Annotated in this window: 77 protein-coding genes, 4 tRNA genes, 1 rRNA gene and 1 pseudogene; 42 read left to right on the plus strand and 41 right to left on the minus strand. The window is 64.0% G+C overall.

Going from position 1 to position 93,717, the window contains the following annotated elements; all coding sequences use genetic code 11:
• Positions 1-26 precede the first annotated feature (26 nt).
• Positions 27-142, plus strand: a 5S ribosomal RNA gene (rrf, locus tag AC0SZ7_RS26950).
• A gap of 170 nt (positions 143-312) precedes the next feature.
• Here rrf and blaOXA read toward each other — a convergent pair.
• Positions 313-1,125: a class D beta-lactamase gene (gene blaOXA / locus AC0SZ7_RS26955; RefSeq protein ID WP_475507229.1), complete on the minus strand. Its 813-nt coding sequence runs from the start codon at positions 1,123-1,125 to the stop codon at positions 313-315.
• Positions 1,126-1,470: 345 nt separating this feature from the next.
• Here blaOXA and AC0SZ7_RS26960 point away from each other — a divergent pair, with 345 nt between their 5' ends.
• Positions 1,471-2,544: a glycosyltransferase family protein gene (locus AC0SZ7_RS26960; RefSeq protein WP_475507230.1), complete on the plus strand. Its 1,074-nt coding sequence runs from the start codon at positions 1,471-1,473 to the stop codon at positions 2,542-2,544.
• A gap of 4 nt (positions 2,545-2,548) precedes the next feature.
• Here AC0SZ7_RS26960 and AC0SZ7_RS26965 read toward each other — a convergent pair whose 3' ends face one another.
• Entirely contained in the window at positions 2,549-2,839 is a 291-nt protein-coding gene (locus tag AC0SZ7_RS26965) for a hypothetical protein (protein WP_475507231.1), read from the minus strand.
• A gap of 411 nt (positions 2,840-3,250) precedes the next feature.
• On the opposite strand from AC0SZ7_RS26965, the gene AC0SZ7_RS26970 reads away from it, so the two are divergent.
• A complete protein-coding gene (locus tag AC0SZ7_RS26970) occupies positions 3,251-3,988 on the plus strand; it encodes a methyltransferase domain-containing protein (protein WP_475507232.1) in 738 nt (245 codons plus the stop codon).
• A gap of 17 nt (positions 3,989-4,005) precedes the next feature.
• On the opposite strand, the gene AC0SZ7_RS26975 is transcribed toward AC0SZ7_RS26970, so the two are convergent.
• Positions 4,006-4,896, minus strand: coding sequence for a DMT family transporter (locus AC0SZ7_RS26975; protein ID WP_475507233.1), 891 nt, complete (start codon positions 4,894-4,896; stop codon positions 4,006-4,008).
• A gap of 91 nt (positions 4,897-4,987) precedes the next feature.
• On the opposite strand from AC0SZ7_RS26975, the gene AC0SZ7_RS26980 reads away from it, so the two are divergent.
• Both AC0SZ7_RS26980 and AC0SZ7_RS26985 read left to right on the plus strand, forming a co-directional pair.
• Complete coding sequence (locus AC0SZ7_RS26980; protein WP_475507234.1) at positions 4,988-6,316, plus strand: aminotransferase-like domain-containing protein; 1,329 nt, start codon at positions 4,988-4,990, stop codon at positions 6,314-6,316.
• 190 nt (positions 6,317-6,506) lie between these two features.
• Entirely contained in the window at positions 6,507-7,688 is a 1,182-nt protein-coding gene (locus AC0SZ7_RS26985; RefSeq protein ID WP_475507235.1) for a hypothetical protein, read from the plus strand.
• A gap of 102 nt (positions 7,689-7,790) precedes the next feature.
• Here the strand turns inward: AC0SZ7_RS26985 and AC0SZ7_RS26990 are convergent, their stop codons facing one another.
• Positions 7,791-8,534, minus strand: a complete 744-nt coding sequence (locus AC0SZ7_RS26990; protein ID WP_475507236.1) for a substrate-binding periplasmic protein — start codon at positions 8,532-8,534, stop codon at positions 7,791-7,793.
• Between the two features lie 160 nt (positions 8,535-8,694).
• On the opposite strand from AC0SZ7_RS26990, the gene dnaX reads away from it, so the two are divergent.
• From dnaX to recR, 4 genes are all read left to right on the plus strand, one after another.
• Positions 8,695-10,767, plus strand: a complete 2,073-nt coding sequence (gene dnaX / locus AC0SZ7_RS26995) for a DNA polymerase III subunit gamma/tau (protein ID WP_475507237.1) — start codon at positions 8,695-8,697, stop codon at positions 10,765-10,767.
• A gap of 72 nt (positions 10,768-10,839) precedes the next feature.
• Positions 10,840-11,166: a YbaB/EbfC family nucleoid-associated protein gene (locus AC0SZ7_RS27000; protein ID WP_027981427.1), complete on the plus strand. Its 327-nt coding sequence runs from the start codon at positions 10,840-10,842 to the stop codon at positions 11,164-11,166.
• 228 nt (positions 11,167-11,394) lie between these two features.
• Positions 11,395-12,429 (plus strand): NADP-dependent oxidoreductase, encoded by a 1,035-nt coding sequence (locus AC0SZ7_RS27005; RefSeq protein WP_475507238.1) that lies wholly within the window; start codon positions 11,395-11,397, stop codon positions 12,427-12,429.
• 68 nt (positions 12,430-12,497) lie between these two features.
• Positions 12,498-13,100 carry a recombination mediator RecR gene (gene recR, locus AC0SZ7_RS27010; protein WP_475507239.1) on the plus strand — a complete coding sequence of 201 codons (603 nt, stop codon included), beginning with the start codon at positions 12,498-12,500 and terminating at the stop codon, positions 13,098-13,100.
• A gap of 129 nt (positions 13,101-13,229) precedes the next feature.
• Here the strand turns inward: recR and AC0SZ7_RS27015 are convergent, their stop codons facing one another.
• Positions 13,230-13,778 carry an adenine phosphoribosyltransferase gene (locus tag AC0SZ7_RS27015; protein WP_475507240.1) on the minus strand — a complete coding sequence of 183 codons (549 nt, stop codon included), beginning with the start codon at positions 13,776-13,778 and terminating at the stop codon, positions 13,230-13,232.
• 65 nt (positions 13,779-13,843) lie between these two features.
• Positions 13,844-14,578 carry a fumarate/nitrate reduction transcriptional regulator Fnr gene (gene fnr / locus AC0SZ7_RS27020; protein ID WP_475507241.1) on the minus strand — a complete coding sequence of 245 codons (735 nt, stop codon included), beginning with the start codon at positions 14,576-14,578 and terminating at the stop codon, positions 13,844-13,846.
• 153 nt (positions 14,579-14,731) lie between these two features.
• Between fnr and AC0SZ7_RS27025 the strand changes: the two genes are divergently transcribed.
• Positions 14,732-15,190, plus strand: a complete 459-nt coding sequence (locus tag AC0SZ7_RS27025) for a hypothetical protein (RefSeq protein WP_475507242.1) — start codon at positions 14,732-14,734, stop codon at positions 15,188-15,190.
• Positions 15,191-15,200: 10 nt separating this feature from the next.
• Here AC0SZ7_RS27025 and hemN read toward each other — a convergent pair whose 3' ends face one another.
• The 11 genes from hemN to ccoN all read right to left on the minus strand — a co-directional run bounded on the left by hemN (position 15,201) and on the right by ccoN (position 25,723).
• Complete coding sequence (hemN, locus tag AC0SZ7_RS27030) at positions 15,201-16,583, minus strand: oxygen-independent coproporphyrinogen III oxidase (protein WP_475507243.1); 1,383 nt, start codon at positions 16,581-16,583, stop codon at positions 15,201-15,203.
• Between the two features lie 81 nt (positions 16,584-16,664).
• Positions 16,665-17,348: a sulfite exporter TauE/SafE family protein gene (locus AC0SZ7_RS27035; protein WP_475507244.1), complete on the minus strand. Its 684-nt coding sequence runs from the start codon at positions 17,346-17,348 to the stop codon at positions 16,665-16,667.
• Positions 17,341-17,562, minus strand: a complete 222-nt coding sequence (gene ccoS / locus AC0SZ7_RS27040) for a cbb3-type cytochrome oxidase assembly protein CcoS (protein ID WP_475507245.1) — start codon at positions 17,560-17,562, stop codon at positions 17,341-17,343. The genes AC0SZ7_RS27035 and ccoS overlap by 8 nt, the downstream gene beginning before the upstream one ends.
• Positions 17,541-20,009, minus strand: a complete 2,469-nt coding sequence (locus AC0SZ7_RS27045) for a heavy metal translocating P-type ATPase (protein ID WP_475507246.1) — start codon at positions 20,007-20,009, stop codon at positions 17,541-17,543. The genes ccoS and AC0SZ7_RS27045 overlap by 22 nt, the downstream gene beginning before the upstream one ends.
• A gap of 4 nt (positions 20,010-20,013) precedes the next feature.
• The gene (locus tag AC0SZ7_RS27050; protein ID WP_475507247.1) at positions 20,014-20,556 is read right to left on the minus strand and encodes a FixH family protein; all 543 of its coding nucleotides are present in this window, start codon (positions 20,554-20,556) and stop codon (positions 20,014-20,016) included.
• 9 nt (positions 20,557-20,565) lie between these two features.
• Positions 20,566-21,978, minus strand: coding sequence for a cytochrome c oxidase accessory protein CcoG (ccoG, locus tag AC0SZ7_RS27055; RefSeq protein ID WP_475507248.1), 1,413 nt, complete (start codon positions 21,976-21,978; stop codon positions 20,566-20,568).
• Between the two features lie 109 nt (positions 21,979-22,087).
• Positions 22,088-22,342, minus strand: coding sequence for a type II toxin-antitoxin system Phd/YefM family antitoxin (locus tag AC0SZ7_RS27060; RefSeq protein ID WP_475507249.1), 255 nt, complete (start codon positions 22,340-22,342; stop codon positions 22,088-22,090).
• A 150-nt stretch (positions 22,343-22,492) separates the two neighbouring features.
• The gene (gene ccoP / locus AC0SZ7_RS27065) at positions 22,493-23,467 is read right to left on the minus strand and encodes a cytochrome-c oxidase, cbb3-type subunit III (protein WP_475507250.1); all 975 of its coding nucleotides are present in this window, start codon (positions 23,465-23,467) and stop codon (positions 22,493-22,495) included.
• The gene (locus tag AC0SZ7_RS27070; protein WP_475507251.1) at positions 23,464-23,667 is read right to left on the minus strand and encodes a cbb3-type cytochrome oxidase subunit 3; all 204 of its coding nucleotides are present in this window, start codon (positions 23,665-23,667) and stop codon (positions 23,464-23,466) included. The genes ccoP and AC0SZ7_RS27070 overlap by 4 nt, the downstream gene beginning before the upstream one ends.
• A gap of 5 nt (positions 23,668-23,672) precedes the next feature.
• Positions 23,673-24,281, minus strand: a complete 609-nt coding sequence (ccoO, locus tag AC0SZ7_RS27075; RefSeq protein WP_475507252.1) for a cytochrome-c oxidase, cbb3-type subunit II — start codon at positions 24,279-24,281, stop codon at positions 23,673-23,675.
• The gene (gene ccoN, locus AC0SZ7_RS27080) at positions 24,281-25,723 is read right to left on the minus strand and encodes a cytochrome-c oxidase, cbb3-type subunit I (RefSeq protein ID WP_475507253.1); all 1,443 of its coding nucleotides are present in this window, start codon (positions 25,721-25,723) and stop codon (positions 24,281-24,283) included. Before ccoN ends, ccoO begins: the two co-directional genes overlap by 1 nt.
• 335 nt (positions 25,724-26,058) lie before the next feature.
• On the opposite strand from ccoN, the gene AC0SZ7_RS27085 reads away from it, so the two are divergent.
• Positions 26,059-26,784, plus strand: coding sequence for an alpha/beta family hydrolase (locus AC0SZ7_RS27085; protein ID WP_475507254.1), 726 nt, complete (start codon positions 26,059-26,061; stop codon positions 26,782-26,784).
• 158 nt (positions 26,785-26,942) lie between these two features.
• Here AC0SZ7_RS27085 and AC0SZ7_RS27090 read toward each other — a convergent pair whose 3' ends face one another.
• A complete protein-coding gene (locus AC0SZ7_RS27090) occupies positions 26,943-28,508 on the minus strand; it encodes a methyl-accepting chemotaxis protein (RefSeq protein WP_475507255.1) in 1,566 nt (521 codons plus the stop codon).
• A gap of 175 nt (positions 28,509-28,683) precedes the next feature.
• Entirely contained in the window at positions 28,684-31,425 is a 2,742-nt protein-coding gene (acnA, locus tag AC0SZ7_RS27095; protein WP_475507256.1) for an aconitate hydratase AcnA, read from the minus strand.
• A gap of 203 nt (positions 31,426-31,628) precedes the next feature.
• Here acnA and rlmM point away from each other — a divergent pair, with 203 nt between their 5' ends.
• The gene (gene rlmM, locus AC0SZ7_RS27100) at positions 31,629-32,711 is read left to right on the plus strand and encodes a 23S rRNA (cytidine(2498)-2'-O)-methyltransferase RlmM (protein WP_475507257.1); all 1,083 of its coding nucleotides are present in this window, start codon (positions 31,629-31,631) and stop codon (positions 32,709-32,711) included.
• Positions 32,712-32,761: 50 nt separating this feature from the next.
• Entirely contained in the window at positions 32,762-33,013 is a 252-nt protein-coding gene (tusA, locus tag AC0SZ7_RS27105) for a sulfurtransferase TusA (RefSeq protein ID WP_475507258.1), read from the plus strand.
• Positions 33,014-33,087: 74 nt separating this feature from the next.
• Here the strand turns inward: tusA and AC0SZ7_RS27110 are convergent, their stop codons facing one another.
• Complete coding sequence (locus tag AC0SZ7_RS27110; protein WP_475507259.1) at positions 33,088-33,837, minus strand: amidohydrolase family protein; 750 nt, start codon at positions 33,835-33,837, stop codon at positions 33,088-33,090.
• A 21-nt stretch (positions 33,838-33,858) separates the two neighbouring features.
• The gene (locus AC0SZ7_RS27115; protein ID WP_455923644.1) at positions 33,859-34,221 is read right to left on the minus strand and encodes a hypothetical protein; all 363 of its coding nucleotides are present in this window, start codon (positions 34,219-34,221) and stop codon (positions 33,859-33,861) included.
• Between the two features lie 367 nt (positions 34,222-34,588).
• On the opposite strand from AC0SZ7_RS27115, the gene AC0SZ7_RS27120 reads away from it, so the two are divergent.
• Positions 34,589-39,445 carry an NAD-glutamate dehydrogenase gene (locus AC0SZ7_RS27120; protein ID WP_475507260.1) on the plus strand — a complete coding sequence of 1,619 codons (4,857 nt, stop codon included), beginning with the start codon at positions 34,589-34,591 and terminating at the stop codon, positions 39,443-39,445.
• 311 nt (positions 39,446-39,756) lie between these two features.
• On the opposite strand, the gene acnB is transcribed toward AC0SZ7_RS27120, so the two are convergent.
• Complete coding sequence (gene acnB, locus AC0SZ7_RS27125; protein ID WP_455923657.1) at positions 39,757-42,366, minus strand: bifunctional aconitate hydratase 2/2-methylisocitrate dehydratase; 2,610 nt, start codon at positions 42,364-42,366, stop codon at positions 39,757-39,759.
• Between the two features lie 397 nt (positions 42,367-42,763).
• Between acnB and AC0SZ7_RS27130 the strand changes: the two genes are divergently transcribed.
• Positions 42,764-43,237 (plus strand): DUF1289 domain-containing protein, encoded by a 474-nt coding sequence (locus AC0SZ7_RS27130; protein WP_416425845.1) that lies wholly within the window; start codon positions 42,764-42,766, stop codon positions 43,235-43,237.
• A gap of 75 nt (positions 43,238-43,312) precedes the next feature.
• Here AC0SZ7_RS27130 and AC0SZ7_RS27135 read toward each other — a convergent pair whose 3' ends face one another.
• Positions 43,313-44,173 carry a universal stress protein gene (locus AC0SZ7_RS27135; RefSeq protein ID WP_475507261.1) on the minus strand — a complete coding sequence of 287 codons (861 nt, stop codon included), beginning with the start codon at positions 44,171-44,173 and terminating at the stop codon, positions 43,313-43,315.
• A gap of 162 nt (positions 44,174-44,335) precedes the next feature.
• Between AC0SZ7_RS27135 and AC0SZ7_RS27140 the strand changes: the two genes are divergently transcribed.
• The 5 genes from AC0SZ7_RS27140 to AC0SZ7_RS27160 all read left to right on the plus strand — a co-directional run bounded on the left by AC0SZ7_RS27140 (position 44,336) and on the right by AC0SZ7_RS27160 (position 49,888).
• On the plus strand, positions 44,336-44,941 hold the full coding sequence (locus AC0SZ7_RS27140) for a MiaE family protein (RefSeq protein ID WP_475507262.1): 606 nt from the start codon (positions 44,336-44,338) through the stop codon (positions 44,939-44,941).
• A 175-nt stretch (positions 44,942-45,116) separates the two neighbouring features.
• Positions 45,117-45,590, plus strand: a complete 474-nt coding sequence (locus AC0SZ7_RS27145) for a MarR family winged helix-turn-helix transcriptional regulator (RefSeq protein WP_475507263.1) — start codon at positions 45,117-45,119, stop codon at positions 45,588-45,590.
• A complete protein-coding gene (locus tag AC0SZ7_RS27150) occupies positions 45,587-47,062 on the plus strand; it encodes an efflux transporter outer membrane subunit (protein ID WP_475507264.1) in 1,476 nt (491 codons plus the stop codon). The genes AC0SZ7_RS27145 and AC0SZ7_RS27150 overlap by 4 nt, the downstream gene beginning before the upstream one ends.
• 14 nt (positions 47,063-47,076) lie before the next feature.
• A complete protein-coding gene (locus AC0SZ7_RS27155; RefSeq protein ID WP_475507265.1) occupies positions 47,077-48,294 on the plus strand; it encodes an EmrA/EmrK family multidrug efflux transporter periplasmic adaptor subunit in 1,218 nt (405 codons plus the stop codon).
• 67 nt (positions 48,295-48,361) lie between these two features.
• On the plus strand, positions 48,362-49,888 hold the full coding sequence (locus AC0SZ7_RS27160) for a DHA2 family efflux MFS transporter permease subunit (RefSeq protein ID WP_475507266.1): 1,527 nt from the start codon (positions 48,362-48,364) through the stop codon (positions 49,886-49,888).
• Between the two features lie 145 nt (positions 49,889-50,033).
• Here AC0SZ7_RS27160 and lpxH read toward each other — a convergent pair.
• A pseudogene (gene lpxH / locus AC0SZ7_RS27165) lies at positions 50,034-50,753 on the minus strand (UDP-2,3-diacylglucosamine diphosphatase); the annotation flags it as partial.
• The gene (locus AC0SZ7_RS27170; RefSeq protein WP_475507267.1) at positions 50,750-51,253 is read right to left on the minus strand and encodes a peptidylprolyl isomerase; all 504 of its coding nucleotides are present in this window, start codon (positions 51,251-51,253) and stop codon (positions 50,750-50,752) included. The gene AC0SZ7_RS27170 and the pseudogene lpxH, both read right to left, overlap by 4 nt.
• A 214-nt stretch (positions 51,254-51,467) precedes the next feature.
• Between AC0SZ7_RS27170 and AC0SZ7_RS27175 the strand changes: the two genes are divergently transcribed.
• Complete coding sequence (locus tag AC0SZ7_RS27175) at positions 51,468-53,174, plus strand: glutamine--tRNA ligase/YqeY domain fusion protein (RefSeq protein WP_475507268.1); 1,707 nt, start codon at positions 51,468-51,470, stop codon at positions 53,172-53,174.
• A 9-nt stretch (positions 53,175-53,183) separates the two neighbouring features.
• Positions 53,184-54,566: a cysteine--tRNA ligase gene (gene cysS / locus AC0SZ7_RS27180; protein WP_475507269.1), complete on the plus strand. Its 1,383-nt coding sequence runs from the start codon at positions 53,184-53,186 to the stop codon at positions 54,564-54,566.
• 30 nt (positions 54,567-54,596) lie between these two features.
• Here cysS and AC0SZ7_RS27185 read toward each other — a convergent pair whose 3' ends face one another.
• Positions 54,597-56,393 (minus strand): sigma-54-dependent Fis family transcriptional regulator, encoded by a 1,797-nt coding sequence (locus AC0SZ7_RS27185; RefSeq protein ID WP_475507270.1) that lies wholly within the window; start codon positions 56,391-56,393, stop codon positions 54,597-54,599.
• A 241-nt stretch (positions 56,394-56,634) separates the two neighbouring features.
• On the opposite strand from AC0SZ7_RS27185, the gene AC0SZ7_RS27190 reads away from it, so the two are divergent.
• Genes AC0SZ7_RS27190 through AC0SZ7_RS27215 form a run of 6 tightly spaced genes read left to right on the plus strand, consistent with a single transcriptional unit; the run spans position 56,635 to position 62,558 of the window.
• A complete protein-coding gene (locus AC0SZ7_RS27190) occupies positions 56,635-57,729 on the plus strand; it encodes an ABC transporter ATP-binding protein (protein ID WP_475507271.1) in 1,095 nt (364 codons plus the stop codon).
• The gene (locus AC0SZ7_RS27195; protein ID WP_475507272.1) at positions 57,729-58,817 is read left to right on the plus strand and encodes an ABC transporter ATP-binding protein; all 1,089 of its coding nucleotides are present in this window, start codon (positions 57,729-57,731) and stop codon (positions 58,815-58,817) included. Before AC0SZ7_RS27190 ends, AC0SZ7_RS27195 begins: the two co-directional genes overlap by 1 nt.
• Positions 58,814-59,677: a carbohydrate ABC transporter permease gene (locus AC0SZ7_RS27200; protein ID WP_475507273.1), complete on the plus strand. Its 864-nt coding sequence runs from the start codon at positions 58,814-58,816 to the stop codon at positions 59,675-59,677. The genes AC0SZ7_RS27195 and AC0SZ7_RS27200 overlap by 4 nt, the downstream gene beginning before the upstream one ends.
• Before the next feature lie 7 nt (positions 59,678-59,684).
• A complete protein-coding gene (locus tag AC0SZ7_RS27205) occupies positions 59,685-60,485 on the plus strand; it encodes a carbohydrate ABC transporter permease (protein ID WP_475507274.1) in 801 nt (266 codons plus the stop codon).
• 11 nt (positions 60,486-60,496) lie between these two features.
• Positions 60,497-60,769, plus strand: coding sequence for a DUF2160 domain-containing protein (locus AC0SZ7_RS27210; protein ID WP_475507275.1), 273 nt, complete (start codon positions 60,497-60,499; stop codon positions 60,767-60,769).
• Between the two features lie 46 nt (positions 60,770-60,815).
• Complete coding sequence (locus tag AC0SZ7_RS27215) at positions 60,816-62,558, plus strand: ABC transporter substrate-binding protein (RefSeq protein ID WP_475507276.1); 1,743 nt, start codon at positions 60,816-60,818, stop codon at positions 62,556-62,558.
• Positions 62,559-62,610: 52 nt separating this feature from the next.
• Here AC0SZ7_RS27215 and AC0SZ7_RS27220 read toward each other — a convergent pair whose 3' ends face one another.
• Entirely contained in the window at positions 62,611-68,262 is a 5,652-nt protein-coding gene (locus tag AC0SZ7_RS27220) for an NEL-type E3 ubiquitin ligase domain-containing protein (protein WP_475507277.1), read from the minus strand.
• A gap of 150 nt (positions 68,263-68,412) precedes the next feature.
• A complete protein-coding gene (folD, locus tag AC0SZ7_RS27225; protein ID WP_475507278.1) occupies positions 68,413-69,267 on the minus strand; it encodes a bifunctional methylenetetrahydrofolate dehydrogenase/methenyltetrahydrofolate cyclohydrolase FolD in 855 nt (284 codons plus the stop codon).
• Between the two features lie 279 nt (positions 69,268-69,546).
• On the opposite strand from folD, the gene AC0SZ7_RS27230 reads away from it, so the two are divergent.
• From AC0SZ7_RS27230 to AC0SZ7_RS27245, 4 genes are all read left to right on the plus strand, one after another.
• Positions 69,547-69,623, plus strand: a tRNA-Arg gene (locus AC0SZ7_RS27230).
• A gap of 32 nt (positions 69,624-69,655) precedes the next feature.
• Positions 69,656-69,731 (plus strand) — tRNA-His (locus tag AC0SZ7_RS27235).
• Positions 69,732-69,787: 56 nt separating this feature from the next.
• Positions 69,788-69,872, plus strand: a tRNA-Leu gene (locus tag AC0SZ7_RS27240).
• A gap of 53 nt (positions 69,873-69,925) precedes the next feature.
• Positions 69,926-70,001: transfer RNA gene (locus AC0SZ7_RS27245), tRNA-His, on the plus strand.
• A 201-nt stretch (positions 70,002-70,202) separates the two neighbouring features.
• On the opposite strand, the gene AC0SZ7_RS27250 is transcribed toward AC0SZ7_RS27245, so the two are convergent.
• Both AC0SZ7_RS27250 and AC0SZ7_RS27255 read right to left on the minus strand, forming a co-directional pair.
• Positions 70,203-70,337 carry a hypothetical protein gene (locus AC0SZ7_RS27250; RefSeq protein WP_475507279.1) on the minus strand — a complete coding sequence of 45 codons (135 nt, stop codon included), beginning with the start codon at positions 70,335-70,337 and terminating at the stop codon, positions 70,203-70,205.
• Positions 70,338-70,450: 113 nt separating this feature from the next.
• The gene (locus tag AC0SZ7_RS27255; protein WP_475507280.1) at positions 70,451-70,588 is read right to left on the minus strand and encodes a hypothetical protein; all 138 of its coding nucleotides are present in this window, start codon (positions 70,586-70,588) and stop codon (positions 70,451-70,453) included.
• A gap of 91 nt (positions 70,589-70,679) precedes the next feature.
• Here AC0SZ7_RS27255 and tig point away from each other — a divergent pair, with 91 nt between their 5' ends.
• From tig to AC0SZ7_RS27285, 6 genes are all read left to right on the plus strand, one after another.
• Positions 70,680-71,990: a trigger factor gene (gene tig / locus AC0SZ7_RS27260; RefSeq protein WP_475507281.1), complete on the plus strand. Its 1,311-nt coding sequence runs from the start codon at positions 70,680-70,682 to the stop codon at positions 71,988-71,990.
• Positions 71,991-72,081: 91 nt separating this feature from the next.
• A complete protein-coding gene (gene clpP / locus AC0SZ7_RS27265) occupies positions 72,082-72,723 on the plus strand; it encodes an ATP-dependent Clp endopeptidase proteolytic subunit ClpP (protein ID WP_416425826.1) in 642 nt (213 codons plus the stop codon).
• A 107-nt stretch (positions 72,724-72,830) separates the two neighbouring features.
• The gene (gene clpX, locus AC0SZ7_RS27270; RefSeq protein ID WP_475507282.1) at positions 72,831-74,114 is read left to right on the plus strand and encodes an ATP-dependent Clp protease ATP-binding subunit ClpX; all 1,284 of its coding nucleotides are present in this window, start codon (positions 72,831-72,833) and stop codon (positions 74,112-74,114) included.
• Between the two features lie 150 nt (positions 74,115-74,264).
• Entirely contained in the window at positions 74,265-76,661 is a 2,397-nt protein-coding gene (gene lon / locus AC0SZ7_RS27275; RefSeq protein ID WP_475507283.1) for an endopeptidase La, read from the plus strand.
• 149 nt (positions 76,662-76,810) lie between these two features.
• On the plus strand, positions 76,811-77,083 hold the full coding sequence (locus AC0SZ7_RS27280; protein WP_008373806.1) for an HU family DNA-binding protein: 273 nt from the start codon (positions 76,811-76,813) through the stop codon (positions 77,081-77,083).
• A gap of 207 nt (positions 77,084-77,290) precedes the next feature.
• Positions 77,291-79,165, plus strand: a complete 1,875-nt coding sequence (locus AC0SZ7_RS27285; RefSeq protein ID WP_475507284.1) for a SurA N-terminal domain-containing protein — start codon at positions 77,291-77,293, stop codon at positions 79,163-79,165.
• Positions 79,166-79,346: 181 nt separating this feature from the next.
• Here AC0SZ7_RS27285 and cobF read toward each other — a convergent pair whose 3' ends face one another.
• The 6 genes from cobF to AC0SZ7_RS27315 form a co-directional block, all read right to left on the minus strand.
• Positions 79,347-80,102 (minus strand): precorrin-6A synthase (deacetylating), encoded by a 756-nt coding sequence (gene cobF, locus AC0SZ7_RS27290; RefSeq protein WP_475507285.1) that lies wholly within the window; start codon positions 80,100-80,102, stop codon positions 79,347-79,349.
• A gap of 10 nt (positions 80,103-80,112) precedes the next feature.
• Positions 80,113-80,874 (minus strand): ABC transporter ATP-binding protein, encoded by a 762-nt coding sequence (locus AC0SZ7_RS27295; protein WP_475507286.1) that lies wholly within the window; start codon positions 80,872-80,874, stop codon positions 80,113-80,115.
• Positions 80,871-81,899: a FecCD family ABC transporter permease gene (locus AC0SZ7_RS27300; protein WP_475507287.1), complete on the minus strand. Its 1,029-nt coding sequence runs from the start codon at positions 81,897-81,899 to the stop codon at positions 80,871-80,873. The genes AC0SZ7_RS27295 and AC0SZ7_RS27300 overlap by 4 nt, the downstream gene beginning before the upstream one ends.
• On the minus strand, positions 81,899-82,921 hold the full coding sequence (locus tag AC0SZ7_RS27305) for an ABC transporter substrate-binding protein (RefSeq protein ID WP_475507288.1): 1,023 nt from the start codon (positions 82,919-82,921) through the stop codon (positions 81,899-81,901). Before AC0SZ7_RS27305 ends, AC0SZ7_RS27300 begins: the two co-directional genes overlap by 1 nt.
• 245 nt (positions 82,922-83,166) lie before the next feature.
• Positions 83,167-84,093 (minus strand): class I SAM-dependent methyltransferase, encoded by a 927-nt coding sequence (locus AC0SZ7_RS27310; protein ID WP_475507289.1) that lies wholly within the window; start codon positions 84,091-84,093, stop codon positions 83,167-83,169.
• Positions 84,094-84,177: 84 nt separating this feature from the next.
• Entirely contained in the window at positions 84,178-84,684 is a 507-nt protein-coding gene (locus AC0SZ7_RS27315; protein ID WP_475507290.1) for a DUF4142 domain-containing protein, read from the minus strand.
• Between the two features lie 184 nt (positions 84,685-84,868).
• Here AC0SZ7_RS27315 and AC0SZ7_RS27320 point away from each other — a divergent pair, with 184 nt between their 5' ends.
• The gene (locus tag AC0SZ7_RS27320) at positions 84,869-85,777 is read left to right on the plus strand and encodes a LysR family transcriptional regulator (protein ID WP_475507291.1); all 909 of its coding nucleotides are present in this window, start codon (positions 84,869-84,871) and stop codon (positions 85,775-85,777) included.
• Here AC0SZ7_RS27320 and AC0SZ7_RS27325 read toward each other — a convergent pair.
• The 4 genes from AC0SZ7_RS27325 to AC0SZ7_RS27340 form a co-directional block, all read right to left on the minus strand.
• Positions 85,771-86,538, minus strand: a complete 768-nt coding sequence (locus tag AC0SZ7_RS27325; protein ID WP_475507292.1) for a substrate-binding domain-containing protein — start codon at positions 86,536-86,538, stop codon at positions 85,771-85,773. The two genes, AC0SZ7_RS27320 and AC0SZ7_RS27325, sit on opposite strands and share 7 nt — an antisense overlap.
• 11 nt (positions 86,539-86,549) lie before the next feature.
• A complete protein-coding gene (tcuC, locus tag AC0SZ7_RS27330; protein ID WP_475507293.1) occupies positions 86,550-87,851 on the minus strand; it encodes a tricarballylate/proton symporter TcuC in 1,302 nt (433 codons plus the stop codon).
• A gap of 132 nt (positions 87,852-87,983) precedes the next feature.
• Complete coding sequence (locus AC0SZ7_RS27335) at positions 87,984-88,253, minus strand: DUF3253 domain-containing protein (RefSeq protein ID WP_475507294.1); 270 nt, start codon at positions 88,251-88,253, stop codon at positions 87,984-87,986.
• A gap of 148 nt (positions 88,254-88,401) precedes the next feature.
• The gene (locus AC0SZ7_RS27340; protein ID WP_475507295.1) at positions 88,402-89,205 is read right to left on the minus strand and encodes a formate/nitrite transporter family protein; all 804 of its coding nucleotides are present in this window, start codon (positions 89,203-89,205) and stop codon (positions 88,402-88,404) included.
• Between the two features lie 365 nt (positions 89,206-89,570).
• Here AC0SZ7_RS27340 and AC0SZ7_RS27345 point away from each other — a divergent pair, with 365 nt between their 5' ends.
• Both AC0SZ7_RS27345 and AC0SZ7_RS27350 read left to right on the plus strand, forming a co-directional pair.
• Positions 89,571-91,016 (plus strand): ATPase domain-containing protein, encoded by a 1,446-nt coding sequence (locus AC0SZ7_RS27345; RefSeq protein WP_475507322.1) that lies wholly within the window; start codon positions 89,571-89,573, stop codon positions 91,014-91,016.
• Between the two features lie 21 nt (positions 91,017-91,037).
• A complete protein-coding gene (locus tag AC0SZ7_RS27350) occupies positions 91,038-91,415 on the plus strand; it encodes a response regulator (RefSeq protein WP_475507296.1) in 378 nt (125 codons plus the stop codon).
• Here the strand turns inward: AC0SZ7_RS27350 and AC0SZ7_RS27355 are convergent.
• The gene (locus AC0SZ7_RS27355) at positions 91,404-92,606 is read right to left on the minus strand and encodes an acetylornithine/succinylornithine family transaminase (RefSeq protein WP_475507297.1); all 1,203 of its coding nucleotides are present in this window, start codon (positions 92,604-92,606) and stop codon (positions 91,404-91,406) included. The two genes, AC0SZ7_RS27350 and AC0SZ7_RS27355, sit on opposite strands and share 12 nt — an antisense overlap.
• 98 nt (positions 92,607-92,704) lie before the next feature.
• On the opposite strand from AC0SZ7_RS27355, the gene AC0SZ7_RS27360 reads away from it, so the two are divergent.
• Entirely contained in the window at positions 92,705-93,610 is a 906-nt protein-coding gene (locus AC0SZ7_RS27360) for a LysR family transcriptional regulator (RefSeq protein ID WP_475507298.1), read from the plus strand.
• Positions 93,611-93,717: the final 107 nt, after the last annotated feature.

Raw genomic sequence — 93,717 nt, forward strand, 5'->3', positions numbered from 1 at the left:
CAAAGGGCATCCTGGCTACAGAATTTCTTGACGACCATAGAGCATTGGAACCACCTGATCCCATCCCGAACTCAGTAGTGAAACGATGCATCGCCGATGGTAGTGTGGGGTTTCCCCATGTGAGAGTAGGTCATCGTCAAGATTAAATTCCGAAACCCCCATCTGCGAAAGCAGGTGGGGGTTTTGTCTTTGTGGCACCCAAGAATCCCCCGTAGCAGCGGCCACAGGCCGCGTCCGAAGCCCCAACGCACCAACCGGGCGCCCCGCAAGCCGCCAGGGACGCCGCCTGCGGCAGCTGCTACGGGGGCATTTTCAGGGGCGCGGAGCTCCGTCTTCTCCCACCATTCCAGGCCATTCATGTAAAAGCTCCCCCCGCGCCCGCAATCCTGCCGAAACACCGCCGGCCACCTCATCCTGTACCAACCGTACAAACACCAACGTCCGCCCAGCCTTCACCCCCCAGCCCACAAACCATCCATACCCATGCGCCTCATCACTCATGCCATTGGCATCGCGTGGATACGCCATGCCCGTTTTGCCATGTATTTCCCAGCCATTGGGTCGCTCATCAATTAACGCCAGGCGGGCTGTCATGTCCATGGCATAGCGGCTGACCGGCAGCGTGCGGTTCACCAGCCGCTGTAGGAAAGCCGCCTGCTCCACCGGAGAGATTTTCAGCGACGAGCCGATCCACGCGCGGTCCATCCCGTTGCCCTTGCCCGGGTCGCCAGCCAGGTCGGTGTTGCCGTAGCGAAATGCGCGAGCGTAATGGCCGACCTTGGCAGCACCCAACGCGTGGGTAATGCGCTGGGAGTACCAGACCACGGAGTATTTGATCCAGCGAGCCGGGTCGGTAGGTTGCAGCCAATTGGCGCCGCCCCAGTCGGGGTCGCCGGCCTGGTAGTTGAGCACTGGGGTGTGGTCGTCATGCAGGTAGCCGGCGTCGAAGCCCATCAGGCTGATGGCGAGCTTGAAGGTGGAGGCCGGGGTTACGCGGGTGGTGCAGTCGCCGGTTTGCTGGAGAACAGCTGAGGTGTGCGCGTCAGTGACCAGGGTGCAGAGTGTGGTGGCGTGGGCGCTGGTTGTTGCGAGGGCGGCGAGAAGGGCCAGGGTCCGTTTGAGCATGGGAGGTCCGTTTCAGGTTGGGCTGCTGGAGTAACTGTAAACCAACTTCCGGTTGTGACTGCGTGTAGCAGCAACTGTCTTGTGAGAGCTGGCTTGCCAGCGAGCTTTTATGGCCCCAACAGCTCGCTGGCAAGCCAGCTCCCACAAGCTGCCGCCAGGCTGCGTCTGGGGCATACAGGCTTGCTATGGTAGGCTTTCCCATTCACTTACAGAGACGTTGCCGTGGCCACAGAACACCCCCAATCGACCGACCCTTCTGCAGCGCTGGTCGTGGTTTTCGAGGCCCCGGTAGTGTCCGGGGATTGCGCGGACGCGCTGCGCACCCTCGGCTTTCGCGTTACCTGCATGCCCCTGAACGAAGAGAACGTGATGGGGTTGATGAACGTTCGGCCGGACTACGTGCTGACCATCAACTTCAACCGGTACATCTCGGAAGTCTGCGAGCTGCTGAAAGTGACCTACCTGGCGTGGGTCATCGATACGCCGTGCTATCCGGTCTACGATGGCGCCGTCAACCATTCGCACAGTTTTACCTTCGCCTACGACGCGGCGATCGCCCAGCGTTTGCGCGCGCGGGGTGTGCGGCAGATTTACCATTTGCCGGTGGCGGCCAACCCGGCGCGTATCGAGCAGGTTCACCTGCGTGAAGAAGATGCCGGCCTGGCGAATGACATCAGTTTCGTCGCCAACCTGACCAGGACCGAATACGCTTCGCACATCCAGCCCAAGTTGTCGGCTAAAACCGCCGCCCGCTGTGCGCAGTTGATCCAGTCGCTTGATCAACCCAGTGAGCTATTCACCTTGGCCGAGCAGATCGATGAGGCGCTGATCGCCGACATCATTCGGGAGTCTGGCTATGCCCTTGCCGGCGAGCACTTCCTCAGCCCTGCAGAAAAGTTGGCTTACCTGCTGGCCCGCGAACATTCCTGGCTGCAGCGAATCGACCTGGTTCGCCAGGTCGAGCAGCGTTTCGACCTGCGGGTGTATGGTAACAACGAGTGGGAAGGGCAGATACAGAGCTACGCCGGGCATGCCGACCATTTCGAGACCATGCCGAAGATTTTCCGGCAGTCGAAGATCAACCTCAATCTCAGCCGCTCGTTCGTCGAGTACGGGCTGCCGATGCGCATTTTCGATGTGCTGAGTTGCGGCGGCTTCCTGCTGACCAACGACAAGCACGACCTGGGCAAGCTGTTTACCAACGGCAAGGACCTGGTCATTTTCCGCGATACCCAGGACCTGCTGGAGATCAGCGCCTATTACCTGGCGCATGAGGACCAGCGTCAGGCCATCGCCCGGCAGGGGTTGGCGACCCTGCACGAGCAGCACACTTACCTGTTGCGCATGATCGACATGTTCACCACCGTGCAGTCAGTGTTGGGCGGGCAGCCGGTGCCGTTGAGCCGCTGGTACGCGTAGCGCTTCAGCGCCCGCCGGTTGGGTGTGCCGCGTTCACCAACAGCGCGGCGTCGAGCAGCCGGATGCGGCTTTCGGAGTGGTAGGCGCCATCGTCGTTGTAGCGCAGGTAGCCTCGGCCGCATTCGATGCACTGCCATACCCCGCACTGGTTGTAGGGGTAGTACAGCGGCGCGATAGGCGCGTGTGCTGACCAGTAGCTGGTACCGGCGGGGTGGTATTCGTCCAGCGTGGCTTCGTCTTCGTCGAACTGGGCCAGGCTGCCGACCTGCGTGAGTTGGGTTTCGCGCAGGGTCACGGGCCAGCCTTCCCAGCCAACCAGGGGTTTGGCAGTGCAGGCGCAAGGGGTGGTAATAGCGGACGTCTTTTCAGCGATGGCGAGCAGAGCGGCATAATCCAATACCGGCGACATAAGCATCCTTGGCTGTCGAGGAGGTTTCAAGGTGGTGCTTGCCTACACTGCTTGGTGCGGCACGGGAGTGTCAAGCGAGATGCGGTCCAGGTATGCCCGACCATAATCCATGGGCAATTGAGCGCCAGAGCCGTCCTGGCCCGATGTTGATCGTCAAAGTGTAACTGCAGTGATACATTCTTCCTGCCCACCTCCCCGGTGCCAAGGAAGAATGGAACCATGGATTGCATGATCTGCAGCCGTCCCAGCGCTTACTATTTCAGTAAGCGCTATACCGAAGCACCGTTTGATACTTTCATGCGCGATATCGGCGATGTGGCCTACCGCCGCTGCGATCATTGCGGTTTTGTGTTTTCCGAGACACATTCGCGCTTGCCGCATCGCCAGTGGGCGCAGCTCAACGAGCAGTTCCACCACTATAACGAAGACCCCGCCAGCCCCATCAACCAGCCGCCCTATGCCGAGCAGGCGATGATGCTGGCACTGCTGCGCGCGCACGGCCTGATCGCTGCAGACGGCATGCTCGACTACGCCGCTGGCTACGGCAGCCTCAGCCGCTTGATGGCCCGCTATTTCCACACCAGCCTGCCCATCTTTGACCCCTACGTGAAAGCGCCGGACCTGGACTGCTACGTGGATGAGCCGGTGCCCCGCAGCTACAAGACGGTGATCAACTCGGCCATGTTCGAACACGTGCTGACCCGCCGCGACCTGGACCTGGTACACGAACTGGTGGCGCCCGACGGCTGCCTGATACTGCACACCGTGGTGTGCGAGAACGTGCCTCGCGACAGCGAGTGGTTCTACCTGCGCCCACCCGTGCATGTGGCGTTTCACACCAACAAGAGCATGAACCTGCTGATGGAACAATGGGGGTATCGGTCTTCCATCTACTGCCCGCAAAGCAAGTGTTGGGTGCTGCTGCGCCAGCCGTGGAGCGCGGTGGCGGAGAAGGTGGCCGCGGTGAATCGGGAACTGCAGAGCACCTGGTTGCTGGGCAAGGATGGCTTCATGGATTATTGGAAAGGGTTTTGAATGGCCGACGCATTACGTCACCGCCCGAACCGCCGCACCCCTGCCACACAGGCAATCACCCCCACCGTCACTCCCAGCATGCCCCAGCTCACTTGCTCTCCCAGCACGGTGGCTGCCAGCGCCAAGCCGAAGAACGGCTGCAGCAATTGCAATTGGCCTACCGCTGCAATCCCGCCTTGGGCCAGCCCGCGGTACCAGAACACGAAACCGATGAACATACTGAACAGCGCCACATAGCCCAGGCTCAGCCAGCCGGCCAGGTGAACGTTGGCGAAGCTGGGCGGCATCAGCAGCAACGTGGCCACGGCCATGAACGGCAAGGCCAGCACCAGCGCCCAGGAGATGACCTGCCAACCGCCGAGGCTGCGCGACAGGGTGGCGCCTTCCGCGTAGCCCAGGCCGCAGACCACCACGGCGCACAGCATGAGGATGTCCCCCACGGGGGCCGCAGACACGCCCTGGGCCATGGCGTAGCCAACCACCAGCAGCGCACCGATCACCGAGAACAGCCAGAACGCCGGGCGCGGGCGTTCGCCGCCGCGCAGCACGCCGAAGATCGCCGTGGCCATGGGCAGCAGGCCGAGGAAGACGATGGAGTGGGCAGAGGTGACATGGCGCAGGGCCAGCGCAGTTAGCAGCGGGAAGCCCACCACCACGCCCAGCGCCACGACGCTCAACGAGAACAGTTGCGCCCGGGCAGGGCGGCGCTCCTTGAACAGCAGCAACACGCACAAGGCCAGCAGCCCCGCGAGGGTGGCACGGGCGACGGTGAGGAATACCGGGTCGAAATCCAGCACCGCCAGGCGCGTGGCCGGCAGTGAGCCGCTGAAAATCAGCACGCCGAGAAAACCGTTGAGCCAACCGCTGGAGGGCGTGGCTTGGGGGGCGGTGGCGCAGGTGCGTTCCATGGCGATTCCTGGTGTGAGTGAGGGTTGCAAGCAATCAATCCTAGGGGTGAGAATCAGCACAATCAAATGATTGTCATGGATACACTTGCCGATGGCTCGCGCCCGTTACAAACAGCTGGTGGACACTTTCGCTGCCGACATCCACGCCGGCCGGCTGCTGCCCGGCACACGCCTGCCCACCCATCGCGAGCTCGCCACCCAGCACGGTCTGGCGCTGGTGACGGCCACGCGGGTGTACGTCGAGCTGGCAAGCATGGGCCTGGTCAGTGGCGAGACCGGGCGCGGGACGTTTGTACGCGACACCCAGTTGCCCGCCGGCCACGGCGTGGACCAGACGCCCGTGGCTACCGGCATGCTCGACCTCAACTTCAATTACCCGAGCATGCCAGGGCAAGCCGACCTGCTGCGCACTGCGCTGCGCAACCTGGCCAGTGCGGGTGACCTGGAAGCGCTGTTGCGCTACCAGCCGCACGCTGGCCGGCCGCTGGAGCGCGCGGCGGTGGCGGGTTACCTGCAGGCCCAGGGGCTTGAGGCCAGTGCCGAGCAGGTGCTGATTGTCACGGGTGCCCAGCATGGCCTGGCGGTGTCGGTAATGGGGTTGTTGCAGCCGGGTGACGTGGTGGCGGTGGATGCCTTGACCTACCCGGGTTTCAAGATCGTTGCCGAGGCCCATCGGGTAGAGCTGGTGGCGATCTCGGCGAAGGGGCAGGGGCCTGACCTCGAGGCGCTTGATGCGTTGTGCCAGCGCCGCCGGGTGCGGGCGCTGTATTGCATGCCCACCCTGCAGAACCCGCTGGGGTGGGTGATGGACGCAGCGCTGCGTGAGCGCCTGGCGGCGTTGGCACGGCGGCATGACCTGATACTGATCGAGGACGCTGCCTACGCCTTCCTGGTGGAAGACGCGCCGCCGCCGCTGGCCACCTTCGCGCCGGAGCGCACCGTTTACGTGTCGGGTTTTTCCAAGAGCGTGGCCACCGGCTTGCGCGTGGGCTTCGTGGCCGCGCCGTTGGCGTGGGTGGCGGCCATCGAACGGATGATCCGCGCTACCCACTGGAACACGCCCGGGGTGATGACCGCCATTGCCTGCCAGTGGCTGAAGGACGGCACGGTAGCCCAATGCGAGGTGCACAAGCGCCAGGACGCCCGGGCGCGGCAGGCGCTGGCGGGCGAAGTGCTGAAGGGCATGCCGTTGGTGCGTCATCCCGCCTCGTATTTCATCTGGCTGCCGTTGCCCGAAGAGCTGCGCGCCGATCAGGTGGCAGTGGCGCTGTTGCGCGAGCAGGTCGCGGTGTCGACGGCGGAGGCGTTCGCCACCTCGGTGCATGTGCCCCACGCGATCCGCCTGGCGTTGGGTTCGGTAGAGATGGCGGCGCTGCGTCACGCCCTGGAGCGCGTGCGGCACGTAGTGGGCAGCTACTGAGCCCAACGCCGCCCCGCCACCGGTGTAATGCCCGGACGCAGCCTGGCGGCAGCTGCTACGGGGTGGCGTGTAGGAAGCGCACTTCACTGGCTTCGGAAATTTCACTCTTTTGCTTGGGATCCGTCCGGCTTACCTGACGCGGGGCACGGCCTACAGTGGTGTTCTGTAAAAGCCACGCGAGACCAGCCCCATGACCGAACACCCAGGCCTGCACATCGAGTACCTGGACGCCGATGACGACACCCGTGCCCTGTGCCTGCGCTACTGGCGCCTTGACGTCGACAGCGGGCGATTCGCCGAGACCGTGGCGCGCATCTACCGCGACGTGGGCATTAGCCAGACTGAACTGACGGCCATGGTACGGCGCCATTCGCGGGCCTGGTCCACGGTGATGAAGTGCTCGCGTTGCGCCGAGCCGCTGCTGTTCGCCACCCGTACCGATTTCATCTCCCGCACCGAGGGGCGGCCGTTCCGCTGCGATGCCTGCCAGGCCAGCGAGCAGGAACAGCTGGCCATCGCCAAGCGCCTGCGCATCGTGCAGGCGTTCGAGAACGCTATGGCCGAGGCGCGGCCGTTGTCGGCGCTCACGCCACGCCAATGCCTGTACCTGCTGGCATTGATGAAGTACGCAGGCAGCGAAGACCTTTCGCACATCCGCCCCTATTTCCAGGTGCGCCAGGAACGCCTGACGCCGCAACGGGACATGGACCGCGACCTGATCAACGAGCTGTGGCGCGCCGGCGTGATTGCCGTGGACCCTACGTCGGACCCTGCTGCCATCGAGCTGGACAGCCAGCAGAATGCTCGCGTGCACTTCAACGAGGTGCGATGGTTGCCCACGGTGCTCGGCCTTGCCGGGCCGGCGCTGTATGACCGGCTGGAGCAGGTGGTGCTGCACCCTGACTTCCTGCTGCAGGGTGCGCAGGAACTGCGCGCGTGCTGTGACGAACTGGCACTGCTGGAGTGCCTGGCGTTCCTGGAAATGGCCCTGGAGGAATACCGGCTGGGCTACCGCGCGGGCGACAAGACCCGGGCGATGATCGTCACCGCGTTGCAAACCTTCACCGTGGCCCAGGTGTGCAATGTGCTGTACCGCGCCGCGCGTGATGCAGCGGCGTTCTACCAGCGCGGTGGGGTGAGCCGCGACCATGCGGCGAAGACGGTGGTGGGCAGTTTCGAGCGGCTGATGGAGAAGACCACCGCCAACGAATGGATCGTCACGCCGTTCCGGCGCAACTTCAACCTGCCGCAGTCGGTGCTCAGCCGGTTACTCTACAACCGGCTGCTGGGCACCGATGACGGCGGTTTCAGCCACAGCACCGAGGCGCTGCTGGCAGGCTCCCTGGTCGGAAAGCACGCCGCACGCCCGTAGCAGCAACTGTCTTGTGGGAGCTGGCTTGCCAGCGAGCGCTTATGGCCCCAACAGCTCGCTGGCAAGCCAGCTCCCACCGGATGTAGCAGCCGGCGGCAGCTGCTACGGGGTGGGGGTGCCTGTGTAATGTTCCACCAGTTGGTCTATCTCGCCTGACATCTTCATGCGCAGCAAGGTGCGCAGAATCCTTTGCACCGGCACTGCGGGGTCATTGCGCACGTAGCAGCCCAGCGCCTGTTCCTCGACGAAGGCCACCGGGCGCAACTGCTGGGCGGCTGGCAGCTGGCGGTTGAACCAGTCCAGCGAGAGTTTGTTGCTCACAGCGTAGCGGTAGCGCCCGGCCTGCAGCTTCTGCAGCACCTGGTCCTGGCTGCGCGCGTCGTCACGGGAAAGCCGGCCGTTGGCGAAGTGCCCTTGCAGGGCGTCGTAGGTGTAGCCCAGCACAGTGCCGATGGGTTGTGCCGGCAGGCTGCCCAGGTCCACGGGTTGCGCGTCGCCGGCCCGGGCCACCAGGTAGTCACGCTGGGTAACCAGCGGCAGGCTCCATATATAGTCGCCCGAAAGCCCGGGCAGCCAGGACTGGGCCGCGTAGCAGCGCACATCCACGTCGCCGCGCTCCATGGCCGCTTGCAGCCGCAGGCGGGCGAGCACGTGGAATTCGGCAGGCGCGCCCACCTGGCGGGCCAGGCTTTGCATCATGTCGTACAGGATGCCCTGGGTGGGTGCGCCACTGCGTACCTGCACCAGCGGCATCGTCCAGCTGTCGGAGATGGAAAAGCGCAGCGGTGCAGGGGCCCCCAGGCATTGGCCGGCAATCAGCAGCAGCGCGGTCAAGGTCAGGCGCATCGGCGTCTCCATGCCGTAAAAACGCGTACAAGCCATCAGCTTAGTCACTATCGGCCGGCCGTCATGCCCTGTGACGCAACATCGGCAAGCATTGGATGCATTTTTGCCCCTGCTCCGCTACGATTAGCGGTCTTTGGCATTCTAGTTGCGACGGTTTTCGATGAGTTATCAGGTTCTTGCACGTAAATGGCGTCCGCGCTCCTTCCGCGAAATGGTTGGCCAGACCCATGTGCTCAAGGCTCTGATCAATGCGCTGGACAACCAGCGCCTGCACCACGCCTATCTGTTCACGGGTACCCGCGGCGTGGGCAAGACCACCATCGCCCGTATCATTGCCAAGTGCGTGAACTGCGAGACGGGCATCACCTCGACGCCCTGCGGCGAATGCTCGGTGTGCCGCGAAATCGATGAAGGCCGTTTCGTCGACCTGATCGAGATCGACGCCGCCAGCCGCACCAAGGTCGAGGACACCCGCGAACTGCTCGACAACGTGCAGTACGCGCCGAGCCGCGGGCGCTTCAAGGTCTACCTGATCGACGAAGTGCACATGCTTTCCAGCCATTCCTTCAACGCCTTGCTGAAGACACTGGAAGAGCCGCCGCCCTACGTCAAGTTCATCCTCGCCACCACCGACCCGCAGAAGCTGCCCGCCACCATCCTGTCGCGCTGCCTGCAGTTCTCGCTGAAGAACATGACCCCCGAGCGCGTGGTCGAGCACCTCAGCCACGTGCTGGGCGCCGAGAACGTGCCGTTCGAGGACGACGCCCTGTGGCTGCTGGGCCGCGCCGCCGACGGCTCCATGCGCGATGCCATGAGCCTCACCGACCAGGCCATTGCCTTCGGTGAAGGCAAGGTGCTGGCCGCCGATGTGCGCGCCATGCTCGGCACCCTCGACCACGGCCAGGTATACGGCGTGCTGCAGGCGCTGTTGGAAGGCGACGCCCGCGCGCTGCTGGAAGCCGTGCGCCACCTGGCCGAGCAAGGCCCGGACTGGAACGGTGTGCTGGCGGAAATGCTCAACGTGCTGCACCGCGTGGCAGTGGCCCAGGCACTGCCGGAAGCGGTGGACAACGGCCACGGCGACCGCGACCGTGTGCTGGCGGTAGCCCAGGCGCTGCCGGCCGAGGACGTGCAATTCTATTACCAGATGGGCTTAATCGGCCGTCGCGACCTGCCCTTGGCGCCGGACCCTCGCAGCGGCTTCGAAATGGTCCTGCTGCGCATGCTGGCCTTCCGCCCGGCGGATACCGGCGACGCGCCAAGGCCGGTGCTAAAGCCGGTGGGGACCAGCCAAGCCACGGCTGAGTCCCCGCAAGCCCCGGCTGCCGCGCCCACCGTGGCGGCCATCGCCGCCCCTGCACCTGCGCCGGCCCCTGTTGCTGCGCCACAGCCGTCACCGGCCGTGGCCGCGCCTGCGCCCCAGCCTGAAGCCGAGCCTGCGCCGGCCCCCGCGGTCGTCGAAGTCGACCTGCCGTGGAACGAGCCTGCGCCCATCGAGCCGCCGCCTGCGGCGCAGCTTGAGCCCGACCCGCTGCCCGTGCCGGTGGAAGAGCCGCTGCTGGATGTGGTCGCCGAACAGCCAGCGCTCACGCCCATGCCTACCCCCGTGCCTGCCAGTGTGGTGCCGCCTGCCCCGGAGGTGGACGCTGCGCCCATCGAGTACGTGCCCGCTGGCATGGACCGGGACGACGAGCCGCCGCTGGACGAAGACTATTACGAGCCCGACCTGGACGCCGGCGGCTACAGCTACCTGGACGAACTGGCCAGCGAAACTGCGCCGGAGCCTGCGGCCGCCCCCGAGCCGCTGCCAGCGGCCCAGCCAGCCACCGGCCTGGCGCTGCAATGGCTGGAACTGTTCCCCAAGCTGCCTATTTCGGGCATGACCGGCAGCATCGCGGCCAACTGCACGCTGATTGCCGTGGACGGCGACCACTGGCTGCTGCACCTCGACCCAGGCCAGAGCGCGCTGTTCAACGCCACCCAGCAGCGCCGCCTGAACGATGCGCTGAACCAGTACCATGGCCGCACCCTGACGGTGACCATCGAGCTGATCCGCCCCGAGCAGGAAACCCCGGCCCAGGCGGCGTCGCGCCGCCGCACCGAGCGCCAGGGCGAGGCCGAGGCGTCCATCCACAACGATCCGTTCATCCAGCAGATGATTCGGCAGTTCGGCGCGGTGGTGCGTGAGGATACTATTGAACCTGTCGACGCTTTGGTCAGCCAAAGCCAATAACCCGTTAACCACGCGCAGCGCCCCCTTGCGAGGCGCTGCGTGGCAAACCAAACAACCGATGAGGTGATCCCCATGATGAAAGGTGGCATGGCCGGCCTGATGAAGCAGGCACAGCAGATGCAGGAAAAAATGGCCAAGATGCAGGAAGAACTGGCCAACGCCGAAGTGACCGGTCAATCCGGCGCCGGCCTGGTGAGCGTGGTGATGACAGGTCGTCACGACGTCAAGCGCATCAGCCTGGATGACAGCCTGATGCAGGAAGACAAGGAAGTGCTGGAAGACCTGATCGCGGCCGCCGTCAACGACGCCGTTCGCAAGATCGAAGCCAACAGCCAGGAAAAAATGGGCGGCATGACCGCTGGCATGCAACTGCCACCAGGCTTCAAGATGCCGTTCTAAGGCACCTTGCGCTGCACCCCAATGCCAGGCACCTGCCTGGCATTGTCGTTTCTGAAGCCGGCTACCCGTCAGAGGGACGCGGCCTGTGGGAGCTGGCTTGCCAGCGAGCTGTTGGGGCCATAAAAGCACGCTGGCAAGCCAGCTCCCACAAGACAGGTGTTGCTACGGGGAACGTCGTGGGGCGTGATAGGGTCTGCTTCTGTATTGCCCTCTATCAAGGAGCCCTCGATGTCCCAGGACCTCACCCTCAACCAGCGCATCGTGCTGGTATCACGCCCCAAGGGCGCACCCACCCCCGAGAACTTCCGCCTGGAGCGCGTGGCGCTGCCGGCCCTTGAAGACGGCCAGGTGCTGTTGCGAACCCTCTACTTGTCCCTGGACCCGTACATGCGTGGGCGCATGAGTGATGCGCCGTCCTACGCCGCGCCCGTGCAGATCGACGAGGTGATGACCGGTGGCGCAGTGAGCGTGGTCGAGCAGTCGCGCCACCCCAAATACCAGGTCGGCGACCAGGTGGTGGGCATGACCGGCTGGCAAAGCCACAGCATTTCCAACGGTGACGACCTCATCGTGCTGCCTGCGGGCATCCCCAACCCGTCACTGGCGCTGGGTGTATTGGGCATGCCGGGCATGACGGCCTACATGGGCCTGATGCACATCGGCCAGCCCAAGGCCGGCGAAACCCTGGTGGTGGCCGCAGCGTCCGGCGCCGTGGGTTCGGTGGTGGGGCAGGTGGCCAAGCTCAAGGGCTTGAAAGTGGTGGGTGTGGCCGGCGGTGCCGACAAATGCCGCTACGTGGTGGACGAACTGGGCTTCGATGCCTGTCTGGACCACAAGTCGCCGACCTTCGCCCAGGACCTGGCCAAGGCCTGTGACAAGGGCATCGATATCTATTTCGAGAACGTCGGTGGCGCGGTGTTCGATGCGGTAATGCCGCTGCTCAACCCCTGCGCGCGCATTCCGGTGTGTGGCCTGATCGCCCAATACAACGCCACCGAACTGCCGGCTGGCCCTGACCGCCTGTCGCTGTTGCCACGGCTGCTGCTGACCAAGCGCATCCGCATGCAGGGCTTTATCGTCTTCGACGATTTCGGCGACCGCCAGGCTGAATTCACCGCCGCCATGCTGCCCTGGGTGCGTGAGGGCAAGGTGCGCTTCCGCGAGGACGTGGTGGAAGGCCTGGAGAATGCCCCCGAGGCATTCATCGGCCTGCTGCAGGGGCGCAACTTTGGCAAGCTGGTGGTCAAAGTGTCAGAGGCGTGAGCATTTGACGCCACCCGGAGGCGCGGGTATAAACCGCGTCTCGTTGTTTTTGTCAGGCGTTTACCTCCATGAGCTTCAGCCCACTGATTCGCCAACTGATCGACGCCCTGCGCACCTTGCCAGGCGTGGGTCAGAAATCCGCCCAGCGCATGGCGCTGCAACTGCTGGAGCGCGATCGCAGCGGTGGCACCCGGCTGGCCCAGGCCCTGAGCCAGGCCATGGAAGGCGTGGGCCACTGCCGCCTGTGCCGCACGTTGACCGAGCAGGACCTGTGCCCGCAATGCGCTGACCACCGCCGTGACGATACCCTGCTGTGCGTGGTGGAAGGCCCGGTGGATGTGTATGCGGTAGAACAGACTGGCTACCGCGGGCGCTACTTCGTGCTCAAGGGCCACTTGTCACCGCTGGACGGCCTGGGCCCGGAGGCCATCGGCATCCCGCAACTGATGGCGCGCATCGAAGAACAGGGCACCTTCACCGAGGTGATCCTGGCCACCAACCCTACGGTGGAAGGTGAAGCCACGGCGCATTACATCGCCCAGCTGCTGGCCAGCAAGGGCCTGGTGGCCTCGCGCATTGCCCACGGCGTGCCGTTGGGTGGCGAGCTGGAGATGGTCGACGGCGGGACGCTGGCGCATTCGTTTGCAGGGCGCAAGCCGATCAGTCTTTGAATTGGCGGTGCGGGGGACGCGGGCGGGGGGGGGCGGGGCCGCGCCCCCCCCACCCACCGCCCGCCCCCCGCCCCGCGGGGCGGCGGCTGCTCCACACCGCGTCCCCGGGGCCGCAGGCCGCGTCTTTGATTACATGTCGGTCAACGCAAAGTTGGTCAGGCAGAACGTCGGAATACCCATGTCTTCCAGGCGCTGGGAACCCAGCAGCTCCGGCAGGTCGATGATCGCGCTGGCTTCATGCACGCGTGCGCCCATGCGGCGTACCAGGTTCGCGGCCGCGATCAGGGTACCGCCGGTGGCGATCAGGTCGTCGAACAGAATCACCGAGTCGCCTTCGCACAGGCTGTCGGCGTGCACTTCCAGGAACGCTTCGCCGTATTCGGTCTTGTAGCCTTCGGCCAGCACGTCGGCCGGCAGCTTGCCCTGCTTGCGGAACAGGATCAGCGGCTTGTTCAGCTCGTGGGCGACGATTGAGCCGATCAGGAAACCGCGTGCGTCCATGGCGCCGATGTGGGTGAACTCGGCATCGATGTAGCGGTGCACGAAGCTGTCGATCACCATGCGCAGCGCCTTGGGCGACTGGAACAGTGGGGTGATGTCGCGGAAGATGACACCGGGCTTGGGGAAGTCCACGACGGGGCGGATCAGGGATTTGAAGCTGAAGGTATCGATAACCATCGTGGGAAGGTCCTGGCAGGCAAAATATGCCCGCCAGTATACCTGTTCGATCGGTCAGGTCGAAATCAGGCTTCCAGGGTGCCGCCGGCCAGGGCACACAGCTGGATAGGGTCCAGAATATGAATTTCCTTGCCTTCGGCGGCAATCAGCTCGCTTTGCTGGAAGCGCGTGAACACCCGCGACACCGTCTCCACCGCCAGCCCCAGGTAGTTGCCGATTTCATTGCGCGACATGCTCAGGCGAAATTGATTGGCCGAGAAGCCACGCGCGCGGAAACGTGCCGACAGGTTGACCAGGAAGGTGGCGATCCGTTCGTCGGCGGATTTCTTCGACAGCAGCAACATCATCTGTTGGTCGTCGCGGATCTCCCGGCTCATGACGCGCATCAGCTGGCGGCGCAGCTGCGGCAATTGCACGCTTAGTTCGTCCAGGCGTTCGAAGGGTATTTCACACACCGAAGTGGTTTCCTGGGCCTGGGCGGTCACCGGGTAGGCTTCCGCGTCCATGCCTGACAGGCCCACCAGCTCGCTGGGCAAGTGGAAGCCGGTGATCTGCTCTTCACCACCATCGCTGAGGCTGAAAGTTTTCAAGGCGCCGGAGCGCACGGCGTAAACGGAGCCGAAGCGGTCGCCCTGGCGAAACAGGAATTCACCCTTCTTCAGCGGGCGGCCACGCTTGACGATCTCGTCCAGGGCGTCCATGTCTTCCAGGTTCAACGACAGGGGCAGGCACAGGGGTGCCAGGCTGCAATCCTTGCAGTGGGCCTGAGTGACAGTACGTACTTTTACTGGCTCGGACATCAGTTCAAATCCTTTGGAAAAACACACAATGACTGTAAGGGTACGCTTTTGAAACGTATGAGACCAGCCGAGGTTTAGTCATGGAAAGCGCCTAAAGTTATTTATTTCAATGTCGATACAAATGTCATCACGCCATCCGCATGGAGCCTTGCGATGCTGACTTTCGACCCCCGCAACACGCCGACCACCGCTCAATGGCAGATTCATGACAGTAATCCGCAGGCCGCGGCCAGCAATGATGGCACCGAGCCTGCAAGCACGCCGGCGGTGTCTGTCACCCTGTCCGCGGTGGGCGTGGGCAAGGCGGCGAGCCAAAGTAACAATAAGGACATAGAAGAAAGCGGATTGCCGCCAACCATTCAGCAAACGCTGAAAATGATCCGTGAATTGAAAAAGCAGCTGGCCGAGAAAATGGCCGAGATGCAGGCCCTGGCGAAGGACAAGGACATGCCCGCACAGCAACGCCAGGCGCGCATGGCCGCACTGCAAAGTGCGATCAACGCCATCAACGCGGCGTTGCTGGTGGCCACCAATAGCCTGGGCCAGGCCATGAAGGACCAGCACCTGTCGCCCGAGCAGGTGATCAAGGCCGGGGCGCTGGCGGCGAAGTAGGCCCGTGCTTTCAAATGACACGGGAAAAGCGCTGGCGGTTCTGCAGTTCCAGGTGCGCGTCGAACAGCATGCACAGCGAACGCACCAGCAGGCGGCCCACCGGGCGCACGGTGATGCCGGTGTCGTTCAGCTCGATCAGCCCATCCGCCGCCATGCCCTGCAGTTGCGGCCAGATATCGGCGAAGTAGCCGCGAAAATCGACGTTGAAGCGCTGCTCGATGTCCGCGAACCCCAGCGCAAAATGGCAGATAAGCTGCTGGATCACCGCCCGCCGCAGGCGGTCGTCGGCGTCGCAACTCAAGCCCCGGGCAGTGGCCAGCCGAGCGTCCGCCAGGGCGGCCTGGTATTCGTTGAGATCGCTGCTGTTCTGGCTGTACAGCTCGCCCACCTGGCTGATGGCCGACACGCCCAGGCCAATCAGGTCGCAGTGGCCATGGGTGGTGTAGCCCTGGAAGTTGCGCTGTAGCACGCCTTCCTCCTGGGCGATGGCCAGGTCGTCGTCGGGCAGGGCGAAATGGTCCATGCCGATGTAGCGGTAACCCGCGTCGGTGAGCTGTTCGATGGTGCGCTGCAGCATTTGCAGTTTCACCCCGGGCGGCGGCAGTTCGACATGGTCGATGCGCCGCTGGGGCATGAAGCGTTCGGGCAGGTGCGCGTAATTGAACACCGACAGGCGATCGGGCTGCAGCTGGATCACCTCGTCCACGGTGCGCGCAAAGCTCTCCACGCTCTGGCGCGGCAGGCCATAAATCAGGTCCAGGTTCACCGAGCGGTACTGCAGGGTGCGCGCGGCCTCGATGATGGCGCGGGTTTCCTCCAGGCTTTGCAGGCGGTTGACCGCGCGCTGCACCTGCGGGTCGAAATCCTGCACGCCGATGCTGACGCGGTTGAAGCCCAGCTCGCGCAGCAAGCCCATGGTCGACCAGTCGGCCTCGCGCGGGTCGATCTCGATGCCGTAGTCGCCGCCGTCGTCCAGGCGCAGGTTGAAATGGCTGCGCAGGGTGGCCATCAGCTGGCGCAGTTCGGCGTGGCTGAGGAAGGTCGGCGTACCGCCGCCCAAGTGCAACTGCTGCACGGTCTGGCGCGGGTCCAGGTGGCAGGCGACCAGCTGGATTTCCTGCTCCAGGCGCTGCAGGTAGGGCTGGGCGCGGCCGCGGTCCTTGGTGATGACCTTGTTGCAGGCGCAGTAGTAGCAAATGTGTGCGCAGAACGGCAGGTGCACGTACAGCGACAGCGGCCGCAGCGCCTTGCGGCTGTCGCGCAGGGCGTGCAGCAGGTCGAACGAGCCAACCTGGTTGTTGAATTGAACCGCGGTTGGGTAGGACGTGTAGCGTGGGCCTGGCTGATCGTGGCGGCGGATCAGGTCAGCGTCCCAGACAAGGGTGTCGAGCATGCGGGTTCCCCGGGTTTGCGTGCATGCTCGCTAGTCTAGGGACGGCCGTGCCAACCGGTATTGACGTGCATCAAGCGTGGCTCAGTGGCCCATCAGCCAGTGCTGGTGCGGGCCGGGCAAAGTCCACAGGCCAAACGCGATCACCAGTAACCCGCCGGCTGCGCGCACCCCGCGGCGGCGCAGCAGGGCGCGGGTGCGTTCGGCGGCAAGGCCGGTGGCCAGCAGCACCGGCCAGGTGCCCAGGCCGAAGGCCAGCATCAGCAGCGCGCTGTGGCCGGCGTTGCCCTGGCTGGCGGCCCACAGCAATGTGCTGTAAACCAACCCGCAAGGCAGCCAGCCCCATAGCCCACCCAGCAGCAGTGCGCGCGGCAGGCTGCTGACCGGCAGCAGGCGCCCGGCCACCGGCTGGATCAGCCGCCACAAGCCGCGGCCCAGCCGTTCGATGTGCACCAGGCCGCTCCACCAGCCGCCCAGGTACAGGCCCATGGCAATCAACAGCAAGGCTGCCACCACCCGCAAGCCCATGGCCGCCGGGCTTGTCGCCAGCGCCCAGCCGGCCAGGCCCAGCAGCAACCCGGCGCAGGCGTAGCTGCAGATGCGCCCCAGGTTGTAGGCCAGCAGCAGGCGCAGCCGGCGGCCGCGTTGTTCCGGCGGGATGGCCAGGGTCAGCGCACCCATCAGGCCGCCGCACATGCCCAGGCAATGGCCACCGCCCAGCAGCCCCAGGATCAGCGCCGACACCAGTTGTGGGGCCAGCTCAAGCATGGGGCGGCGCCTTGTCCTTGTCGGTGACGGCGGGCGTGCCGTTGGCTTCGTCGACGCCGGCCTGGTGGCGTGGGTCCTGGTCGTCGAAGAGAATGCTGTGGGCCGGGCCGTCGAGGTCGTCGTACTGGCCGCTGTCCACCGCCCAGAAGAACACGTAGATGGCGATGGCGACCACCACCAGCGCGGCGGGAATCATGATGTAGAGGGCGGGCATGCAAGCTCCGGTGTCGCATGGGTGGCGGGCATCGCTGCCGGGTGCGGGCGTGTGGGTAGCCGGGCCAGGCGCAGGGCGTTGAGCACCACGGTCAGGGAGCTGGCCGACATGCCCAGCGCGGCCCAGATCGGCGTGATCATTCCGGCGGCGGCGAAGGGCAGCATCAAGCCATTGTACAGCGCCGCCCAGATCAGGTTCTGGATAATCACCCGGCGGGTGCGGCGGGCCATGTGCATGGCCTGCACCAGGGCGTCCAGGCGGTTGCTCAGCAGCACGGCGTCCGCGCACGTCCTGGCCAGGTCCGTGCCACTGCCCATGGCCACGCTGATGTCGGCGGCAGCCAGCAGCGGCACGTCGTTGACACCGTCACCCACCACCAGCACCTTGCGGCCCTGGGCGCGCAAGTCTTGCAGTACCGCCAGCTTGGCGTCGGGCGGCAGGCCGCCGTGGGCCTGGTCGATGCCCAGGGCCGTGGCCACGCTGTGCACCATGGGCGAGCTGTCGCCGGACAGCAGCAAGGTCTGCCAGCCCCGTGCGCGGCAGGCCTCCAGCAGCGCGCGGGCGTCGTCGCGCAGGCGGTCGTCCAGGCCGAACCAGGCCAGGGGCTGGCGGTCATCGGCCAGCAGTAGCCACTGCCCTTGGCTGTCGGGCGCTGCGGGTACCGCGCAGCCGCTCGGGGCGCAGGCCCACGCCGGGTTGCCGATGCGCAGCGGCTGGCCGTCGACCACCCCGGCAAGGCCCAGCCCTGGCTCGCTGCGCACCTGTTCGGCGACCAGGCCCGCGTAGCCGAAGGCCCGCGCGATAGGGTGTTCGGAGCTGCTTTCCAGCGCGGCCGCCAAGGCCAGGCTGTGGTCGCTGTCCAGGTGCGCCAGGGGCTTGATGCTGGTGAGCTGCAGGCGGCCTTCGGTGAGCGTGCCGGTCTTGTCGAAGATCACCGTGTCGACCTGGTTCAGCCCTTCAAGCACATGCCCGCGGGTGAGCAGCAGGCCCAGGCGGTGCAGGCTGCCGGTGGCCGCGGTGAGCGCAGTGGGGGTGGCCAGCGACAGCGCGCACGGGCAATTGGCGACCAGCATGGCCAACACCACCCAGAAGGCGCGGCCGGGGTCCAGCTGCCACCACAGCAGGCCGATGGCGGCTGCGCAGGCCAGGGAAAACAACAGGAACCACTGCGCTGCGCGGTCTGCCAACTGCGCCAGGCGCGGTTTCTGCGCCTGTGCACGTTCCAGCAGGCGGACGATGGCCGACAGCCGGGTGTCGCTGCCCAGCGCCATGACCTCCACGGTCAGGGGGCTCTCGACGTTGAGGGTGCCGGCGGTGACGCTGTCGCCAGGCTGGCGCGGCTGCGGCAGGTACTCGCCGGTCAGCAGCGACTCGTCGATGCTGGAGTGGCCGTGAAGGATTTGCCCGTCGGCAGGGATCACGGCGCCGGGCAGCACCTGCACGCGGTCGTGCAGGGCCAGTTCAGCCAGCAGTATGCGCGTGGTTCGGCCTTGAGCGTCGAGCCGCAGGCAGGAGGGCGGCAGCAGGTTGACCAGCTGCGCGGTGGCGGCTGCCGTGCGTTCGCGGGCGCGGCGCTCCAGGTAACGGCCGGCCAGCAGGAACAGGGCGAACATGCCCACGGCGTCGAAGTACAGCTCGCCGCTGCCGCTGATGGCGGTCCAGATACCGGCCAGGTAGGCGCCACCGATGGCCAGTGACACCGACACGTCCATGGTCAGGTGGCGGCTGCGCAGGTCGCGCAGGGCACCTTGGAAGAAGGGTGCGCAGCTGTAGAAGACTATCGGGGTGGTCAGGAACATCGCCACCCAGCGCAGGATGGTGTGCAGTTGCGGGCTGAGGTCGATGTTGAATTCCGGCCAGGTGGCCATGGTTGCCATCATTGCCTGGAACCACAGCAGCCCGGCTACCCCCAGCTGGCGCAGCGCGCGGCGGTTGTCGGCGGCCAGTTGCTCGGCGGCGCGGTCGGCCTGCCACGGGTGGGCGGCATAGCCGATGTGACGCAGCTCGGCCAGCAGGCGGCTCAAGGCCTGCGGGTGGTCAGCCCATTGCACGAACAGGCGATGGTTGGACAGGTTCAGCCGCGCCTCGACCACTCCGTCCAGCCCGCGCAGGTGCTTTTCAATCAACCAGCCACAGGCCGCGCAGGTGATGCCTTCGACCATCAGCGTGGTGTCGCGCAGCTGGCCCTGGGTATGCACGAAGGCTTGCTGCACGTCGGCGCGGTCGTACAGTGTCAGTTCGTCGGGCAGCTGCTGCGGCAGTGCCTGCGGGTTGGCCGAAGCCTGGTCGCGGTGCTGGTAATAGCTGCCCAGGCCACCCTCGACAATGGCTTGGGCCACGGCCTGGCAGCCAGGGCAGCAGAAGTCGCGCGGGTGGCCCAGCACCGTGGCCGTGAAGGGCCGGCCGGGCGGCACGGGGAGGGCGCAGTGGTAGCAGGCGGTAATCATGCTTTCATCGGCGCTGTGGTACTTCGGCGCCTTGCAGCGGCTCGTCGCCCAGGGTCAGGGCCTTGTCCGGAGTGACCTGTTCCTCTTCGAACAGACGCCAGGTCTTGCCGTCCTGCAGGCCCAGCAACTCGACGAAACGCCGGCCGTCCACCTTGTCCACCACATGCCCTACGTAGCGGCCATTGCCGGCGGCGTTGAGGTCGATGCGGCGGTCTTTCTCCGGCTGCGTCGGCGACACCAGGTTAAGCGTCAGTTGCGCCGGTTGGCTTGCGCCTGCCAGCCGCACGTCGACCTCGCCGGTGAGGCTGTCCAGGGTCACGTCGGCGCGCTGCTTGAGGTCCACCGCCAACTGCTCGCGCTCCAGCGAGCGGGCGATGCCTTTGCCGGCCTCGTAGTAATTGTCGGTCACCAGGTTGTCCGGGTGTTCCACGGCGATGGTCACCATGGACAGGGTGAGGGTTACCGAGCAGGCCAGGATGGCGATGATGATCCAGGGCCAGAGGTGCTTGTACCAGGGGGTCGAGGCGTCAGCCGTGGCATTGAACATGGTAATTCCTTAGCGTACTTGGGGGCCGATGAATCGGCTTTTGGCCTGCACGTGCACCGCGCCGTCGTTGGCGTCCTTGAGGCTGAAGTACACCTCGTTGGTGCTGGAAGGCAGTTGTTCGGGGGCTACCGACAGTTCGGCCGGCAGGCTGACGATGTCGCCGGCCGCCACGCGTATTTCGTTGCGGCTTTGCAGGCGCAGGTCGGGCAGGCCGCTGGCCTCGATGACGTAGGTATGTTCGCGCTGGTCCTTGTTCATGATCTTCAGGCTGTAGACGTTCTCGATGCGCCCTTCGGCGTTCTCGCGGTACAGCACGCGGTCCTTGCTGACGTCGAAGCCCACCAGCGAGCGCGTCAGGAAAGCGCCGGCCAGCACGCCCATCATCACCAGCAGCACCACGGCGTAGCCGATCAGCCGCGGGCGCCACTTGTGCGTCTGCTGGCCGGACAGGTTGTGCTCGGTGGTGTAGCTGATCAGCCCGCGTGGGTAGTTCATCTTGTCCATGATGCTGTCGCAGGCGTCGATGCAGGCGGCGCAGCCGATGCACTCGATTTGCAGGCCATCGCGAATGTCGATGCCGGTGGGGCACACCTGCACGCACATCGTGCAGTCGATGCAGTCGCCCAGGCCCAGGGCCTTGTAGTCCACGTCCTTCTTGCGCGGGCCACGTTTCTCGCCGCGCCGCGGGTCGTACGAGACGATAAGCGTGTCCTTGTCGAACATCACGCTCTGGAAGCGCGCGTAAGGGCACATGTAGATGCATACCTGTTCGCGCAGCCAGCCGGCGTTGCCGTAGGTGGCCAGGGTGAAGAAGCCGACCCAGAAGTACGACCAGCCGTCGGCGTGGCCGCTGAAGAAGTCCCCGGCCAGCTCGCGGATGGGCGAGAAATAGCCGACGAAAGTCATGCCGGTGATGAAGCCGATCAACAGCCACATGCCGTGCTTGGCGGCCTTGCGCACGAACTTGTTGGCGCTCATGGGCGCCTTGTCGAGCTTGATGCGCTGGTTGCGGTCGCCTTCGGTGACCTTCTCGCACCACATGAAAATCCACGTCCACACGCTTTGCGGGCAGGTGTAGCCGCACCACACGCGGCCGGCGAACACGGTGATGAAAAACAGCCCGAAGGCGCTGACGATGAGAATGCCCGACAGCAGGATGAAGTCCTGCGGCCAGAAGGTGGCGCCGAAGATGTAGAACTTGCGCTCCGGCAGGTTCCACCACACCGCCTGGTGCCCGCCCCAGTTCAGCCACACGGTGCCGAAATACAGCAGGAACAGGAACGCCCCACCCACCCGCCGCAGGTTGCGGAACACCCCGGTGAAGGCCCGGGTATAGATTTTCTCCCGCGCCGCGTACAGGTCGACGCTGTCGCCTTTGGCGGCCGGCGGGGTGACATCATGTACCGGAATCTGCTTGCTCATCAGTGAGCCTCACGGTGGGGCTGGGGTGCCGGTTCGGTGCGTGCCGAGCGCGGTCGTTAAGGGGTAACCCTGATGTCATTCCTGTTTCATGCGTAGCTACCTGGTGAAGTCAGGAAAGGTCGGTGGGGCGTGCAACGATGTGGGCTCGTTCTATGGCGATGTCGATATCGGCGGAGTCCGGCACGGCTAGTAACTCGATGATATTGCCGCGTTCACCGGTTAGTCGCTGATAGTGTTCAATGCTCATCAGTACATGGGTGGCCTGTTCATCCTTCGTGATAAATACAGGGCCGCGGTGCGCTGCTTGGCATGCGTGGTCAGGGTTCTGTCTAAAATCGCTGGTGGAAATGGTCGTGATGCTCATGGTCCGTACCTCTTCAACGGTTCCTCATCCTTGTAGGAGCCGGCCTTGGCCGCGATGGCGACGTGTCTGATGTACTGCGTTGCCTGTATCGCGACCAAGGTCGGCTCCTACGCGGGCATCGTAGCCCTGACGTATGCAGTGCGAGAGCGGTTAGTCCTCCGTTTTTGTTTCCCCGTGCGACAGGCTGTACACATACGCCGCCAGCAAATGCACCTTGTCCTTGCCCTGCAGCAGTTCCTGCGCCGGCATCTGCCCCTGGCGGCCGTAGCGGATGGTCTGTTGCAGTTGGGCAAAGCTTGAGCCGTAGATGAACGCCTGCGGGTGGGTGAGGTTGGGCGCGCCCATGGCCGGGGTGCCCTTGCCTTCGGGGCCGTGGCAGGCCACGCAGTTGGCGGCGAAGATTTTCTGGCCGTTGGCGGCATCGGCCTTGGCATCGTCGGGCAGCTTGCGGCCGTCCAGTTGGCTGAGCACGAAGGCGGCGACGTCGGCCACGCCCTGCTCGCCGATCACTTCAGCCCAGGCCGGCATCACGGCGTGGCGGCCGCCCAGGATGGTGGTCTCGATAGTGGCGGGCTCGCCTCCCCAGCGCCAGTCCTGGTCGGTCAGGTTGGGGAAGCCGTAGGCGCCCTTGGCGTCGGAGCCGTGGCACACCGAGCAGTTGCTGGCGAACAGCCGGCCACCCATTTTCAGCGCCTGCGGGTCCTTGGCCACTTCTTCGATGGGCATGGCGGCGAACTTGGCGTAGATAGGGCCGAAGCGCGCGTCGGCGCGGGCCATTTCCTTTTCCCATTCGTGCACGCCGGTCCAGCCGGTCTTGCCGTCGGAAAACTGCTTCTGGGTGTCGTTGTCCAGGTACTGGTAGCCCGGCAGCAGGCCGGTCCAGCTGCCCAGGCCGGGGTACAGGCTCAGGTAGCCGAGGGCGAAGATGATGGTGCCGACGAACAGCAGGAACCACCATTTGGGCAGTGGGTTGTCGTATTCCTCGATGCCGTCGAACGAATGCCCCACGGTTTCCTCGGTGGCCTCGCTGCGCTGCCCGCGGCGGGTGGAGAACAGCAGCCAGGTCAGGGACACGATGGTGCCCAGGGTGAGGACGGTTACGTACAGACTCCAAAACGTTGTCATTGCTTGTCACTCCTGGCCGCGCGCGCTTGCGCCTGGGCTTGTTCCACCTTGGCGATGGCGTCGGGGTCGTCGGCGAACGGCAGCAAGGTGGCTTCGTCGAAGTGCTTCTTGCGCCGGCTGCTGAACACCCACAACGCCAGGCCGATAAAGGCCACCATCACCACGACGGTGCCCAGGCCTCGGATCGTTCCGATATCCATGTGCGTCACCGTTTGCTCTTGATGAGGGTGCCAAGGCCTTGCAGGTAGGCCACCAGTGCATCCATTTCGGTCTTGCCCTTCACGGCCGCCTCGGCGCCGGCGATGTCGGCGTCGGTGTAGGGCACGCCCAGTTCACGCAGCACTTGCATCTTCTTCGCGGTCAGGCTGGCGTCCACCTTGTGCTCCACCAGGAACGGGTAGGCTGGCATGACCGACTCCGGCACCACGTTGCGCGGGTTGTACAGGTGCGCGCGGTGCCAGTCGTCCGAGTAACGCCCGCCCACGCGGGCAAGGTCCGGGCCGGTGCGCTTGGAACCCCACAGGAAGGGGTGGTCCCACACGCTTTCGCCGGCCACCGAGTAGTGGCCGTAACGTTCGGTTTCGGCGCGGAACGGCCGGATCATCTGCGAGTGGCAGCCCACGCAGCCGTTGGCGATGAACACGTCGCGGCCCTCCAGCTCCAGGGCCGGGCGCGGCTTCATGCCCTCGATGGGCTTGTTGGTGACGTCCTGGAAGAACAGCGGGACGATCTGTGTCAGCCCGCCGATGGCCACGGCGATGACCATGAAGAAGGCCAGCAGGCCGATGTTCTTTTCGAGCACTTCATGTTTCATCAGTGGGCCCCCACGACGGCGATCTGGCTCGCGGCTTCGGCTTCTTCAGGGGTGGAGGCGCGCACGGTGCGCCACACGTTGTAAGCCATCAGCAGCATGCCGCTGGCGAAGAACGAGCCGCCCAGGGCACGCACGATGTAGCCGGGGTGGCTGGCCTGCAGCGCTTCGACGAAGGAGTAGGTGAGCGTGCCGTCGTCGTTGATGGCGCGCCACATCAGCCCTTGGGTGATGCCGTTCACCCACATGGAGGCGATGTACAGCACGGTGCCGATGGTGGCTAGCCAGAAGTGCGCGTTGATCAGGCCGATGCTGTGCATCTGCGCGCGGCCGAACAGTTTCGGGATCATGTGGTACACGGCGCCGATGGAGATCATCGCCACCCAGCCCAGGGCGCCGGCGTGCACGTGGCCAATGGTCCAGTCGGTGTAGTGGGACAGCGAGTTGACCGTCTTGATGGCCATCATCGGGCCTTCGAAGGTGGACATGCCGTAGAAGGCCAGCGACACCACCAGGAAGCGCAGGATGGGGTCGGTGCGCAGCTTATGCCAGGCGCCCGAGAGGGTCATCATGCCGTTGATCATGCCGCCCCAGCTGGGGGCCAGCAGGATGATCGACATCACCATGCCCAGCGACTGCGCCCAGTCGGGCAGGGCGGTGTAGTGCAGGTGGTGCGGGCCGGCCCAGATGTACAGGGTGATCAGCGCCCAGAAGTGCACGATGGACAGGCGGTAGGAGTAGATCGGGCGCTCGGCCTGCTTGGGCACGAAGTAATACATCATGCCGAGGAAGCCGGTGGTGAGGAAAAAGCCCACGGCGTTGTGGCCGTACCACCATTGGATCATCGCGTCGGTGGCACCGGCGTAGGCCGAGTACGACTTGAACAGGCTTACCGGCAGCGAGATGTGGTTGACGATGTGCAGCATCGCCGTCACCAGGATGAATGCGCCGTAGAACCAGTTGCCCACGTAGATGTGCTTGGTGTTGCGCTTGACGATGGTGCCGAAGAAGGTGATGGCGTAGCTGATCCAGACGATGGCCAGCAGAATGGCGATCGGCCATTCCAGCTCCGCGTATTCCTTGGTGGTGGTGTAGCCCAGCGGCAGGGTGATGATGGCGCTGACAATCACCGCCTGCCAGCCCCAGAACGTGAACGCCGCGAGGCCATCGGAAATCAGCCGCGTCTGGCAGGTGCGTTGCACCACGTAGTAGGACGTGGAAAACAGTGCGCAGCCGCCGAAGGCGAAGATCACGAGGTTGGTGTGCAGGGGGCGCAGGCGGCCGAAGGTGGTGTAGGGCAGGTCGAAGTTGAGCTGCGGCCAGACCAGTTGCGAGGCGATGAACACCCCCAGGCCCATGCCGACGATTCCCCAGACCACCGTCATGATGGCGAACTGCCGGACCACCTTGTAGTTGTACGCAGTCGGAGCGATTACTGTGCTCATAGCGGGTCATCCACGGTTCAGGTGTTGTTATTGAATTTATAAACCGGCCGCAGTATGGAGAATGCAAAGGGGTGACGCAAGAGTTGCTAGCAATCATCGCTAGCAATTCTTGGCGGTCGCTCCGACGTCCACCTGGCGGGCCTTCCAGCGTTACTGGGGGCTTTGCCGGGGTCGCTGGTGGAGGGGTTTCTGAACATCCGGAAACATATCCGACCAGCCCAGTTTTCATCGCTATGAGCTTAGTCGCTGTGTGGACATACCGCACGCGGGTGCTGCCGCGTGGCGGCGGCGACGTGGCATCATGGCGGCCGTTATTTTTTCACGGTGGAACCAGCATGAAAGAGCCGCAGCCTTGCAGCATTGACCAGAATCAATTGGCCGCGCTGGCGCAGGCCCGGGGTTGGCTGTGGAACGCGCCCCAGGGCGCGCCAGTGGCCTGCCTGATACTCGCCCACGGCGCCGGTGCGCCCATGGACAGCGGCTTCATGGCCAGCATCAGCGAGCAACTGGCCGCCAGGGGTGTAGGCGTGCTGCGCTTCGAGTTTCCCTACATGGCGCAGCGCCGCCTCGACGGCGGCAAGCGCCCGCCCAACCCCAAGCCCAAGCTGCTGGAGTGCTGGCGCGAGGTGTACGCCCAGGTGCGGCCGCTGGTGACCGGCACGCTGGCGATTGGCGGCAAATCCATGGGCGGGCGCATGGCCAGCCTGCTGGCGGACGAGTTGGGCGCTGCGGCGTTGGTGTGCCTGGGGTACCCGTTCTATGCCGCGGGCAAGCCGGAGAAGCCGCGGGTGGAGCACCTGGCCGGGCTGGCCACGCCGACGTTGATCGTGCAGGGCGAACGCGACGCGCTGGGCAACCGGGCGGCGGTGGAGGGTTATCTGTTGTCGGCGAAAATCGAGCTGTGCTGGCTGGTGGCGGGGGATCATGACTTGAAGCCGTTGAAGGCGTCGGGGTTCAGCCATGAGCAGCATATCGAGGCGGCGGCGGAGGCGGTGACACAGTTTTTGCGCTGCCCCGTGGCATCCATTGTCTTGAAACGGCGTCGTCTGCATCGCGACTAAAGTCGGCTCCTACGCCGTACGTGGTAGGAGCCGGCCTTGGCCGCGATACAGGCGACGCGATCTACGAGGTACACGGGGCCCCGTAGCAGCGGCCCGAAGGCCGCGTCGCAGGCACCGCGTGATTCCTGACGCGGCCTTTGGCCGCTGCTACGGGAGTTTTAGCGGTTGAAGCGCTCCACCAGCGAGTACTGGCTGTGTGCAGTGCGGGTCAGTTCTTCGCTCAGCAGCGCGGAGTTCTGCGCCTGCTCGCTGGTCTGGTCGGCCAGGTCGGCGATGGTGCTGATGTTGCGGCTGATTTCCTCGGCCACCGCGCTCTGTTCTTCGGTGGCTGCCGCGATCTGGGTGGTCATGTCAGTGATGTGCGCCACCGCTTCACTGATGCCCGCCAGCGCCTGGTCAGCTTCCAGCACCCGTGCCACACCTTCCTCGGCTTGGCGATGGCCGGCTTCCATGGTCTGCACGGCGGCGCCGGCGGTTTGCTGCAGCTTGGCAATCAGCGCGTGGATCTGCCCGGTGGATTCGCTGGTGCGTTGCGCCAGTTGGCGGACTTCGTCGGCGACCACGGCGAACCCGCGGCCCATTTCGCCAGCGCGGGCAGCTTCGATGGCGGCGTTCAGCGCCAGCAAGTTGGTCTGGTCGGCAATGCCCTTGATCACGTCAACCACGCCGCCGATTTCGTCGCTGTCCTTGGCCAGTTGGGTCACGGTCTGGCCGGTTTCACCCACCACCACCGACAGGCGCTGGATGGCGTCGCGGGTCTCGCCGGCAATGCCGCGGCCCTGGCTGGTGAGCAGGTTGGCCTGCTGGGTGGCGTCGGCGGTGCGCTGCACATGGCTGGCCACCTCCTGGGTAGTGGCGGCCATCTGGTTGACCGCAGCGGCCACTTGTTCGGTCTCCACGCGCTGGCGCTCCAGGCCCTCGGAGCTCTGGTGGGCCAGGCCGTCGGACTGCCGGGCCTGGTCGTTGAGGTGCTCGGCGGTGTCCTGCAGGCGGGTGAGGCAGGTTTTCAGGCGCGCATCCTGGCTGAGGATGGACAGCTCCAGCCGCGCCTGGGCACCGCGGCTGTCGGTGTACATCTGCGCGATCAGCGGGTCGGAGGTGGTCTGCTCGGCCAGGCGCAGCAGGCGCTTGATGCCCCGTTGCTGCCAGCTCAGGCCCACCAGGCCCAGCGGCACCGAGAGCAGGGCGGCCACGGCGAAGCCCCACCAGGTGCCCAGCCAACTGCCGATCAGGAAGCCCACCTGGCTGACCAGGATAAACGGCAGCCAGTCCTGCACCACCGGCAGCCAGCGGTCACGCTGTGGCACGGCGGATTTGCCGTTGTTCAGGCGCTCGTACAGCGACTGAGCGCGGCGGATCATTTCGGCGCTGGGCTTGACCCGTACCGACTCGTAACCCACCACCTGGTTGTTCTCGAAGATCGGCGTGACGTAGGCGTTCACCCAGTAGAAGTCGCCGTTCTTGCAGCGGTTCTTGACGATGCCCATCCACGGCTGGCCCTGGCGCAGGGTGGCCCACATGTGCTCGAACACGGCCTGGGGCACGTCCGGGTGGCGCACGGTGTTGTGCGGCGCGCGAATCAGCTCTTCACGGGAAAAACCACTGATCTCGACGAAAGCGTCATTGCAGTAGGTGATCATTCCTTTGGCGTCGGTGGTGGAAATCAGGCGCTGCTGGGCAGGAAAAGTCCGTTCGCGCTGGGTGACAGGCTGGTTGTTACGCATGGCTGTGGGGTTCCGCAAGGCTTTCACAGGTTGTCGGCCGCGGCGCCACAAAATTGAAATTAAATTTCCCCGGCAATCGTCATGGAGCGGGAGACGCGCCTAAGCCGTAGCAGCTGCCGCAGGCCGCGTCAGGCAGCCAGACGCCGCCTTCGGCAGCTGCTACGGGATCAGGGGGTCACGACGCGATCAGCTGGCGCAGCACATAGTGCAGGATGCCGCCGGCCTTGAAGTACTCCACCTCATTGAGGGTGTCGATGCGGCACAGCACCGTCACGTTTTCCTGCTTGCCGTCCTCATGGGTGATGCGCAGGTTCAAGTCCATGTGCGGCCGTAGTTGGGCGCCGGTGAGGCCGGTGATGTCGAGAGTTTCGCGCCCGGTCAGCTTCAGGGTCTTGCGGCTCTGGCCGTCCTTGAACTGCAGCGGCAACACGCCCATGCCCACCAGGTTGGAGCGGTGAATACGCTCGAAACTCTCGGCTATCACCGCTTTCACACCCAGCAGGTTAGTGCCCTTGGCCGCCCAGTCGCGGCTGGAGCCGGTGCCGTATTCCTGCCCGGCGATGACCACCAGCGGCGTGCCGTCGGCCTGGTAGCGCATGGCCGCATCGTAGATAGCCAGGCGCTCGCCGGTGGGAATGTAGTAAGTGTTGCCGCCTTCCTCGCCATTGAGCATTTCGTTGCGGATGCGGATGTTGGCGAAGGTGCCGCGCATCATCACCTCGTGGTTGCCCCGGCGCGAGCCGTACGAGTTGAAGTCGCGCGGCTCTACGCCCTTGTCCCGCAGGTAGTGGCCGGCGGGGCTGTCCGCCTTGATGTTGCCGGCGGGGGAGATGTGGTCGGTGGTCACCGAGTCGCCCAGCAGGGCCAGCACGCGGGCGCCCGATACGTCCACCACCGGCTTCAGCGCGCCGGTAATGTCGTCGAAGAATGGCGGGTGCTGGATGTAGGTGGAGTCGTCCTGCCACACATAGGTCGCGGCCTGCGGCACCTCGATGGCCTGCCACTGGGCGTCGCCGGCGAATACCTCAGCGTATTCCTTGTGGAACATGGCAGTGTCGACGCTGCTTACCGCGTCGGCGATTTCCTGCTGGCTAGGCCAGATGTCGCGCAGGTACACCGGCTTGCCGTCCTTGCCGGTGCCCAGCGGTTCGCTGCTGATGTCGATGCGCACGCTGCCCGCCAACGCGTAGGCCACCACCAGCGGCGGTGAGGCCAGCCAGTTGGTTTTCACCAGCGGGTGCACGCGGCCCTCGAAGTTGCGGTTGCCCGACAGCACCGAGGCCACGGTCAGGTCGGCCTGCTGGATGGCCTTCTCGATGGGCTCGTCCAGCGGCCCGGAGTTGCCGATGCAAGTGGTGCAACCGTAGCCCACCAGGTCGAAGCCCAGGGCATCCAGGTACTGGGTCAGGCCGGCGGCCTTGTAATAGTCGGTCACCACTTTCGAACCGGGGGCCAGCGAACTCTTCACCCAGGGTTTGCGCTGCAAGCCTTTTTCCACGGCTTTCTTCGCCACCAGCCCGGCGGCCATCATCACGCTGGGGTTGGAAGTATTGGTGCACGAAGTAATGGCGGCGATCACCACGGCGCCATCCTTGAGGTGGTGCGTCTGGCCCTGCCAGCTGTACTGCGCCTCGCCGGCCTGGGCTGCGTTGCCCACGGCCACGCCACCGCCGCCCTCGCTTTCCAGGCGGCCCTCGTCCTTGCTGGACGGCTTGAGTTGCAGGCCGATGAAGTCCGAGAACGCCTGGGCCACCTTGGGCAGTGCCACCCGGTCCTGGGGCCGCTTGGGCCCGGCCAGGCTGGCTTCAACCGTGCCCATGTCCAGCGCCAGGCTGTCGGTGAACAGCGGTTCCTGGCCCGGCAGGCGCCATAGCCCCTGGGCCTTGGTGTAGGCCTCCACCAGCTTTACCGTGGTGTCGGGGCGGCCGGACAGGCGCAGGTAGTCCAGCGTTACTTCATCTACCGGGAAGAAGCCGCAGGTGGCGCCGTATTCCGGGGCCATGTTGGCGATGGTGGCACGGTCCGCCAGGGGCAGGTCGGCCAGGCCGTCGCCGTAGAATTCGACGAATTTGCCCACTACGCCTTTCTTGCGCAGCATTTGCGTGACGGTCAGCACCAGGTCAGTGGCGGTGATGCCTTCCTTGAGCTTGCCGGTCAGCTTGAAGCCGATCACCTCGGGAATCAGCATCGACACCGGCTGGCCGAGCATGGCCGCCTCGGCCTCGATGCCGCCCACGCCCCAGCCCAGCACGCCGAGGCCATTGATCATGGTGGTGTGCGAGTCGGTGCCCACCAGGGTGTCGGGGAAGGCGTAGGTGCGGCCGTCCTCTTCCTTGGTCCACACGGTGCGGCCCAGGTATTCCAGGTTCACCTGGTGGCAGATGCCGGTGCCCGGCGGCACCACGCTGAAGTTGTCGAAGGCGCTCTGGCCCCAGCGCAGGAAGGCATAGCGCTCGCCGTTGCGCTGCATCTCGATGTCGACGTTTTCACCGAAGGCCTGGTTGTCGCCGTATTTGTCGACCATCACCGAGTGGTCAATCACCAGGTCCACCGGTGACAGCGGGTTGATGCGCTGCGGGTCGCTGCCGGCCTTGGCCACGGCGGCGCGCATGGCAGCCAGGTCGACTACGGCGGGCACTCCGGTGAAGTCCTGCATCAGCACGCGGGCAGGGCGGTACTGGATCTCGCGGTCGCTGCGGCGGTCCTTGAGCCAAGCGGCCAGGGCCTTGAGGTCGTCGCCGGTGACGGTCTTGGCGTCTTCCCAGCGCAACAGGTTTTCCAGCAGCACTTTCAGGGACATGGGCAATTGCTGCAGGGCGCCCAGGCTCTTGGCGGCTTCGGGCAGGCTGAAATAGTGGTACTGACGGTCGTCGACCTGCAGGGTCTTGAGGGTCTTCAGGCTATCAAGCGAGGGCATGAAATCACTCCTTGGCGGGCGGCACCAGGGTCCGCACGGCACGGGCCCAGGGCATAAAGCGTAGCTAGCTATCATTACACTGGACTGTCCAGGCGTGTGCCGGTTCCGAACTTCCTTTAGAATGCGCCGATTTCGGCGGTGTGCCAGTGGCGCGCACGCCATGGCGGCGGCCCACTGTCGGGGCGCCGGTCCAGGAGTGGTTAATGAATACCCTGTTTATGCACTGCCGGCCGGGCTTCGAAGGCGAAGTCTGTTCCGAAATTTCCGAACTGGCCGCGTATTTCGACGTGGTTGGCTACGCCAAGGCCAAGCCGGCCAGCGCCTTTGCCGAGTTCGTCTGCCACGAACCGGCCGACCTTGAGCGGCTGATGGACGAGGTGAACTTCAGTGACCTGATCTTCCCGCGCCAATGGGCGCGCGGCTCGTTCGTGGAACTGCCGGAAACCGACCGCATCAGCGTCCTGCTGGATGCCTTGGGCGCCTATCCGACCTGCGGCAGTCTGTGGCTGGAAGTGCTGGATACCAACGACGGCAAGGAATTGTCGACCTTCTGTCGCAAATTCGAGGGCCCGCTGCGCAAGGCGCTGCTCAAGGCCGGCAAGTTGGTGGAAGACGACGACCTGCCGCGCCTGCTGCTGACGTTCCGCAGCGGCCGCGAAGTATTCCTGGGCCTGGCCCCGGCGCACAATTCGGCCATGTGGCCCATGGGCATTCCGCGCCTTAAATTCCCCCGCGAGGCGCCCAGCCGCTCAACCTTGAAGCTGGAAGAGGCCTGGCACCATTTCATTCCACGCGACGAGTGGGATGAACGCCTGTCGGAAGACATGACCGGCGTCGACCTGGGCGCTGCCCCAGGTGGCTGGACCTACCAACTGGTGCGCCGCGGCATGCTGGTGACGGCCATCGACAACGGCCCGATGGCCCAGAGCCTGATGGACACCGGCCTGGTCACCCACCTGATGGCCGACGGCTTCACCTACAAGCCACGCCCGACCGTGGACTGGATGGTTTGCGACATCGTCGAGAAGCCGGCACGCAGCGCGTTCCTGCTGGAAACCTGGCTGGGCGAAGGCCTCTGCCGCGAAGCGGTGGTGAACCTCAAGCTGCCCATGAAGTTGCGTTACGCCGAGGTGCGACGCCTGCTGGAACGCATTGCCGATGGCTTCAAGGCCCGCGGTATCGAGGTGGAAATCGGCTGCAAGCAGCTGTACCACGACCGCGAGGAAGTGACCTGCCACCTTCGCCGCCTGGACACCCCGACCAAGAAGGCGCCCCGCAAGGGATGACCTGCGCCCGGGCATTGGGTGACAATGCCCGCACGTTTCTGGAGATTTGTATGTCTGAACTCGCTGAACTGGCCGTGGATGGTGTGCTCGACGCCACCGGCCTCAATTGCCCGGAGCCGGTGATGATGCTGCACCAGCACGTGCGCGACCTGCCGGCCGGCGGCTTGCTGAAGGTGATTGCCACCGACCCGTCGACCCAGCGCGACATCCCCAAGTTCTGCGTGTTCCTGGGGCACGAGCTGGTGGAGCGCCGTGAAGGCGAGGGCACGTACCTTTACTGGATCCGCAAGAAGCTCGATTGATGAGTGTGGGAGCTGGCTTGCCAGCGAGGTGTTGAAACCCGAAAAGCTCGCCGGCAAGCCGGCTCCCACAAAAATCACAGCCGATAGAAATCCCGCGCATTGCCCCACAGCACCATCTGCGCGCCATCTTCCCCCAGCATGTCTTCCACCAGCCCCAGGTCATCGACCTGAAACGGGCGCGGCGCCCGCGTGGACGGCAGGTCGGTGCCGAACATCAGTGCATGGGGGTTGGCCGCGTACAGCGCCTGCAGGGCAGGCCCCACGGGGAAGTCGACGCGGCCAAAGCCGCAGGCCTTCACCCGCACGCCACGCTCGGCCAGGCGCAACAGCGTAGGCAAGCCTTCGCGGCTCAGGCCCAGGTGGTCGATGCTGACCTCGGGCAGGCGCAACAGGCGCGCCTCCAGTGCGTGCAAGTCGCGGGAGTCGACGTACAGCTCGGCGTGCCAGCCCAGCAGTTCGTGCACGCGCTTGGCGAGCGACTCCAGCTTGTCCAGTTGTTCGGAACCACCGCGCTTGAGGTTGAAGCGCAGCGCCCGTACGCCATGGCGATCAAGGCGCTGCAGTTCGTCGTCGCTAACCGTGGCGGGCAGTTGCGTGACCCCGACGTAGCCGGGGCCCAGCCTGGCCAGGGCGTCCAGCAGGTACTGCTGGTCGAACGCCTGGAACGACCCCGACACCACCGCACCACTGCACACGCCCAGCGGCGTGGCCTGGGCCAGGTACTCGTCCACCGTGTAGGTGGGGGGCAGGTAGCCATCATTGGCGACCAGCGGGAACCGCGGGTCGATGATGTGGCAGTGAGCGTCGAATACCTGGCGGGTCATGGCGCGCTCCTGTGACGCGAATCAGCGGGCGATATGGCTGACGTAGGTGCCGGTGCCGTCGAGGATGTTGCGCAGGGTCTCTTCGACTTCCGGCAGGTCTACCTGGCTGCTGTCATAGTTGATCACCAGTTCCACGTCACCGTTCAATACGTCGGCGTCGTCGGCGGCCAGCTCGAATGTCAGCGTCTTGTCGTCCAGGGTTACCTTGAAGTCACGGACGTAGCAGGGGTCTTCCTCGCCCAGGGTGAACTCCACGTCCTTGTCCTCGGCCAGGCGCGTGATCAGGATCATGCCGCCCTTTTCATCATGGCAGCACAGCAGGGCCATGTTGTCTTCTTCGTCGTCGCACGGGTTGACCATCAACTGGCTGGCTTGAAATTGCATGTTTGTTACCAAGGTTAGTGGGCAGGCAGGGATTCTGACACTGTTTGCGTCGAATCAGAAACCTGTGTGTGCAACGCCCTGTGTATCTCGTACGACAACTCCTCATTGACCGAATATGTCGCAGCCCCGCAAGTATCTGGCGCAAGGCACTGGTTAAGCTGGGCAGTTGAAACAGGGCCGCCAATGCAACGTCCAATGTACTGGCCGGTCCGTTTCTTCGCCGGGCAAGGCCGGCCCTGCCCGGTTTCCGGCTGGCCTTGAACACCGGATTTTCCTCCCCTGTTGCAGCGGGTTGGCTATGGTTGATCCCAACAGGGGAATACACGCGACGCTTCATTCAAAAACAAGCCCAAGCGGAGTACCACAGATGGCGTTCTTCACCGCAGCCAGCAAAGCCGACTTCCAGCAACAACTGAAAGCGGCCCTGGCGCAGCACGTTAGTGAACAGGCCCTGCCACAAGTAGCGCTGTTCGCTGATCAGTTCTTCGGCATCATCTCATTGGACGAACTCACCCAGCGCCGCCTGAGCGACCTGGCCGGCTGCACCCTCTCGGCCTGGCGCCTGCTGGAGCGGTTCGACCACGCCCAGCCCCAGGTGCGGGTCTACAACCCCGACTACGAACGCCACGGCTGGCAATCCACCCACACCGCGGTCGAGGTGCTGCACCACGACCTGCCGTTCCTGGTGGACTCGGTGCGCACCGAGCTCAACCGTCGCGGCTACAGCATCCACACCCTGCAGACCACCGTGCTCAGCGTGCGCCGCGGCGCCGATGGCAGCTTGCTTGAGCTGTTGCCCAAGGGCACCCATGGCGACGGTGTGCTGCAGGAATCGCTGATGTACCTGGAGATCGATCGCTGCGCCAACGCCGCCGAGCTCAAGCTTCTGGCCAAGGAGCTGGAGCAGGTGCTGGTGGAAGTGCGGGTGGCCGTGGCCGATTTCGAGCCGATGAAAGCCAAGGTCCGCGAAGTGCTGCAACTGGTGGACCAGAGCCCCTACGCGGTGGCTGAAGACGAGAAGGCCGAGGTCAAGACTTTCCTGGAATGGCTGGTGGCCAACCACTTCACCTTCCTGGGCTATGAAGAATTCGTGGTGGCCAATGACGCCGATGGCGGCCACCTGGTGTACGACGAGAGCTCGTTCCTGGGCCTTACCCGCCTGCTGCGCGCCGGCTTGAGCGCCGATGACCTGCGCATAGAAGACTACGCCGTCAATTACCTGAATGAACCGCTGCTGCTGTCCTTCGCCAAGGCCGCGCACCCCAGCCGCGTGCACCGTCCGGCCTACCCCGACTACGTTTCGGTGCGCCAGTTGGACGCCGATGGCCGGGTGATCAAGGAATGCCGTTTCATGGGCCTGTACACCTCCACGGTGTATGGCGAAAGTGTCCACCATATCCCCTACATTCGCCGCAAGGTTGCCGAGATAGAGCGCCGTTCGGGCTTTGACCCCAAGGCGCACCTGGGCAAGGAACTGGCCCAGGTGGTGGAGGTGCTGCCGCGCGACGACCTGTTCCAGACCCCGGTGGACGAGCTGTTCACCACGGTGATGTCGATCGTGCAGATCCAAGAGCGCAACAAGATCCGCGTGTTCCTACGCAAGGACCCTTACGGGCGCTTCTGCTACTGCCTGGCCTACGTACCGCGTGACGTCTATTCCACCGAGGTGCGGCAGAAAATCCAGCAGGTGCTGATGGACCGCCTCAAGGCCAGCGACTGCGAGTTCTGGACGTTCTTCTCGGAATCGGTGCTGGCGCGTGTGCAGTTGATTCTGCGCGTGGACCCGAAAAACCGCATCGACATCGACCCGCTGCAATTGGAAAACGAAGTGGTGCAGGCCTGCCGTTCCTGGCAGGACGACTACGCCAGCCTCACCGTCGAGGCGTTTGGCGAGGCCCACGGCACTAACGTGCTGGCAGACTTCCCGAAAGGTTTCCCGGCCGGCTACCGCGAGCGTTTCGCCGCGCATTCGGCGGTGGTCGACATGCAGCACCTGCTGGCCCTGAACGACAAGCGCCCGCTGGTGATGAGCTTCTACCAGCCGCTGGCGCAGACCGGCAAACAGCAGCTGCACTGCAAGCTCTACCACGCCGACACGCCGCTGGCGCTGTCCGACGTGCTGCCGATCCTGGAAAACCTCGGCCTGCGCGTGCTGGGCGAGTTCCCGTACCGCCTGCGCCACACCAACGGCCGCGAGTTCTGGATTCATGACTTCGCCTTTACCGCCGCCGAAGGCCTGGACCTGGATATCCAGCAGCTCAACGACACCCTGCAGGACGCCTTCGTGCACATCGTGCAGGGCGACGCCGAGAACGACGCCTTCAACCGCCTGGTGCTGACTGCCGGCCTGCCATGGCGCGACGTGGCGCTGCTGCGGGCCTACGCCCGCTACCTGAAGCAGATCCGCCTGGGCTTCGACCTCGGCTACATCGCCAGCACCCTGAACAACCACACCGACATTGCCCGCGAACTGACCCGGCTGTTCAAGACGCGGTTCTACCTGGCGCGCAAGCTCACCGGCGAAGACCTCGACGACAAGCAGCAGCGCCTGGAGCAAGCCATTCTCAGCGCCCTGGACGACGTGCAGGTGCTTAACGAGGACCGCATCCTGCGGCGCTACCTGGACCTGATCAAGGCCACCCTGCGCACCAACTTCTACCAGCCGGATGCCAACGGCAACGCCAAGTCGTACTTCAGCTTCAAGTTCAACCCCAAGCTGATTCCCGAGCTGCCCAAGCCGGTGCCCAAGTTCGAGATTTTCGTCTACTGCCCACGGGTGGAAGGCGTGCACCTGCGCTTCGGCAACGTCGCCCGCGGCGGCTTGCGTTGGTCGGACCGTGAGGAAGACTTCCGCACCGAAGTGCTGGGCCTGGTAAAAGCCCAGCAGGTGAAGAACTCGGTGATTGTGCCGGTGGGCGCCAAGGGCGGCTTCCTGCCGCGGCGCCTGCCTTTGGGCGGCAGCCGTGACGATATCCAGGCCGAAGGCATCGCCTGCTATCGCCTGTTCATCTCGGGCCTGCTGGACATTACCGACAACCTCAAGGACGGCGGCGTGGTGCCACCGGCCAACGTGGTGCGCCACGACGACGATGACCCCTACCTGGTGGTGGCCGCCGACAAGGGCACCGCGACCTTCTCCGACATCGCCAACGGCATCGCCATCGACTACGGCTTCTGGCTGGGCGACGCCTTTGCCTCGGGTGGTTCGGCCGGCTACGACCACAAGAAGATGGGCATTACCGCCAAGGGCGCATGGGTGGGCGTGCAGCGCCACTTCCGCGAGCGCGGCATCAACGTGCAACAGGACGTGACCACGGTGATCGGCATCGGCGACATGGCCGGCGACGTGTTCGGCAACGGCCTGCTGATGTCCGACAAACTGCAGCTGGTGGCAGCGTTCAACCACCTGCACATCTTCATCGACCCCAACCCGGACCCGGCCAGCAGCTTCGCCGAGCGCCAGAGGCTGTTCGACCTGCCGCGCTCGGCCTGGAGCGACTACAACACGGCGATCATGTCAGAGGGCGGCGGCATCTTCCCGCGCAGCGCCAAGAGCATCGCCATCAGCCCGCAGATGAAGCAACGCTTCGACATCCAGGCCGACAAACTGACGCCTACCGAACTGCTGAACGCCCTGCTGAAGGCGCCGGTAGACCTGCTGTGGAACGGCGGCATCGGCACCTACGTCAAGGCCAGCAGCGAGTCCCATGCCGATGTGGGTGACAAGGCCAACGACGCTCTGCGCGTGAACGGCAACGAGCTGCGCTGCAAGGTGGTGGGCGAGGGCGGCAACCTCGGCATGACCCAGCTGGGCCGCGTGGAGTTCGGCCTGCTGGGCGGCGCCACCAACACCGACTTCATCGACAACGCCGGCGGTGTTGACTGCTCCGACCACGAGGTCAACATCAAGATCCTGCTCAACGAAGCGGTGCAGGCCGGCGACATGACCGAGAAGCAGCGCAACCTGCTGCTGGGCAGCATGACCGACGAGGTCGGCCACCTGGTGCTGGGCAACAACTACAAGCAGACCCAGGCCCTGTCCCTGGCCGCGCGCCGTGCCTACGAGCGCCTGGCCGAGTACAAGCGGCTGATGGCCGACCTGGAAAGCCGCGGCAAGCTGGACCGCGCCATCGAGTTCCTGCCGTCCGAGGAGCAGCTGGTGGAGCGCGTGGCGAACAATCAGGGCCTGACCCGGGCCGAGCTGTCGGTGCTGATTTCCTACAGCAAGATCGACCTCAAGGAAGCCCTGCTCAAGTCCCAGGTGCCGGACGACGACTACCTGACCCGCGACATGGAAACCGCGTTCCCGCCGTCGCTGGTCAGCAAATACGCCGAGCCCATGCGCCGCCACCGCCTGAAACGCGAGATCGTCAGCACCCAGATCGCCAACGACCTGGTCAACAACATGGGCATCACCTTCGTGCAGCGGCTGAAGGAGTCCACCGGCATGAGCCCGGCCAACGTCGCCGGTGCCTATGTGATCGTGCGCGACATCTTCCACCTGCCGCACTGGTTCCGCCAGATCGAGGCGCTGGACTACCAGGTGGCCGCCGAGGTGCAGCTGGCGCTGATGGATGAGCTGATGCGCCTGGGCCGCCGTGCCACGCGCTGGTTCCTGCGCAGCCGCCGCAACGAGCAGGACGCTGGTCGCGACGTGGCCCATTTCGGGCCGCACATCGCTGCCCTGGGGCTGAAGCTGGACGAGCTGCTGGAGGGCCCGACCCGTGAGGTGTGGCAGACCCGCTACCAGGGTTACGTCGAAGCCGGCGTGCCGGAGCTGCTGGCGCGCATGGTGGCGGGCACCAGCCACCTGTACACGCTGCTGCCGATCATCGAGGCCTCGGACGTCACCGGCCACAACGCCGCGGAAGTGGCCAAGGCGTTCTTCGCCGTGGGCAGTTCCCTGGACCTTAACTGGTACCTGCAGCAGATCAGTAGCCTGCCCGTGGAAAACAACTGGCAGGCCCTGGCCCGCGAGGCGTTCCGTGACGACATCGACTTCCAGCAGCGGGCGATCACCATCTCCGTGCTGCAGATGGCCGACGCCCCGGCTGACATGGACGCGCGGGTCGAATTGTGGATCGAGCAGCACAAGAACATGGTAGTGCGCTGGCGCGCCATGCTTGAAGAGCTGAAGGCCGCCACCGGCACCGATTACGCCATGTACGCCGTGGCGAACCGCGAGTTGATGGATTTGGCATTGAGCGGTACGTCCAACCCGTAAGCTTGCCTGTCTCATGAAAAAACCCGTCGCTTGTGACGGGTTTTTTTTGGCTGCACGCCCTGGGTGTGGCCGGCTGGCGGCCGCAGTGTTCTTGGACGAACGGGTTTGGGTCCAGACGCAGCCTGGCGGCAGCTGCTACGCAGATCACTTGTAGCCGCTGGCGAAGCCTGCGCTGGCCCTGGTCCACGCCGAAGATCTGCATTTACTAGCCGAGACCGTTGCTGCTACATCCGTCGCAACGTGCCACGGCCAACCTTGCGGCAATAAAAAACCCCGTCACCAGGACGGGGTTTTTTTATTGCCGGTCGGGCTTAGGCCTGAACCACCGGAATATTCGCGCTGGCAGCAGCCTCGCGGAATTCGGCGATCTGGTCGAAGCTCAGGTAGCGGTAAACGTCGGCAGCCATGCTGTCGATGTTCTTCGCGTACTCCATGTACTCCTCGACGGTTGGCAGCTTGCCCAGGATAGAGGCAACGGCAGCCAGTTCGGCGGAGGCCAGGAACACGTTGGCGCCATCGCCCAGACGGTTCGGGAAGTTACGGGTGGAAGTCGACACCACGGTGCTGTTCGGCTCAACGCGTGCCTGGTTACCCATGCACAGCGAGCAGCCTGGCATTTCCATGCGCGCGCCAGCCTTGCCGTAGATGCCGTAGTAGCCTTCCTCGGTCAGCTGGTGGGCGTCCATCTTGGTCGGCGGCGACAGCCACAGGCGGGTCGGCAGTTGGCCTTTCACCTGGTCCAGCAGCTTGCCGGCAGCGCGGAAGTGACCGATGTTGGTCATGCACGAACCGATGAACACTTCGTCGATCTTCTGGCCTTGAACGGTGGACAGCAGGCGAGCGTCGTCCGGGTCGTTAGGGGCGCAGAGGACTGGCTCCTTGACGTCGGCCAGGTCGATTTCGATGATTTCGGCGTATTCGGCGTCGGCATCGGCGGTCAGCAGTTCAGGGTTGGCCAGCCAGGCTTCCATCGCCTGGGCGCGGCGTTCCATGGTGCGCGCATCGCCGTAGCCTTCGCTGATCATCCAGCGCAGCAGGGTGATGTTCGACTTCAGGTACTCGGCGATGGCCTTTTCCGGCAGCTTGATGGTGCAACCGGCGGCGGAGCGCTCGGCCGAGGCGTCGGACAGTTCGAATGCCTGTTCAACAGTCAGCTCGTCCAGGCCTTCGATTTCCAGGATACGACCCGAGAAGGCGTTGATCTTGCCTTTCTTCTCGACGGTCAGCAGGCCTTTCTGGATGCCGTAGTAAGGGATGGCATGTACCAGGTCACGCAGGGTGATGCCCGGTTGCAGCTTGCCCTTGAAGCGCACCAGTACCGACTCCGGCATGTCCAGCGGCATGACGCCGGTGGCTGCGGCGAAGGCGACCAGGCCCGAACCTGCCGGGAACGAGATGCCGATAGGGAAGCGGGTGTGCGAGTCACCACCGGTACCGACGGTGTCCGGCAGCAGCATGCGGTTCAGCCAGCTGTGGATGATGCCGTCGCCTGGGCGCAGGGACACGCCGCCGCGGGTGCGGATGAAGTCCGGCAGGGTGTGGTGGGTAACCACGTCGATCGGCTTCGGATAGGCAGCGGTGTGGCAGAACGACTGCATGACCAGGTCAGCGGAGAAGCCCAGGCACGCCAGGTCTTTCAGCTCGTCGCGGGTCATCGGGCCGGTGGTGTCTTGCGAACCCACGGTGGTCATTTTCGGTTCGCAGTAGGTGCCAGGACGAACGCCCTTGCCTACTGGCAGGCCGCAGGCCTTGCCGACCATTTTCTGTGCCAGGGTGAAGCCCTTGCCAGTGTCGACCGGTGCTTCCGGCAGCTTGAACAGGTCGGTTGGGCCCAGGCCCAGCTCGGCGCGCGCTTTTTCGGTCAGGCCACGGCCGACGATCAGCGGGATACGGCCGCCGGCGCGGACTTCGTCCAACAGCACCGGGGTCTTCATTTCGAAGGTGGTGATGACTTCGTCGGTACCGTGCTTGCAAACCTTGCCAGCGTGCGGGTACAGGTCGATCACGTCGCCCATGTTGATGTTCGAGACATCGAATTCGATCGGCAGGGCGCCGGCGTCTTCCATGGTGTTGTAGAAGATCGGGGCAATTTTCGAGCCGAAGCAGAAACCACCGGCGCGCTTGTTCGGCACGTACGGGATGTCGTCGCCGAAGAACCACAGCACCGAGTTGGTCGCCGATTTACGCGACGAACCGGTACCCACCACGTCACCGACGTAGGCGATAGGGAAGCCTTCGCCACGCATCTGCTCGATTTGCTTCATCGGGCCGATGGAGCCTTGCACGTCCGGCACGATGCCGTCGCGGGCCATTTTCAGCATGGCCAGGGCGTGCAGCGGGATGTCAGGGCGCGACCAGGCGTCGGGGGCAGGGGACAGGTCGTCGGTGTTGGTTTCGCCGGTGACCTTGAACACGCGCAGGCTGATCTTGTCGGCCAGCACCGGACGCTTCTTGAACCACTCGCCGTCGGCCCACGATTGCAGCACGCCTTGGGCGTGAGCATTGCCGTTCTTGGCTTTTTCAGCCACGTCGTGGAAGGCGTCGAACATCAGCAGGGTGTGCTTGAGCTGTTCGGCGGCAACAGCGGCCAGCTCGGCGCTGTCCAGCAGTTCAACCATGGTGGCGATGTTGTAGCCGCCCTGCATGGTGCCCAGCAGTTCGACGGCACGTTTCTTGTCGATCAGCGGGGAGGTGGCTTCGCCCTTGGCGATGGCGGAGAGGAAACCGGCCTTCACGTAGGCCGCTTCGTCCACGCCTGGCGGAACGCGGTTGGTGATCAGGTCGACAAGGACGGCTTCTTCGCCAGCCGGAGGATTCTTCAACAGCTCGACCAGGCCGGCTGTTTGTTCGGCGTTAAGCGGCTGGGGCACGATACCCTGGGCGGCACGCTCTTCGATGTGTTTGCGGTAGGCTTCAAGCACAGTTATTACCCTCATCAGTGGTCCCTGTCCGGGACGCTCATCCAGTCACTTCTGCGCCCATGCGCCGCACGGCTTTTAGAGCCGTCTAGCCGGGGCTGCAGAAATTCCTTGTAGAAGCTGCTTTCAAAGTTTTACGCCTCCAGAACGGGGAGCTGATGAGGGCTGGCGCCAGGTATTCATGCCTGTGAATACCTGCGCCAACGCCGTTCTGTCGGATAACTGTGCTCGTGACGCTTTGAAAACAGCTTCTAGCGGACATTGGTGCCTAAAAAGGCAGCGTGATTCTACGGCAAAAAAACAAGAAAGGTAAGTTAAGCCCTACCACTTCAGGGGTGATCATCCTTAGACAAAGGGCTAACATGGCCGCCTGTCTCCTTTGTAAAAGCGTTGCCGGCCCATGTCCAATCAGTCCATCAAGACCCCCTGTGTAGGCCTGTGCTCCACGGTTTACGGGGATCTTGTGTGCCGCGGCTGCAAGCGTTTCCACCATGAAGTGATCCACTGGAACGGCTACGACGACGACGCCAAGCGCGCCGTGTGGCTGCGCCTGGAGCAGTTGCTGGTGCAAGTGATGGTGGCCAAGCTCGAAGTCTTCGACAAGGACAAGCTGCGCCTTCAGCTGGAGCAACGCAAGATCCGTTTTGTGCCAAACCAGTCAGAGTACTGCTGGGCCTACCAGCTGATCGCCCGTGGCGCGCGGGTCATCAACCAGCTGGAGGCCTACGGCATGGTCCTGCTGCCGGAATTTCGCGACTGGGAGCTGCCGGAACTGCGCGATGCCATTGATCGGGAATTTTTCCTGCTGTCGGAGGCGCATTACGAGCGCTACATAGCGCCCGGTTTTTTGCAGGACGCGTTTCCCGAGGCTTGAGGGCCTCTGGGAGCTGGCTTGCCAGCGAGCTTTGAGGGCCTCAAAAACTCGCTGGCAAGCCAGCTCCCACACAAACTAACCGCGCGCCAATTCTTCCAGGTGCGCGATGATCTCGTCGGTCTTGAGCACCAGCACGTCACTCTCCAGCGCATCCAGCACCACTTCCGCGGTATTGCCGATCAACGCCCCCGACACCCCCGTGCGCGCCACGGTGCCGATCACGGTCACGGCGGCGTTGAGCTTCTGCGCGGTGAAGGGGATCAGCACGTCCGCAGGCCCTTCGGCGATGTGCAGGTGTGAGTCGTCGATGTCGAATTCGGCCTGGAACGCCGCGCACTGCTCGCGGTAGCGCGCCTCGATGGTTTCCTTGAGCTGGAACGCCGGGTCCTTGGCCGACAGCATGGGTGAGGGGTGGGCGGCTATCACGTGCAGGTCGCCCTTGGCCAGGCGGGCGATGTCGAAGCCATGTTCGATGATGTTCGCGTGCAGATGCCGGTGTTCGCCGTCGGCATTGCCCACGTCCACTGCCGCCAGAATCACGCCGTGGGTCCAGGGCCGCTCGCTTTTCACCATCAGCACGGCGCATGGGCAGTGGCGCAGCAGCTTCCAGTCGCTGGGGGTGAGCAGGAAGCGTTTCAGCGCGCTTTCGTGGCGGTGTTGCTTGATCACCAGGCCGCAGCCTTCCGTCTGCTGCACCTTGATGATGGTTTTTTCCAGGTTGCCTTCCCAGGCCTGCTCGGCGGTGGCGCTGAAACCGTCGTCGTGCAGCTGGCTCTTGAGCAGGGTCAGCAGGGCGCTATGGTCCTGGTGATGGTCGCACATCAACAGGTGCAGGTGCGCCTGGGTGACGCCGGCGATCAGCTTGGCGCGGGTCAGTGCCTGGCTGTGGGCGTGTTCTGGGTCCAATACCACCAGCAGGCTACGAATGGTTTGCATGACGGTGCTCCCGGGCAGGTAGGGGCGGGTAGGGACAGGTGCATGCGTCTACTATAGACAGCCGCCCGCCGGGCCTATTGACCTCTCTCAAGCATAGCGGCTGGCGATCTGCCGTGGGGTCCGTATAATCGCCGGCTTTTGCCCCGCCGCCAGGAGTTGAACATGCTGTCTGAAATCCATGAGTTCCTCGGTTGCAGGACGCCGCAGGCGTGGGTCGACGCAGCCCTGGTGAACCAGGAAACCATGCTGGTGGACCACAAGAACTGCGAGTTCAAGGCCGCCAGCACCGCGTTGAGCCTGATTGCCAAGTACTGCACTCACGCCGACCTGATCAACTTCATGTCGCGCCTGGCCCGTGAAGAGCTGGTGCACCATGAACAGGTGATCCGCCTGATGAAGCGCCGCAACGTCGAACTGCGGCCGCTGAACGCCGGGCGCTACGCCTCGGGCCTGCGCAAGGTGGTGCGCAGCCATGAGCCGGTGAAGCTGGTGGACACGCTGGTGGTGGGCGCGTTCATCGAGGCGCGCAGTTGCGAGCGGTTCGAGGCGCTGGTGCCGCACCTGGATGAAGAGTTGGGCACCTTCTACCACGGCCTGCTGAAAAGCGAGGCGCGGCACTATCAGGGCTACCTGAAGCTGGCGCATCACTACGGTGAGGCCAAGGACATTGCCAAGACCATCGAGAAGGTGCGCGCCGTCGAGGCCGAGCTGATTCTCAGCCCTGACCCCGAGTTCCGCTTCCACAGCGGCGTGCCTGCCTTCGCCTGACCCCTCCTGTAGCCGCTGCCGCCAGGCAGCGGCTACGCCAATACGCGCGAACATCCCCGCCTAAACTTTCCCGCCCGTTTGTCGTCCAAATACTAAGCAAGCTAATAAATTTATTTGACATTAGCTGCCTAGGCAGTAACATCTTGTATAAATTACTGCCTAGGCAGGCTTCTTGATGAAACACTTCACCCCGGAAAACTTCCAGCGCTGCACCATCGGCCTGCTGCTGGGCCGTGCATCGCAGGTCAAGGACCGTATCCTGGACACCCACCTGGTGCCCGAAGGCGTGACCTCGGCGCAGTTCAAGGTGTTGATTTTCATCGACATGTACAAGGTCGATACACCAGCGGAGCTGTGCCGCTACCTGTCCCTGGACAGTGGCTCGATGACCCGCATGCTCGACCGCCTGGAACAGAAAAACCTGGTTACGCGCAAGCGTTGCGCCACCGATCGGCGGCAGATCCGGCTGGCGCTCACCGCCGAGGGGCATTCCCTGGCAGAGCGCATGCCGCACATCGGTGCCGATGCGATGAACGACCTGGTCGGGGTGCTGGAACCGACCGAACTGGCGGACCTGGAACGAATCTTAACCAAAGTATTGCTGGCGGCCGGGGACACCCTCACCGCCTTGCGAGTAGGTGCAAAATGAGCGGCAAGTCCTTACGCAACCGGTTCAGTCTGGTGTTCCTGGCCATGAGCCTGGCCGGCTGTGCCAATTTTCATGGCCTGAATACCTCGGGCGTGGCCACCGACGCGAAAACCCTGCAGGCCGATGGCACGCTGAAAGGCGTGACCCTGTCGCCTGCCGCCTGGCCGAAAGCCGACTGGTGGAAAAGCCTGGGCGACGAGCAACTGGACGGCCTGATTCGCGAAGCCCTGCGCGACAGCCCCGACATGCAGGTAGCGGCGGCCCGTGCCCACCAGGCCACTGCCGCCGCCCTGGCCGCAGACGCTGCGCGCATGCCGACCCTGGACGCCTCGGGCGGCCTGCTGCGCGAGCGCCTGCCCAAGGTGCAGGACCCGCAGGGCGTGGGTGGCCTGTACGCCACCGTGCGCGAGGCGCAACTGTCGTTCAACTACAGCTTCGACCTGTGGGGCGGCCAGCGTGATGCCTGGGAAGCTGCACTTGGCCAGGCCCGCGCCGCCGAAGTCGACCGCCAGGCCGCCGGGCTCACCCTGGCCGCCGATGTCGCCCGTGCCTACAGCGACCTGGGCCAGGCCTACATCATGGACGACCTGGCCCAGGACGACCTCAAGCGCACCCAGCAGATGTTGAACCTGGGCCAGCGCCGCCTGAAAGCCGGCATCGACAGCGACTACCAGTTCCAGCAGACCGAGAGCCTGGCTGCCAGCTCCCAGGCCTCGGCCGAAGACGCCAAGAAACGCCTGCAAAGTGCACGCATCGCCCTGGCAGTGTTGCTGGGCAAGGGCCCGGACCGCGCCGACGAAATCGCCCGGCCAAAAGTATTGCAGGCCAGCGCCGTGGCCCTGCCATCGGTACTGCCCGCCGAACTGCTGGGCCGCCGCCCGGACCTGGTGGCCGCGCGCTGGCGCGTCGAGGCTGCGAGCAAGGACGTAGCGGCCGGCAAGACCCGCTTCTACCCCAACCTCAACCTCAGCGCCGCGGCGGGCACCCAGTCGCTGCTGGGTGACTCGCTGTTCGGTGGCGCCAGCCGCCTGCTGAGCATTTCACCGACGGTATCGCTGCCGATCTTCGACGGTGGCCGCCTGCGCGCCGACCTTGATGCCCGCGACGCCGACTACGACCTAGCGGTGGCGCAGTACAACAAGAGCCTGGTGAAGGCCCTTGGCGACGTCAGCGACACCATCAACCAGTTGCACGCCATCGACCTGCAGATCAAGGCCCAGGAACGCGCGGCCAACATCGCCAAGCAGTCCTTCGATACCGGCACCCTTCGTTACGGTTCAGGCGTCGGCAACTACGTGGACGTGCTGACCATCGAGCAGCAACTGCTGCAGGCACAACGACAACTGGCCAGCCTCAACGCCGAACAGATCGACCTGTCGATCCAGTTGATGCAAGCCCTGGGCGGCGGTTACCCGGGTGACAACGTCGCCCAGGCCGCCACCCCTCCCGCACACGCAACGCAGACTGAATAAGCAAGGTAACTGTCATGGCTACTGCCTCCGCTACAAATTCGCAGGACCAGGCTCCGGCAACGGAACAACCCAACGCTGGCAACCCGCGCAAGCGTAAGGTGATGCTGTTCATTCTGCTGTTGCTGGTGATCCTCGGCGGCCTGGGTACCTGGGGCTGGTACGAGGTGTATGGCCGTTGGAGCGAGAGCACCGACGACGCCTACGTGAACGGCAACGTGGTGGAAATCACCCCGCTGGTCACCGGCACCGTCACCAGCATCGGCGCCGACGACGGCGACCTGGTGCACGCAGGCCAGGTGCTGCTGGAGTTCGACCCGGCAGACGCCAAGGTCAACCTGCAAAGCGCCCAGGCCAACCTCGCCAAGGCCGTGCGCCAGGTGCGCGGGCTGTACAGCAACGTCGATGGCGCCAAGGCGCAGTTGCTGTCGCGCCAGACCGACCTGAAAAAGGCCCAGGACAACTACGACCGTCGTCGTACCCTGGCCGCCGGCGGGGCTATCTCGCAGGAAGAACTGAGCCACGCCCGTGACGACCTCAATGCTGCCCAGGCCGCTGTCGTCAACGCCCAGCAGGGCCTGAAAAGCAACACCGCGCTGGTGGATGACACCACCGTGGCCACCCACCCAGACGTGATGGCTGCCGCCGCGCAGCTGCGCCAGGCGTACCTGGCCAACGCCCGGACCACGCTGATCGCGCCGGTGACTGGCTACGTCGCCAAGCGTACCGTGCAACTGGGCCAGCGCATTCAGCCGGGCACCGCGACCATGGCCGTGATCCCGCTGGACCAGATCTGGATCGACGCCAACTTCAAGGAAACCCAACTGAGCAAGATGCGCATCGGCCAGCCGGTGGACATCACCGCCGACCTGTACGGCAGCGACGTCAAGTACAGCGGCACCGTCGACAGCCTGGGCGCCGGCACCGGCAGCGCTTTCGCCCTGTTGCCGGCGCAGAACGCCACCGGCAACTGGATCAAGATTGTCCAGCGCGTGCCGGTGCGTATCCACCTGAACCCCGACGAGCTGAAAAACCACCCGCTGCGCATTGGCCTGTCCACCGTGGTCGACGTCAACCTGCACGACCAGAGCGGCCCGGTGCTGGCCCAGCAGCCGCCACAAAAGGCCTCGTTCAGCACCCAGGTGTACGACCGCCAACTGGGTGAGGCCGATGACATGATCACCCGCCTGATCCACGACAACAGCGTCGGCACCGGCAACACCGCCCAACGCTGATTCGCCGATCCACAGGCCCCGTGCGCTCGCGCGGGGCCTGTACGCCTCCAACTTCCAGGGATTTGCGATGAGTAACGCTTCCTTCAAGCCGCCCAGCCTGCTGCTCAGCACCATCGGCCTGTCGCTGGCGACCTTCATGCAGGTGCTCGACACCACCATCGCCAACGTGGCGCTGCCGACCATTTCCGGCAACCTTGGGGTCAGCTCCGAGCAGGGCACCTGGGTGATCACCTCGTTTGCCGTGAGCAATGCCATCGCCTTGCCGCTGACCGGCTGGTTGAGCCGCCGCTTCGGCGAGGTAAAGCTGTTCCTGTGGGCCACCATCCTGTTCGTGCTGGCCTCGTTCCTGTGTGGTATTTCCACCTCGATGCCTGAGCTGGTGGGCTTCCGCGTGCTGCAGGGCGTGGTGGCAGGGCCGCTGTACCCCATGACCCAGACGCTGTTGATTGCGGTGTACCCCCCGGCGAAAAGGGGGATGGCATTGGCACTGCTGGCCATGGTGACGGTGGTGGCCCCGATTGCCGGGCCGATTCTGGGTGGCTGGATTACCGACAGCTACAGCTGGCCGTGGATTTTCTTCATCAACGTGCCGATCGGTATCTTCGCCTGCCTGGTGGTGCGCCAGCAGCTGGCCGCACGCCCGGTGGTCACCAGCCGCCAGCCCATGGACTACGTGGGCCTGATTGCCCTGATCATTGGTGTGGGCGCCTTGCAGATCGTGCTCGACAAGGGCAACGACGCTGACTGGTTCGAGTCCAACTTCATCATTATCGGCTCGGTCATATCGGCCATTGCCCTGGCGTTCTTCGTCATCTGGGAGCTGACCGACGAGCACCCGGTGGTGAACCTGAAGCTGTTCAAGTACCGAAACTTCCGGTTCGGCACCATTGTGTTGATCCTGGGGTACGCGGGCTTCTTCGGCATCAACCTGATCCTGCCGCAGTGGCTGCAGACGCAGCTGGGCTACACGGCCACCTGGGCGGGGCTTGCGGTGGCACCGCTGGGCATATTGCCGGTATTGATGTCGCCGTTCGTGGGCAAGTACGCCACCAGGTTCGACCTGCGGATTCTGGCGGGGCTGGCGTTCCTGGCCATCGGCACCAGTTGCTTCATGCGCGCCGGCTTCACCAACGAAGTGGACTTCAACCACGTGGCCCTGGTGCAGCTGTTCATGGGTATCGGCGTGGCGCTGTTCTTCATGCCGACGCTGACCATCCTGCTGTCGGACCTGCCGCCCAACCAGATTGCCGACGGCTCGGGCCTGGCCACCTTCCTGCGGACCCTGGGCGGCAGCTTCGCCGCCTCGCTGACCACCTGGATCTGGATCCGCCGGGCTGACCAGCACCATGCCTACCTGACGGAAAGCGTGACGGTGTACGACCCGGCCACCCAGCACACCATCCAGCAGATGGGCGGGGCAGGGCTCAAGACCTACCAGCAGCTGGACGGCATCGTCGAGGCGCAGGCGTACATGCTCTCCACCGTGGATTACTTCACGCTGCTGGGCTGGATGTTCATGGGCCTGATTCTGATCGTGTGGCTGGCCAAGCCGCCGTTCGCCGCCAAGGCAGGGCCGGAGGCGGCAGGGCACTGATATCGGCGCCGGCCTTCCCGACCTTCAGGCTCTGTATGAAATGTGTGGAGCTTGCGTGAAATACTGTGGGAGCTGGCTTGCCCGCGAGCTTTTGAGGCCCGAAAAGCTCGCTGGCCAGCCAGCTCCCCCCCCGGGCATACACACCCGAGAAGGGAAACGCTGCCAGCGACATGCCCTGTTCATCCACCTGCAACGCCCAGCCATCCTTGTCCCAATCCCCCAGCACAATCCGCCGCGCGGGCGCATCGCCCACGTGCAGCTTGTGGATGGCCGGGCGGTGGGTGTGGCCGTGGATCAAGGTGTTGACCTTGTACTGTGCCATGATCCGTGGCACTTCTTCAGGCGTCACGTCGACAATGTCGTTGGCCTTCATGCGGGTTTGCGCGCGGCTTTCGCTGCGCAACTTGCGCGCCAGCTTGTGGCGGGTGCGCAGGGGCAGGTGGCGCAGAATGAACAGCGTCAGCGGGTTGCGCAGGATGCGGCGCATTTTCATGTAGGCTTCATCGCGGGTGCACAGGCTGTCGCCGTGCATCAGCAGCACCGGCTCACCGTAGAAATCGACCACGCTGGGGTCTGCCAGCAGGGTGGCGCCGGCCGCCTTGCAGAAGCGCTTGCCGATCAGGAAGTCGCGGTTGCCGTGCATCAGGAAGATCTTCGTGCCGCTGTCGCTGAGTGCGCGCAGGGCCTCGCCGATCGAAAGCTGGTAGGGGCTCATGCCATCGTCGCCGATCCAGGCTTCGAAAAAGTCCCCCAATATATAAAGAGCGCTCGCCGAGCGCGCGCGCCCGGCGAGAAACTCCAGAAACGCCCGGGTAATGTCCGGGCGTTCTTCCTGCAGGTGCAGATCGGAGATCAGCAGAATCACTCAATGATCTCGGCTTTCTCGATGACCACGTCTTCTACCGGTACGTCCTGGTGGCCCGACTTGGAACCGGTGGAAACGCCCTTGATCTTGTCGACCACGTCGTTGCCTTCAACCACTTCACCGAACACGGCGTAGCCCCAGCCTTGCACGGTCGGTGCGCTGTGGTTCAGGAAGGTGTTGTCGGCGACGTTGATGAAGAACTGCGCCGAAGCCGAATGCGGCTCCATGGTGCGGGCCATGGCAACGGTGTACTTGGTGTTGGAGAGGCCGTTGTTGGCTTCGTTCTGGATGCTTGGGCGCTTGTCTTTCTTTTCCTTCATGCCTGGCTCGAAACCGCCGCCCTGGATCATGAAGTTGCTGATGACGCGGTGGAATACGGTGTTGGCGTAGTGGCCAGCGTTAACGTACTCGATGAAGTTTTCAACGGTTTTCGGGGCCTTGTCAGCGTTCAGCTGCAGCACGATGTCGCCGAAGTTGGTAGTCAGTTTTACTTTGGACATTTCAGGATTCGCTCTTCTTTAGAGAATTTGGCGGGTCATTTATAACCCTGACGCGCAGTTTACAGGTCGCGATACGCATTTCGAGGCTGTTTTTTCGCAGACGGCCGGCGAAACCCGGCAGACTGGCCTGTCAGCGACTTGACAGCTTCGGCTATGATAAGCGCTTTGATTTAGTCGGCCTACCCATGGCCACAGGTACGTTTTCAAGGATCCTATGAGCAAGCCCACCGCCGATAACGCTCCCAATGCCGCAAACGCCAAAGGCGCGCCGGTAGTTCCCACCAATTTCCTGCGGCCGATCCTGCAGGCCGACCTGGACTCGGGCAAGCACGCCAGCATCGTCACCCGCTTCCCGCCGGAGCCCAACGGCTACCTGCACATTGGCCACGCCAAGTCGATCTGCGTGAACTTTGGCCTGGCCAAAGAGCTGGGCGGCGTCTGCCACCTGCGCTTCGACGACACCAACCCGGCCAAGGAAGACCAGGAATACATCGACGCCATCGAGCGCGACGTGAAATGGCTGGGCTTCGAATGGGCCGGCGAGGTGCGCTATGCCTCGCAGTATTTCGACCAGCTGCATGACTGGGCCGTCGAGCTGATCAAGGCTGGCAAGGCCTACGTCTGCGACCTGACCCCCGAGCAGGCGCGCGAATACCGCGGCAGCCTGACCGAGCCAGGCAAGAACAGCCCGTTCCGCGAGCGTTCGGTGGAAGAGAACCTGGACCTGTTCGCGCGCATGAAGGCCGGCGAGTTCAAGGACGGCGAGCGCGTGCTGCGTGCAAAAATCGACATGGCGTCGCCGAACATGAACCTGCGCGACCCGATCCTGTACCGCATTCGCCATGCCCACCACCACCAGACCGGTGACAAGTGGTGCATCTACCCCAACTATGACTTCACCCATGGCCAGTCCGACGCCATCGAAGGTATCACTCACTCCATCTGCACCCTGGAGTTCGAGGGCCATCGCCCGCTGTACGACTGGTTCCTGGACAACCTGCCGGTGCCTAGCCACCCGCGCCAGTACGAGTTCAGCCGCCTGAACCTGAGCTACACCGTGACCAGCAAGCGCAAGCTCAAGCAACTGGTCGACGAGCAGCACGTGCATGGCTGGGACGACCCGCGCATGTCCACCCTGTCGGGCTTCCGCCGCCGTGGCTACACCGCCGCGTCGATTCGCAACTTCTGCGAAATGATCGGCACCAACCGTTCCGACGGCGTGGTGGACATGAACATGCTGGAATTCAGCATTCGTGACGACCTGGACCGCAACGCCCCGCGCGCCATGTGCGTGCTGCGCCCGCTGAAGGTCACCATCACCAACTACCCTGAAGGCCAGGAAGAAACCCTGGAGCTGCCACGCCACCCGAAAGAAGACATGGGTGTACGTGTGCTGCCGTTCGCGCGCGAAATCTACATCGACCGCGACGACTTCATGGAAGAGCCGCCAAAAGGCTACAAGCGCCTGGAGCCTGCCGGTGAAGTGCGCCTGCGCGGCAGCTACGTGATTCGCGCCGATGAAGCCATCAAGGACGCCGACGGCAACATCGTCGAGCTGCTGTGCAGCTACGACCCCGACACCCTGGGCAAGAACCCCGAGGGCCGCAAGGTCAAGGGCGTGATCCACTGGGTGCCGGCCGCCGCCAGCGTCGAATGCGAAGTGCGCCTGTACGATCGCCTGTTCCGCTCGCCAAGCCCGGAAAAGGCCGAGGAGGGCGCAAGCTTCCTGGACAACATCAACCCTGATTCGCTGCAAGTGCTGACTGGTTGCCGCGCGGAGCCATCGCTGGCCCACGCACAGCCGGAAGACCGCTTCCAGTTCGAGCGCGAAGGCTACTTCTGCGCCGACCTGAAAGACACCCAGCCTGGTCGTCCGGTATTCAACCGCACTGTCACCCTGCGCGACTCGTGGGGCAGCTAAGGAATCATCGTGCTATCGATCTACAACACGCTCACCAAGAGCAAGGAAGTCTTCAAGCCGCTGGACGGCAACAAGGTGCGGATGTACGTGTGCGGCATGACCGTGTACGACTTCTGCCACATTGGCCATGGCCGCAGCATGATCGCCTTCGACCTGGTGACCCGCTGGCTGCGCCATAGCGGCTACGACCTGACGTACGTGCGCAACATCACCGACATCGACGACAAGATCATCAACCGCGCGCGGGAGAACGGCGAAAGCTTCGACGCCCTCACCGAACGCATGATCGCCGCGATGCACGAGGATGAGGCGCGCCTGAACATCCTCAAGCCGGACCTGGAGCCGCGTGCCACCGACCATATCGCCGGCATGCACGCCATGATCCAGACCCTGATCGACAAGGGCTTCGCCTACGCCCCGGGCAATGGCGACGTGTACTACCGCGTCGGCAAGTTCGTGGGTTACGGCAAGCTGTCGCGCAAGAAGATCGAAGACCTGCGCATCGGTGCCCGCATCGAAGTGGACGAGGCCAAGCAGGACCCGCTGGACTTCGTGCTGTGGAAAGGCGTGAAGCCGGGCGAGCCAAGCTGGGAGTCGCCGTGGGGCCCGGGCCGTCCGGGCTGGCACATCGAGTGCTCGGTGATGTCGACCTGCTGCCTGGGCGACACCTTCGACATTCACGGTGGTGGCAACGACCTGGAGTTCCCGCACCACGAGAACGAGATCGCCCAGAGCGAGGCGGCCACCGGCCAGCAGTATGCCAACGCGTGGATGCACTGCGGCATGATCCGCATCAATGGCGAGAAAATGTCCAAGTCCCTGGGCAACTACTTCACCATTCGCGACGTGCTGGCCAAGTACCACCCGGAGGTGGTGCGCTACCTGCTGGTGTCCAGCCACTACCGCAGCTCCATCAACTACTCGGAAGAGAGCCTGAAGGAGTCCAAGGGCGCGCTGGAGCGGTTCTACCATGCGCTCAAGGGCTTGCCGAGCGTGGCCGCCGCCGGTGGCGAAGAGTACGTGACGCGTTTCACCGACGCCATGAACGACGACTTCGCCACCCCGGAAGCCTGCGCGGTGCTGTTCGACCTGGTGCGCGAGATCAACCGCCTGCGCGACAGCGACCTGGACGCAGCCGCCGGCCTGGCCGCGCGCCTGCGCGAGCTGGGTAGCCTGCTGGGCGTGCTGCAGCTGGAAGCCGATGACTTCCTGCGCGCCGGTGCCGAAGGCAAGGTTGACGCAGCACAGGTCGACGCCTTGATCGCCGCGCGCCTGGCGGCGCGTGCCGGCAAGGACTGGGCCGAGTCGGACCGCATCCGCGACCAGCTGACCACCATGGGCGTGGTGCTGGAAGACGGCAAGGGCGGCACCACCTGGCGCCTGGCTGACTGACAGCCTGGGCGTTAATGGCGGCTGGCCAGCCTAGCCGCCATGGCGCTGGCGCAAGCGTTTGTACAGGGTGTTGCGGCTGACACCCAGGCGCCGTGCCAGTTGTGAGATGTTGCCGTCGCTGGCCTGGAGCATTTCGTCCAGGTCGGCGTCCCGGCTTTCAGGCAGCTCGGGCTGGCTGGCCGTCGAGAAATCGGCGAGAAATTCCTCGGGCAAGTCGCCCACCTCTACCTGTGGCCCTTCGGCCATGCCTGCCGCAACCTTCAAGACTGTCTCCAGCTGGCGAATATTGCCCGGCCACGGGTGCCGCATCAGCAGGCTCACCACCGCTGCGCTCAAGTGTGCGTCACAGCCTTCGCCGCGCAACCTTGCCCACAGGCTGTCGATCAGTTGCCGCCGGTCGCTGCGTTCGCGCAAGGGCGGCAGGGTCAGCGTGGTACCCACCAGCCGGTAATACAGGTCCTGGCGAAATTCGCCGGTGCGCACGCGCAGGCGTACATCCTCGTGGCTGGCGCAGATGACCCGGATGTCGACGGCAATCGGGTCGCCAGCGCCCAACGGCTGTATGGCCCGCTCTTGCAACACGCGCAGCAGCCGTGCCTGGGTGGGCAGGGGCATGTCGGCAATTTCGTCGAGAAACAGAATGCCCTTGTGGGCCTTGCGCACCAGGCCAGGGTTGCCCTTGTGGTGGGCGCCGGTAAAGGCACCCTTGTCGTAGCCGAACAGCTCCGATTCCACCAGCTCTGCGGGAATGGCCGCGCAATTGACCGCCACCAGCGGCTGCGCGCTGCGCTGGCTGGCGCGGTGCAGGGCTTTTACCAGCCATTCCTTGCCCACGCCGGTTTCGCCGCTGATCAACAACGGCACGTCCTTGTCCAGCAGGCGCGTGCCCATGGCCAGGCACTTGGCCACCCGGGCGTCGGCCTGTACTGGCACGCTGGGCCGGGCGGGTGCCTGGGCGGTGGTTGCCAGGGCAAGGCGCGGTGGCTGAAGCAGGCACTGGAAGCGGTTGCGCCCGGCGGCCAGCAAGGTGAAGGGGCTGGCGGCCGGGTGCCCGAGCAGGGCCGCCAACGGCAACTGGAACAGGCTTTCCAGGCTCTGCCCCGGCAGCGCCTGCCCCAGCAGGGTATCGGCGCGGCGGTTGGCAGACACGATGCGCCCAGCGCTGTCCACCGCCAGCAGGCCGGCCCAGGGGCTGTCGAGGTTGCTGGCGCCGGTGTTGAAGGTCAGCAGGTAGTGCTGGTCGCCGCAGGCGTCGCGGATCAGGCGGTTCTCCACGCCCTGGGCCATCATGCGCACCATGCCCAGCGTGTGCGACGGTGGCAGGTAGCTGTCGCTGGATACGTCCAGCACCGCCACGGTGCGGCGCCGATGGTCGAAGATCGGCGCCGCCGAGCCGGTCATGAAGCGGTTGGCCTTGAGGAAGTGTTCGTCATGCTCCACGTGCACTGCCTGGTAGCTGGCCAGCGCGGTGCCGATGGCGTTGGTGCCGGCGCAGCGTTCGGCCCAGCAGGCGCCGGCGGCAAAACCGGGGCGTTGGCCCAGGTCGGCCAGGCGTTGTTCACCCCAGGCTTGCAGCAGGCGGCCTTGGCCATCGGCCAGGCGGATCAGGCAGCTGGAGTTGCCGAGGATGTTTTCGTAGTAAGGCCGAACTTCCTGATCAGTGGTCGCCAGCAGCCCTTGCTGGTCAGCCAGTAGCTGCGCCAACGGCTGGCCGCACAGCGGATCGAACTGCGGCGCGTGCCCTTGTTGCAGGCCGAACGCACGGCAGCGGGACCACGAATCCTGGATCAGCGCCTCGTGGGTGAGGGTGGCACTGGAGGTGAACATGGCGGTTGGCCTGTTGTTTTTGTCCCTCCAGTGTTGTTCAGCCTGCCGGGTTGTCAATGCGCAGCTGTTCAGTTGTTCAGCGGATAGTGTTCACTTTTGTTCAGTGCTGAACACTGTAGCGGCAGGACGGATTCGGCAGTGCCTGTGAAAACAGCCACTTGGCGCAAAACGCGGGCCTGGCACGAAACTCGCTGTAATGCTGGCCTGGGCTGTTCCCCCAACAATAAGAAAAGGGCGCGCCATGTCACTTGTGCTGGAGCATGTCACCCGCGTCGTCGACACCCAGGTGTACCTCGACGATGCCAGCCTGAGCTTTGAGCCAGGTTCCTTCAATGTGCTGCTGGGCCGCACCCTGGCCGGCAAGACCAGCCTGATGCGGCTGATGGCCGGCCTCGACCGCCCCGACAGTGGCCGGGTGTTGATGAACGGCGTGGACGTGACGGGCCAGCCGGTGCGCAAGCGCAATGTGTCGATGGTCTACCAGCAGTTCATCAATTACCCGACCCTGACGGTGTTCGACAACATCGCTTCACCACTGCGGTTGGCGGGCATGCCTGCGGCGCAGATCACCGAACGCGTGCACGCCACGGCGAAGATGCTGCGCATCGAGCATCTGCTGGCCCGCTACCCGCTGGCGCTGTCGGGCGGCCAGCAGCAGCGCACGGCCATGGCCCGCGCGCTGGCCAAGGATGCCGAACTGATTCTGTTCGACGAGCCGCTGGTGAACCTCGACTACAAGCTGCGCGAAGAATTGCGCCAGGAGATGCGCGAGCTGTTCGCCAGCCGCCACACTATCGCCGTGTACGCCACCACCGAGCCCAACGAGGCGCTTGCCCTGGGCGGCACTACCACCATTCTGCACGAGGGCAGGGTGATCCAGAGCGGCCCCACGCCCCAGGTCTACCACCACCCCGACAGCGTGCTGGCCGCCGAGCTGTTTTCCGAACCGCCGATCAACCTCATGCCCGGGCGCATCGCCGGCCACGAGGTGAGCTTCGCCGACTTCGTGCACTTCCCGCGCAATGCCGACCTGCGCAACGTCGCCGACGGCCAGTACCGCTTTGGCGTGCGCCCCAGCCACCTGAGCCTGGTGCCTTCCAATGACGATGACCTGGAATTGGCGGTGACCGTGGAGCTGGCGGAAATCAGCGGCTCGGAGACCTTCCTGCACGTGCGCAACGAGCACTTCGCCCTGGTGCTGCACCTGCCCGGCGTGCATGCCTACGAGGTGGATGCGCCGATCAAGGTCTACATCCCCACCCATAAACTGTTCGTGTTCGCCGCCGACGGTGGCCTGATCCAGGCCCCCGGCCTGCGCGTGGCGAGGGTTGCCTGATGGCCGAAATACGCTTGCAGCACCTGGCCCACCGCTACGGCGCCAGTGGCGATGACTACGCCATACGGGAGATGAACCACATCTGGGAACAGGGCGGGGCCTATGCCTTGCTGGGCCCCTCGGGCTGCGGCAAGTCGACCCTGCTGAATATCATTTCCGGGCTGTTGAGCCCGTCCCAGGGCCAGGTGCTGTTCGATGGCAAGGTGGTCAACACCCTCAGCCCCGAGCAGCGCAACATCGCCCAGGTGTTCCAGTTCCCCGTGGTGTACGACACCATGACCGTGTTCGACAACCTGGCGTTCCCGCTGCGCAACCAGGGCATGGACGAGGCCCGCGTGCAGGCGCGGGTGCAGGAAGTGGCCGAGGTGCTGGACCTGCAGAAGCTTCTGCACAAGAAGGCGCGCAACCTCAGTGCCGATGAAAAGCAGAAGGTGTCGATGGGCCGTGGCCTGGTGCGCGAGGACGTTTCCGCGATTCTCTTCGACGAGCCGCTGACGGTCATCGACCCGCACCTGAAGTGGAAGCTGCGGCGCAAGCTCAAGCAGATTCACGAGCAGTTCAACATCACCATGGTCTACGTCACGCACGACCAGCTGGAAGCCTCCACGTTTGCCGACAAGATCGCCGTGATGTACGGCGGCCAGATCGTCCAGTTCGGCACCCCGCGCGAGCTGTTCGAACGGCCTGGCCACACGTTCGTCGGCTACTTCATCGGCAGCCCGGGCATGAACCTCATCGACGCTGCGGCGGCAGGCGATGGCGTCGACTTTGCCGGCGTGCACCTGCCGCTGTCCGAAGGGCTGCAGCGCCAATTGGCGCACGTGCCGGACCAGCGCCTGAAGGTGGGCATCCGCCCCGAGTTCGTGCGGGTATGGGACGAGCCGTTCGAAGGCGCGTGGCCGGCGCAGCTTGTGCACGTCGAGGACCTGGGCACCTACAAGATCCTCACCCTGGCGCTCAATGGCGTGAAGCTCAAGGCGCGCCTGCCTGAAGACCGTGCCGTGCCAGGCGCGGGCCTGCACATCGGGTTCCCGGCGCAGTGGCTGATGGTGTACGCCGATGACTACCTGGTGGAGGTGGCACCATGAAAGTGCAGAACAACCGTGCCTGGTGGCTGGTGCTGCCGGTATTTCTGCTGGTGGCGTTCAGCGCCGTGGTGCCGATGATGACCGTGGTCAACTACTCACTGCAGGACATCTTCGACCAGTCCAGCCGCTACTTCGTCGGCGCCGATTGGTACCGCCAGGTGCTGCGCGACCCGCAACTGCACGATTCATTGCTGCGCCAGTTCATCTATTCGGCGTGCGTGCTGTTGATAGAGATTCCGCTGGGCATCGGCATCGCCCTGACCATGCCGGCGCGGGGGCGGGCGTCGTCGCTGTGCCTGATTGTCATGGCCATCCCGCTGCTGATTCCGTGGAACGTGGTGGGCACCATCTGGCAGATCTTCGGCCGCGCCGACATCGGCTTGCTGGGCTGGTCGCTGAACGCCATGGGCGTGGGCTACAACTACGCGGCCAACACCCGCGACGCCTGGATCACCGTGCTGGTGATGGACGTGTGGCACTGGACCTCGCTGGTGGCGCTGTTGTGCTATTCGGGCCTGCGCGCCATACCCGACGTGTATTACCAGGCCGCGCGCATCGACCGCGCCTCGGCCTGGGCGGTGTTCCGGCACATCCAGCTGCCGAAGATGAAAAGCGTGCTGTTGATCGCGGTGATGCTGCGCTTCATGGACAGTTTCATGATTTACACCGAGCCATTCGTGCTGACCGGCGGCGGCCCCGGCAATGCCACCACGTTCCTCAGCCAGACCCTGACCAAGATGGCCGTGGGGCAGTTCGACCTGGGCCCGGCGGCGGCGTTCTCGCTGGTGTATTTCCTCATCATCCTGCTGGTGTCATGGGTGTTCTACACCGCCATGACCCACGGCGACGACAACCGCTGAGGTGGCCATGAAACTGCGCAAGCTGGTGCCGCTGCTGCTGTACATCCTGTTCCTGCTGGTGCCTATCTACTGGCTGCTGAACATGTCCTTCAAAAGCAATGGCGAAATACTCGGCAGCCTGACCCTGTGGCCGCAGGATTTCACCCTGAACAACTACCGGGTCATTTTCACCGACCCCAGCTGGTACAACGGCTACCTCAATTCGTTGTGGTACGTGAGCCTCAACACGGTGATTTCCCTGACCGTGGCGTTGCCGGCGGCCTACGCCTTCTCGCGTTACCGGTTCCTGGGCGACAAGCATCTGTTCTTCTGGTTGCTGACCAACCGCATGGCGCCACCCGCCGTGTTCCTGTTGCCGTTTTTCCAGCTGTATTCCTCCATTGGCCTGTTCGACACGCACATTGCCGTGGCCCTGGCCCACTGCCTGTTCAACGTGCCGCTGGCGGTGTGGATCCTGGAAGGTTTCATGTCCGGGGTGCCCAAGGAAATCGACGAGACCGCCTACATAGACGGCTACAGCTTCCCCGGCTTCTTTTTGAAGATCTTCGTGCCGCTGATTGGCTCCGGCATCGGCGTCACGGCGTTTTTCTGCTTCATGTTCTCCTGGGTCGAGCTGCTGCTGGCGCGCACCCTCACCTCTGTCAACGCCAAGCCCATCGCCGCGGTCATGACCCGCACGGTATCGGCTTCGGGCATCGACTGGGGGGTACTGGCCGCCGCCGGGGTGTTGACCATCCTGCCCGGCATGCTGGTGATCTGGTTCGTTCGCAACCACGTGGCCAAGGGCTTCGCCCTGGGCCGGGTATAGAGGAGAGCGCCATGGACTGGATGGCCTGGACACTGCCCACCGCCGCCTTTTTCACTGCCGTCGGCCTGGTGCTGCTGGGCATGACGCTGTGGGAGTTGCGTGCCCCCGGCGTGGCGCGGCGTGGTTGGCTGCCGATTGTCACCACCCGTGGCGACCGGCTTTTCATCGGACTGCTCGGCAGCGCCTACCTGCACCTGCTGGTGATCGGCGTGACCGACTGGAGCATCTGGGTGGCCTCGCTGCTGTCCCTGGTGTGGCTGTTGGCTGTGATGCGCTGGGGTTGACCACATGGGTCGGCAGGCTGCGTGAATAATCAATCAGGAGGTCACTATGTTCGACAACAACAATAAACTCAGACATAGCATTGCCCTGGCTTCGGCGCTGGCGCTGTGTGGCTTGAGTGCCGCTGCGTGGGCGGATGCCTATGAAGAGGCGGCGAAAAAATGGGTGGGCAGCGAGTTCAAGCCCTCGACCCTGACGCCCGACCAGCAGATGGCCGAGATGAAATGGTTCATCAAGGCGGCCGAGCCGTTTCGCGGCATGAAGATCAACGTCGTGTCGGAAACCCTCACCACCCACGAATACGAATCCAAGACCCTGGCCAAGGCGTTTACCGAGATCACCGGTATCCAGTTGACTCACGACCTGCTGCAGGAAGGCGACGTCGTGGAAAAGCTGCAGACGCAGATGCAGTCGGACAAGAACATCTACGACGGCTGGGTGAATGACTCGGACCTGATCGGCACCCACTTCCGCTACGGCAAGACCGAGTCGATCACCGACCTGATGGCCAACGAGGGCAAGAACTTCACCTCGCCCACCCTGGACATCAAGGACTTCATCGGCATTTCCTTCACCACCGCGCCGGACGGCAAGGTGTATCAGCTGCCCGACCAGCAGTTCGCCAACCTTTACTGGTTCCGCGCCGACTGGTTCGAGCGGCCGGAACTCAAGGCCAAGTTCAAGCAAATCTATGGCTATGAGCTGGGCGTGCCAGTGAACTGGTCGGCCTACGAGGACATCGCCAAGTTCTTCAGCCAGGACGTCAAGGAAATCGACGGCAAACGGGTGTACGGCCACATGGACTACGGCAAGAAAGACCCGTCCCTGGGCTGGCGCTTCACCGATGCCTGGTTCTCGATGGCGGGCGGGGGCGACAAGGGCCTACCCAATGGCCTGCCGGTGGACGAGTGGGGCATACGCGTGCAGGACTGTCATCCGGTGGGCTCCAGCGTGACCCGCGGCGGCGACACCAATGGCCCGGCGGCGGTGTTCGCCACGCAAAAATATGTGGACTGGCTCAAGGCCTATGCACCGCCGGAGGCGGCCGGCATGACTTTCTCCGAGTCCGGGCCGGTGCCGTCCCAGGGCAACATCGCCCAGCAGATATTCTGGTACACCGCCTTCACCGCCGACATGACCAAGCCAGGGCTGCCGGTGATGAACGCCGACGGCACGCCGAAGTGGCGCATGGCGCCATCGCCCAAGGGCCCGTATTGGGAAGAGGGGATGAAACTGGGTTACCAGGACACCGGTTCCTGGACCTTCCTCTACTCCACGCCGGAGAAACAGCGCCTGGCCGCCTGGCTCTACGCGCAGTTCGTGACCTCGAAAACGGTATCGCTGAAGAAAACCATCGTCGGCCTGACGCCTATTCGCGAGTCGGACATCAATTCCCAGGCCATGACCGATCTTGCGCCCAAGTTGGGCGGCCTGGTTGAGTTCTACCGCAGCCCGGCGCGGGTGCAGTGGACACCCACCGGCACCAACGTGCCCGACTACCCGCGCCTGGCGCAGCTGTGGTGGAGCCACATCGCCGAGGTGGCCAGCGGCGAGAAAACTCCCCAGGAAGCCCTGGATGGCCTGGCCAAGGACCAGGATGCGGTGATGAGCCGGCTGGAACGCTCCAAGGCGCAGAAAACCTGTGCGCCGATCATGAACCCCGAGCGTGATGCGCAGTACTGGTTTGACCAGCCGGGCGCGCCGAAGCCGAAGCTGGCCAACGAGAAGCCTCAGGGCGAAACGGTGAGCTATGCCCAGTTGCTGAAATCCTGGGAGGCGGCGCGTAAATAACCAGCGCGGGGGCAACAGGAAACCGGCCAATGGCCGGTTTCCTTTTTTCAGGCTATGGATTGCCTTGCTGGTTGGTCAGCTGCATCAGCAGGTTGCGTTCATTGGCCAGCAACTGCCGGTCGAGTTGCTTGATACGCTCGCCGATCTGCTCCATGGTTTCGTCCGGGTAACGGTCGGTGAGCGCCAGCACCTGCTCTTCGTATTCTGCGCGCAGGGCCTGGAAGAGCTCGGGGTAGGCGTCGCGCAGGTACTCGGTCCAGAACGACTGGTCCGCTGCGAAGTCCAGGAACGGTTGCCCTTGCTCGCCACGGCCGACTTCACTGCGCGCCTCATTCAGCTCGCCCGGACGCAGGTTGGCGGAGCTTTCGAACAACATGCGCGACGGCGGAATCGGCAGGTCCAGTTCCTGGGCCAGGTGCAGGCGATACGCCAGGCGTACCTCTGCTTCGTCGCGGGCGCCGGCATTGCGCACGGCCAGGTCATCCAGGGCGTTCAGGCGGAACAGGCGCCGCACCAGATTCTGCAGCTGTGGCCCGCGGCCTTCGCCGGTAATGGTGCGCGTAGCCTGGCGAGTGAACACCTGCACCTCCATCTGGTTGAACGCCAGGCGAATGCCGTCCGGGCAGGTGCCGTGGGCGTCCAGCAACTGCAGGGGCTCTTGCGCCATGCCGTTAAGCAGCAGGCGCAGTTCATCGTCCTTGGCGGCTTGCTCCAGTACGGTCCACACGCGCCGCACCAACTCGGGCCGGGTCTTGGCGCTACGGTAGTCGGCGGTCTGGCGCAGGCGGTTGATCAGGTTCAGCAGGTCGGGGGTGCCGGTATCGGCCGCAACAGTGTCCCAGGTCTGTTGCAGGGTTACCTCCTGATCAAGGGCTTCACGCAGCCAGGGTTCGGCCGACGGTGCTTCCACCTCATTCGACAGGCCAGGGCTGTGCGATGAGTGCTGCGAAGTGCTGGAGGTGGGGTCGTCCGAGCTGTGGGATTCGCTTTGGGTCATTTCGGCGATGTCGTCGGGCAGGTCCATTTCAAAGGCAAACGGGCGGTAATAAGACTCCGACACGTGGGCGCGGCGCATGGTGTCGTACTCCAGGTTGTTGCCGCGCAGCTCGATGGTGGTATGCCCGGTGTCGCGACGGTGGTTTTCCAGCAGGTATTCGGGCAGCGAGGTCAGGCGGTTGTCGCGCAGGTTGACCCGGCCCAGGAAGTCCGGGATCAAGCTGTCCAGCCATTGCGGCCAGGCAGTGATGCCCATGCGCTCCAGGCTCAACAGGTCGAGGTTGGCATTGCGCAGCGCCGATACTTCGTCGATGGTGCCCAAAGTATTGCCGTCCAGGCTCAGGTGCTGCAGCCCGGGAATCTCGGCGAAGAAGTCCATGGCGGCCTGGTCGATGACCAGACCCTGGTCAATCAAATTCAGGCTGCGCAGGGATGGCAGCTCCAGCAGCGCTGTCGGCAGCCCAGGCAGGGCGGTGGGGGAACCGTCGATGGTCAGCCGCTCCAGCTGCGGGAAGTCGCGCAGCAGCTGGTTCAATTGCGCGGGGCTGGCGATGGGTTCGTTCAGTTGCAGGTCGAGCACTTCGCGGTAGAAAAAGGCGGGCAGGGTGTGCGGGAATTCGGCTGCCGCCGCGCCGTTAAGCTCCAGTATCGGCGCGGCGTTCTCGGCGGTGAGGATGCGCCAGAACTGGGTGATGGCATGGCCTGTCGAGCGGCGCGTGGCCAGGGTGGTTTCGCTGGGCGGCGCCGAAGAGCTGGAGGCGTCGCGCCAATCGGCCACGGCCTGTTGCAATTGCTGCTGTTGCTCGATGCTGGCCTCGACGCTGGCGCGTGGCAGGTCGGTATCGAAGGTATAGCGGCCATCGGGCTGCTCGCTTTCGATGGCCGTGCGCATGGTCTCGCGGTTCAGGCTGTTGTCCGTCAGCACCAGCCGGGTGCTGCGGCCGGTACCGGTGGGGTTTTCCAGCACGTGGTCGGGCAGGGTGACCAGGCGGTTGCCGCGCAGGGAAATCTCGGTGGCGTGGTCCAGGAGTGCCGGGTTGAACAGGTTGGGCTGAAATTCGCTCCATTCGTCACTCAGCGAATCCAGGCCGAGGTAATCCAGATTCAGGTTGGCGAAGTTGGGTTGCTCGTAGAAACGGTTACCGCTCAGGTCCAGGCGCCTGAGCTGGGTGAGGCCGCGAATTTCCTGTAGCCGCGCGCTGCCGATAGGCAGGCGCAGGTTCACCAGGCGTAACTCGACGAGGTTGGGGAAGTGCACGGCAATCAGCGACGTCCAGTTGCTGAACAGGCTGTAGGGCCCCAATGCGCCGCCTTCGTTGATGCTCAAGGCAGTGACATGTTCGAACTGGCTGAACAACCGGTCCACGGCGTTCTGGTCGCCTTGTATGGCTTCCAGTAGCGACAAGGAAGGGCTGTTTTCAAGTGGGCGCACGCTGAACAGTTCAAGGCGTTGTACGCGGTCGCGTAGAAAGCGCGGCAGGTCCGCTGGGAAATCGTTGAGGTACACCGCCTCCAGGCGAAGGCTGTGGCCGGCCTGGGTGGTCTCGGGCAGGCTGCTGGCGCGCCAGAATTGCTGCAGCGCATCGCCTATGCGTTGGCGGCTCAGCTGGCGCGCAGGCGACAGGCGCTGGTTGGCCGAGCCCAGCGCCCATTGGTCCAGGTAGGCCTGTAACAGCCGCTGTTCCTCGAACAGCTGGTTTAGCCGTTGGTCAATGGCAGCACGGTCCAGGCCGCGGGCATAGAGCTGGTCAAGGATACCCTGGGCATCGGTATCCAGAGCCGCCTCCAGTTCCAGCAGGCGGATTTTGTCCAGCAGTGACTCTTCGAGGATGAGCTGCGGTGTACCGCTCACGGGCATGCCGGCGCGGCCGCCTGCCAGCTCCATGGGCGACTTTGCGCCGGGCTTGTCCGGGGCCATCTGCAGCAGCTCCTGCACCTTGCGCCGGGGCAGCAGCGGGGCATCGCGAACCACCGCGATGGGTGCTGGGTTGGCGGCTGACCAGCCAGGCAGTGAGGCCGCTGTCTGGTGCTGCACCACAGTGCTGTCGGGTGTGTTCACCGAATCCAGGTACACACCTTCATAAGCCCTGGCCAACCGCACCTTGGCTTGATAAGCGCGTGCTTCGTCGGCTACCCGTGGCGGCAGCGTGCGATCGTTGCGCATCAGCGCCTGCTCCACCGGGTTGGCGTGGGTGGCCAATTCCTCGGCGACCGTAACGGGCAGGTCGGGGAAGTGCTTCTGGATCAGCGCGGCCAGCGGGTCGACCGTTGCCTGCGAGGCCTGGTAGCGCTGGGCAAACAGTTCGACGCGGTGGGTAGTGGCGTTGTCCAGCAACTGCTGACGCAGGATGAGCCTGGCGTAGGGGCCGGGCTCGCTGCCCAGCAGGGCGCGCACCTCGTCGGCGTGCAGGCTGTCGAGCACCACCTGCAGTGCATCGATCTCGTTGTCGTGAACGATAATGGTGTTGTCGCGGGTGGCGGTGAATTGGCGGATCACCTCGCCATCCGGGCTTTCCAGCCGCAGGGCCTTGTCCGCTGGCCAGCGCGGGTGTTCAGCCAGCAGTTGCAGCAGCAACTGCGGATCGGCCGGGGGCTGCGGCGCTTCCAGTTGGGCGATGACGGTGTCCAGTTCCTGGTCGAGCTTGAACCGCAGCAAGGTGTCTTCCAGCAGCGCTGGCGGTTGCTCGGCCTCGGCCAGGCACAGGCGCAATGTGGCTTCGTGGGTGCCGCTGATGCGCATGATGCGCCCTGCGCGGGTATCGGAAATACCGTCGGTAATGGGCCCCATCTTGCGGAACAACTCGGGCCCTTGCCAGGTGTGCGGTGTGTCGACATCACTGAGCCAGGCGCCCTTGCCATTGGTGCGCAGGGGCGGCTCGTAGGCGCCTGCCTTGCTCGGGTGCGCCAGGCGGTAAGGCAGGTCACCCTCCGGGGCCTTGACCGAATAGGTGCCCTCTTCGCGCTTGAGCCAGTGCTTGCCGTCGTGGTTGTACAGGCCCTGCTCGTCGGGTTTGCTCAGGGTGGGCAATTCAATGTCGTGCTGGTACGGCCCAAGGTCCGGCTTCCACAGCCGCGTGACCCCGTTGGGCAAAGGGATTTTCTTCAGCGTGCTGATCACTTTCGGCAGCACGTACTTGGTTGCCACATAGCCGGCCCCGGCAAAGGCCGCCAGCATGGCGACGTTTTCCGCCACCCCCAGGAAGTGGCCAATGGCGGCTTCCTTGTCGCCCTCCAGCAGGCTTTCGAAGCCCTCGATGGTATTCCAGCACAGTTCCACGGCGGTCATCACCAGCAAGGCCTCGCCCAAGCCTGGCACGAAGAAGGCGGCCACGTTCAGGGCCATGAAGAACTTGCCCTTGATGTAGTCGGCGCGCTCTTCCTGGGTCTTGCGGTCTTCGGCCTCGGTGGTCACCACGTGGAACAGGGCGTCATCCTTGAGGGTATCGACTTTGTGGTTGACCAATTCTTCCAGCAGGAAATCTTCGAAGGCGATGGGCCTGGGCTTGATATCGGCCATCGGGTCCTTGCCAGGCACCCAGCGTTCGTTGGCGTTGTCCCAGGTCTTGGGGTGCAGCGCGTCATCCAGTTGGCGGAACAGCGTGGCGCGCTCGCGGGCGGGTACGAAGCGCGCCAGGAACTGCAGGTAACCGGGCTTGAACAGGTTGCCGCGCAAGGCGCTGACGAAATCGGGGATGGAGGGGTAGGTCTTCAGCGAATTGAACGGATCATCCGGTATATAGACGGTCACGCGCACGGGCTGGTCGGGCAGGGTGGTGCGCTCGCGGATCAGTACGATGCCTTTGAGTACGGTCTTGAACAACCGCAGGGAATGGCAGCGGCTGGAGCTTTTGTTGTGCGCGATGTTCAGCAGGTCAGCATGGGTGGCCTGGTCGATGTCGCCTTTCATGTAGGCGATGTGGCTCTGCACCAGCAGTGACGAGCGTTCAAACAGCTTCATCTGCGCCGTGCTGTTGGCCAGCGCGCTGCCGGGGGCGTCGCCCGGCCGGTAGCTCCAGTTCAGCGCTACGTTGATGCATTCCTGGTAACGCTGGCCCAGGTCCAGCTCGCGGCACAGCTGGGCGAACGCGTGGGCGGGAATGCCCACCGGCGTACCGCTGATGGTCAGGTTATCGATGCTGAACCCCATGTAGATGTCGGCCTTGAGGGCACCATCGTCCATGCCGTGGTGTTCGGCCTCCCAGGCTTCGAAGTTCTGCAGGGCGGCCTGCAGCAGGCTGCAGGTTGCCGCTTGCATGGCCTGCTCGTGGCGTGCCTTGCGGTCGGCGTTGAAGGTTTCCAGGTCCACGTCGGCTTCGTGGCCGAAGGCGTAGGTGGCAGGGATGACCACCCGCTTGGCATTGAACAGGTAAGTTTCGGTGCTATCCAGCGTCTCATCGAAGCGCCGTTTTATCGCCTGTTCCAGCAGCGGCTTGGCAAACGCTTGCGGGGAAGGAATGCGCGCCATGATGGCGTTGACTTGCTCGGTATCGTGGCGGTGCAGCAGGTGCGCCTGCTGGAATTGCGCGACCACTTCGGGCATGTCCCGAAGGGCCTTTTCATACCAGGTCATGGGCGGCAGGGGTTTGCTCTTGATGGCGGCGTGCAGGTCGGGACTGACCTTTGCCATCCATGTGGGCAATTGGCTTTCAAGCAGGTCGTAGTGGGGGGTGGTACGTATATCGAACGTCGCGGGTGTGTCGCGCAGCATGTTGGTGGCCCTTTGGCTGGTTCAAAGGGCGGCAGTGTGGTTATTCGTGCCCGGGTAACGGTGCTCAATAATTATCGCTGCCGGCAGGCACAAAAAAACGCCGCACCCGGGGACGGCGTGCGGCGTTTTTTTTCAGCGGTGCCGAATCACTCAGGCATGCAGCGTTTCGCAGGCATACAGGGTGTTTTCCAGCAGGCAGGCGCGGGTCATGGGGCCGACGCCGCCTGGTACCGGGGTAATCCAGCCAGCGCGGGGCAGGGCGGTGTCGTACACCACGTCGCCCACCAGCTTGCCGTCTTCCTGGCGGTTGATGCCGACGTCGATGACGATGGCGCCTTCCTTCACCCACTCACCCTTGACCAGGCCAGGCTTGCCGGCAGCCACCACCACCAGGTCGGCGCGGCCGACGTGGCCGGCCAGGTCCTTGGTGAAGCGGTGGGTGACGGTGACGGTGCAGCCAGCCAGCAGCAGCTCCATGGCCATGGGGCGGCCCACGATGTTGGAGGCGCCAACCACTACCGCGTTCATGCCGTACAGGTCCTGGCCGGTGCTTTCCAGCAGGGTCATGATGCCTTTCGGTGTGCACGGGCGCAGCAGCGGAATGCGCTGGGCCAGGCGGCCGACGTTGTAGGGGTGGAAACCGTCCACGTCCTTGTCGGGGCGAATGCGTTCCAGCAGCTTGGAGGCGTCCAGGTGCTCGGGCAGCGGCAGTTGCAGCAGAATGCCGTCGATGTCGGCATCGTCGTTGAGGCGGTCGATCAGGCTTTCCAGCTCAAGCTGGGTGGTCTGGGCAGGCATATCGAAGGCCTGGGACAGAAAGCCGACCTCTTCACAGTCTTTACGCTTGTGCGAGACATATACCTGGGAAGCAGGATCGCTGCCGACCAGGATCACGGCCAGGCCCGGGGTGCGCAGGCCTTGCTGGCGGCGCTCGGTGACCCGTTGGGCGATCTGCTGGCGCAGGCTGGCGGCGATCGCCTTGCCGTCGATTAGTTGTGCAGTCATGTCGCGTGGTTAACCATCGAGAGGGAAGAAAATGTGCGCGCATTCTCGCATGCCGGGCGCGATGGGCAAAGGCGCTTGGTCCGACGATTCCGCTAAGCCCTTAAATAAAATGAATTTTTTTCAGAAAAAGATTGACGACCCTACCGACCGTCTATAACATTCGTCGCACTTGTCGGGCAGAGCCTAGCACTGGTGAAGAAGGTCAGGCAGAGTTGAGTATTTAACTCCGCAGGACTGAAGCTTAAAATTTGTAGTCGTCACAGAGTGCAGATTAAATAAGCGCCCGTAGCTCAGCTGGATAGAGCATCCGCCTTCTAAGCGGATGGTCGCAGGTTCGAGTCCTGCCGGGTGCGCCATTAGGCAGCTTTGGCACAAGTAACGCAATATGGTGGGCGTAGCTCAGTTGGTAGAGCACAGGATTGTGACTCCTGTTGTCGTGGGTTCGATCCCCATCGTCCACCCCATATTTCGAAAGGCGCCTGATGAAAATCTGGCGCCTTTGCTTTAAAAAGCTTCACATGCGGACGTGGTGAAATTGGTAGACACACTGGATTTAGGTTCCAGCGGCGCAAGCTGTAAGAGTTCGAGTCTCTTCGTCCGCACCATTTAAGCTGTATCGCCCCGTTTGTAATGGGGGCACTGGTAACACCGTTTTATGGTGGGCGTAGCTCAGTTGGTAGAGCACAGGATTGTGACTCCTGTTGTCGTGGGTTCGATCCCCATCGTCCACCCCATATCTCATGAAAAAGGCGCCTGATGCGAATCAGGCGCCTTTTTTGTCTGCGTGGAGTTTAATCAGTCGCCTGGCGAGCAAAGGCTGCCAGGGCCTGAAATGTCGGTGTTACCAGCCTTTGCGCAGTAGCTGGCAATAAAGCAGGCCCACAAAAAAGCCCGCCTTCTTTCGAGGGCGGGCTTTTTCATTCATTCAGCAATTATCAACGGTACCAGCCGCCGTGGTGTCCGCCACCACCGCCATGTCCGTGGTCTGGCAGGATAATGCACCCGGAAGTGCTGGCAATGGCGATGGCGGCGAAGGCGGCCACGGTGAGTTTGGTCAGTTTGTTGAACACGGTTGTCTCCTGGTGTCGGGGGTAATGCGCCCGTTCTGATGTATCAGACACCGAATTTTTGTAACTGTTTGTCTACGAACGTAAATATTTTGCAAAGATCCGCGTGCGCGATATCAGTGCGGGGTGTTTTTGGAAATGCCGTCGGTCGCATGGCCGGGTACGCTGAAAACGCCGCCCATGGCCCTGCCAAGCCCTTTGCGGGCGGGCTTTTGCGACGGTTTTGCCATTCCTTGTTTCAAGCTGTCTTGCATAGGGTGACTTCTTGTGTTCGACCCTCTAGAATGCATGCCCTTGATTGGGGTCGGAAATGGCCGGCTAACGTCTGTGCAACGAGGAAAATCCATGCAAGTTTCTGTTGAAAACACTTCCGCTCTCGAGCGCCGCATGACCATCGGCGTGCCTGCCGAGCGCATCGAGACCGAAGTCAACAAGCGTCTGCAACAGACTGCCCGTCGCGCTAAGGTTCCAGGCTTCCGTCCTGGCAAAGTGCCGATGAGCGTGATTCGTCAGCGCTACGAAGATTCCGCACGTCAGGAAGCCCTGGGCGACCTGATCCAGGCGACTTTCTACGAAGCCGTGGTTGAGCAGAAGCTGAATCCAGCCGGTGCCCCGGCTGTCGAACCTAAAGTGTTCGAAAAGGGCAAGGACCTGGAATACATCGCTACTTTCGAAGTATTCCCAGAGTTCGCCGTCGCAGGTTTCGAGTCCATCAACGTCGAGCGCCTGAGCGCCGAAGTTGCTGATGCCGACCTGGACAACATGCTGGAAATCCTGCGCAAGCAGAACGTTCGTTTTGAAGCTGCCGACCGCGCCGCTGCAAACGAAGACCAGCTGAACATCGATTTCGTCGGCAAGATCGACGGCGAAGCCTTCGCTGGTGGTTCGGCCCAGGGCACTCAGCTGGTGCTGGGTTCCGGCCGCATGATCCCGGGCTTCGAAGATGGCCTGGTTGGCGCCAAGGCCGGTGAAGAGCGCGTTCTGACCCTGACCTTCCCAGAGGACTATCAGAACCTGGACCTGGCCGGCAAGGCCGCCGAGTTCACCGTTACCGTGAACAGCGTTTCCGCACCGACCCTGCCTGAGCTGAACGAAGCCTTCTTCAACCAGTTCGGCATCAAGGAAACCGGTCTGGAAGGCTTCCGCACCGAAGTTCGCAAGAACATGGAGCGCGAGCTGCGCCAGGCCATCAAGACCAAGGTGAAGAACCAGGTCATGGACGGTCTGCTGGCTGCCAACCCGATCGAAGTGCCAAAAGCCCTGCTGGAAAACGAAGTGAACCGCCTGCGCGTTCAAGCCGTTCAGCAGTTCGGTGGCAACATCAAGCCTGACCAACTGCCAGCCGAGCTGTTCGAAGAACAAGCCAAGCGTCGCGTTGTGCTGGGTCTGATCGTCGCTGAAGTGGTCAAGGCCAACGAGCTAAAGCCGGACGAAGCCCGCGTACGTGAGCTGATCCAGGAAATGGCCTCGGCCTACCAGGAGCCAGAGCAGGTCGTGGCCTGGTACTACAAGAACGACCAGCAGCTGAACGAAGTCCGTTCGGTTGTGCTGGAAGAGCAAGTTGTGGATACTGTTCTGCAGAAAGCTAGTGTGACCGACAAAGCGGTCTCCTACGAAGAAGCAGTCAAGCCGGCTGAAGCTGCACAAGCCGACTGATTCCTTCCAGCGTTGGAACACCACCATAAGCCAGCCTTCGCGCTGGCTTATGCGTATTCAAGACTTGACTATTTGGGAGTGAGTGCGAGACATGTCCCGCAATTCTTATATTCAGCACAGTTCTGACATCCAGGCCGCTGGCGGCCTGGTCCCGATGGTTGTCGAGCAATCGGCTCGTGGCGAACGCGCCTACGACATCTACTCGCGCCTGTTGAAAGAGCGAGTGATCTTCCTGATTGGCCCGGTAGAAGACTACATGGCCAACCTGGTGTGCGCGCAGTTGCTCTTCCTCGAAGCCGAGAACCCGGACAAGGATATCCATCTCTACATCAACAGCCCTGGCGGCTCGGTCACTGCTGGCATGTCGATCTACGACACCATGCAGTTCATCAAGCCGGACGTGTCCACCACCTGCATCGGTCAGGCCTGCAGCATGGGCGCTTTCCTGCTGGCCGGTGGTGCCAAGGGCAAGCGTTACTGCCTGCCGAACTCGCGTGTGATGATTCACCAGCCACTGGGCGGTTTCCAGGGCCAGGCGTCGGACATCGATATTCACGCCCGCGAAATTCTCTCGATCCGTCACCGCCTGAACGAGCTGCTGGCGTTCCACACCGGCCAGACCCTCGAGCAGATCGAGCAGGACACCAATCGTGACAACTTCATGAGCGCCGACCGCGCGGCCGAATACGGCCTGGTCGACTCCGTGATCAACAAGCGTCAGATGCCTGCCTAAGCGGAGCAAATGCCAGGTGGTTGGCACAACCAGCCACCTGTGGACTTGAAAAACCCCGCGATTGCCTTCATCTTGTGTTGCAAGCCTATCGGATTTGGATCGATCGAATGACTGACACCCGCAACGGCGAGGACAACGGCAAATTGCTCTATTGCTCCTTCTGTGGCAAAAGCCAGCATGAAGTGCGCAAATTGATTGCCGGCCCCTCGGTCTTTATCTGCGACGAGTGCGTCGACCTGTGCAACGACATCATCCGCGAGGAGGTGCAAGAAGCCCAGGCCGAGAGCAACGCGCATAAATTGCCTTCGCCCAAAGAAATCAGCGGCATCCTTGATCAGTACGTGATTGGTCAGGAACGCGCTAAAAAGGTTTTGGCGGTAGCGGTGTACAACCACTACAAGCGCCTCAATCAACGTGACAAGAAGGGTGACGACGTCGAACTGGGCAAGAGCAACATCCTGCTCATCGGCCCGACCGGTTCGGGCAAGACGCTGCTGGCTGAAACCCTGGCGCGCCTGCTCAACGTACCCTTCACCATCGCCGACGCCACCACGCTGACAGAAGCGGGTTATGTCGGTGAAGACGTTGAAAACATTATTCAAAAGCTGTTGCAGAAATGCGACTACGATGTCGAGAAGGCCCAGATGGGCATTGTCTACATCGACGAGATCGACAAGATCTCGCGCAAATCCGACAACCCGTCCATCACCCGTGACGTTTCGGGCGAGGGCGTGCAGCAGGCACTGTTGAAGCTGATCGAGGGCACCGTTGCCTCGGTACCGCCACAAGGCGGTCGCAAGCATCCTCAGCAGGAATTCCTGCAGGTAGACACCCGTAATATCCTGTTCATCTGCGGTGGTGCGTTCTCTGGCCTGGAAAAGGTCATCCAGAACCGTTCCACGGCTGGCGGCATCGGCTTCAACGCCGAAGTGCGCAGCAAGCAGGAAGGCAAGAAGGTGGGCGAGTCCCTGCGTGAAGTCGAGCCTGATGACCTGGTCAAATTCGGTCTGATCCCCGAATTCGTTGGCCGCCTGCCGGTGCTGGCCACCTTGGACGAACTCGATGAGGCTGCGCTGATGCAGATCCTGACCGAGCCCAAGAACGCCCTCACCAAGCAATACGCCAAGCTGTTCGAGATGGAAGGCGTGGACCTCGAGTTCCGCACCGACGCGCTGAAGTCCGTGGCCCATCGTGCGCTGGAGCGCAAGACCGGTGCCCGTGGCCTGCGTTCCATCCTGGAAGGCGTGCTGCTGGACACCATGTACGAGATCCCTTCGCAGACCGACGTCAGCAAAGTGGTGATCGACGAAAGCGTCATCGAAGGAAAGTCCAAGCCACTGTTAATCTACGAAAACAGTGAGTCGCCAGCCAAGGCTGCGCCAGACGCATAAGTCGTACTGCGGCTTGAAACAGGAAGGGGCCTTCGGGCCCCTTTGCTTTTCCTGCCCCGCAGCGCTTGTTTTTTTTGGGGGCTGCCCCCACATTGACTACAAGCTCAATTCCACTGTCTACGGCCCTTGGGCCGCTGTAGAGGCGAAATCATGAAGACAACCATCGAATTGCCTCTCCTGCCATTGCGTGATGTCGTCGTGTATCCGCACATGGTGATCCCGCTGTTCGTGGGGCGCGAGAAATCCATCGAAGCCCTCGAGGCCGCGATGACGGGCGAAAAGCAGATCCTGCTGCTGGCCCAGAAGAATCCTGCCGACGATGATCCAGGCGAAGACGCCCTGTATCGCGTGGGTACCGTTGCTACCGTGCTGCAACTGCTCAAGCTGCCTGATGGCACCGTCAAGGTGCTGGTCGAGGGCGAGCAGCGCGGCACCGTCGAAAGTTTCATGGAAGTGGACGGCCATTGCCGCGCTGAAGTGCAGCTGATCGACGAAGTCGATGCCCCGGACCGCGAGTCCGAAGTGTTCGTGCGCAGCCTGCTGGCCCAGTTCGAGCAATACGTGCAGCTGGGCAAGAAAGTCCCTGCCGAAGTCCTGTCCTCGCTCAACAGCATTGATGAACCCGGCCGCCTGGTAGATACCATGGCCGCGCACATGGCGCTGAAAATCGAGCAGAAGCAGGAAATTCTCGAAATCATCGACCTGTCCGCACGGGTCGAACACGTGCTGGCCCTGCTGGACGCCGAAATCGACCTGCTGCAGGTCGAGAAGCGCATCCGCGGCCGCGTGAAAAAACAGATGGAGCGCAGTCAGCGCGAGTACTACCTGAATGAGCAGATGAAGGCCATTCAGAAAGAGCTCGGCGACAGCGATGAAGGCCATAACGAAGTCGAAGAGCTGAAAAAGCGCATCGATGCCGCCGGCCTGCCCAAGGATGCCCTGGCCAAGGCCACTGCCGAGCTGAACAAGCTCAAGCAGATGTCGCCGATGTCGGCCGAGGCCACCGTGGTGCGTTCCTACATCGACTGGCTGGTGCAGGTGCCGTGGAAGGCGCAGAGCAAGGTGCGCCTGGACCTGGCGCGCGCCGAGGATATCCTCGACGCCGACCACTACGGCCTGGAAGAGGTCAAGGAGCGCATCCTTGAGTACCTCGCCGTGCAAAAGCGCGTGAAAAAGATCCGTGGTCCGGTGCTGTGCCTGGTTGGCCCGCCTGGCGTGGGTAAAACCTCGCTGGCCGAGTCCATCGCCCATGCCACCAACCGCAAGTTCGTGCGCATGGCCCTGGGTGGCGTGCGTGACGAGGCCGAGATTCGTGGCCACCGCCGCACCTACATCGGCTCCATGCCTGGCCGCCTGATCCAGAAGATGACCAAGGTGGGGGTGCGCAACCCGCTGTTCCTGCTGGACGAAATCGACAAGATGGGCAGCGACATGCGTGGCGACCCGGCGTCGGCATTGCTGGAAGTGCTCGACCCCGAGCAGAACCACAACTTCAACGACCACTACCTGGAAGTCGACTACGACCTCTCGGACGTGATGTTCCTGTGCACCTCGAACTCCATGAACATCCCGCCAGCGCTGCTGGACCGGATGGAAGTGATCCGCCTGCCGGGTTACACCGAGGACGAGAAGATCAACATCGCCACCAAGTACCTGTCGCCCAAGCAGATCGCCGCCAACGGCCTGAAGAAGGGTGAGCTGGAACTGGACGTGGCCGCGATTCGCGACATCATCCGCTACTACACCCGCGAAGCCGGTGTGCGTGGCCTGGAGCGCCAGATCGCCAAGGTCTGCCGCAAGGTGGTGAAGGAACACGCCCGCGACAAGCATTTCTCGGTGAAAGTGACCGCCGATTCGCTGGAACACTTCCTGGGCGTGCGCAAGTTCCGCTACGGCCTGGCCGAGCAGCAGGATCAGATTGGCCAGGTAACGGGCCTTGCGTGGACCCAGGTGGGCGGCGAATTGCTGACCATCGAGGCCGCCGTGGTACCGGGCAAGGGCCAACTGATCAAGACCGGTTCGCTGGGCGACGTGATGGTCGAATCCATCACCGCGGCCCTGACCGTGGTGCGCAGCCGTGCCAAGAGCCTGGGCATTCCCCTGGACTTCCACGAGAAGCGCGACACCCACATCCACATGCCTGAAGGCGCCACGCCAAAAGACGGCCCAAGTGCCGGCGTGGGCATGTGCACCGCCCTGGTTTCGGCGTTGACGCAGATTCCGGTGCGTGCAGATGTGGCCATGACCGGCGAGATCACCCTGCGTGGTCAAGTGCTGGCCATTGGCGGTCTGAAGGAGAAATTGCTGGCGGCTCACCGGGGTGGGATCAAGACCGTGATCATTCCCGAAGAGAACGTGCGTGATTTGAAGGAAATTCCTGACAATATTAAGCAGGATCTTCAGATTAAACCGGTTAAATGGATTGACGAAGTGCTCCAGATTGCGCTGCAATACGCCCCGGAGCCCTTGCCCGATGTGGCTCCGGAGATAGTCGCGAAGGACGAGAAACGCGACGCGGATTCCAAGGAAAGAATCAGCACGCACTAGCACGTATTTTGGCCGGGGGGCTTTTCTTGACAGCTTTTTAAAGCCCTTGTTATAAAGCGGCACTTACTGGTGTCAGCAGCCTCCCGGCACAGTTTTAGCTTTACCACATACTTAGAAACAAACTCATATAGATATAAGGGGACTTAAGAGTGAACAAGTCGGAACTGATTGATGCTATCGCTGCATCCGCTGATATCCCGAAAGCTGTAGCTGGCCGTGCGCTGGACGCAGTAATCGACTCCGTCACTGGCGCTCTGAAGGCTGGCGACTCCGTGGTACTGGTAGGTTTCGGTACTTTCTCTGTGACTGACCGCCCAGCTCGCGTTGGCCGTAACCCACAGACTGGCAAGACCCTGGAAATCGCTGCTGCCAAGAAGCCTGGCTTCAAAGCCGGCAAAGCACTGAAAGAAGCGGTAAACTAAGCCTTTCACGCCTTTGCCCGACCGGGGCGGGAAAAATTTCCGACCTGGAAGCGGAGCAGCCAATGAGCTGGTCTCAAGCCGACGCACGGCGCCGGTGATTGCTCCGCCAGTTACGAGAAGGCGCATCCTCGGATGCGCCTTTCTTCTATCCGGATTCTACCCACTCTCCGCGGTTGCTTAATCAGTACAACCGTTTCTGGGGGACGCATGCTGCAGAATATCAGGGACAATTCACAAGGCTGGATTGCCAAGACCATCATCGGTGTCATCGTTGCCTTGATGGCACTGACCGGCTTCGATGCCATTTTCAAAGCCACCAGCCATACCGCCGATGCGGCCAAGGTCAATGGCGACGCCATCAGCCAGAGCGAGCTGGCCCAGGCGGTCGAAATGCAACGCCGCCAGCTGATGCAACAGCTGGGCAAGGATTTCGACGCCTCCATGCTCGACGAGAAGATGCTGCGCGAAGCGGCCCTCAAGGGCCTGATCGACCGCAAGCTGCTGATCCAGGGCGCTACCGATGCCAAGTTCAGCTTCTCGGAAGCCGAGCTGGATCAACTGATCCTGCAAACCCCTGAATTCCAGGTGGACGGCAAGTTCAGCGCCGACCGTTTCGACGCCGTCATTCGCCAGATGGGCTACTCGCGCCTGCAATTCCGCCAGATGATGGCCCAGGAAATGCTGGTCGGCCAACTGCGCGCCGGCGTGGCTGGCAGCAGCTTCGTCACCGACGCCCAGGTGCAGGCGTTCGCCCGCCTCGAAAAGCAGACTCGCGATTTCGCCTCGCTGGCCTTCAAGGCTGACCCGTCGGCCATCAAGGTCAGTGACGATGAAGTGAAGAAGCACTACGACGAGCACGCCAAGGAGTTCATGAGCCCCGACCAGGTGGTGATTGACTACGTGGAGCTGAAGAAGTCGGCGTTCTTCGACAAGGTCACCGTCAAGGACGAAGACCTGCAGGCTGCCTACAAGGCCCAGACCGCCGCGCTCACCGAGCAGCGTCGTGCCGCGCACATCCTGATCGAGGTCAACGCCAAGACCACCGACGCCCAGGCCAAGGCCAAGATCGAAGAGATCCAGGCACGCCTGGCCAAGGGTGAAGACTTCGCCAAGCTGGCCAAGGAATTCTCCCAGGACCCGGGTTCGGCCACCAATGGTGGTGACCTGGGTTACGCCGGCAAGGGCGTCTATGACCCGGCCTTCGAGACTGCGCTGTACGCGCTGAACAAGGACCAGGTATCGGCCCCTGTGCGCAGCCAGTTCGGCTGGCACCTGATCAAGCTGCTGGGTGTCGAGGCGCCTAACGCACCGACCTTCGCCAGCATGAAAGACAAGCTGACCCGTGACGCCAAGACCGCTCAGGTCGAGCAGATGTACGTCGATGCTGCCAAGAAACTGGAAGACTCGTCGTACGAAGCCTCCGACCTGGTGCAGCCAGCGGCAGACCTGGGGCTGAAAGTGCAAACCTCCGCGCCGTTCGGCCGTGAAGGTGGCAGCGAAGGCGTGACCGCCAACCGCGCCGTGGTGCAAGCCGCGTTCAGCCCGGAAGTGATGGACGAAGGCGCCAACAGCTCGGCCATCGAACTGGACCCGGAAACCACCGTGGTGGTGCACGTTCACGAACACCGCAAGCCGGCGCAACTGCCGCTGGAAGCCGTGTCTGACGCGATCCGCAAGCACCTGGCGCAGGTCAAGGCCAGCGACGCGGTGAAAACCAAGGTCGACGCCCTGGTGGCTGGCCTGCGTGATGGCAAGATTGCGCTGGCGGCAAGCCAGGACGGCCAGGCCTGGAAAACCCAGGAAGCCGTGTCGCGTAGCCAGGAAGGTATCGACCCGGCCGTGCTGCAGGACGTATTCCGCATGACCAAGCCTGTGGGCAAGGACAAGCCGGTCTATGACAGCGTCAGCCTGTCCGATGGCAGCTACGTGGTGGTACGCCTGAACGGCGTCAACGAAGCCGCAGCCGCCACCGATGCCGAGAAAGCGCAATACCGTCGCTTCCTCGCTTCGCGTGCTGGCCAGCAGGACTTCGCGGCCTACCGCAAGGCGCTGGAAACCAAGGCGGATATCACGCGCTATTAAGCCGTGATGCCCTCCTGAAAAAGGCCGCGAAAGCGGCCTTTTTCATTTCCCGGCCGAAATACCGCATCGCCCCCGGACGCCGCCTGCTGCAGCTGCTACATCCTGTGGGAGCTGGCTTGCCAGCGAGCTGTTGGGGCCATAAAAGCTCGCTGGCAAGCCAGCTCCCACAAGACAGTTGTTGCTACGGGGTGGGTTTCAGCAGGTAGGTGTCCATGATCCAGCCATGGCGCAGCCGCGCCTGCTCGCGCACGCGCACGATCTCGTCCGCTACCTGGTCCAGTGGCCCGGCAACCAGGATTTCATCGGGGCTGCCCACGTAAGCGCCCCACCAGATAAACAACCCCTGGCCACGCAAGCGGTTGAATGCCTGGTGGGCATCCAGCATCACCACCTGGCTTTCCCCCGCACCCACGCCATCGCCCAATTGCCGCCCCGGGCTGATGCGCACCGAACCGCCGATCTCGTTCAGCGTCACCCGATGGGCCGCAGTCAACGCCTGTATGGCCGTGATGCCCGGGACCACGTCGTATTCGAACACCGCGCGGCCGGCGGCCAGCACTGCCTGCAGGATCCGCAGGGTGCTGTCATACAAGGCCGGGTCGCCCCACACGAGGATGCCCGCGCACTCGCCATCGGCCACTTCATTGGCAATAAGCTGCTCGACCAGTTGCTGTTTGTGGTCATTGAGTTGCTGCACCGCATCGGCATAGCTGTTGCCGTCAGGGCCGCGCGGCGGGTTGTCGGCTTCCACCATGCGCCAGGGCCGCTCGGTGGCCAGGCGCGTGCACAGGTCGCGACGCAGGTCGTTGAGGCCGTGCTTGGCCGGGCCCTTGTCGAACAGCAGGAACACGTCGACGCGGTTCAGCGCCCTCAGCCCCTGCAAGGTCAGGTGGTCAGGGTTGCCGGCACCGATGCCGATCACCAGGACAGTCTTCATGGGCCATGCCTCAGGGCAGGTATTGAATATGCGGGCGGCCATGGTGAGCGGAAGGGCTGACTACGCAGCGCACGCCATAGACCCGGGCCACCAGCTCGGCGGTGATGACCTGTTCGGGGCTGCCGCTGGCCACCACGCGGCCGTGTTGCAGCAGCACCAGGCGGTCGCAGAACATCGCCGCCAGGTTCAGGTCGTGCAAGGCCATCACGCACGTCACCGGCAGGCCTTGAATCAGTTGTAGCAGCTGCAGCTGATGCTGGATGTCCAGGTGATTGGTGGGTTCGTCCAGCAGCAGTTCGCTGGGCCCCTGGGCCAGGGCGCGGGCGATCTGCGTGCGCTGGCGCTCCCCGCCCGACAGGCTGTGCCAACTGCGCAGGCGCAGCGCACCCAGGCCGGTGCGGGCCAGGGCCTGTTCGACAATGGCCTGGTCCTCTTGCGTCCATGGCGCCAGTGCGCCGCGATGCGGGGTGCGGCCCAGGCGCACGATGTCCTGCACGCGAATGTCCACCTCGGTGCCGGCGTGCTGTTCCACCAGCGCCACGCGGCGGGCCACGGCCTTGCGCGGCCACTGCGCCAGCGCGCGGCCGTCGAGGCTGACGCAGCCCTGGCTGGGCGCGCGCAGGCCGGCCAGCAGGCGCAGCAGGGTCGATTTGCCGGAGCCATTGGGGCCGATCAGGCCCAGGGTGCCCTGGGCGGGGAGGTCCAGGCTGATGCCGTCGATGATCACCTGGCCGTCGACGCTCCAGCCGACGTTATCGGCGCGCAGGCTCATGGTGCTGCCCGGTTGCGGTAGAGCAGGGCGGCGAACACCGGCGCGCCGACCAAGGCGGTCACCACGCCGATGGGCAGCACCTGCCCCGGAACGATCAGCCGCGAGGCAATGTCGGCCAACACCATGAAGTTGGCGCCGATCAGCACGCAGGCCAACAACAGCCGCACATGCCGCGGGCCCACTAACAGGCGGGCGATATGCGGCACCACCAGGCCGACGAAGCCCACCGCGCCGACGATGCTCACCAGGGTGGCGGTGATCAGCGCCGTGACCCCGAACAGCAGCCAGCGCAGGCGCGCCACCGGTACGCCAAGGCTGGCGGCTGCATCGTCACCGAACACGAAGGCGTCCAGGGTGCGCGCACAATACAGGCACACCAGCAGCCCGACGCCCACCACCGCGGCTGCCAGGCCCACGTCATGCCAGCGCACACCGCCCAGGCTGCCCAGCAGCCAGAACATCACGCTGCGGGCCTGCTCGGCGTTGGCCGAGGTGGAGACGATCCAGGCGGTGAGGGCGTTGAACAACTGCGCCCCGGCAACGCCGGCCAATATCACCTGGGCCGGGCCACCGCGAATGCCGGTGGCCAGCAGCACCACCAGACCGAAAGCCAGCGCGGCACCGAGGAAGGCGCCCAGGGAGATGCCGATCAAACCACCGCCCAGGCCCAGCAGCATCACCAACACCGCGCCGGTGGAGGCGCCAGCGCTGATGCCCAGCACGTAAGGGTCGGCCAGGGCGTTGCGCAGCAGCGCCTGCAATACCGCGCCGCACAGCGACAGGCCGGCGCCGCAGCAGGCGGCCACCAGCGCACGGCTCAGGCGGTATTCCCAGATGATGCCCTGCTGTATGCGCGGCACTTCATAGGCCCCCAGCCCCAGGCCGTTGAGCAGCGCCTTGAGGGTGACGGCCAGGGGAATGTCCAGCTCGCCCAGGGACACCGCCAGCGCAATCGACAGGCCCAGGCTAAGCAGCGCCAGCATGGCCAGCGCCCAACGGCCGAGGCCAGAACGTTCCAGTGGCATCAAGGCGTGTTGCCCGTATCGGCCAGGCCCTTGGCGATCTGTTCGATGGCATCGACCACGCCCATGGATGGGTTCAGGGTGTTGGCGTCCACCACGATCAGGCGGCCGTTGCGCACCGCCTTGAGTTCGCGGGTGACCGGGTCGTTGCGCAGGAAGGCCAGCTTTTTCTCGACGTCGTCGGCGGGGTACAGGCGGCGTTGCATGCGCGCCAGCACGATCACGTCGGGGTCGCGGGCAGCAATGCTCTCCCAGCTCACGCCCGGCCATTCCTCATCGCTATCGATGACGTTGCGCAGGCCCAGCACCTGCGAAATATAGCCCGGTGCGCCGTTCTTGCCGGCCACCCAAGGGTCGCCTTCCAGGCGCGTACTGGAGAACCAGTACAGCACCGACAGCGGCGGGTGGGCGGTGGCGTTGGCCAGTTTTACGGCTGCCGCCACGCGTTCATGCAGGCGTGCGCTGAGGGCCTGGCCGGCGGCGGGCACGTTGAAGATGTTCGCCAGTTCGCTGATTTCCTTGTCCACCAGGGCCAGGGAGTACAGCTGGCTGCGGCTGCCGTCGGCATTGGAGGTGGCGGTCACGCCCTTGCCGTCGCAGTCGCTGGGCGACACGTAGGAGGGGATGCCCAGTTTCAGCAGCTGCTCAGGCGTGGCGACCTCGCCCTGGGGGCCAACGTGGTAGGTGTACTGGGCCACGACGATGTCCGGCGCCGCCTTGGCCACGGCCTCGAAGCTGGGCGCGTTATCCGCCAGGCGCGGCACTGTGGCGCCAGCGGCGGCCAGGGCTGGTGGCAGCGGCCCGAACCACACGCCGGTGCCGACCATGCGCGGGCCAAGGCCCAGCGACAGCAACAACTCGGTGCTGGCCTGGCCCAGGCTGACCGCCCGTTGCGGCGGCGCATCGATGCGTACGCTGTGGCCGCAGTTCTGCACGGTCAGCGGGTAGTGGCTGGGTGGCGCGGCGGCAAGTGCCGAGGCGGCGGATAAAGACAGGCAGGCAAAGGCAAGGTGGCGTAACAGCATGCAGCGGCTCCCGGGATGGCGCGTCCGTTGGGCGAAAAGGAATGGCGGGCAGCAAGGTCTGGCTTTCGGGAGGCCCGAACACAGTGGCGCGACCGCGCCGGAGTTGCACCGGCTTCCTGCTGCACGCATGAAAAAGCCCGCAGAGGGTAAGTGGCATTGCCCAAGAGAGCAACCTGCCGTTCACCTTCCCTGATCAATCTCTGTAGCCGCTGCCGCCAGGTAGCGGCTACGAGGTCAGGCGGGGTTCACGCGCTGGTGAACACCAGCGCCTTGAGGCCGCCTTCGGGCTCGGCGTCGGGGAATTCCGGCGGGTTTTCCAGGCGGTGCTGGAAGGTCAGCTGCGGGGCTTCCTCGGCCATGCTCTGAATCAGGAAATCGGAGCCGATGGCCGGGTCATTGACGCAGGCCAGGACCACGCCTTGCTCGGTCAGCAGCTCGGGCAGCTTGCGCAGCACTTTGCGGTAATCCTGGGTCAGCACGAAGCTGCCGCGCTGGAACGACGGCGGGTCGATGATCACCAGGTCATACGGGCCGCCACGCTTGACCTTGCCCCACGACTTGAACAGCTCGTGGCCCAGGAAGCTCACGCGGTCCAGGTCGTGGCCGTTCAGGCGGTGGTTGTCACGGCCGCGGCTCAGGGCGGCGCGGGCCATGTCCAGGTTCACCACGTGCTCGGCGCCACCGGCAATGGCCGTCAACGAGAACCCGCAGGTGTAGGCGAACAGGTTCAGCACGCGCTTGCCGGCGGCGTGCTCGCGCACCCATTGGCGCCCGTAGCGCATGTCCAGGAACAGCCCGATGTTCTGCTTGCGGCCCAGGTCCAGCTGGTAGCGCAGGCCGTCCTCGTCGATGAACCATTGCTCCACCGGCTCGCCCAGCAGCCACTCGGCGGCGCTGTCGGGCAGGTAGCGGTGCTGCAGGATCAGGCTATGCACCTGCGCGGTGGCCTGGGCCAGGTCCAGCAGCAGCGGTTTCAGCGCGGCCAGTTCGTCGGCGGCCGGCTCGCGGAACAGCGACACCAGCAGCACGCCTTGCAGCCAGTCCACGGTGATCTGTTCCAGGCCTGGCCAGCAGCGCCCACGGCCATGGAACAGGCGGCGGGTTTCGGTGGGCGGGTTTTGCAGGGCGGTTGCCAGCTGTTGCTGGAGAAGTGCGAGGGCGTCGGCGTTCATGAAAGACTTTTGGCAGGGCATAAACCGCCCATGGTAAACCCCGGCGCACGGCTGTGGGAAATCCACGGCCGTGCGCGGCAGGCGTTACTGATGCTTGGCTTGCAGTTCCTTGGCCATTTTCAGGTGTTCTTCGAGTTTGGGCAGGGTTTTTTCCGCGAATGCCTTCAGCTCGGGCTTGTCGGAGGAAGCGGCTTCTTTCTTGAACAGCGCCACGGTGTCTTCGTGAGCCTTCACCTGGTTGTTGGCATACGCCTTGTCGAAGGATTCATCGCGCAATTCGAGGATTTTCTTCTTGGCCTGCTGCATCAAGGTAGCGTCGTCCGGCACCTCGATGTCCAGCTTGTGGGCGAGGGCGGTCAGCTGTTCGTTGGCGGCGCCGTGGTCCTTGATCATCTGGCTGGCGAAGGTCTTCACATCCGCCGAGCTGCTTTTTTCCAGCGCCAGCTTGCCAGCCTCCACCTCAGTGATGCCGCCTGCGGCCGCATCATCGACAAAATCGTTGGAGGTTGCGGCGAATGCCGGGCTGCTCAATGCCCCCGTCAGCGCCAGGGCCAGGGCCAGGGCCAGCTTGCCTGCTTTGAATGCGTCCATGAGGTTTCTCCGTCGTTATTGTTGGAAGGCGGATGAAGTTCACCGCTCCTGATAATGGAGCGCTACGGCGGTGCGTTGGTGCGGCGCCGGCGACGAATGGTCTTTCGACTATGGTCCAGCATCAATACTGGCCATTCATGCATTAAGCTGATCGGATAAATAAAATTCGGCATGAGTGACCGGGATGAGCATCAATTTCGACCTGAACGACCTGCAGGCCTTTCGCGCAGTGGTGGAGAAGGGCAGTTTTCGCAAGGCCGCCGAGGCCATCAGCATCTCCCAGCCGGCGTTGAGCCGGCGCATCGAAAAGCTGGAAAGTGCGCTCAATGTACGGCTGTTCGACCGCACTACTCGCCGCGTCAGCCTGACCATGGTCGGCCGCGCCTTCGCGCCCAGCGCCGAACGTCTGCTCAATGACCTGGACATTGCCTTGCTGGGCATCAGCGAAGTGGCCTCCACGCGGTTGGGCAACGTCACCGTGGCCTGCGTGCCGTCGGCCGCCTACTACTTCATGCCCAAGGTGGTGGCCCGCTACCACAGGCTCTACCCGCGCATCCGCGTGAAGGTGCTGGACGCCAGCGCCAACGACGTTCAGCAGGCCGTGCTCAGCGGTGAGGCCGACCTGGGCCTGAGCTTCACCGGCAACCTGCCGCCAGAACTGGAATTCGAACTGCTGGTGCAGGAGCACTACGTGGCCGCCTGCCGCCGCGACCACCCGCTGGCCGGGCGCAAGCAACTGAGCTGGGAAGAGTATTTCCAGCACGACTACATCTCGGTGGACAAGACCTCAGGCAACCGCTTCGTGCTGGACCAGGCGCTGCTGCACATTCGCCCGGCGCGGCCGAGTATCTGCGAGACCCGCCATGTGACGACCATGCTGGGGTTGGTGGAGGCGGGGTTGGGGATTGCAGCGGTGCCGTCCATGGCCTTGCCGCTGGGCGAGCATCAGTGGATGACCAGCATCCCGCTGGTGGAGCCCGAGGTATTGCGCAGTGTGGGCCTGATCCGTCGCCGGGGCCGGTTGCTGACCCCGGCGGCGCTGGAACTGGAACAGTTGATTCGGGAGTTCAAGAAACCCCTGGAAGATCAGTGAGGCACCGAGTCCAGGCCGGTGCCGGTGACCACCGACTGCGCCTGCGCCGAGGCCATGTAGTCCAGCAATGCCTTGGCCTCGGCCGGGTGCGCGGCGCCCACCGGGATGCCGGCGGCGAAGCGGGTGACCGATTGCAGCGGCTCGGGGATCTTGCCCACGTAGGTCACGCCGGCGACGGGCAGCAGTTCGCTGACCTGTTGCAGGCCTAGCTGCGGCTCGCCCTTGGCGACTTCACCGGCCACCGGAATGCGCTCGATCATCTTCGCCTTGGGCTTGAGCTGGGCTTCGATACCCAGGCGCTTGAACAACTGATCCTGTACGTAGACGCCGCTGGCGCTGTCGGAATAACCCACGGACCTGGCCTGCAGCAACGCCTGCTTGAAGGCGGCGACGCTGCTGATGTCCGGCTTCGGCTGGCCGGCTTTCACCACCAGGCCGATGCGCGAGTCCGCCAGTTCCACCCGCGAGGCGGGCAGCACCTTGCCTTGCTTGATCAGGTCGTCCAGGGCGTAGCCGACCATGATCACCACGTCAGCCTGTTCACCGCGCGCCAGGCGGTTGGGGATCGCCTCGGCGGCCTTGCCCATGGAGGGGCCGAGGATGGTGACAAGGTGGTCGCCATGGGCCGCGGCGAACTGCGGCCCGAGGATTTTATAGGCGGCAGTGAAGCCACCCGAGGTCATCACGTTGAGGTCGTCGGCCTGGGCCAGGCCGGTGATGGCCAGGGCCAGGGCGGCCACGCCGTTCAGCAGTTTGTTCATGGCGCCCCCCTTCAGACTGCGGCGCGCAGCTGGGCGCTGCCGCGACGGTACAGGTACAGGGTGGCGCACAGGGCGCACAGGGCGGCGAAGCTCATCCAGTAGCCTGGCGCGGCCTTGTCGCCGCTGCTGTGAATCAGCGCGGTGGAGATCGCCGGGGTGAAGCCGCCGAACACGGCAGTCGCCAGGCTGTAGGCCAGGGAGAAACCGGCCACACGCACTTCCACCGGCATGATTTCGGTCAGCGCCGGGATCATCGCGCCGTTGTACATGCCGTACATGAACGACAGCCACAGCAGGGTTTCCAGCATGTGCGCAAAGCTCGGTGCCTGGGCCAGGTACGACAGCGCCGGGTACGAGGTGGCGATGGCCAGCACGGTCATGGCGATCAGCATCGGCTTGCGGCCAATGCGGTCCGACAGCGCGCCGCCGATGGGCAGCCAGACAAAGTTCGACACGCCCACCAGCAGGGTCACCATCAGCGCGTCGGCGGTGCTCAGGTTGAGCACGCTCTTGCCGAAGGTCGGCGCGTACACGGTGATCAGGTAGAAGGCGGTGGTGGTCATCGCCACCATCAGCATCCCGGCGACGACGATGGTCCAGTTGGCCACCAGTGTGTTGTACACCTCGCGCATGGCGGGGCGGTGACGGCGGGCGGTGAACTCTTCGGTCTCTTCCAGCTTGCGACGCAGCAGGAAAATGAACGGCACGATCATGCAGCCCACGGCGAACGGAATACGCCAGCCCCAGGCGGCGATGTCGTCACCGCTCATCCACTGGTTCAAGCCGTAGCCCAGCGCCGCCGCTACCACGATGGCGACCTGCTGGCTGGCCGACTGCCAGCTGGTGTAGAAGCCTTTCTTGCCGGGGGTGGCCATTTCCGCCAGGTACACCGACACGCCGCCAAGCTCGGCGCCGGCCGAGAAACCTTGCAGCAGGCGGCCCAGCAGCACCAGGGCGGGCGCCAGCAGGCCAATGGTCTCGTAACCGGGCACCAGCACGATCAATATCGTGCCGCTGGCCATGATCGACAGGGTCACGATCAGGCCCTTGCGGCGGCCGACGTCGTCGATATAGGCGCCCAGAATCACCGCACCCAGCGGCCGCATGAGGAAGCCTGCGCCGAACACGGCGAAGGTCATCATCAGCGAAGCGAATTCACTGCTGGCGGGGAAGAAGGCGGCGGCGATATGGGTGGCGTAGAACCCGAACAGGAAGAAATCGAACTGTTCGAGGAAATTGCCCGAGGTTACACGGAATACCGCGCCGGCTTTGGCGCGTGCGGACGCGGACGCGCCCTGGGGTGAGGACTGCATGTGCATCTCCCATCATTTTTATGACACGTGCAACGGGGCACATGGGTTTTTTTGTAGGGGAGTGATGGTCGCGGAAATATTTTGAAATGATAACTGCATATTTCTGATGGATTGATGCGTGAGTGTTATCACTCAGCGCATCAATCTACCGCGGCGCAGCCGGATCGGCCCGCTGCCAATGCGTTCCGGCGCCAGGGTGGCCTCGCCTTGAGTGATGCGCAAAACGTCAGCTTGGGCCAGGCACGAGGCCACCCGGCGAATGTCCGGCATCAATGCGCGCCACAGCGCCTCGTCGGCGCTGAGCACGCGGGCCACGTCGCTGGGGCAGATGGAGTCTTCGGGGGCGCGTTGGGAGAGCAGGGCGAAGATCGCCCGGGTGATCATGCTGTCGTCGATGTTCATGGGAATGCGCGGCAGTAACGAAAACGCCTTTGTAACAGAGGCGACGATTGCCGCATACCCCGTAGCAGCGGCCGCAGGCCGCGTCGGCGGTTTGCCTGATACCGCGCGTGGCCTGGGACGCGGCCTGGTGGCCGCTGCTACGGAGGGGTTAGCGGTGGGCTTCGGCTACCGGCGCGGCATCGGCCTGCACCTGCTTGCCGAACGCCACGAAGTACGCCAGGCCCACGAACACTGCGCCGCCGACGGCGTTGCCGAGGAACACCGCCACCAGGTTGTCGGCGCACTGGCTCCAGTCCAGCGCACCGGCAAAAATGGCGGCAGGGATGACGAACATGTTCGCCACCACGTGCTGGAAGCCGATGGCCACGAAGCCCATCACCGGGAACCACATGCCCAGGATCTTGCCGGTGACTTCCTTGCTGGCGTACGACAGCCACACCGCCAGGCACACCATCCAGTTGCAGCCGATGCCCGAGACGAACGCATGGGTAAAGTCGGCGCTGGCCTTGGCGTTGGCGATGGCCAGGGTCTTGGTCAGGAACGGCCCTTCGGTCAGGCCCAGCACGTGGCCGAAGCAGTAGGCCACGAACAGCGCGCCCAGCAGGTTGGCCACGGTCACCAGCAGCCAGTTGCGCAGCAGTGCGCCGAGGGTGATCTTGCCGCTGAACAGGGCCATGGGCAGGGTCATCATGTTGCCGGTCAGCAGTTCACCACCGCCCAGGATCACCAAAATCAGGCCCAGCGGGAACACTGCGGCGCCCAGCAGGTTGCCCAGGGACGACCAGGCGCCGGGGATCATGGTGCTGACGTGAATATCGAGCAAAAAGCCCAGGGCAATGAAAGCGCCGGCCAGGAAGCCCAGCACCAGGATCGCGGGCAGCGAGGCCTGGGCTTTCTTGACGCCGGTTTCGATGGCCATTTCGGCGATCTGCTGGGGGGTATTCAGGGACATGGGAGGTCACTCGTGAGCCAGGTGGAAAAAGGGTGCGCTTTCTTACGCTGCGCCATCCTGGCCCTGCGACGATTTGCGACATTGATTGCCGCGAAAGCTAATGGCTCAACGCCTGCACGTCTAATCGCTTGTTTCGATAGCGCGATTGACCCGGTCGATGGGCCACGATTACCTGTGGGAGCTGGCTTGCCAGCGAGCTGTTTGCCGCCCAAAAGCTCGCTGGCAAGCCAGCTCTCACAAGGGCAGGTCAATAAACTTGTGGGCATTCGCGCCAAGCGGTATAGAATTCCTTATCCATCAAGAGATTAAACGTTCCGTACAACGGGGCAGTCTATCTCGGCGATTATTCATGAAAGGCAGGCCGGATCTTGGAACAGCTAAAACGCCTTGAAAGCGGTATTGAAGGGCTTGACCTTCTGTTGAAGGGCGGGCTGGTCGCAGGTTCGTCCTACATCGTCCAGGGGCGACCGGGGTCGGGCAAGACCATCCTGGCCAACCAGCTGGGTTTCAACCACGTGCGCAACGGCGGGCGGGTATTGGTGGCCACGTTGCTGGCCGAGTCCCACGAGCGGCTCTTCCAGTACCTGTCGACCCTGCGGTTCTTCGACGCCGGCCGCATCGGCAACGAAATCCAGTTCGTCAGCGCCTTCGATACCCTGGAAAACGAGGGCCTGGACGAGGTCGTCAAGCTGCTGCGCCGCGAGATCAGCCGGCAGAAGGCCACGGTGCTGATTGTCGACGGCCTGCTCAACGCGCGCTCCAAGGCCGAGTCGCAGATCGACACGAAGAAATTCATCTCCGAGCTGCAGGGGCATGCCGCCTTTGCCGGCTGCACCGTGCTGTTCCTCACCAGCTCGCGGCTGGACGATGGCAGCCCCGAGCACACCATGGTCGATGGCGTCATCGAACTGGGCGAAGAACTGTTCGGCACCCGCTCGGTGCGCCGCATCCAGCTGCGCAAGACCCGTGGCAGCGGCGCGTTGTCGGGCCTGCACGAATGCGAGATCACCGACGACGGCCTGGTGGTGTACCCGCGGCTGGAAAGCCTCTACAGCCACCCGTCGCGCCCCGACAGCTCCGACCTGACGCGGCTGCCCAGCGGCGTACCGGCGCTGGACAAATTGATTGGCGGCGGGCTGCCGCGCTCCTCCGTGACCCTGGCCATGGGCCCCTCGGGCATCGGCAAGACGTCCCTGGGCATCCACTTCCTGGGGGCCGGCACCCCTTTGGAACCGGCGCTGCATTTCGGTTTCTACGAGTCGCCGCAGCGCCTGGGCATCAAGGCCAAGGCCCTGGGCTATGACTTCCAGGTCATGCAGGACGCCGGGGCGTTGTTCGTGTCCTGGCAGCCCACCACCGAAGGCCTGGTCGACGGCCTGGGCGCGCGCCTGCTCAAGCAGGTGGACGAGCACCGCATCAAGCGCGTACTCATCGACAGCCTGGGCGGCATGACCCGCTGCGCCACCAACCAGGCACGCCTCACCGAGTTTTTCAGCGCGCTGATGGGCGAGCTGCGTGCCCGCGGCGTGACGGTGTTCGTGACCTGGGAAATCCGTGGTTTGTTCGGCCCCGAGATCACCTCGCCGACGCCGGACCTGTCGAGCATCGTCGACAACATCCTGCTGCTGCGGTTTGTGGAATATGAAGCTGAACTTAAACGCCTGCTGTCCATCCTTAAAGTAAGGGACAGCGTTTATGATCCTTCGCTTCTGGAGCTGGTCATCGACGAAAGCGGCATCGATCTGAAGAAGGCATTCAAGCATGCAGAGGCAGTGTTATCCGGAAGCGCCTCGGCGGTCAGCAAGCCTTGAAGACGCCCCGGTCGAGCTGACATGAGCACTATCCTGATCGTCGACGACGAATTCATGATTGCCAACATCCTCGAACTGGCGTTCGAGGATGAGGGCTATGAGGTCGTCAAGGCAGCCAATGGCCGCAAGGGCCTTGAGGTGCTGGAGCGCGAGCGCCCGGCGCTGGTGATCACCGACTTCATGATGCCGGTGATGGACGGTCTGGAAATGGCCCGCAAGATCCGCGAGCACACGCTGTACAAGGACATGCCCATCTTGCTGATGAGCGGTGCCCAGGGCAGCATCGGCCGCGCTACCCCGGAGCTGTTCGCCGCCGTGTTCGACAAGCCGTTCAAGATCGATGACGTGGTGGCCAAGGTCCGCGAACTGATCGGCCCGCCGGGTCATTCAGCGCACTGATTCCAGCAACCCCAGCAGCCGCGCGACCATGGCCTGGCGGGTGACGTCGCCCAGCGTCAGTGGCGGTAGCAGGCGAATGGTCTGGCCGCGGGCGATGTTGATCAGCACGCCGTGCTCGCGCGCTGCCAGCTCCGCCAGGTGGCGCGCGGGAAACGCCAGGTCGATACCTATCATCAAACCGTGGCCGCGCACCGCCAGCACCTGGGGGTGATCTTTCAACGCCATGCGCAGCTCGCCCAGCATCAACTGGCCCTGGCGCTCGGCGTTCGCCACCAGGCCTTCCTGTTCCATGATATCCAGCACCGTGCACGCCACCCGGCAGGCCAGCGGGTTGCCGCCGAAGGTGCTGCCGTGGCTGCCGGGGCCGAACAGCTCGGCCGCAGGGCCGGTGGCCAGGCAGGCGCCGATGGGCACGCCGTTGCCCAGGGCCTTGGCCAGGGTCATCACGTCCGGCACCACGCCCTCGTGCTGGCCGGCGAACCAGCGGCCGGTGCGGCCCAGGCCGGTCTGGATCTCGTCCAGCATCAGCAGCCACTGCTGTTCGTCGCACAACGCCCGCAGCGCGGCCAGGTAGCCGCCAGGCGCCACCTGCACGCCGCTTTCGCCCTGCACCGGTTCCACCAGCACGGCGGCAATGCGCTGGCCGTGGCTTTGCGCCAGGGCCTGGATGGCCAGCACGTCGCCGAATGGCACCTTGATGAAACCGTCCATCAGCGGCGCGAAGCCGGCCTGGCAGCTGGGGCTGTCGCTGGCCGACAGGGTGGCGAACGTGCGGCCATGGAAACTGTTTTCCATCACCACCACCAACGGCTGGCGGATGCCCTTGCGCTGGGCGTGCAGGCGCGCCAGCTTCAGCGCGGTTTCGTTGGCCTCGGCGCCGGAGTTGCAGAAGAACGCCCGCTGCATGCCGGCCAGTGCCGTCAGTTTCTGCGCCAACTGCACCTGCCAGTCGATGCGGTACAGGTTGGAGGTGTGCAGCAGCAGCCCGGCCTGTTCGCGAATAGCCTCGACGATGCGCGGGTGGCTGTGGCCTACCGAGGTCACCGCCACGCCGGCCAGGGCGTCCAGGTATTCACGGCCCTCGCTGTCCCACACCCGGCAGCCTTCGCCACGGGTGAAACTGATGGGCAGGGGCTGGTAGTTGTTCATCAGGCTGGGGTGGTTGCTGGGCAGTGCTTGGGGGGCATTCATGGGCGCCGTCTCCATTTTTTGGGCACGCTCAGTATGTTTATCCAGCAAGCCGGGATAAACGCCACTAGACTGAAAGGACTTTAAAGCAGGAGTGGCTAATGGACCTGTTTCAGGCCATGGGCGTATTCGTCCAGGTGGTGGAAGGCGGCAGCATGACCGCCGCCGCCGAAGCGTGCGGCATGTCCACCACCATGGTGGGCAACCACTTGCGCGCGCTGGAGCAGCGCCTGGGCGTCAGCCTGCTGCGCCGCACCACACGGCGCCAGAGCCTCACCGAGTTCGGCAGCGCCTACTACCAGCGCTGCCTGGACATCCTCGGCCAGGTCAGCGCCGCCGAGCAGTTGGCCGAGGAAGTGCAGGCCGTGCCCCACGGCACCCTGCGCGTGACCGCGCCGCCGACCTTTGGTGCCGAATGCCTGATGCCGTGCCTCACCGGCTACCTGGCGGCCAACCCGGCGGTAAAGCTCGACGTGGTGTTGACCGACCGGCTGGTGGATTTGGTGGAGGAGGGCTTTGACGCCGCCATTCGCCTGGGCACCCTGGAAAACTCCAGCCTGGTGGCGCGGCCGCTGCGCGACTACGGCCTGACCCTGTGCGCGGCGCCGCAGTACCTGGCCCGGCGCGGCGTGCCGACCACGGTGCAGGCGCTGGCCGAGCACGACTGCCTGGCATTCGCCTACCCAGCCGGCACCGAATGGCGCTGGACGCAAAAGCACTGGCGCCTGACCGGTGCAGCTGGCGAGGTGACAGTGGATGTCAGTGGGCGAATCGCCGTCAACAGCGCCCCGGCGTTGAAGCGCGCGGCGTTGTCGGGGCTGGGCATCGCGATGTTGCCCGATGCGCTGGTGCGCGACGAGCTGGATGATGGGCGGCTGTTGCCGTTGCTGCCGGACTGGCACCTGCCGGTGCGGCCGATGCATTTGGTGTACCCCCAGGAGCGCTACCGGTCGCCGAAGCTGCGCAGCTTCGTCGACTACATCGTGCAGCACATGGGCCGGCCCTGACCCGTAGCAGCGGCCGCAGGCCGCGTCTAGGTCACCGCAGAATGCCAGATCCTGCGCGGTGTGGTCTGACGCGGCCTGCGGCCGCTGCAACGGGGGTTAGACTTCCA

This window comes from Pseudomonas sp. JC1203, from assembly GCF_056175065.1.

Bases quoted from the DNA above. Each gene is read 5' to 3' on its own strand.
- blaOXA (WP_475507229.1), bottom strand. From the start codon at position 1,125: ATGCTCAAACGGACCCTGGCCCTTCTCGCCGCCCTCGCAACAACCAGC.
- AC0SZ7_RS26960 (WP_475507230.1), top strand. From the start codon at position 1,471: ATGCCCCTGAACGAAGAGAACGTGATGGGGTTGATGAACGTTCGGCCG.
- AC0SZ7_RS26970 (WP_475507232.1), top strand. From the start codon at position 3,251: ATGCGCGATATCGGCGATGTGGCCTACCGCCGCTGCGATCATTGCGGT.
- AC0SZ7_RS26975 (WP_475507233.1), bottom strand. From the start codon at position 4,896: ATGGAACGCACCTGCGCCACCGCCCCCCAAGCCACGCCCTCCAGCGGT.
- AC0SZ7_RS26980 (WP_475507234.1), top strand. From the start codon at position 4,988: ATGGCTCGCGCCCGTTACAAACAGCTGGTGGACACTTTCGCTGCCGAC.
- AC0SZ7_RS26985 (WP_475507235.1), top strand. From the start codon at position 6,507: ATGACCGAACACCCAGGCCTGCACATCGAGTACCTGGACGCCGATGAC.
- AC0SZ7_RS26990 (WP_475507236.1), bottom strand. From the start codon at position 8,534: ATGCGCCTGACCTTGACCGCGCTGCTGCTGATTGCCGGCCAATGCCTG.
- dnaX (WP_475507237.1), top strand. From the start codon at position 8,695: ATGAGTTATCAGGTTCTTGCACGTAAATGGCGTCCGCGCTCCTTCCGC.
- AC0SZ7_RS27000 (WP_027981427.1), top strand. From the start codon at position 10,840: ATGATGAAAGGTGGCATGGCCGGCCTGATGAAGCAGGCACAGCAGATG.
- AC0SZ7_RS27005 (WP_475507238.1), top strand. From the start codon at position 11,395: ATGTCCCAGGACCTCACCCTCAACCAGCGCATCGTGCTGGTATCACGC.
- recR (WP_475507239.1), top strand. From the start codon at position 12,498: ATGAGCTTCAGCCCACTGATTCGCCAACTGATCGACGCCCTGCGCACC.
- AC0SZ7_RS27015 (WP_475507240.1), bottom strand. From the start codon at position 13,778: ATGGTTATCGATACCTTCAGCTTCAAATCCCTGATCCGCCCCGTCGTG.
- fnr (WP_475507241.1), bottom strand. From the start codon at position 14,578: ATGTCCGAGCCAGTAAAAGTACGTACTGTCACTCAGGCCCACTGCAAG.
- AC0SZ7_RS27025 (WP_475507242.1), top strand. From the start codon at position 14,732: ATGCTGACTTTCGACCCCCGCAACACGCCGACCACCGCTCAATGGCAG.
- hemN (WP_475507243.1), bottom strand. From the start codon at position 16,583: ATGCTCGACACCCTTGTCTGGGACGCTGACCTGATCCGCCGCCACGAT.
- AC0SZ7_RS27035 (WP_475507244.1), bottom strand. From the start codon at position 17,348: ATGCTTGAGCTGGCCCCACAACTGGTGTCGGCGCTGATCCTGGGGCTG.
- ccoS (WP_475507245.1), bottom strand. From the start codon at position 17,562: ATGCCCGCCCTCTACATCATGATTCCCGCCGCGCTGGTGGTGGTCGCC.
- AC0SZ7_RS27045 (WP_475507246.1), bottom strand. From the start codon at position 20,009: ATGATTACCGCCTGCTACCACTGCGCCCTCCCCGTGCCGCCCGGCCGG.
- AC0SZ7_RS27050 (WP_475507247.1), bottom strand. From the start codon at position 20,556: ATGTTCAATGCCACGGCTGACGCCTCGACCCCCTGGTACAAGCACCTC.
- ccoG (WP_475507248.1), bottom strand. From the start codon at position 21,978: ATGAGCAAGCAGATTCCGGTACATGATGTCACCCCGCCGGCCGCCAAA.
- AC0SZ7_RS27060 (WP_475507249.1), bottom strand. From the start codon at position 22,342: ATGAGCATCACGACCATTTCCACCAGCGATTTTAGACAGAACCCTGAC.
- ccoP (WP_475507250.1), bottom strand. From the start codon at position 23,467: ATGACAACGTTTTGGAGTCTGTACGTAACCGTCCTCACCCTGGGCACC.
- AC0SZ7_RS27070 (WP_475507251.1), bottom strand. From the start codon at position 23,667: ATGGATATCGGAACGATCCGAGGCCTGGGCACCGTCGTGGTGATGGTG.
- ccoO (WP_475507252.1), bottom strand. From the start codon at position 24,281: ATGAAACATGAAGTGCTCGAAAAGAACATCGGCCTGCTGGCCTTCTTC.
- ccoN (WP_475507253.1), bottom strand. From the start codon at position 25,723: ATGAGCACAGTAATCGCTCCGACTGCGTACAACTACAAGGTGGTCCGG.
- AC0SZ7_RS27085 (WP_475507254.1), top strand. From the start codon at position 26,059: ATGAAAGAGCCGCAGCCTTGCAGCATTGACCAGAATCAATTGGCCGCG.
- AC0SZ7_RS27090 (WP_475507255.1), bottom strand. From the start codon at position 28,508: ATGCGTAACAACCAGCCTGTCACCCAGCGCGAACGGACTTTTCCTGCC.
- acnA (WP_475507256.1), bottom strand. From the start codon at position 31,425: ATGCCCTCGCTTGATAGCCTGAAGACCCTCAAGACCCTGCAGGTCGAC.
- rlmM (WP_475507257.1), top strand. From the start codon at position 31,629: ATGAATACCCTGTTTATGCACTGCCGGCCGGGCTTCGAAGGCGAAGTC.
- tusA (WP_475507258.1), top strand. From the start codon at position 32,762: ATGTCTGAACTCGCTGAACTGGCCGTGGATGGTGTGCTCGACGCCACC.
- AC0SZ7_RS27110 (WP_475507259.1), bottom strand. From the start codon at position 33,837: ATGACCCGCCAGGTATTCGACGCTCACTGCCACATCATCGACCCGCGG.
- AC0SZ7_RS27115 (WP_455923644.1), bottom strand. From the start codon at position 34,221: ATGCAATTTCAAGCCAGCCAGTTGATGGTCAACCCGTGCGACGACGAA.
- AC0SZ7_RS27120 (WP_475507260.1), top strand. From the start codon at position 34,589: ATGGCGTTCTTCACCGCAGCCAGCAAAGCCGACTTCCAGCAACAACTG.
- AC0SZ7_RS27130 (WP_416425845.1), top strand. From the start codon at position 42,764: ATGTCCAATCAGTCCATCAAGACCCCCTGTGTAGGCCTGTGCTCCACG.
- AC0SZ7_RS27135 (WP_475507261.1), bottom strand. From the start codon at position 44,173: ATGCAAACCATTCGTAGCCTGCTGGTGGTATTGGACCCAGAACACGCC.
- AC0SZ7_RS27140 (WP_475507262.1), top strand. From the start codon at position 44,336: ATGCTGTCTGAAATCCATGAGTTCCTCGGTTGCAGGACGCCGCAGGCG.
- AC0SZ7_RS27145 (WP_475507263.1), top strand. From the start codon at position 45,117: ATGAAACACTTCACCCCGGAAAACTTCCAGCGCTGCACCATCGGCCTG.
- AC0SZ7_RS27150 (WP_475507264.1), top strand. From the start codon at position 45,587: ATGAGCGGCAAGTCCTTACGCAACCGGTTCAGTCTGGTGTTCCTGGCC.
- AC0SZ7_RS27155 (WP_475507265.1), top strand. From the start codon at position 47,077: ATGGCTACTGCCTCCGCTACAAATTCGCAGGACCAGGCTCCGGCAACG.
- AC0SZ7_RS27160 (WP_475507266.1), top strand. From the start codon at position 48,362: ATGAGTAACGCTTCCTTCAAGCCGCCCAGCCTGCTGCTCAGCACCATC.
- AC0SZ7_RS27170 (WP_475507267.1), bottom strand. From the start codon at position 51,253: ATGTCCAAAGTAAAACTGACTACCAACTTCGGCGACATCGTGCTGCAG.
- AC0SZ7_RS27175 (WP_475507268.1), top strand. From the start codon at position 51,468: ATGAGCAAGCCCACCGCCGATAACGCTCCCAATGCCGCAAACGCCAAA.
- AC0SZ7_RS27185 (WP_475507270.1), bottom strand. From the start codon at position 56,393: ATGTTCACCTCCAGTGCCACCCTCACCCACGAGGCGCTGATCCAGGAT.
- AC0SZ7_RS27190 (WP_475507271.1), top strand. From the start codon at position 56,635: ATGTCACTTGTGCTGGAGCATGTCACCCGCGTCGTCGACACCCAGGTG.
- AC0SZ7_RS27195 (WP_475507272.1), top strand. From the start codon at position 57,729: ATGGCCGAAATACGCTTGCAGCACCTGGCCCACCGCTACGGCGCCAGT.
- AC0SZ7_RS27200 (WP_475507273.1), top strand. From the start codon at position 58,814: ATGAAAGTGCAGAACAACCGTGCCTGGTGGCTGGTGCTGCCGGTATTT.
- AC0SZ7_RS27205 (WP_475507274.1), top strand. From the start codon at position 59,685: ATGAAACTGCGCAAGCTGGTGCCGCTGCTGCTGTACATCCTGTTCCTG.
- AC0SZ7_RS27210 (WP_475507275.1), top strand. From the start codon at position 60,497: ATGGACTGGATGGCCTGGACACTGCCCACCGCCGCCTTTTTCACTGCC.
- AC0SZ7_RS27215 (WP_475507276.1), top strand. From the start codon at position 60,816: ATGTTCGACAACAACAATAAACTCAGACATAGCATTGCCCTGGCTTCG.
- AC0SZ7_RS27220 (WP_475507277.1), bottom strand. From the start codon at position 68,262: ATGCTGCGCGACACACCCGCGACGTTCGATATACGTACCACCCCCCAC.
- folD (WP_475507278.1), bottom strand. From the start codon at position 69,267: ATGACTGCACAACTAATCGACGGCAAGGCGATCGCCGCCAGCCTGCGC.
- AC0SZ7_RS27255 (WP_475507280.1), bottom strand. From the start codon at position 70,588: ATGCAAGACAGCTTGAAACAAGGAATGGCAAAACCGTCGCAAAAGCCC.
- tig (WP_475507281.1), top strand. From the start codon at position 70,680: ATGCAAGTTTCTGTTGAAAACACTTCCGCTCTCGAGCGCCGCATGACC.
- clpP (WP_416425826.1), top strand. From the start codon at position 72,082: ATGTCCCGCAATTCTTATATTCAGCACAGTTCTGACATCCAGGCCGCT.
- clpX (WP_475507282.1), top strand. From the start codon at position 72,831: ATGACTGACACCCGCAACGGCGAGGACAACGGCAAATTGCTCTATTGC.
- lon (WP_475507283.1), top strand. From the start codon at position 74,265: ATGAAGACAACCATCGAATTGCCTCTCCTGCCATTGCGTGATGTCGTC.
- AC0SZ7_RS27285 (WP_475507284.1), top strand. From the start codon at position 77,291: ATGCTGCAGAATATCAGGGACAATTCACAAGGCTGGATTGCCAAGACC.
- cobF (WP_475507285.1), bottom strand. From the start codon at position 80,102: ATGAAGACTGTCCTGGTGATCGGCATCGGTGCCGGCAACCCTGACCAC.
- AC0SZ7_RS27295 (WP_475507286.1), bottom strand. From the start codon at position 80,874: ATGAGCCTGCGCGCCGATAACGTCGGCTGGAGCGTCGACGGCCAGGTG.
- AC0SZ7_RS27300 (WP_475507287.1), bottom strand. From the start codon at position 81,899: ATGCCACTGGAACGTTCTGGCCTCGGCCGTTGGGCGCTGGCCATGCTG.
- AC0SZ7_RS27305 (WP_475507288.1), bottom strand. From the start codon at position 82,921: ATGCTGTTACGCCACCTTGCCTTTGCCTGCCTGTCTTTATCCGCCGCC.
- AC0SZ7_RS27310 (WP_475507289.1), bottom strand. From the start codon at position 84,093: ATGAACGCCGACGCCCTCGCACTTCTCCAGCAACAGCTGGCAACCGCC.
- AC0SZ7_RS27315 (WP_475507290.1), bottom strand. From the start codon at position 84,684: ATGGACGCATTCAAAGCAGGCAAGCTGGCCCTGGCCCTGGCCCTGGCG.
- AC0SZ7_RS27320 (WP_475507291.1), top strand. From the start codon at position 84,869: ATGAGCATCAATTTCGACCTGAACGACCTGCAGGCCTTTCGCGCAGTG.
- AC0SZ7_RS27325 (WP_475507292.1), bottom strand. From the start codon at position 86,538: ATGAACAAACTGCTGAACGGCGTGGCCGCCCTGGCCCTGGCCATCACC.
- tcuC (WP_475507293.1), bottom strand. From the start codon at position 87,851: ATGCAGTCCTCACCCCAGGGCGCGTCCGCGTCCGCACGCGCCAAAGCC.
- AC0SZ7_RS27335 (WP_475507294.1), bottom strand. From the start codon at position 88,253: ATGAACATCGACGACAGCATGATCACCCGGGCGATCTTCGCCCTGCTC.
- AC0SZ7_RS27340 (WP_475507295.1), bottom strand. From the start codon at position 89,205: ATGTCCCTGAATACCCCCCAGCAGATCGCCGAAATGGCCATCGAAACC.
- AC0SZ7_RS27350 (WP_475507296.1), top strand. From the start codon at position 91,038: ATGAGCACTATCCTGATCGTCGACGACGAATTCATGATTGCCAACATC.
- AC0SZ7_RS27355 (WP_475507297.1), bottom strand. From the start codon at position 92,606: ATGAATGCCCCCCAAGCACTGCCCAGCAACCACCCCAGCCTGATGAAC.
- AC0SZ7_RS27360 (WP_475507298.1), top strand. From the start codon at position 92,705: ATGGACCTGTTTCAGGCCATGGGCGTATTCGTCCAGGTGGTGGAAGGC.